Source organism: Actinoplanes octamycinicus (assembly GCF_014205225.1).
GTDB classification, from domain to species: domain Bacteria; phylum Actinomycetota; class Actinomycetes; order Mycobacteriales; family Micromonosporaceae; genus Actinoplanes; species Actinoplanes octamycinicus.
The window spans coordinates 288,358-401,029 of the sequence record NZ_JACHNB010000001.1; the positions used below are offsets into that span (position 1 = coordinate 288,358).

108 protein-coding genes, 1 pseudogene and 1 riboswitch (2 of these 110 running past the window's edge) are annotated in these 112,672 nt (G+C 72.2%); of the genes and pseudogenes, 43 read left to right on the forward strand and 66 right to left on the reverse strand.

Features of this window, described 5'->3' with window-relative positions; all coding sequences use genetic code 11:
* The 3 genes from BJY16_RS01160 to BJY16_RS01170 form a co-directional block, all read left to right on the forward strand.
* Positions 1-250: the final stretch of a DNA-3-methyladenine glycosylase family protein gene (locus tag BJY16_RS01160; RefSeq protein ID WP_221501852.1), read on the forward strand. Its footprint begins 665 nt before the window's first position; 250 of the gene's 915 nt are visible here — the last part of the coding sequence; its start codon lies beyond the left edge, outside the window; its stop codon occupies positions 248-250.
* A gap of 77 nt (positions 251-327) precedes the next feature.
* On the forward strand, positions 328-1,272 hold the full coding sequence (locus BJY16_RS01165; protein ID WP_185037278.1) for a diacylglycerol/lipid kinase family protein: 945 nt from the start codon (positions 328-330) through the stop codon (positions 1,270-1,272).
* Positions 1,273-1,405: 133 nt separating this feature from the next.
* The gene (locus tag BJY16_RS01170) at positions 1,406-1,624 is read left to right on the forward strand and encodes a hypothetical protein (RefSeq protein WP_185037279.1); all 219 of its coding nucleotides are present in this window, start codon (positions 1,406-1,408) and stop codon (positions 1,622-1,624) included.
* Positions 1,625-2,099: 475 nt separating this feature from the next.
* On the opposite strand, the gene BJY16_RS01175 is transcribed toward BJY16_RS01170, so the two are convergent.
* Positions 2,100-3,206, reverse strand: a complete 1,107-nt coding sequence (locus BJY16_RS01175) for an MBL fold metallo-hydrolase (protein ID WP_185037280.1) — start codon at positions 3,204-3,206, stop codon at positions 2,100-2,102.
* Positions 3,207-3,354: 148 nt separating this feature from the next.
* Here BJY16_RS01175 and BJY16_RS01180 point away from each other — a divergent pair, with 148 nt between their 5' ends.
* Together BJY16_RS01180 and BJY16_RS01185 are read left to right on the forward strand one after the other, a co-directional pair.
* A complete protein-coding gene (locus BJY16_RS01180; protein WP_221502155.1) occupies positions 3,355-3,873 on the forward strand; it encodes an LURP-one-related family protein in 519 nt (172 codons plus the stop codon).
* Positions 3,874-3,897: 24 nt separating this feature from the next.
* Positions 3,898-5,364 (forward strand): deoxyguanosinetriphosphate triphosphohydrolase family protein, encoded by a 1,467-nt coding sequence (locus BJY16_RS01185; RefSeq protein ID WP_185037282.1) that lies wholly within the window; start codon positions 3,898-3,900, stop codon positions 5,362-5,364.
* Between the two features lie 9 nt (positions 5,365-5,373).
* On the opposite strand, the gene BJY16_RS01190 is transcribed toward BJY16_RS01185, so the two are convergent.
* Positions 5,374-6,003: a TetR/AcrR family transcriptional regulator gene (locus tag BJY16_RS01190; protein WP_185037283.1), complete on the reverse strand. Its 630-nt coding sequence runs from the start codon at positions 6,001-6,003 to the stop codon at positions 5,374-5,376.
* 248 nt (positions 6,004-6,251) lie between these two features.
* Between BJY16_RS01190 and abmR the strand changes: the two genes are divergently transcribed.
* From abmR to BJY16_RS01205, 3 genes are read left to right on the forward strand one after another with little or no spacing between them, the layout of a single operon-like run.
* On the forward strand, positions 6,252-6,806 hold the full coding sequence (abmR, locus tag BJY16_RS01195; protein WP_185037284.1) for an ATP-binding transcription factor AbmR: 555 nt from the start codon (positions 6,252-6,254) through the stop codon (positions 6,804-6,806).
* Positions 6,807-6,810: 4 nt separating this feature from the next.
* The gene (locus tag BJY16_RS01200; RefSeq protein WP_185037285.1) at positions 6,811-7,533 is read left to right on the forward strand and encodes a HipA family kinase; all 723 of its coding nucleotides are present in this window, start codon (positions 6,811-6,813) and stop codon (positions 7,531-7,533) included.
* A complete protein-coding gene (locus BJY16_RS01205) occupies positions 7,530-7,901 on the forward strand; it encodes a DUF3037 domain-containing protein (protein WP_203759111.1) in 372 nt (123 codons plus the stop codon). The genes BJY16_RS01200 and BJY16_RS01205 overlap by 4 nt, the downstream gene beginning before the upstream one ends.
* Before the next feature lie 215 nt (positions 7,902-8,116).
* Here the strand turns inward: BJY16_RS01205 and BJY16_RS01210 are convergent, their stop codons facing one another.
* Positions 8,117-9,415, reverse strand: a complete 1,299-nt coding sequence (locus tag BJY16_RS01210; RefSeq protein ID WP_185037287.1) for an acyltransferase family protein — start codon at positions 9,413-9,415, stop codon at positions 8,117-8,119.
* Positions 9,416-9,603: 188 nt separating this feature from the next.
* Entirely contained in the window at positions 9,604-10,473 is an 870-nt protein-coding gene (locus tag BJY16_RS01215) for a transglutaminase-like domain-containing protein (RefSeq protein WP_185037288.1), read from the reverse strand.
* 76 nt (positions 10,474-10,549) lie between these two features.
* Here BJY16_RS01215 and BJY16_RS01220 point away from each other — a divergent pair, with 76 nt between their 5' ends.
* Together BJY16_RS01220 and BJY16_RS01225 are read left to right on the forward strand one after the other, a co-directional pair.
* Complete coding sequence (locus tag BJY16_RS01220; RefSeq protein WP_185037289.1) at positions 10,550-11,617, forward strand: ATP-dependent DNA ligase; 1,068 nt, start codon at positions 10,550-10,552, stop codon at positions 11,615-11,617.
* A 108-nt stretch (positions 11,618-11,725) separates the two neighbouring features.
* Complete coding sequence (locus tag BJY16_RS01225; RefSeq protein WP_185046210.1) at positions 11,726-13,255, forward strand: alpha/beta hydrolase; 1,530 nt, start codon at positions 11,726-11,728, stop codon at positions 13,253-13,255.
* On the opposite strand, the gene BJY16_RS01230 is transcribed toward BJY16_RS01225, so the two are convergent.
* Positions 13,206-13,661 carry a potassium channel family protein gene (locus BJY16_RS01230; protein WP_185037290.1) on the reverse strand — a complete coding sequence of 152 codons (456 nt, stop codon included), beginning with the start codon at positions 13,659-13,661 and terminating at the stop codon, positions 13,206-13,208. The genes BJY16_RS01225 and BJY16_RS01230 overlap by 50 nt on opposite strands.
* Before the next feature lie 55 nt (positions 13,662-13,716).
* Here BJY16_RS01230 and BJY16_RS01235 point away from each other — a divergent pair, with 55 nt between their 5' ends.
* Together BJY16_RS01235 and BJY16_RS01240 are read left to right on the forward strand one after the other, a co-directional pair.
* The gene (locus BJY16_RS01235) at positions 13,717-14,199 is read left to right on the forward strand and encodes a GNAT family N-acetyltransferase (protein WP_185037291.1); all 483 of its coding nucleotides are present in this window, start codon (positions 13,717-13,719) and stop codon (positions 14,197-14,199) included.
* A gap of 186 nt (positions 14,200-14,385) precedes the next feature.
* Positions 14,386-16,164, forward strand: a complete 1,779-nt coding sequence (locus tag BJY16_RS01240) for a serine/threonine-protein kinase (RefSeq protein WP_185037292.1) — start codon at positions 14,386-14,388, stop codon at positions 16,162-16,164.
* 1 nt (position 16,165) lies between these two features.
* Here the strand turns inward: BJY16_RS01240 and ligD are convergent, their stop codons facing one another.
* The 3 genes from ligD to BJY16_RS01255 all read right to left on the reverse strand — a co-directional run bounded on the left by ligD (position 16,166) and on the right by BJY16_RS01255 (position 18,375).
* Entirely contained in the window at positions 16,166-17,191 is a 1,026-nt protein-coding gene (gene ligD / locus BJY16_RS01245; protein WP_185037293.1) for a non-homologous end-joining DNA ligase, read from the reverse strand.
* 76 nt (positions 17,192-17,267) lie between these two features.
* Positions 17,268-17,789 (reverse strand): LPXTG cell wall anchor domain-containing protein, encoded by a 522-nt coding sequence (locus BJY16_RS01250; RefSeq protein ID WP_185037294.1) that lies wholly within the window; start codon positions 17,787-17,789, stop codon positions 17,268-17,270.
* A gap of 100 nt (positions 17,790-17,889) precedes the next feature.
* On the reverse strand, positions 17,890-18,375 hold the full coding sequence (locus tag BJY16_RS01255) for a hypothetical protein (protein ID WP_185037295.1): 486 nt from the start codon (positions 18,373-18,375) through the stop codon (positions 17,890-17,892).
* A 63-nt stretch (positions 18,376-18,438) separates the two neighbouring features.
* On the opposite strand from BJY16_RS01255, the gene msrB reads away from it, so the two are divergent.
* Positions 18,439-18,849, forward strand: coding sequence for a peptide-methionine (R)-S-oxide reductase MsrB (gene msrB, locus BJY16_RS01260; protein ID WP_185037296.1), 411 nt, complete (start codon positions 18,439-18,441; stop codon positions 18,847-18,849).
* Here the strand turns inward: msrB and BJY16_RS01265 are convergent.
* The 5 genes from BJY16_RS01265 to BJY16_RS01285 all read right to left on the reverse strand — a co-directional run bounded on the left by BJY16_RS01265 (position 18,824) and on the right by BJY16_RS01285 (position 22,051).
* Positions 18,824-19,789 (reverse strand): glycosyltransferase family 2 protein, encoded by a 966-nt coding sequence (locus BJY16_RS01265; RefSeq protein WP_185037297.1) that lies wholly within the window; start codon positions 19,787-19,789, stop codon positions 18,824-18,826. The genes msrB and BJY16_RS01265 overlap by 26 nt on opposite strands.
* A 65-nt stretch (positions 19,790-19,854) precedes the next feature.
* Positions 19,855-20,346: a dihydrofolate reductase gene (locus tag BJY16_RS01270; RefSeq protein ID WP_185037298.1), complete on the reverse strand. Its 492-nt coding sequence runs from the start codon at positions 20,344-20,346 to the stop codon at positions 19,855-19,857.
* Entirely contained in the window at positions 20,343-21,140 is a 798-nt protein-coding gene (locus BJY16_RS01275; protein ID WP_185037299.1) for a thymidylate synthase, read from the reverse strand. Before BJY16_RS01275 ends, BJY16_RS01270 begins: the two co-directional genes overlap by 4 nt.
* A 12-nt stretch (positions 21,141-21,152) precedes the next feature.
* Positions 21,153-21,758 carry an NAD(P)H:quinone oxidoreductase gene (wrbA, locus tag BJY16_RS01280; protein ID WP_185037300.1) on the reverse strand — a complete coding sequence of 202 codons (606 nt, stop codon included), beginning with the start codon at positions 21,756-21,758 and terminating at the stop codon, positions 21,153-21,155.
* Positions 21,759-21,796: 38 nt separating this feature from the next.
* Complete coding sequence (locus BJY16_RS01285) at positions 21,797-22,051, reverse strand: isoamylase early set domain-containing protein (protein ID WP_185046211.1); 255 nt, start codon at positions 22,049-22,051, stop codon at positions 21,797-21,799.
* Between the two features lie 82 nt (positions 22,052-22,133).
* On the opposite strand from BJY16_RS01285, the gene BJY16_RS01290 reads away from it, so the two are divergent.
* Positions 22,134-22,592 carry a GNAT family N-acetyltransferase gene (locus tag BJY16_RS01290; protein WP_185037301.1) on the forward strand — a complete coding sequence of 153 codons (459 nt, stop codon included), beginning with the start codon at positions 22,134-22,136 and terminating at the stop codon, positions 22,590-22,592.
* A gap of 111 nt (positions 22,593-22,703) precedes the next feature.
* Here BJY16_RS01290 and hemQ read toward each other — a convergent pair whose 3' ends face one another.
* Genes hemQ through hemE form a run of 3 tightly spaced genes read right to left on the reverse strand, consistent with a single transcriptional unit; the run spans position 22,704 to position 25,888 of the window.
* The gene (gene hemQ / locus BJY16_RS01295) at positions 22,704-23,405 is read right to left on the reverse strand and encodes a hydrogen peroxide-dependent heme synthase (protein WP_185037302.1); all 702 of its coding nucleotides are present in this window, start codon (positions 23,403-23,405) and stop codon (positions 22,704-22,706) included.
* Positions 23,402-24,796 carry a protoporphyrinogen oxidase gene (hemG, locus tag BJY16_RS01300; protein WP_185037303.1) on the reverse strand — a complete coding sequence of 465 codons (1,395 nt, stop codon included), beginning with the start codon at positions 24,794-24,796 and terminating at the stop codon, positions 23,402-23,404. The genes hemQ and hemG overlap by 4 nt, the downstream gene beginning before the upstream one ends.
* A gap of 57 nt (positions 24,797-24,853) precedes the next feature.
* Positions 24,854-25,888, reverse strand: a complete 1,035-nt coding sequence (gene hemE / locus BJY16_RS01305) for a uroporphyrinogen decarboxylase (protein WP_185037304.1) — start codon at positions 25,886-25,888, stop codon at positions 24,854-24,856.
* Between the two features lie 81 nt (positions 25,889-25,969).
* Here hemE and BJY16_RS01310 point away from each other — a divergent pair, with 81 nt between their 5' ends.
* Entirely contained in the window at positions 25,970-26,539 is a 570-nt protein-coding gene (locus BJY16_RS01310) for a DUF3000 domain-containing protein (protein WP_185037305.1), read from the forward strand.
* 499 nt (positions 26,540-27,038) lie between these two features.
* On the opposite strand, the gene BJY16_RS01315 is transcribed toward BJY16_RS01310, so the two are convergent.
* Positions 27,039-28,136: a S1C family serine protease gene (locus BJY16_RS01315; RefSeq protein WP_185037306.1), complete on the reverse strand. Its 1,098-nt coding sequence runs from the start codon at positions 28,134-28,136 to the stop codon at positions 27,039-27,041.
* A 146-nt stretch (positions 28,137-28,282) separates the two neighbouring features.
* Between BJY16_RS01315 and BJY16_RS01320 the strand changes: the two genes are divergently transcribed.
* Entirely contained in the window at positions 28,283-29,590 is a 1,308-nt protein-coding gene (locus BJY16_RS01320) for a ribonuclease D (RefSeq protein ID WP_185037307.1), read from the forward strand.
* A gap of 37 nt (positions 29,591-29,627) precedes the next feature.
* On the opposite strand, the gene BJY16_RS46815 is transcribed toward BJY16_RS01320, so the two are convergent.
* Positions 29,628-29,762 carry a hypothetical protein gene (locus tag BJY16_RS46815; RefSeq protein WP_260418260.1) on the reverse strand — a complete coding sequence of 45 codons (135 nt, stop codon included), beginning with the start codon at positions 29,760-29,762 and terminating at the stop codon, positions 29,628-29,630.
* Positions 29,763-29,988: 226 nt separating this feature from the next.
* Here BJY16_RS46815 and BJY16_RS01325 point away from each other — a divergent pair, with 226 nt between their 5' ends.
* The 3 genes from BJY16_RS01325 to BJY16_RS01335 all read left to right on the forward strand — a co-directional run bounded on the left by BJY16_RS01325 (position 29,989) and on the right by BJY16_RS01335 (position 34,167).
* On the forward strand, positions 29,989-31,185 hold the full coding sequence (locus BJY16_RS01325) for a thiolase family protein (RefSeq protein WP_185037308.1): 1,197 nt from the start codon (positions 29,989-29,991) through the stop codon (positions 31,183-31,185).
* Positions 31,182-33,245: a 3-hydroxyacyl-CoA dehydrogenase NAD-binding domain-containing protein gene (locus BJY16_RS01330; protein WP_185037309.1), complete on the forward strand. Its 2,064-nt coding sequence runs from the start codon at positions 31,182-31,184 to the stop codon at positions 33,243-33,245. The genes BJY16_RS01325 and BJY16_RS01330 overlap by 4 nt, the downstream gene beginning before the upstream one ends.
* A 106-nt stretch (positions 33,246-33,351) precedes the next feature.
* Positions 33,352-34,167 (forward strand): hypothetical protein, encoded by an 816-nt coding sequence (locus tag BJY16_RS01335; protein ID WP_185037310.1) that lies wholly within the window; start codon positions 33,352-33,354, stop codon positions 34,165-34,167.
* Here the strand turns inward: BJY16_RS01335 and BJY16_RS01340 are convergent.
* From BJY16_RS01340 to dxs, 6 genes are read right to left on the reverse strand one after another with little or no spacing between them, the layout of a single operon-like run.
* Positions 34,164-35,393, reverse strand: a complete 1,230-nt coding sequence (locus BJY16_RS01340; protein WP_239177689.1) for a sensor histidine kinase — start codon at positions 35,391-35,393, stop codon at positions 34,164-34,166. The two genes, BJY16_RS01335 and BJY16_RS01340, sit on opposite strands and share 4 nt — an antisense overlap.
* 2 nt (positions 35,394-35,395) lie before the next feature.
* Complete coding sequence (locus tag BJY16_RS01345; protein ID WP_185037311.1) at positions 35,396-36,058, reverse strand: response regulator transcription factor; 663 nt, start codon at positions 36,056-36,058, stop codon at positions 35,396-35,398.
* A 37-nt stretch (positions 36,059-36,095) separates the two neighbouring features.
* A complete protein-coding gene (locus BJY16_RS01350; RefSeq protein WP_185037312.1) occupies positions 36,096-37,397 on the reverse strand; it encodes an outer membrane protein assembly factor BamB family protein in 1,302 nt (433 codons plus the stop codon).
* 43 nt (positions 37,398-37,440) lie between these two features.
* On the reverse strand, positions 37,441-38,772 hold the full coding sequence (locus BJY16_RS01355; RefSeq protein WP_185037313.1) for an outer membrane protein assembly factor BamB family protein: 1,332 nt from the start codon (positions 38,770-38,772) through the stop codon (positions 37,441-37,443).
* A gap of 26 nt (positions 38,773-38,798) precedes the next feature.
* Positions 38,799-40,106: an outer membrane protein assembly factor BamB family protein gene (locus tag BJY16_RS01360; protein ID WP_185037314.1), complete on the reverse strand. Its 1,308-nt coding sequence runs from the start codon at positions 40,104-40,106 to the stop codon at positions 38,799-38,801.
* 56 nt (positions 40,107-40,162) lie between these two features.
* Positions 40,163-42,094, reverse strand: coding sequence for a 1-deoxy-D-xylulose-5-phosphate synthase (gene dxs, locus BJY16_RS01365; RefSeq protein ID WP_185037315.1), 1,932 nt, complete (start codon positions 42,092-42,094; stop codon positions 40,163-40,165).
* A 140-nt stretch (positions 42,095-42,234) separates the two neighbouring features.
* On the opposite strand from dxs, the gene BJY16_RS01370 reads away from it, so the two are divergent.
* The 3 genes from BJY16_RS01370 to BJY16_RS01380 all read left to right on the forward strand — a co-directional run bounded on the left by BJY16_RS01370 (position 42,235) and on the right by BJY16_RS01380 (position 45,720).
* On the forward strand, positions 42,235-43,629 hold the full coding sequence (locus BJY16_RS01370) for a cation:dicarboxylate symporter family transporter (protein WP_185037316.1): 1,395 nt from the start codon (positions 42,235-42,237) through the stop codon (positions 43,627-43,629).
* 570 nt (positions 43,630-44,199) lie between these two features.
* Positions 44,200-44,281, forward strand: a riboswitch (ZMP/ZTP riboswitch).
* A gap of 16 nt (positions 44,282-44,297) precedes the next feature.
* Positions 44,298-45,170: a bifunctional 5,10-methylenetetrahydrofolate dehydrogenase/5,10-methenyltetrahydrofolate cyclohydrolase gene (locus BJY16_RS01375; RefSeq protein WP_185037317.1), complete on the forward strand. Its 873-nt coding sequence runs from the start codon at positions 44,298-44,300 to the stop codon at positions 45,168-45,170.
* Positions 45,171-45,354: 184 nt separating this feature from the next.
* The gene (locus BJY16_RS01380; protein WP_185037318.1) at positions 45,355-45,720 is read left to right on the forward strand and encodes a MerR family transcriptional regulator; all 366 of its coding nucleotides are present in this window, start codon (positions 45,355-45,357) and stop codon (positions 45,718-45,720) included.
* Here BJY16_RS01380 and BJY16_RS01385 read toward each other — a convergent pair.
* Positions 45,717-47,006 carry a class I SAM-dependent RNA methyltransferase gene (locus tag BJY16_RS01385; protein ID WP_185037319.1) on the reverse strand — a complete coding sequence of 430 codons (1,290 nt, stop codon included), beginning with the start codon at positions 47,004-47,006 and terminating at the stop codon, positions 45,717-45,719. The two genes, BJY16_RS01380 and BJY16_RS01385, sit on opposite strands and share 4 nt — an antisense overlap.
* Complete coding sequence (locus BJY16_RS01390; protein ID WP_239177691.1) at positions 47,003-49,048, reverse strand: APC family permease; 2,046 nt, start codon at positions 49,046-49,048, stop codon at positions 47,003-47,005. The genes BJY16_RS01385 and BJY16_RS01390 overlap by 4 nt, the downstream gene beginning before the upstream one ends.
* A gap of 113 nt (positions 49,049-49,161) precedes the next feature.
* Here BJY16_RS01390 and BJY16_RS01395 point away from each other — a divergent pair, with 113 nt between their 5' ends.
* Both BJY16_RS01395 and BJY16_RS01400 read left to right on the forward strand, forming a co-directional pair.
* Positions 49,162-49,827 (forward strand): potassium channel family protein, encoded by a 666-nt coding sequence (locus tag BJY16_RS01395; RefSeq protein WP_185037321.1) that lies wholly within the window; start codon positions 49,162-49,164, stop codon positions 49,825-49,827.
* A 1-nt stretch (position 49,828) separates the two neighbouring features.
* A complete protein-coding gene (locus BJY16_RS01400) occupies positions 49,829-50,491 on the forward strand; it encodes a potassium channel family protein (protein WP_185037322.1) in 663 nt (220 codons plus the stop codon).
* Between the two features lie 69 nt (positions 50,492-50,560).
* Here the strand turns inward: BJY16_RS01400 and BJY16_RS01405 are convergent, their stop codons facing one another.
* From BJY16_RS01405 to dut, 4 genes are read right to left on the reverse strand one after another with little or no spacing between them, the layout of a single operon-like run.
* Positions 50,561-51,313, reverse strand: a complete 753-nt coding sequence (locus BJY16_RS01405; RefSeq protein WP_239177693.1) for a DUF3159 domain-containing protein — start codon at positions 51,311-51,313, stop codon at positions 50,561-50,563.
* A gap of 23 nt (positions 51,314-51,336) precedes the next feature.
* Positions 51,337-51,714: an OB-fold nucleic acid binding domain-containing protein gene (locus BJY16_RS01410; RefSeq protein WP_185037324.1), complete on the reverse strand. Its 378-nt coding sequence runs from the start codon at positions 51,712-51,714 to the stop codon at positions 51,337-51,339.
* 25 nt (positions 51,715-51,739) lie between these two features.
* The gene (locus tag BJY16_RS01415) at positions 51,740-52,387 is read right to left on the reverse strand and encodes a DUF3710 domain-containing protein (protein WP_185037325.1); all 648 of its coding nucleotides are present in this window, start codon (positions 52,385-52,387) and stop codon (positions 51,740-51,742) included.
* A complete protein-coding gene (dut, locus tag BJY16_RS01420) occupies positions 52,374-52,850 on the reverse strand; it encodes a dUTP diphosphatase (protein ID WP_185037326.1) in 477 nt (158 codons plus the stop codon). The genes BJY16_RS01415 and dut overlap by 14 nt, the downstream gene beginning before the upstream one ends.
* A 94-nt stretch (positions 52,851-52,944) precedes the next feature.
* Here dut and BJY16_RS01425 point away from each other — a divergent pair, with 94 nt between their 5' ends.
* The gene (locus BJY16_RS01425) at positions 52,945-53,457 is read left to right on the forward strand and encodes a DUF3093 domain-containing protein (protein WP_239177695.1); all 513 of its coding nucleotides are present in this window, start codon (positions 52,945-52,947) and stop codon (positions 53,455-53,457) included.
* Here the strand turns inward: BJY16_RS01425 and BJY16_RS01430 are convergent.
* Together BJY16_RS01430 and BJY16_RS01435 are read right to left on the reverse strand one after the other, a co-directional pair.
* On the reverse strand, positions 53,408-54,202 hold the full coding sequence (locus BJY16_RS01430) for a hypothetical protein (protein ID WP_185037328.1): 795 nt from the start codon (positions 54,200-54,202) through the stop codon (positions 53,408-53,410). The two genes, BJY16_RS01425 and BJY16_RS01430, sit on opposite strands and share 50 nt — an antisense overlap.
* 97 nt (positions 54,203-54,299) lie before the next feature.
* On the reverse strand, positions 54,300-54,596 hold the full coding sequence (locus BJY16_RS01435) for a DUF4193 domain-containing protein (protein ID WP_014694055.1): 297 nt from the start codon (positions 54,594-54,596) through the stop codon (positions 54,300-54,302).
* A gap of 347 nt (positions 54,597-54,943) precedes the next feature.
* Here BJY16_RS01435 and BJY16_RS01440 point away from each other — a divergent pair, with 347 nt between their 5' ends.
* Complete coding sequence (locus tag BJY16_RS01440; RefSeq protein WP_185037329.1) at positions 54,944-55,498, forward strand: LytR C-terminal domain-containing protein; 555 nt, start codon at positions 54,944-54,946, stop codon at positions 55,496-55,498.
* An 8-nt stretch (positions 55,499-55,506) separates the two neighbouring features.
* On the opposite strand, the gene BJY16_RS01445 is transcribed toward BJY16_RS01440, so the two are convergent.
* On the reverse strand, positions 55,507-56,328 hold the full coding sequence (locus tag BJY16_RS01445) for an inositol monophosphatase family protein (RefSeq protein WP_185037330.1): 822 nt from the start codon (positions 56,326-56,328) through the stop codon (positions 55,507-55,509).
* A 254-nt stretch (positions 56,329-56,582) separates the two neighbouring features.
* Between BJY16_RS01445 and BJY16_RS01450 the strand changes: the two genes are divergently transcribed.
* Positions 56,583-58,133: an RNA polymerase sigma factor gene (locus tag BJY16_RS01450; RefSeq protein ID WP_185037331.1), complete on the forward strand. Its 1,551-nt coding sequence runs from the start codon at positions 56,583-56,585 to the stop codon at positions 58,131-58,133.
* A gap of 244 nt (positions 58,134-58,377) precedes the next feature.
* Positions 58,378-58,620, forward strand: a complete 243-nt coding sequence (locus BJY16_RS01455; protein WP_185046213.1) for a DUF7455 domain-containing protein — start codon at positions 58,378-58,380, stop codon at positions 58,618-58,620.
* 951 nt (positions 58,621-59,571) lie between these two features.
* Here the strand turns inward: BJY16_RS01455 and BJY16_RS01460 are convergent.
* The 3 genes from BJY16_RS01460 to BJY16_RS01470 all read right to left on the reverse strand — a co-directional run bounded on the left by BJY16_RS01460 (position 59,572) and on the right by BJY16_RS01470 (position 63,582).
* Positions 59,572-61,176, reverse strand: a complete 1,605-nt coding sequence (locus tag BJY16_RS01460) for a GGDEF domain-containing protein (protein ID WP_185037332.1) — start codon at positions 61,174-61,176, stop codon at positions 59,572-59,574.
* A gap of 112 nt (positions 61,177-61,288) precedes the next feature.
* A complete protein-coding gene (locus BJY16_RS01465) occupies positions 61,289-63,019 on the reverse strand; it encodes a DEAD/DEAH box helicase (RefSeq protein WP_185037333.1) in 1,731 nt (576 codons plus the stop codon).
* Positions 63,020-63,357: 338 nt separating this feature from the next.
* A complete protein-coding gene (locus BJY16_RS01470; protein ID WP_185046214.1) occupies positions 63,358-63,582 on the reverse strand; it encodes a DUF3039 domain-containing protein in 225 nt (74 codons plus the stop codon).
* Positions 63,583-63,699: 117 nt separating this feature from the next.
* Here BJY16_RS01470 and BJY16_RS01475 point away from each other — a divergent pair, with 117 nt between their 5' ends.
* The 3 genes from BJY16_RS01475 to BJY16_RS01485 all read left to right on the forward strand — a co-directional run bounded on the left by BJY16_RS01475 (position 63,700) and on the right by BJY16_RS01485 (position 67,296).
* Positions 63,700-64,650: a pseudouridine-5'-phosphate glycosidase gene (locus BJY16_RS01475; protein WP_185037334.1), complete on the forward strand. Its 951-nt coding sequence runs from the start codon at positions 63,700-63,702 to the stop codon at positions 64,648-64,650.
* A gap of 117 nt (positions 64,651-64,767) precedes the next feature.
* Positions 64,768-65,652 carry a carbohydrate kinase family protein gene (locus BJY16_RS01480; protein WP_239177696.1) on the forward strand — a complete coding sequence of 295 codons (885 nt, stop codon included), beginning with the start codon at positions 64,768-64,770 and terminating at the stop codon, positions 65,650-65,652.
* Positions 65,653-66,078: 426 nt separating this feature from the next.
* A complete protein-coding gene (locus tag BJY16_RS01485; RefSeq protein ID WP_311775284.1) occupies positions 66,079-67,296 on the forward strand; it encodes an IS110 family RNA-guided transposase in 1,218 nt (405 codons plus the stop codon).
* Positions 67,297-67,354: 58 nt separating this feature from the next.
* On the opposite strand, the gene BJY16_RS01490 is transcribed toward BJY16_RS01485, so the two are convergent.
* The 14 genes from BJY16_RS01490 to BJY16_RS01555 are packed head-to-tail and all read right to left on the reverse strand — an operon-like array spanning position 67,355 to position 79,727.
* Positions 67,355-67,732, reverse strand: coding sequence for a DUF3099 domain-containing protein (locus BJY16_RS01490; RefSeq protein ID WP_185037336.1), 378 nt, complete (start codon positions 67,730-67,732; stop codon positions 67,355-67,357).
* Between the two features lie 59 nt (positions 67,733-67,791).
* Positions 67,792-68,367: an HhH-GPD-type base excision DNA repair protein gene (locus BJY16_RS01495; protein ID WP_185037337.1), complete on the reverse strand. Its 576-nt coding sequence runs from the start codon at positions 68,365-68,367 to the stop codon at positions 67,792-67,794.
* Between the two features lie 4 nt (positions 68,368-68,371).
* Positions 68,372-68,890: a GAF domain-containing protein gene (locus tag BJY16_RS01500; protein ID WP_185037338.1), complete on the reverse strand. Its 519-nt coding sequence runs from the start codon at positions 68,888-68,890 to the stop codon at positions 68,372-68,374.
* Positions 68,887-69,159, reverse strand: coding sequence for a hypothetical protein (locus BJY16_RS01505; protein WP_185037339.1), 273 nt, complete (start codon positions 69,157-69,159; stop codon positions 68,887-68,889). The genes BJY16_RS01500 and BJY16_RS01505 overlap by 4 nt, the downstream gene beginning before the upstream one ends.
* Positions 69,160-69,179: 20 nt before the next feature.
* On the reverse strand, positions 69,180-70,226 hold the full coding sequence (locus BJY16_RS01510) for a methyl-accepting chemotaxis protein (RefSeq protein ID WP_185037340.1): 1,047 nt from the start codon (positions 70,224-70,226) through the stop codon (positions 69,180-69,182).
* Positions 70,227-70,257: 31 nt separating this feature from the next.
* Positions 70,258-70,629: a response regulator gene (locus BJY16_RS01515; RefSeq protein WP_185037341.1), complete on the reverse strand. Its 372-nt coding sequence runs from the start codon at positions 70,627-70,629 to the stop codon at positions 70,258-70,260.
* Positions 70,626-70,901: a hypothetical protein gene (locus tag BJY16_RS01520; RefSeq protein WP_185037342.1), complete on the reverse strand. Its 276-nt coding sequence runs from the start codon at positions 70,899-70,901 to the stop codon at positions 70,626-70,628. The genes BJY16_RS01515 and BJY16_RS01520 overlap by 4 nt, the downstream gene beginning before the upstream one ends.
* Positions 70,882-73,263, reverse strand: a complete 2,382-nt coding sequence (locus BJY16_RS01525) for a chemotaxis protein CheA (RefSeq protein ID WP_185037343.1) — start codon at positions 73,261-73,263, stop codon at positions 70,882-70,884. The genes BJY16_RS01520 and BJY16_RS01525 overlap by 20 nt, the downstream gene beginning before the upstream one ends.
* Entirely contained in the window at positions 73,260-73,640 is a 381-nt protein-coding gene (locus BJY16_RS01530) for a response regulator (RefSeq protein WP_185037344.1), read from the reverse strand. The genes BJY16_RS01525 and BJY16_RS01530 overlap by 4 nt, the downstream gene beginning before the upstream one ends.
* Positions 73,640-74,506, reverse strand: a complete 867-nt coding sequence (locus tag BJY16_RS01535) for a CheR family methyltransferase (RefSeq protein ID WP_185037345.1) — start codon at positions 74,504-74,506, stop codon at positions 73,640-73,642. The genes BJY16_RS01530 and BJY16_RS01535 overlap by 1 nt, the downstream gene beginning before the upstream one ends.
* Positions 74,506-75,120 carry a HEAT repeat domain-containing protein gene (locus BJY16_RS01540; protein WP_221501856.1) on the reverse strand — a complete coding sequence of 205 codons (615 nt, stop codon included), beginning with the start codon at positions 75,118-75,120 and terminating at the stop codon, positions 74,506-74,508. The genes BJY16_RS01535 and BJY16_RS01540 overlap by 1 nt, the downstream gene beginning before the upstream one ends.
* A gap of 15 nt (positions 75,121-75,135) precedes the next feature.
* On the reverse strand, positions 75,136-76,197 hold the full coding sequence (cheB, locus tag BJY16_RS01545) for a chemotaxis-specific protein-glutamate methyltransferase CheB (protein ID WP_185037346.1): 1,062 nt from the start codon (positions 76,195-76,197) through the stop codon (positions 75,136-75,138).
* A 5-nt stretch (positions 76,198-76,202) separates the two neighbouring features.
* Positions 76,203-77,768, reverse strand: a complete 1,566-nt coding sequence (locus tag BJY16_RS01550) for a chemotaxis protein CheW (RefSeq protein WP_185037347.1) — start codon at positions 77,766-77,768, stop codon at positions 76,203-76,205.
* A gap of 21 nt (positions 77,769-77,789) precedes the next feature.
* Positions 77,790-79,727 carry a methyl-accepting chemotaxis protein gene (locus BJY16_RS01555; RefSeq protein ID WP_185037348.1) on the reverse strand — a complete coding sequence of 646 codons (1,938 nt, stop codon included), beginning with the start codon at positions 79,725-79,727 and terminating at the stop codon, positions 77,790-77,792.
* A gap of 155 nt (positions 79,728-79,882) precedes the next feature.
* On the opposite strand from BJY16_RS01555, the gene BJY16_RS48905 reads away from it, so the two are divergent.
* Together BJY16_RS48905 and dtd are read left to right on the forward strand one after the other, a co-directional pair.
* Entirely contained in the window at positions 79,883-80,215 is a 333-nt protein-coding gene (locus tag BJY16_RS48905) for a hypothetical protein (protein ID WP_373873492.1), read from the forward strand.
* Between the two features lie 66 nt (positions 80,216-80,281).
* A complete protein-coding gene (gene dtd, locus BJY16_RS01565; protein ID WP_185037350.1) occupies positions 80,282-80,704 on the forward strand; it encodes a D-aminoacyl-tRNA deacylase in 423 nt (140 codons plus the stop codon).
* Here dtd and BJY16_RS48240 read toward each other — a convergent pair whose 3' ends face one another.
* Together BJY16_RS48240 and BJY16_RS01575 are read right to left on the reverse strand one after the other, a co-directional pair.
* Positions 80,705-81,907, reverse strand: coding sequence for a phospholipase D-like domain-containing protein (locus BJY16_RS48240; protein ID WP_185037351.1), 1,203 nt, complete (start codon positions 81,905-81,907; stop codon positions 80,705-80,707).
* Positions 81,908-81,936: 29 nt separating this feature from the next.
* Positions 81,937-82,725 carry a sporulation protein gene (locus tag BJY16_RS01575; protein ID WP_185037352.1) on the reverse strand — a complete coding sequence of 263 codons (789 nt, stop codon included), beginning with the start codon at positions 82,723-82,725 and terminating at the stop codon, positions 81,937-81,939.
* Positions 82,726-82,962: 237 nt separating this feature from the next.
* Between BJY16_RS01575 and sigB the strand changes: the two genes are divergently transcribed.
* Positions 82,963-83,931, forward strand: coding sequence for an RNA polymerase sigma factor SigB (sigB, locus tag BJY16_RS01580; RefSeq protein WP_185037353.1), 969 nt, complete (start codon positions 82,963-82,965; stop codon positions 83,929-83,931).
* A 60-nt stretch (positions 83,932-83,991) separates the two neighbouring features.
* Here sigB and BJY16_RS01585 read toward each other — a convergent pair whose 3' ends face one another.
* Together BJY16_RS01585 and BJY16_RS01590 are read right to left on the reverse strand one after the other, a co-directional pair.
* Positions 83,992-86,565, reverse strand: a complete 2,574-nt coding sequence (locus BJY16_RS01585; protein WP_185037354.1) for a bifunctional acetate--CoA ligase family protein/GNAT family N-acetyltransferase — start codon at positions 86,563-86,565, stop codon at positions 83,992-83,994.
* Positions 86,549-87,733 (reverse strand): acetoin utilization protein AcuC, encoded by a 1,185-nt coding sequence (locus BJY16_RS01590; RefSeq protein ID WP_185037355.1) that lies wholly within the window; start codon positions 87,731-87,733, stop codon positions 86,549-86,551. The genes BJY16_RS01585 and BJY16_RS01590 overlap by 17 nt, the downstream gene beginning before the upstream one ends.
* Positions 87,734-87,860: 127 nt before the next feature.
* On the opposite strand from BJY16_RS01590, the gene BJY16_RS01595 reads away from it, so the two are divergent.
* Positions 87,861-88,550, forward strand: a complete 690-nt coding sequence (locus BJY16_RS01595) for an iron-dependent transcriptional repressor DtxR (protein ID WP_275408125.1) — start codon at positions 87,861-87,863, stop codon at positions 88,548-88,550.
* A 99-nt stretch (positions 88,551-88,649) separates the two neighbouring features.
* Here the strand turns inward: BJY16_RS01595 and BJY16_RS01600 are convergent, their stop codons facing one another.
* Entirely contained in the window at positions 88,650-89,201 is a 552-nt protein-coding gene (locus BJY16_RS01600; RefSeq protein WP_185037357.1) for a hypothetical protein, read from the reverse strand.
* A 159-nt stretch (positions 89,202-89,360) separates the two neighbouring features.
* On the opposite strand from BJY16_RS01600, the gene BJY16_RS46360 reads away from it, so the two are divergent.
* Together BJY16_RS46360 and BJY16_RS01610 are read left to right on the forward strand one after the other, a co-directional pair.
* Positions 89,361-90,497 carry a hypothetical protein gene (locus tag BJY16_RS46360; RefSeq protein WP_221501857.1) on the forward strand — a complete coding sequence of 379 codons (1,137 nt, stop codon included), beginning with the start codon at positions 89,361-89,363 and terminating at the stop codon, positions 90,495-90,497.
* Positions 90,494-91,399: an alpha/beta fold hydrolase gene (locus BJY16_RS01610; RefSeq protein WP_185037358.1), complete on the forward strand. Its 906-nt coding sequence runs from the start codon at positions 90,494-90,496 to the stop codon at positions 91,397-91,399. The genes BJY16_RS46360 and BJY16_RS01610 overlap by 4 nt, the downstream gene beginning before the upstream one ends.
* 402 nt (positions 91,400-91,801) lie before the next feature.
* Here BJY16_RS01610 and BJY16_RS01615 read toward each other — a convergent pair whose 3' ends face one another.
* Complete coding sequence (locus BJY16_RS01615; RefSeq protein ID WP_185037359.1) at positions 91,802-93,004, reverse strand: MFS transporter; 1,203 nt, start codon at positions 93,002-93,004, stop codon at positions 91,802-91,804.
* A gap of 163 nt (positions 93,005-93,167) precedes the next feature.
* On the opposite strand from BJY16_RS01615, the gene BJY16_RS01620 reads away from it, so the two are divergent.
* Positions 93,168-93,698: a hypothetical protein gene (locus BJY16_RS01620; RefSeq protein WP_185037360.1), complete on the forward strand. Its 531-nt coding sequence runs from the start codon at positions 93,168-93,170 to the stop codon at positions 93,696-93,698.
* 177 nt (positions 93,699-93,875) lie between these two features.
* Here the strand turns inward: BJY16_RS01620 and BJY16_RS01625 are convergent, their stop codons facing one another.
* The 3 genes from BJY16_RS01625 to BJY16_RS01635 form a co-directional block, all read right to left on the reverse strand.
* Positions 93,876-96,773, reverse strand: coding sequence for a vitamin B12-dependent ribonucleotide reductase (locus BJY16_RS01625; protein ID WP_185037361.1), 2,898 nt, complete (start codon positions 96,771-96,773; stop codon positions 93,876-93,878).
* Between the two features lie 49 nt (positions 96,774-96,822).
* On the reverse strand, positions 96,823-97,344 hold the full coding sequence (gene nrdR / locus BJY16_RS01630; protein ID WP_185037362.1) for a transcriptional regulator NrdR: 522 nt from the start codon (positions 97,342-97,344) through the stop codon (positions 96,823-96,825).
* A gap of 283 nt (positions 97,345-97,627) precedes the next feature.
* The gene (locus tag BJY16_RS01635) at positions 97,628-97,768 is read right to left on the reverse strand and encodes a hypothetical protein (RefSeq protein ID WP_185037363.1); all 141 of its coding nucleotides are present in this window, start codon (positions 97,766-97,768) and stop codon (positions 97,628-97,630) included.
* 287 nt (positions 97,769-98,055) lie between these two features.
* Here BJY16_RS01635 and lexA point away from each other — a divergent pair, with 287 nt between their 5' ends.
* Positions 98,056-98,811 carry a transcriptional repressor LexA gene (lexA, locus tag BJY16_RS01640; RefSeq protein ID WP_185046216.1) on the forward strand — a complete coding sequence of 252 codons (756 nt, stop codon included), beginning with the start codon at positions 98,056-98,058 and terminating at the stop codon, positions 98,809-98,811.
* 104 nt (positions 98,812-98,915) lie between these two features.
* Here lexA and BJY16_RS01645 read toward each other — a convergent pair whose 3' ends face one another.
* A complete protein-coding gene (locus BJY16_RS01645; protein WP_185037364.1) occupies positions 98,916-100,790 on the reverse strand; it encodes a hypothetical protein in 1,875 nt (624 codons plus the stop codon).
* Positions 100,791-100,893: 103 nt separating this feature from the next.
* Positions 100,894-102,306, reverse strand: coding sequence for a GTPase HflX (hflX, locus tag BJY16_RS01650; protein ID WP_185037365.1), 1,413 nt, complete (start codon positions 102,304-102,306; stop codon positions 100,894-100,896).
* Between the two features lie 152 nt (positions 102,307-102,458).
* Here hflX and BJY16_RS01655 point away from each other — a divergent pair, with 152 nt between their 5' ends.
* On the forward strand, positions 102,459-103,919 hold the full coding sequence (locus BJY16_RS01655; RefSeq protein ID WP_185037366.1) for an NAD-dependent malic enzyme: 1,461 nt from the start codon (positions 102,459-102,461) through the stop codon (positions 103,917-103,919).
* A 283-nt stretch (positions 103,920-104,202) separates the two neighbouring features.
* Here BJY16_RS01655 and BJY16_RS01660 read toward each other — a convergent pair whose 3' ends face one another.
* The 4 genes and pseudogenes from BJY16_RS01660 to miaA form a co-directional block, all read right to left on the reverse strand.
* Entirely contained in the window at positions 104,203-105,420 is a 1,218-nt protein-coding gene (locus BJY16_RS01660; RefSeq protein WP_311775284.1) for an IS110 family RNA-guided transposase, read from the reverse strand.
* A 1,195-nt stretch (positions 105,421-106,615) separates the two neighbouring features.
* Positions 106,616-107,338 carry a glycerophosphodiester phosphodiesterase gene (locus tag BJY16_RS01665; RefSeq protein WP_185037367.1) on the reverse strand — a complete coding sequence of 241 codons (723 nt, stop codon included), beginning with the start codon at positions 107,336-107,338 and terminating at the stop codon, positions 106,616-106,618.
* A gap of 200 nt (positions 107,339-107,538) precedes the next feature.
* A pseudogene (dapF, locus tag BJY16_RS01670) lies at positions 107,539-108,381 on the reverse strand (diaminopimelate epimerase); the annotation flags it as partial.
* Between the two features lie 8 nt (positions 108,382-108,389).
* The gene (miaA, locus tag BJY16_RS01675) at positions 108,390-109,319 is read right to left on the reverse strand and encodes a tRNA (adenosine(37)-N6)-dimethylallyltransferase MiaA (RefSeq protein WP_239178003.1); all 930 of its coding nucleotides are present in this window, start codon (positions 109,317-109,319) and stop codon (positions 108,390-108,392) included.
* A gap of 161 nt (positions 109,320-109,480) precedes the next feature.
* Between miaA and BJY16_RS01680 the strand changes: the two genes are divergently transcribed.
* From BJY16_RS01680 to BJY16_RS01690, 3 genes are all read left to right on the forward strand, one after another.
* Positions 109,481-110,689, forward strand: a complete 1,209-nt coding sequence (locus tag BJY16_RS01680) for a DUF349 domain-containing protein (RefSeq protein ID WP_185037369.1) — start codon at positions 109,481-109,483, stop codon at positions 110,687-110,689.
* A 123-nt stretch (positions 110,690-110,812) separates the two neighbouring features.
* Positions 110,813-111,742 carry an SCO2522 family protein gene (locus tag BJY16_RS01685; protein WP_185037370.1) on the forward strand — a complete coding sequence of 310 codons (930 nt, stop codon included), beginning with the start codon at positions 110,813-110,815 and terminating at the stop codon, positions 111,740-111,742.
* Positions 111,739-112,668: an SCO2521 family protein gene (locus BJY16_RS01690; protein WP_185037371.1), complete on the forward strand. Its 930-nt coding sequence runs from the start codon at positions 111,739-111,741 to the stop codon at positions 112,666-112,668. Before BJY16_RS01685 ends, BJY16_RS01690 begins: the two co-directional genes overlap by 4 nt.
* Here the strand turns inward: BJY16_RS01690 and BJY16_RS01695 are convergent.
* A protein-coding gene (locus BJY16_RS01695; protein ID WP_185037372.1) for a DUF6879 family protein crosses the window boundary here: on the reverse strand, positions 112,616-112,672 show its 3' end. It continues 867 nt past the right edge of the window; only the last 57 of its 924 coding nucleotides appear in the window; its start codon lies off the right edge, out of view — the gene reads right to left on this strand; the stop codon is at positions 112,616-112,618. The two genes, BJY16_RS01690 and BJY16_RS01695, sit on opposite strands and share 53 nt — an antisense overlap.

Below are 112,672 nucleotides of genomic sequence, written 5' to 3' on the forward strand. Positions count from 1 at the left end.
GACCGCGGCCGAGGTGGTCCGGACCGCCTTCGGCGACCCGGACGCGGTCAGCGTCGGCGACTACCACATTCCCAACACCGTGGCGTACGCGTTGGCCGGCGAGCCACGCGGCACCGACGAGCGGATGCTGGAGCTGCTCGAGCCGTTCCGGGGGCACCGGGGCCGGGTCTGCGACCTGTTCGCGATGGGCGGTCTGATGGCCCCGCGCTACGGCCCGCGGATGCCGGTGCGCTCGTTCGCCCGGTTCTGAGTTAAACGATCTTCAGGAGTGGGCAGTAGCCAGCCACCGGTGGTTGGAAGAGCTCCGGTTCGGGTAACGGCGGCGACATGCGAACCCCCCGCAAAGTCGCCGTCGTTGCCCACAAGAAGAAGACCCTCGGTGGCGGGCTGGACGAGCTGCGCCGCCGGCTCACCGACCACGACATCAAAGACCTCTTCTGGTACGAGGTGCCGAAGAGCCGCAAGGCGCCGGAGAAGATACGTCAGGCGCTCGCCGAGAAACCGGACCTGCTCGTGGTCTGGGGCGGTGACGGCATGGTGCAGCGCGCCCTGGACGTGGTCGCCGGCCGCTCCGTTCCGGTGGCGATCATGCCGGCCGGCACCGGGAACCTGCTGGCCGGCAACCTCGGCATCCCGACCGACCTGGAGAAGGCCGTGGAGATCGCCTTCGCCGGCCACCGGCGGCGGCTCGACCTGGGCAAGCTGGGTGGCGAGCACTTCGCGGTGATGGCCGGGGTCGGCTTCGACGGCGCGATGATCAAGGATGCCGACGGGGCGCTCAAGGATCGGCTGGGCAAGCTCGCGTACGTCTGGACCGGCATCCGGCACGTCGGCGGCGAAGCCCCGCGCATCAAGATCAAGGTGGACGGGACCACGTGGTTCGACGACGCGGCCAGCTGCGTGCTGATCGGTAACGTCGGGACGATCACCGGCGGGATCCGCGCCTTCGACGACGCCGCCCCGGACGACGGATGGCTGGACGTCGGGGTGGCGACCGCCCAGGGCGCGCTGCAGTGGGCCCGGGCGCTCGGCACGATGGCGGTGCGACGCTCGGACAGCTCGCCGTTCGTCCGGACCACCCGGGCCCGGAAGATCTCGGTCAAGCTGGAGTCGAAGCTGGAGTACGAGCTGGACGGCGGCGCCCGCGCCCGCACCAAACGCTTCGAGGCGAAGGTCGTCCCGGCCGCCGTGGAGATCTGCGTCCCGGCGCCCGAGCGCCCGGACGGCGAGGACCCGGCGACCGATCGGTCCGACGCTTCGACTGACCGATAGGCGACAGAGGACTTCGTCGCCGTCCGTCCCGCGGAGCGAGGTTGTTGCCCGGATTCGCCCCGGAATCCTCTGGATTGACCATGGTGGCGGCCCCCAGACTGGCGGTTCACGAATCGACAGAAGGGGTCCGCCCATGTCTCCACAGCTCCTCGGCACCCTGCTCGCCGTCGGCGCCGTCCCGGTGATCGCCTACCGCCTCGGCCGCACCCACGCGGCCTGGCAGGACGTCCGCTCGTCGAAGCGCTCGTTCCGCCGCGACCGTCGCACCGCCTGGTCGCACACCGCCCGATTAGCCGTCGGGACGCTGCTCCTGGCCGGTCTCACCGCCGCGGCCTGGGACCTGGCCCGCTGACCGGCACGTGGCGGGGCGGGCATGCCCTGCCCCGCCTGAACCACGCGCACAGCCCACCCTCCCCTCGCGCACAGCCCACCCTCCCCAGGGGGATCCCCCTCGAACAGTGTGGCGGATTCCCGAGAGCCACGACGGGTTGCCTGTGGACAACGCCGTGGTGTGGACAGCCCGGTGACGCGGACCACGCGGTTTCGGTGACCACCCGCGGACAGTGGAGAGGGCGGCGATCGCTCTGGACGCTGAGCTGGCTTGCTCCGCTTCGCTCCGCGGCACAACGCCTGGTAACCAGTGACGAGGCAGCTGATTCCCCGCCACCGGCAAACCCCACCGGCGCCGGCGAATCAGTTGCCGCGTCACCGGCGGCGTTTCGCGGCGGCCAGATCGCCGCCCTCGGTCCGCGCGGGAGCACGCGGTCCGCACCCGAGCGGACGCGCGTCCATGAAGATCTTGATGGTGGTCTTCCGGCGGGAACCGATCAGGCGATCTGCTGCCACCAGCCGTCGACCGGCGGCGGGTTGTCGACGTCGACGCGCTCGCCCGGGCGCGGCACGGCCAGCCGGACGCCGCGGGCCTTGGCCTCGCGCCAGGTGCGGTCGGCGGGCTCGGACCAGTCGTGCAGCGCCAGGTTGAAGGTGGCCCAGTGGACCGGGATCATCAGGCCGCCGCGGACGTCGACGTGGACCGCGACGCCGTCCTCCGGGACCATGTGGATGTCCGGCCAGGCGTCGCCGTAGGCGCCGACCTGGACCAGCGTGACGTCGAACGGGCCGTGCTCGGCGCCGATCTCGGCGAAGCCGGGGAAGTAACCGGTGTCGCCGGAGTAGAACGCCTTCCGGGTCGGGCCCTTGAGCACCCAGCTGGCCCAGAGGGTCTCGTCGCGGCTGAGGCCACGGCCGGAGAAGTGCCGGGCCGGGGTGGCGATCAGCTCCAGGGTGCCGATCGTGTGCGACTCGTTCCAGTCCAGCTCGACGATGCGGGACTCGGGGACACCCCAGCGCTCCAGGTGCGCGCCCACGCCGAGCGGCACCAGGAACGGCGCGGCCTGCAGGTCGACCAGGTTCAGGATGCTGACCATGTCGAGGTGGTCGTAGTGGTCGTGGGAGATCACGATGGCGTCCAGCGGGGGCAGCTCGCGCAGCGGGACGGGCGGCTCGTGCAGGCGGCGCGGGCCGGTCAGCCGCGACGGCGAGCAGCGGTCGCTCCAGACCGGGTCGAGCAGCACCCGGCGGCCCTCGATCTCGACCATCGCCGAGGAGTGCCCGTACCACGTCACGTGCAGGCCGTCGGTGGCCGCGGCGGCCGGGGCCGGGGTGATCACCGGGACCGGCAGGTGCGGGCGGCGCGCGTCGCGGTCGGTCATCGCGGCGACGAAGATCCGTGGCATGGAGGCCGCGGCGATCTCGGTGGCCGGCACGGTGTTGCGGAACTTGCCGCCGGAGAACTGCGGGGAGGACTCGATCCTGGTCCGGCGGGCGCCGCGCGCCTTCCCGCCGAGCTGCGCGGGGAGGTCGCGGGCGGCCCAGACCGCCGCGGCGCCGAGTGCCAGAGCCACTACCGTACGGGTACGAACGCGCTTCGCCATGCGCCCAGTCTGACCTGATCCGGCGCTCCGCGCCCACCGCCTCCCTGAGCCCGCACTCAGCAAGTGAGCCATATGACACACTGCCGCGGTGACGATCGACATTCTTCAGGCTCAGCAACAGCTCATCGTGCGTCAGCGCGTGCGTTTGATGGTCAATCAGTACGAGGTCCACGCCTCCACCCCGGACGGCCAGGAGGCCGGCATCCTGGCCTTCGCCCAGCAGAAGCGGCTGGCGTTCAAGGAGCAGGTCACGCTCTACACCGACGACACCAAGCAGGTGCCGGTGCTGGGCTTCAAGGCCCGCCAGGTGATCGACCTGGGCGCCACCTACGACGTGGTGGATGCGGCCGGCGCCCCGATCGGCCTGTTCCGCAAGAAGTTCGGCGCCTCGCTGCTGCGCTCCACCTGGGTGCTGGAGCAGCCGGGCTACGCCGAGCTGGTCGGCCAGGAGCGGAACCTGTTCGTGGCGCTGTGCCGCCGGTTCGTCGACTACCTGTCCTGGCTGCCGTACCACTTCGACTTCGAGATCAACGGGCACGTCGGGTTCTCGGTGGAGCGCAAGTGGGGCTTCCGGGACACCTACCGGGTCACCATCCACGACCCGAACCTGGACCGCCGCCTGGTGATCGCGATGGCGGTCGCCCTGGACGCGCTGCAGGCCCGCTGATCCGTCCCCGGTAATTTTGCCGGCATGGACGATCCACGGGCCCAGCGACTCTTCGGCGACAGCACGGTAGCCCCCGGCGACCTGGCCTTCAGCCCGTTCCGCGTCGACCGGGACCGGATCGTCAGCTCGCCGTTCTTCGCCCGCCTCGCCGGGGTCACCCAGGTGATCAGCCCCGGCGGGGCCGGTCTGCTGGTGCACAACCGGCTCACCCACAGCCTCAAGGTGGCCCAGGTGGCCCGGGCTATCGCCGAGCGGATCCAGGCCCGGGACACCGCGCTGGCGGAGAAGCTCGGCGGGTGCGACCCGGACGTCGTGGAGGCCGCCGCGCTCGCCCACGACCTGGGGCACCCGCCGTTCGGGCACCTCGGCGAGCGGGTGCTGGACCGGCTGGCCCGGCAGCGGCTCGGGCTGCGCGACGGCTTCGAGGGGAACGCGCAGTCGTACCGGATCGTGACCAGTACCGAGATCCGCGGGCAGGCCACCATCGGGCTGAACCTGACCAACGCCACCCGGGCGGCGATCCTGAAGTACCCGTGGACCCGGCACGGGTATCCGGCGCCGCACCCGCGGTTCATGGACCCGCCGCCGCGCGGGGCGGCCGCCCACCCGGACGACCCGGAGGGCGGCTCGGGCAAGTTCGGGGCGTACTCCACCGAGGTGCACGACGTGCGGGCGGCGCGGGCGCCGTTCGCCGGGCGGGTGGCCGACTGGCAGCAGACCGTCGAGGCCTCGGTGATGGACGCCGCCGACGACATCGCGTACGCCATCCACGACCTGGAGGACGTGCACCGGGTCGGGGTGCTGCAGCAGGGCGCGGTCGCCGCCGAGCTGCTCGCCTGGCAGCGCTGGGGCACCGCGACCGACCTGCGCCGGTCCGGTGGCGCGATCGAGTCGCTGCGCCGCGGCCTGCACCGCAAGGAGGGCTGGATCGCCGACGACGACGCGTTCTCCGACGCGGTCGAGCTGGTCCGGGCCGAGCTGGTGGACGGGCTGCTGGCCCAGCCGTTCGACGGGTCGGTGGCCGCCGAGGCGCGGGTCGCGGCGTTCTCGGCGACCTGGACCCGGCGGCTGGTCGACTCGGTGGAGCTGACCGAGCAGGCGGCGGTCCGCAGCGGGCACGCCCAGCTCGCCGTGGCCCAGTGGCACGAGGTGCAGATCCTCAAGTTCGTGCAGAACCGGTTCGTGCTGGCCCGGCCGGACCTGGCGCTGCACCAGCGCGGTCAGGCCCGGCTGCTGGCGAGCCTGGTGGAGGCGCTGCTGGGCTGGCTGACCGACCCGGACGAGGCGGACCGGCTGCCGCGCCGGCTGCGCGACCTGGTCGAGCTGGCCGAGGCCGAGCTGCCGGAGAGCACCCCGGAGCGGCTCGGCCGGGCCCGTGGGCGCGCGGTGATCGATTTCGTGGCCGGGCTGACCGACGGGCAGGCGGTCGGGCTGATGGAGGCGCTCTCCGGCCGGTCCCGCCAGCTCTGGACCGACGCCTTCGTGCTCTGAGGCCGGGGCCTACTTCTTCCCGGCCCGCTTGATCCGGGAACGCAGCACCCGGGTGGCCAGCGGGCCCAGCTCGTCCATCACCTCGACCAGCACGGCGAGCTGATCGATCGCGTCCATCGCGCGCCGGCCGCCCTCCGCGTCGATGCCCTCGAAGAGCTCCAGCCCGACGAACGCCGACGAGATCGCCTGGGCCAGCCCGGGCACGTCGGCGACCTCGGCGATCGGTGAGCCGGCCAGCACCCGGCGCAGCACCGACTCGATCTCGGCGGTCCAGAGCCGGAAGGTGGCCCGGATCGGCTCGGCCAGCCGCTCGTTGCTCTGCGCCGCGGCCAGGGTCTGCGCGAGCACCGACACGTTGCCCTGGGCCAGCTCGCTGGCGTGCAGGTCACGGCCCACCTGGAGCAGCTCGCGCAGCGAGGTGACGGCGGCGAACCGGTCCGCGTAGTGCGCCACCCGCCGCTCGGTGGCCTGCCGGCAGGCCGCGCCGACCAGCTCGTCGACCGAGCCGTAGTGGTAGAAGACCAGCGCCTGGTTGACCCCGGCCGCCGCCGCGATGGTGCGGGCCGAGGTGCCGGTCACCCCGTGGTCGCGCAGGGCGTCCAGGGTGCCGTCCAGCAGGCGTTGCTTGGTGTCGCTCACCGTTGTCCTCCGATCTGACCCTGTCGAGATGATCGATCGCGGACGCGCCGGCCGCCACCCCCGTGGCGGATTAGCCTGCGGCGCCTTTTTCGTACGCCCTGAGCGCCACCAAGCGGTCGCCCCCCGTTTGAGCGACCGCTCAAGCGCCACAGTAGCCGTCCTTGAGCGGCCGCTCAAGCACTCTCCCCTGGTGACTTACGCGATTGCGGTGTAAGCATGTAATCACAGCACTGACCGAGGAGGTCGTCATGCGTTTCCGTCCCCCCGCCCCGCCCGGGGCACGCACCGAGCCGCCGCCCGCTGACGACGCCGCCGCCTGGGTGACCGGAGCGGTGCCGGACGGGTGGTTCGTCGAGCCGCCCGAGGTCGTGGTGGACCGCGACGAGATCATCATCTGGGGCCGGCTGCCCGAGCCGGACCTGCCCGCCGAGGCCACCGACGCGGACCGGGCCGCCGCGCAGGCCGGCCGGATCACCCAGTTCCGGGAGAACACCCGGGACGACCGGATCCGGGTCGCCCGCCAGGTCGAGCACCGCTACCAGCGCAAGGTCGCCTGGGGCGCGCGCTGCGGCGACAGCTCCGAGCTGTGGACGCACCTGGCCGCCCCGGTGATGACCCGGCTGCGCCAGCCCGAGCGCCAGGTGCTGGACACCCTGGTGGACGCGGGCGTCGCCCGGTCCCGGTCGGACGCGCTGGCCTGGTGCGTCCGGCTGGTCGGGCAGCACACCGAGGACTGGCTGGCCGACCTGCGCACCGCCATGACCAAGGTCGACGAGCTGAGGAAACAAGGCCCACTAGGGTGATCACGTGTTACGTGATGTCACGGCGATCCGCTATGTCACCCCGCTGAGGGAGGGCGGCTCGCTTCCCGGGGTCGTCGAGGCCGACGACCTCGGGACCTACGTGGTGAAGTTCCGCGGCGCCGGCCAGGGACCGAAAGCGCTGGTCGCCGAGGTGATCGCGGGCGAGCTGGCGCGCCGGCTCGGCCTGCCGGTGCCGGAGCTGGCCCGCGTCGAGCTGGATCCGGTGGTGGCCCGGGCCGAGCCGGACGAGGAGGTCCAGGAGCTGATCAAGGCGAGTGCCGGCGGCAACCTGGGGATGGACTTCCTGCCCGGCGCGCTGGGCTACGACCCGAACGCGCACCCGGTCGAGGCCGGCCTGGCCAGCCGGGTGCTCGCCTTCGACGCGTTCGTGGAAAATGTGGACCGCAGCTGGCGCAACCCGAACCTGCTGATCTGGCACGGCGGCCTGTGGCTGATCGACCACGGCGCCACGCTCTACTTCCACCACAACTGGGCGCGGGCGGAGAGCGTCGTGCACCGGCCGTACAAGTGGGACGACCACGTGCTCAAGCCGTACGCCACCGCGCTCGCCGCCGAGGGCCCGGCGCTGGCCGCCCGGATCACCCCGGAGCTGCTGGCCGAGGTGGTCGAGCTGGTCCCCGGCGACTGGCTGGACGACGGCGACCGGGACGCCTATCGCGACCATCTCGCGCGCCGCGCCGCCCAGCCGGAGGCGTGGCTGCCGTGACCAGGATCCCCTACGAGTACGCGGTGATCCAGGCGGTGCCCCGGATCGAGCGCGGTGAGCTGATCAACGTCGGGGTGCTGCTCTACTGCCAGCGCCAGGACTTCCTGGCCGCCCGCACACACCTGGACGAGACCCGCCTGCTGACCCTCGATCCGGCCGCCGACGTGGCCGCGGTCCGGGCCGCCCTCGCGTCCTGGGAGGCGACCTGTCAGGGTGGCGGCGCCTCGGCCGGGATGAAGCTGGGCGAGCGGTTCCGCTGGCTGGCCGCCCCGCGCAGCACCGTCCTGCGGGCCGGCCCGGTCCACATGGGGTTGACCGTGGATCCGGCCGCCGAGCTGGAGAGGCTTGTCGAACTGCTGGTCCGCTGATACAAACCTCCGACCGACGAGGTTGCGAGGTTGCCATGGACACGATGGATCAGAACGCCGCGAAGCGGGCGGACCGCCCGGTCCTGCCCGGCCCCGGGCGCGGACTCCTGCCCCGTCCGGCCGAGCCGGCCCCGGCTCCGGGCCCGCGCGACTGACCTCGACGAACGAGAAAGGGGCTGGACCGCCGTCGCGGCCCAGCCCCTTGTCGTTCGTCGTCAGTGGGATCCGGCGCCGACCTGCGGGAGCACCACGGTCGGTCCCTCGACGGCCGTCTCCGCGCGCGGGGCCGGCACCGGCGGCTCGGTGTCCGGGCCCAGCCGCTGCTGGAGCAGGTCCTGGACCTTCCGGCCGAGCGCCTGGCCGGGCTTCTCCACGAACCGGTAGCAGAGCCAGGCGGCCAGCAGCGTGCATGCCCAGAAGAGCAGGCCGAAGCCGGCCCGGCCGACCGGGCCGCCGCGCATGTCGGCCGGGACCAGCTCCTGCAGGACGTAGAGCAGCACCATGTGCAGCAGGTAGACCGAGTAGCTGACCTCGCCGAGCCAGGTCAGCGCCTTCGGCATCGGCCGGTGCCGCAGCGCGAAGCCGGCCGCGAAGGTGGCCGCCACGGCGAGCCCGGCGGTGGACCAGACGACCAGGTCCCGCTCCCGGCCGGTGTACAGGTAGTTGGTGACCATCAGGGCGACCAGCACCACACCCAGCGCGCCCGCGCCGAGCCGCCGGTCGATCTGCCCGTGGTGCATCCGGTAGATCACCGTGCCGGCGAACAGCAGGCTGAGCATCAGGATCGCCTGCCACGACCCGGACGCGGTGGTCCACTTGGTGGCGTGGCCGTTGACCAGCGGCAGGGCCAGGAACTCGATGCCGACCACGCCGGCGAACATGACCAGCGGACGGCGGCCGCTCAGGTAGGCGGCCACCATGGCGACGAACGAGACCAGCACCACGACCGCCAGGGTCCGCCGGTCGGCGACCCGGTGACCGACGAAGGCGTCCGGCAGACGGGAGCCGACGACCAGCGCGACCAGAGCCAGGCCGCCCGCCCAGTAGGCGCTGAACCGGTGCAGACCCCAGACGAACAGGCCGGCCACCACCAGGTAGAACAGCATCTCGTAGGCGAGGGTCCAGAACGGCCAGATCAGGCCGCGCATGCCGAGGAACTCGTGCAGCATCGTCATGTGCCCGAGCAGGCCGGTGGCGGTCTCCGACTTCAGTCCCTGGTTGACGGTCAGCAGGTCCAGCGCCACCAGGCCGAGGATCAGCACGATCGTGGTCAGGTAGGCCGGGTAGATGCGGAACAGCCGGCCGACCCAGAACTTGCGCAGCGAGCCGTGCCGCTCCAGGGACATCGGGATGACGTAACCGGAGACCAGGAAGAAGAGGAAGACACCGTACCGGCCCAGGTCGAAGACCGGCAGGATCGCTCGGTGCACGTCCATCCCGAGCACCGCCGGGCTGAGGTGGAACAGCGCCACGACGACCGCGGCGAAACCGCGGAGAGCGTCGAGCCATCCCATGCGCGAGGCGGGTCGGGCAGCTGCGGGCGCGCCCGGCGGCGCTGACTGGATCACAGACATAGCCGCGCCACGGTAACTGTGGGCAGGCTATGAACCGCCGGTCAAAAGATCACAAGTTCATAGCGAAAGCACAGTGAACTGCTAGCGGAGGCATAGTAAACAGCGCGAACCGAATGAAGCGGACATGTCTAGCCAAGATCGACTTCATATCGGGCGCCGCGCGGTGACACGCAGAAGACGGTGTCCGCCGGGTGCAACCGGGCATCCTCCGCATAGCGGGCGGCGAGCTTCCGCTCGGCCCCCGCGTCCCCGGCGTCGGCCGCGAGCAGCAGGTCGGCGATCTCGTCCAGCCAGGCCAGGTCGGCCGGCAGATCGGCGGGCATCTCGGTCCACTCCCGGTCGGCGAACGGGACGCCCTCCCCGAACAGATCCCAGAGCAGCAGCTCGTCGCCCCTCCGGTGGGCCAGCTCGTGCAGCAGGTACTGCAGGAGCATCCACGGGCCGCCGATCGGGTGGCCGGGGGCCACCCCGTACGCCGAGGGGTCGATTTCGCCGCGCCGGAAGGCGCGCCAGCACTGCGCCGCGGTCCGCAGCCCGGACGGGCCCAGCGGCACGTCGGCGAGGTCGAGGCCGGGGTCCATGGCGATCCAGCGGGCGCCGTCGTGGTACTCCGTGATCACGTGGTCGACGTGGAAGTCCGGGATCAGGTAGTCGGCGAAGCCGACCCGGGTGCGGGCCGGGATCCGGTGGGCGCGCAACGCCGCGACGGTGAGCAGAGCCGCGTCCCGGCAGCAGCCGACCAGCCGCTCCTCGACCGGGCGCGGGGCGTCGAGCGGCGCGCCGCCGAACCGCTCGTGGTCCCGGTCGAGCATCCGGCTCACCCAGCGGAGGTCGATGTCGGCCAGCCGCTCCGGCGGGAAGTCGATCCCGGAGCCGACGTAGTGCACGGTCAGGTTGCGGACGACGGCGCCGATCGCCGCCGGGTCGGCGGGCAGCGCGGCGAGCCGCTCGTGGTGCCGCCCCGGATCGGAGAACCGGCTCTGTCGCATGTGGTCCATGAACCCGATGATGAAGTCTCTCCCAGGGGGAGAGTAAAGGGCATCGCGCCGGGAATTTTCGCGGCAGACTGGGCGGATGCAGCTGCCGATCCAGCACCCGGTCAAGCCGATGCTCGCCAAGCCCGTCGCGGAGATCCCACCCGGGCAGATCTACGAGCCGAAATGGGACGGCTTCCGGTCGATCATCTTCCGGGACGGCGACGAGGTGGAGATCGGCAGCCGCAACGAGAAACCGATGACCCGGTACTTCCCCGAGGTCGTCGAGGCGGTGCTGGCGAACTTCCCGGAGCGGGCGGTGATCGACGGCGAGGTGATCGTCGCCGACACCGGGCGCAACACGCTCGACTTCGAGGCGCTGCAGCAGCGGATCCACCCGGCGGCCAGCCGGGTCAAGCTGCTGTCCGAGCAGACCCCGGCCGCCTTCGTCGCCTTCGACCTGCTGGCGCTCGGTGACGAGGATCTCACCGAGCTGCCCTTCGAGCAGCGGCGGGACCGCTTGCGGCAGGCCCTGGCCGGGGCCAAGGCCCCGGTGTACGTGACGCCGGCCACCGACGACCTGGAGACCGCGCGGCGCTGGTTCGACCAGTTCGAAGGCGCCGGGCTGGACGGCCTGATCGCCAAGCCGCGCGACCTGACCTACCAGCCGGACAAGCGGGTGATGTTCAAGGTCAAGCACAAGCGCACCGCGGACTGCGTGGTGGCCGGCTACCGGGTGCACAAGTCCGCGGAGAACCGGATCGGCTCGCTGCTGCTCGGCCTCTACGACGAGCGGGACGTGCTGGTCTCGGTCGGGGTGATCGGCGCCTTCCCGGTGGCCGTCCGCGAGGAGCTGTTCGCGGAGCTGCAGCCGCTGGTCACCGGCTTCGAGGGGCATCCGTGGGACTGGGCGGCCCACCTGCAGGGCGAGCGCACCCCGCGGAAGAACGAGGTGAGCCGGTGGAACAACGGCAAGGACCTGTCGTTCACCCCGCTGCGGCCGGAGCGGGTGGTCGAGGTCCGCTACGACTACATGGAGGGCCTCCGCTTCCGGCACACCGCCCAGTTCGAGCGCTGGCGGCCCGACCGGGAGCCGCGGACCTGCACCTACGAGCAGCTGGAGCGGCCGGTCCGGTTCGATCTGGCCGAGGTGCTCACCAGCCGCTGAGCCGGGTTGTCGGACGGACCGGCTAGCCTGGGTGCCCTGTCGTCGAAAGGTCGAGCCGTGCCCCGTCGTTCGCGTCCGGTGATCGCCCTCCTGGCCGTGGTCCTGGCAATGCTGACCCTGACCACCGGGGGCTGCACCCTGCCCGCGTTCGCGCCGGACGGCGCCGACTCGCCGGCCGACCCGGACGGCGCCCCGGGCGCCGCCTCGACGCCGGGCGCCGCCGCGCAGTGGACCCCGTGCTCCAGCATCCCGGAGAAACTGGTCGGTCGCGGCGCCCCCGGGATGACCTACGAGTGCGCCTCGGTCGCGGTCCCCCGCGACTGGGCGGAACCGGACAGCGGCCAGACCTACGACGTCGCGATGATCCGCATCCGGTCGAAGTCGCAGAAGGACCGGATCGGCTCGCTGCTGATCAACCCGGGCGGTCCCGGCGGGTCCGGCATCGACACCGCGGTCTACCTGTCGTTCGGCCCGACCTTCGGCGGCCTGCCCACCGAGATCACCGACAAGTTCGACATCGTCGGCTTCGACCCGCGCGGGGTGGGCCGGTCCAGCCCGGTCAAGTGCATCAGCGACGTCGACCAGGACGCCAGCTTCGCGGCCGACCCGGACCCGGTCAGCCAGGCCGAGTTCGACCGGGTCGCCGCGCTGAACAAGAAGATCGCCGACGGCTGCGGCCAGAAGTACGGCGACCAGTTGCCGCACTTCTCCACCGAGCAGGCCGCCCGGGACATCGACGCGCTGCGCACCGCGGTCGGCGACAGCAAGCTGAGCTACCTCGGCTTCTCCTACGGCACCCTGCTCGGCGCCACCTACGCCCAGCTCTTCCCGCGGAACGTGCGGGCCCTGGTGCTGGACGGCGCGGTCGACCCGACGGAGAGCTACGTGCAGGGCTCCGAGTCGCAGGCCAAGGGCTTCGAGCGGGCATTCGGCAACTTCACCGAGTGGTGCCGCAAGACTCCGGCGAAATGCCCGATCTCGGCCGACCCGCGGGGCGCGGTCACCGACGCGATGGCCAAGGCGGAGAGCTCGCCGGTGCCGTACTCGGACGGGCGCGAGGCGACCGCCGGCTGGATCTTCGTCGGGCTGATCTCCTCGCTCTACACCGAGACCGGCTGGACCAGCCTGGCCCAGGCGATCGACGAGCTGCAGACCGGTGACGCCAAGGGCATCATGGACCTCGCCGATCAGTACGCGGAGCGCACGCCGGCCGGCACCTACTCCAACCTGTTCGACGCCAACCTCGCGGTGAACTGCGCGGACACCGATCAGGCGCCGACCGTCGAGCGGGTCCGGCAGCTGCAGTCCGAGTGGCGGAAGAAATACCCGATCTTCGGGGCGCCGCTGGCGATGGGGATGCTGCCGTGCACCTACTGGCCGGGCAAGCGGGACCCGTTCCCGGCCGGCAAGGCGACCGGGGCACCGCCGATCGTGGTGGTCGGCACCACCGGCGACCCGGCCACGCCGTATGAGAACACCGCCGACCTGGCCGCCATGCTGGGCACCGGGCACGTGCTGACCTGGGAGGGCGAGGGGCACACGGCGTACCCGTCGACCAGCTGCATCGTCAAGGCGGTGGACGGTTACCTCATCGATCTGAAGGTGCCACAGGAGGGCCTGCGGTGTCCGGCGAAATGAGCCCCTCCCGCGCGGCCAGCTCCTCCAGCAGCCGGCGGACCTGACGCAGGTTGGCCTTCAGCTCCTCCTGTTCCTCGTGCCGGAAGGCGTCGTGGTCCACGATCAGCTTGCTGGCGAAGTGCGCGGTGATCAGCGGGATCACCAGCAGCACCATGACCGAGATGAGCAGGACCGCCATGATCCGGGCCGGCCAGCTGTGCGGGGAGATGTCGCCGTAACCGACGGTCGACGCGGTGACGACGGCCCACCACAGCGAGTCGCCGATCGCCGCGTGCTCGAAGACCGAGTAGAGGAAACCGCAGACCAGGATCAGGATCGCGTACGCGAGAACCAGCGTCTTCGGTGAGTTGGCCAGCCAGATCATTCCCCGGTAGACCGCCCGCGGCGCCCTGAGCAGCACGTTCATAAGGTCATCGTGCCCGCGGGGCGCGTCTGGCGGAAGGGCTGCCAGACTGGCGATCATGGAGTTCCGGATCGCCGCCCGTGACGATGTCCCCGCCGTTCTCGCCCTGCTCGCCGACGACGACCTGAGCCGGGAGCGCGGTTTCGGCGAGGTGCCGGCCGAGATCGGCCCGGGGATCTGGGCGGCGTTCGAGGCGATCGAGGCGGACCCGCACAACGAGCTGATCGTCGCCGTCCAGGACGGCGAGGTGGTCGGCACCTGCCAGCTCACCTACCTGCCCGGGCTGAGCCGGGGCGGGGCGTGGCGGATGCAGGTCGAGGCGGTCCGGATCCACGCCGGCCGGCGGGGCCGGGGGCTGGGCGCGGAGATGATGCGCTGGACGATCGAGCGGGCCCGCGAGCGCGGCTGCCGGATGGTCCAGCTCACCTCGGACAAGAAACGGGTGGACGCGCACCGGTTCTACGAGCGGCTGGGCTTCGCCCGCTCGCACGAGGGCATGAAGCTGACCCTCGCCCCCGAGGGCGGGACCACGCGGGCGTGAAACGGACCCTGGGCGTGCAACCGGACCTGGAGAGGTAACGAGCCGTCCGGCGCCGCGGTGACGACGCCCCGACAAGGCTGGCAATTACTGACGGTTCGGGCGTGAACACGTTGCCGCGGGACCGGGATGCCACGACTATCGGCGTCGCTTCCCTCCCGGTCCCGGCGCAGAAAGGACACGGCATCCGTGCAGCCGTCCCTCTCCATGAACGGCCCCCGCTCCCCTCACGACGATCCGGGGGCCGGCGACGACCCCAGCACCGTGGACCTGAGCGGCCGATGCGTCGGCAACTCGTACGTGCTGGTCTGCCCGGTGGGGCAGGGCGCCACCGGGACGGTGTGGCGGGGCATCGACCGGACCACCGGGGAGCAGGTCGCCGTCAAGCTGCTGCACCAGGGGCTGCTGCGCCAGCCCAAGCTGGTCACCCGCTTCGTCCAGGAGCGGACCATCCTGATGATGGTCCGGCACGAGAACATCGTCGGCGTCCGTGACCTGTTCAGCGTCGGCGAGTCGATCGGCCTGGTGATGGACTTCGTGCCCGGCGGCAGCCTGCGGGACCGGCTGCGCGAGCAGGGCACCCTGCCCGCGGCCGAGGCGGCGCGCCTGTCCGCGCAGGTCGCCGCGGCGCTCACCGAGACGCACGCGCTGAGCGTCGTGCACCGCGACGTGAAACCGGACAACGTGCTGCTCAGCGGCTCCGGCGAGGACGCCCGGGTGCGGCTCACCGACTTCGGCATCGCGCGGGTGCTGGACACCGCCGGGCTGACCACCCCGCACGCGATCATCGGCACGCCGCGCTACATGGCCCCGGAGACGATCAGCGGCGGCGAGGCCACCCCGGCGGCCGACGTCTACGCGCTCGGCATCATGCTCTACGAGCTGATCTGCGGGTACCCGCCGTTCGGCGGGGAGCCGTTCGCGGTGCTGCACGGCCACCTGGACGACCCGGTGCCCCGGCCGGCCGGGATGACCGACGAGGTGTGGTCGGTGGTGCGCGACTGCCTGGACAAGGATCCGGCGGCCCGTCCGGCGGCCGGGCAGCTCCAGGAGCGGTTGCGCGATCTCGCCCGGGACACCGCCGGGGCCCCGGCCCTGCCGGCGCCGGCCGGGCCGCCCGACAGCGATCCGCCGGTGGTGCCGGTGACCGCGCCGCGGCCGGTCCGCCGGGCGCCACGCAACCGTCCCCGGAGCTGGGTGTGGGGGCGGCACGGTCTGGCCGTCACCGCGATCTGCGGGATGCTCGCCGCCACCGGGTGGGGCGGCTACCACGCCTGGCAGCTGCGGGACGCCTTCGGCCGGACGCCGGCCGCCGCGGCGCCCGCGAACGCCCGGCAGGCGGCCGTCGACCCGGCGGCCGGGCCGGCGCCCTCGACGGCGGGTGTGCCGCCGGTCCCGCCGGCCGCCGCGGCCTCCGGCGGGCCGGCCGCCGGCGGCACCGCGCCGGGCGGCCTGGAGCACACCAGCGCCGGCCGCCCCACTCCGCGGGCCGGAAGCATCCCGGCCGGCGCGGTCGCCGGGGCGGTCCCGGGCACCGGGATCGGCGCGACGGCCGGCCCCGCCCAGATCGGCGCGTCCGCCGGGCCGGGCCGGGTCGGCGGCTCGGTGGCGTTCCGCCCGTGGGTCTGCGGCGACAAGTACGCCTTCGACCTCGGCCATCCGATGCTGGTCCAGCCGTGTCACGCGCTCGGCCCGGCGATCCGCGCGATCGGCCAGATGGAGGCGGTGCCCGGGGTGCAGGCGGACATCACGCTGACCGTCCGGGACGCCGAGAGCGACGAGGTGGTCGCCGGGCCGTACACCTGCTCGGCGCTGATGTTCACCGACGCCGCCATCAAGCAGACCTGCGGGCCGATCGACCTGCAGGCGCCGCACGGCGGCCGCTACGTCGTCGAGCAGAGCTGGGAGTACACCGACCGGCCGCTGCTGCCCGGCGGGTCGGTCCGCGGCCCGCAGTTCACCTGGTGAGTCAGGACTCCCAGTTGGCGTGGTTCATCTTGCTGGGCTGCACGCGCGGCGGCTCGCCGGGCATCTTCGGGTGGTCCGGAGGGTAGGGCATGTCGCCCAGCCCGGCCTTCTCGTCCCGCTCCACCCACTCCAGCAGCGGCGTGAGGTCGTGCGCCACGTCGTCGATGGCGGCGTGCGGGTCGCCGAGCTCGGCGATCCGCTTCGGCACCGTCCGCAGGTCGAAGTCGTCCGGCTCGACCCGGGTCAGCTCGTCCCAGGTGACCGGGGTGGACACGGTGGCCCGCGGGTTGGCCCGCAGCGAGTAGGCGCAGGCGATGGTCCGGTCCCGGGCCATCTGGTTGAAGTCCAGGAAGACCCGGTCGCCGCGCTCCTCCTTCCACCAGGCCGTGGTGATCGCCGCGGGGTTGCGCCGCTCCACCTCCCGGGCCAGCGCGATCGCGGCCCGGCGCACCTGGACGAAGTCCCAGCGCGGGGCGATCCGGACGTAGACGTGCACGCCGCGGCCGCCGGATGTCTTGGGGAAGCCCACCCAGCCCAGGTCGTCGAGGACCTCGCGGACCACGCCGGCCGCCGCGGTGACGTCGCCGAAGCCGAGCCCGGGCTGCGGGTCCAGGTCGATCCGCAGCTCGTCCGGATGGTCCGGGGCGGCGCCGCGCACCGGCCACGGGTGGAAGACCACGGTGCCCATCTGGGCGGCCCAGGCCACGTGCGCGAGGTCGGCGGGGCAGAGCTCGTCCGCCGTACGCATGCTGGGGAACTTGATCGTCGCGGTCCGGATCCAGTCCGGGACGCCGCGGGTCGGGATGCGTTTCTGGAAGAACGCCTCGCCGGCCAGGCCGTCCGGGAAGCGCTGCAGCGTGGTCGGCCGGTCCCGCAGGGCGCGCAGGATGCCGTCGCCGACCGCGAGGTAGTACTCGAAGACGTCCCGCTTGGTGTAGCCGCGCTCAGCGAAGACCACCTTGTCCGGGCTGCTCAGGCGGACCGGGTGGCCGGCGATCTGATGCTCTTCCGCAGGGGCTTTCGGCATGTCTGAAAGGCTATGCCAAAAGCCGAGGGTCACCCGACAAAGTCGGGTGACCCTCACAAATCGGACACAGGCTGAATCAGGCGGTCTTCCGCCGGCGGGTGTACCAGAGCGCGCCCGCGCCACCGGCGACCAGCATCGCGCCGACCGCGACGGTCGCGGCGACCGGGCCGCCGGTCAGCGGCAGCGAGCCGTTGCTGACCCCGCCGCCCTTGGTGGTGACCGGCGGCGCCGCGGTCTCCGAGCTGACCCCACCGGGCACCGTCTTGGCGCCACCGGTCGGCAGGCTCGGCGTGGCGGTCGGGCTCTCGCCGCCGTAGCCGGCGTGCCCACGGGTGCCACCGGTGGTGGCCGGGCTGGCCGTGGCCGCGGTGACCGCGGCCGGCGGCGTGGTCGCGGCCACCGTGGCCGGCGCGGTGGTCGCGGCCGGCTGCTCGGCGCCGTAACCGGCGTTCCCCCGGTCCGGGCTGGCCATCACGGCCGGGTGGCCGGCCTGCGCGGTGTCGGCGGCCGCGAGAGCCGGCGACGAGAGGGCGAGGGCGGCGAAGGCGGTGACGCCGGCCGCGGGCAGTCCCACAGCCAGCCGACGAACAAAGCTCATGAGGAGTATCCGTTCTGTTGCGATTGCGTACGGTTGCATGGTCGCACGGGAGCTTAGCGGGAATTGCCCGTTTTACCCGAAAACCGCGCCCGGCGCGTCATCAGCTCGGAAGTCCACCGAAACGGTGACTACGCCACAAATGCGACAAAGCGAACACCTTGAGCTCGAACTGCGGATCGGCCGCGAACAGCCCGCCGCTGTACGGCGCGTGCAGCTGCACGCTGGCTCCCGAGTCCAGGTAGACCGAGACCACGTTGCGCCGGCCGCGACGCTCGGCGCGCAGATCCACCACCCGGCTCCAGGGCGCCTCGCCCTCGCCGAGCAGCGACGAGGTACGGATCCCCCGGTTGCCCACCTCGACCCCGGTCCGCCGGCCGGACATGATCCCCAGCCCGATCCCGAGCAGCAGCGGGGCCAGCACCAGCACCGCCCACGACCAGCCCGGCGGCCCGACCGGCCCGGGCCAGGCCAGGGTGGCGATCACCCCCGTGGTGACACTCGCCACCGCGCTCAGCGCGCCGAGATAGAGGCCGTGGCCGAGCGCTTGCTGGAAGGTCGGCCGGAACGTCGGGGATGCAGCTTCCATAGACGGCTCAACGGGCCAGCCGCACGGCGTGCCGCACCGTCGGTGCGACGTACTTTTATAGGCATGGCAACCGAAGAGACCACGCTGCCCACCACCGAGGACGAGTGGCGGATCCGGCTCGCTCCGGAGGAGTTCCGGGTGCTGCGCGAGGCCGGCACCGAGGCTCCCTGGAGCGGTGAGTACGTGAGCACCAAGACCGAGGGGATGTACCGGTGCCGCGGCTGTGGCGCCGAGCTCTACCCGAGCGACACGAAATTCGATTCACACTGCGGCTGGCCGTCGTTCGACGACGCCATCCCGGGCGCGGTCAAGGAGATCGAGGACCGCAGCCACGGGATGGTGCGCGTGGAGATCCGGTGCGCCCGCTGCGACGGGCACCTCGGTCACGTGTTCCGGGGTGAGGGCTTCACCCCGAAGAACACGCGGCACTGCGTGAACAGCCTGTCGATCAGGCTCGACCCGAAGTCGTCGTAAGGACCGGGAGCTCGGCGCCGGTGTCGAAGGCGATCAGGTAACGGGGCCGGTTCTGCGTCGCGGCGTAGATCCGGCCCACGTACTCGCCGAGCATGCCGAGGCAGATCAGCTGGACCGCGCCGAGCAGCAGCATCGCGATGTAGAGCGAGGTCCAGCCGGGCACCACCACGCCGAAGGCCCAGGCGGCCAGGCCGCTGACCACCAGGCCCAGGCAGACCACGAAGGTGACCAGGCCGAGCCAGGTGGCGATCTTCAGCGGCGCGGCCGAGAAACTGGTCACGCTGTCCAGGCTCAGCTTGATCATCTTGGTCAGCGGGTACTTCGTCTCGCCGGCCACCCGCTCGGCCCGCACGTAACTCACCTCGCCGGCCGGGAAGCCCAGCGACGGCACCACCAGGCGGTAGACCGGACGCTGCTCGGGCAGCTCGTTGAGGGTGTCCACGACCGGGCGGCTCATCAGCCGGAAATCGCCGGCCTGACCGCTCACCCACGGGCCGACGAGCTTGCGCATCAGCCAGTAATAGGCCCCGGCGGTCTGCCGCTTGAACGGCGTGTCGGTGCTCCGGTCGCTGCGGACGCCGTAGACCACGTCGAGATCCTCGGCGGTGGCCTTGGCCAGCATCTCGCCGATCACCTCCGGCGGGTCCTGCAGGTCGGCGTCGATGCTGACCACGTAGTCGCCGACGGCCGTCCGCAGGCCCGCCGCCAGGGCGGACTGGTGCCCGACGTTGCGCCGCAGCTTCACCACCCGCAGCTGCGGCCAGGCGGCGCGCAGCTCGAGCAGGCGTGGCACGGTGCCGTCCGAGCTGCCGTCGTCGACCGCGACGACCTCGTAGGTGACCTTCAGATCGTCCAGCGCCGGCCGGAGCCGGGCCACGAAGTGGTCCACCGCCGCACGCTCGTTGTACATCGGCGTGACGACGGAAAGGGTGACCATCATCGTCTCCCATAAGAACGATAAGCGCGAATGTGTCGGCAAACGACGCTAATCACCCTGGGTAAAACTCACGTGTCCTGGCGCTGTGCCCCCGAGGAACAAACGAGATCCTGCACCTCGTACCGGACGCCGTTCGGCGCGGTCAGCCACCCGGTCGAGGCGCTGATCGTCCACTCCGGACCCAGCTCCGGGGCGTGCACGTCACCGGCCACCGCCAGGTCGATCACGGTGCGTACGACATGGCCGGCCCGCGGCAGGAATGCGGCGTAGACCGACTCGCCGCCCATCACCCAGAATTCACTTTCCCCGATCCGGTCAGGGTCGTGCACCACCTCGGCCCCCTCGGCCCGCCAGGACGGGTCCCGGGTGAGCACGATGTTGCGCCGGCCGGGCAGCGGGCGGCGGGGCAGCGAGTCCCAGGTGGCCCGGCCCATCACCAGGGTGGCGCCCATCGTGCGCTCCTTGAAGATCTGCTGTTCGCCGGGCACCCGCCAGGGGATGCCGCCGCCGGCGCCGATCACCCGGCCGTGCGCCTCGGCCCAGATCATGTGCACCGTCATACCGCGACCGGGGCCTTGATCGCCGGGTGGTGCCGGTAGCCGACCACGGTGAAGTCCTCGTACGCGTAGTCGAAGAGGCTCGGCTTGGCGGCGATCTCCAGCGACGGGAACGGGTAGGCCTCCCGGCTGAGCTGCTCGCGCACCTGGTCGACGTGGTTGTCGTAGATGTGGCAGTCGCCGCCGACCCAGATGAAGTCGCCCGGGACCAGCCCGACCTGGTCGGCGATCATCCGGGTGAGCAGGGCGTAGGAGGCGATGTTGAACGGGACGCCGAGGAAGAGGTCGGCGCTGCGCTGGTAGAGCTGGCAGGAGAGCTTGCCGTCGGCGACGTAGAACTGGAACATCGCGTGGCAGGGCATGAGCGCCATCTCGTCCAGCTGCCCGACGTTCCACGCCGAGACCAACATCCGCCGCGAGTCCGGATTTTTCCGGAGGGTGTCCAAAACGCCGGCTATCTGGTCGATATGTCCGTCCGGCGACGGCCAGGAACGCCACTGGTAGCCGTAGACCGGGCCGAGCTCGCCCGACTCCGAAGCCCACTCGTCCCAGATGGTGACCCCCTGGTCCCGGAGCCACTGCACGTTGGTCTCGCCGCGCAGGAACCAGAGCAGCTCCACCGCGATCGACTTGAAGTGCACCCGCTTCGTGGTGATCAGCGGGAACCCCTGGGACAGGTCGTAGCGCAGCCGCTCACCGAAGAGGCTGCGGGTGCCGGTCCCGGTCCGGTCGCTCTTCGGGGTACCGGTCTCCAGCACCCGCCGGAGCAGTTCTTCGTATTGGGTGTCAACGGCCATGCGCCTTTTGTATCAGGCGCGCAGCTTCCCGCCGATCGACACGACCCGCCTGGCCAGGTGATCGAGTGCGGCATACTGCACGTCGGTCAGCGGCGCGTCGTTGGAGCCGCCGGTGACGTGCGAGACGCCGTACGGGTTGCCGTCCGCGAACTTCAGCGGATCGGTGTAGCCGGGCGCCACCACGACCCCACCGAAGTGATAGATCGTGTTGTAGAGCGCCAGCAGCGTCGACTCCTGGCCGCCGTGCTCGGTCATCGACGCGGTGAACCCGGCGTACGCCTTGTTCGCCAGCTGCCCCTGCGCCCACTGCGGGCCGAGCGTGTCGATGAACTGCTTGAGCTGGCTGGCCACGTTGCCGTACCGGGTCGGCGTGCCGAACAGCACCGCGTCCGCCCAGACCACGTCGTCCGCGCCGGCTCGGGGCTCGTCCTTGGTGGTGTCGAAGTGCTGGCTCCACGCCGCGTTCGAGGCGATCGCCTCGGGCGGGGCCAGCTCGGCGACCTGCCGCAGGCGGACCTCGGCGCCGGCCTTCTCGGCCGCCTCCTGCAACCGCTGCGCCATCTTGTGCAGGGTGCCGGTCGACGAGTAGTAGATGATCGCAAGCTTGACGTCTGCCACGATCACAGCAAATCCCCTGGGACGGCCCGGCGAAACCTTTATAGGCGGAGTTCGCTGCCCTCCGGGTCGTCGAACCAGACACCCCCGGTGGCCAGGTAACGGAACTGGTAGTCCCCCGGCTCCAGCGGCACGCTGACCGTACGGGTGCCGTTCTTGCGCACCTGCATCTCGTGTGTGCCGGGCTGCCAGTCGTTGAACGTGCCCACCACGCTCACCACGCCGGACGGCTCGTCAGCGGGAATACTGAAGGTCACCCGGGTCTTGGTGCCGAACAACTTGCTGCGCTTGATCATGGCGTCCTCCACAGGCCGTAGCCTCATCACTACAACGGTGGGACCGGCGGCGGGGTGACGACGCGCCGCATACGCTGTGCCGATGCACCCGCTACCGCACGACGAGTTCCGCGTGGCCTCGTTCCGCGACCTCCCCAGCCCGACGCTGTACGACATCCTGCGCCTGCGCAGCGAGGTGTTCGTGGTGGAGCAGGAGTGCGCCTACCTCGACCTGGACGGCCGCGACACCGAGCCCGGTACCCGACACCTATGGTTCTCCCGTGATCGGGAAGTTCGGGCCTATCTGCGGATTCTCGATGACCATGGGACGGAACGGATCGGCCGGGTGGTGACCTCCCCGAAGGCGCGCGGCGCGGGTCTGGCCGGCCGGTTGATGGAACACGCGCTGGAGATCATCGGCCATCGGCCGGCAGTGCTGGACGCCCAGTCGTACCTTGTCAGCTTTTATCGGAAATATGGTTTCGAGCCGACCGGACCCGAGTACGTGGAGGACGGCATCCCCCACGTACCCATGGCCCGGCGATTGCCGCCGGTGAGTTGAGGCACGATTTCTCGACGGCCGCGGGGTTTGCGGACGGCGGGAAATCGTGCCTCAACTCACCGGTTACAAGGCAATCGCCCGCGGAGCGAAGCGGAGCCAGTCAGCTCAGGATCACGGGAGTGTAGAGACGATTTCGGCGATCGAGCGACGCCGCCCGGTGTAGAACGGCACCTCCTCGCGCACGTGCCGGCGCGCCCGCGACGCCCGCAGGTCGCGCATCAGGTCGACGATCCGGTGCAGCTCGTCCGCCTCGAAGGCGAGCATCCACTCGTAGTCGCCGAGCGCGAACGACGCCACCGTGTTGGCCCGCACGTCCGGGTAGCCCCGGGCCTGCCGGCCGTGCTCGGCGAGCATGTCCCGGCGCTCGGCGTCGGGCAGCAGGTACCACTCGTAGGAGCGGACGAACGGGTAGACGCAGATGTACGGCCGGGCCTCCTCGCCGGCCAGGAACGCCGGCAGGTGGCTCTTGTTGAACTCGGCCGGCCGGTGCAGCGCCATCTGCGACCAGACCGGGGTCAGGTGCCGGCCCAGCGCGGTCCGGCGGAACAGCGAGTACGCCTCCTGCAGCGCGTCCGGGTCGCTGGAGTGCCACCAGATCATCACGTCCGCGTCGGCCCGCAGCCCGGACACGTCGTAGGTGCCGCGGATCGTCACGTCCTTCGCGGCCAGCTGCTCGAACAGCGTGTCGACCTCGCCCGCCAGGTCGTCCCGCAGCGCCGGCAGCTCACGCGAGGCCCGGAACACCGACCACATCGTGTACCGGATGGTGGCGTTCAGCTCGTTGATCCGAGCCGCGTTGGTCTGCTCGCTCATGCACTTGCCTCCAGGTAATCACTCACATCGTCCGCCGCGCGCTCGCCGCTGGCCACACAGACCGGGATGCCGACGCCGTCCAGGGCCGCGCCGGCCAGTGCGATCCCCGAGGGCAGCGCCGCCCGGGCCGCCGCCACCCGGTCCGGGTGCCCCGGCAGGTACTGCGGGAGGCCGCCGCCCCAGCGCTGGATCCAGGCGCCGACCGGCGGCGGCAGCGCCCCGCCGGCCAGCTCGCCCAGCTCCCGGTGGGCGATCGCGAGCAGCGCCTGATCGCTGTGCTGCAGGCGGTCCTCCTCGCCGGCCCGGCCGAGCGAGGCCCGGACGATCACCGGACCCGCCGGCCCGGTCAGGTGCGGCCATTTCCGGGTGAAAAAGGTGGCCGCCTTGACCAGCGTGCCCTCGCCCGGCGGGACCAGGAAACCGGACAGCTCGGGCAGCGGGGTGCCGGGCGGCAGCGCCAGCCCGGCCAGCGCGACGCTGGCGTAGTCCAGCTCGCCGATCGCGCGCGCGGCCTCCGGCGCGGCGTCGGTCAGCAGCCGGGCCGCCGGTTTCGCCGGCACCGCCAGGACCACGGCGTCCACGTCGTCGGTCTGCGGCTCGGGGGCCGGCCCGAGCACCAGGTGCCACCGGTCCCCGGCCCGGACGAGCCGGCGCACCGGCAACCCCAGGCTGATCCGCGCCCGGGCCGCGGTGGCCGCCGCGCCGATCAGCCGGCTCATCCCGCCGTCGATCGCGGCGAAGACCGGCCGGCCCGGGGTCCGCTTGCTCAATGCCTGAGCGGCCCGGACCGCTCCGCGCAGCGTGTGCTCGGTCTCCGCGGTGCGGGCCAGCTGCGGCATCGTGGCGCGCAGCGACAGCCGGTCGGCGCGGCCCGCGTAGACCCCGCCGAGCATCGGGTCGACCAGCCGGTCCACCACCTCGGCGCCGTACCGCGAGCGGACCAGCTCGCCGACCGCGACGTCCTCGCCGGGGGCGAGCAGCGGCCGGCCGGTGTCGGCGTCCGCGCCGTCGTCCGGCAGGGCCACGCCGTCCAGCGTCGACAGGTCGCCGGGCACGCCGACCAGGGTGCCGGCCGGGATCCGGGTCAACCGGCCGCCGATCGCCAGCGCGGCCGGCTGGGCGGCCGGGTGGACCAGGGCGTCGCCCAGGCCGACCCGGCGGGCGAAGGTCACCGCCGCGGAGTCACCGCCGTCCGGCGCGGAACTCAGGAAGGACTCGGCGCCGCGCTCGACCGGCACGCCGGCCAGCTCGCCGGTGCGCAGCTTGCCGCCCAGCACGCCGCTCTGCTCGTACACGATGATCTCGGTGTCCGGCGGGCAGACGTCCCGCAGGCGCACGGCGGCCGCCAAGCCGGCGACGCCGCCGCCGATGACCGCGATCCGCTTCCGCACGCTCCCACCCTCCCAGGCCACGCTCCCGACCGCCCGGCGGGGGTCCGCCGGTGTGAGCTATCGAGCTGACACCTCGTGCACCAGCGCGGTCAGCCGGGTGAGGATGTCGGGATCGGTCTCCGGCATGACGCCATGACCGAGATTGAACACGTGACCGGGGGCCGACTGCCCCTGCGCCAGCACCCGGCGGGTCTCCCGCTCCACCACGTCCCACCCGGCGAACAGGATGGCCGGGTCCAGGTTGCCCTGCACCGCCCGGTCCGGGCCGATCCGCTTGGTGGCCACGTCCAGCGGGGTGCGCCAGTCGACGCCGACCACGTCGGCGCCGGCCTCGCCCATCGCCTCGAGCAGCACCCCGGTGCCCACCCCGAAGTGGATCCGCGGCACGCCGGCGTCCTGCAGGCCGCGCAGCACCCGGGCCGAGTGCGGCATCACGAACGACCGGTAGTCCGCCTCGGAGAGCGCGCCGGCCCACGAGTCGAACAGCTGGACCGCGCTCACCCCGGCGTCGATCTGGGTGCGCAGGAAGGTGAGGGTGATCCCGGCGAGCCGGTCGAGCAGCGCGTGCCAGAGCTCGGGCCGCCCGTACATCATCGCCTTGGTCTTCAGGTAGGTCCGCGACGGGCCGCCCTCGATCAGGTAGCTGGCCAGCGTGAACGGCGCCCCGGCGAAGCCGATCAGCGGCGTGCTGCCCAGCTCGGCGACCAGCAGCCGGACCGACTCGGCGACGAAGTCCACGTCGTCCGCGGTGATCGGCCGGAGCCGGTCCAGGTCGGCGGCCTCGCGGATCGGGGCGGCGACGACCGGGCCGGTGCCGGCCACGATGTCCAGGTCGACGCCGGCCGCGGCGATCGGCACCACGATGTCGCTGAACAGGATGGCCGCGTCGACCCGGTGCCGGCGGACCGGCTGCAGGGTGATCTCGGTGACCAGATCGGGCCGCCGGCACGACTCCAGCATGCCGATCCCCTCCCGGATCTTGCGGTACTCGGGCAGCGAGCGCCCGGCCTGCCGCATGAACCAGACCGGCGTGTGCGGGCCGGGCAGGCCACGACACGCACGCACGAACGGGGAATCCTCGAGAACGGTCACCGGGTCATGGTGCCATGTGAGTGAGGACGCCCGGCGGCGCGGCGACGGCTGCCGGGGCGTAGATCGGCATACTCTTCCCCCATGGCGTCCCCCTCCGCTGTTCCCGAGCCGTTCACCCGCGCGGTGGCCGGGTTGCGCGCGGACTCGCCACGGCCGGAGATCCTGCTCGAGGAGATCGCCGCGCCGCAGCGGCTCGCGCCGTACTCGTTCGCGCTCAGCGCCACCGTCCTGCGCTCCGGCGACGAGGTCGCCAGCGGCCGCCTGATCCTGCTGCACGACCCGGCCGGCCACGACGCCTGGCGCGGCGACCTGCGCCTGGTGACGCTGGTCACCGCCGACCTGGAGCCGGACCTGGCCACCGACCCGCTGCTGCCCGCGGTCGCCTGGACCTGGCTCACCGACGGCCTCGACCAGCACGCGGCCGCCTACACCGCGATCGGCGGCACGGTCACCCAGACCGCCTCCACCCGCTTCGGCGAGCTGTCCGGCCCGCCCCCGACCGCCGACCTCGAGGTCCGCGCCTCGTGGACCCCGACCTCCGACGACTTCGCCGCCCACCTGCACGGCTGGTGCGCCATGCTGGCCTCCACCGCCGGCCTCCCCCCACCCGGCGTCAGCTCGCTCGACCGCCACCGCGCCAGCGCCTCCTGACCGCCTCCGCGGTCACTCCGGGCTGCTCACGCGCCTCTGTCCCGCGCACCGAATCGGACGAACCACCCTAGTCACTCCGGGCTGCTCACGCGCCTCTGTCCCGCGCACCGAATCGGACGAACCACCCTCGCTGCCGCCATGCCGCCGGCCCGTTTCCGGATCCTTTTCCGGTACGACCCGGAGCCCCGTGGCAGTCGGCCCGCGATGCCCGCCGGCTCCCGACCGCACCGCGTGTCGTGCGGGTCCGCCCGCACACCGCGAGGCTCGGTTCGGCTCCGGACCGCAGCGCGGCCCACGGCCCCGGCTGGCTCGCACGGGTGTCTCGGCGGTGCCGAGACACCCGTGCGGCACAGCCTGCCCGCACGACACGCGCCGCGGCCCGGAGGAGCTGCGGCCTCGCGTGCCGACTGGCACGGGACGGACGGTCGTACAAAATCTGGCTTTTGACGGGCAGCGACCGGAAGTGATCAGCGGACCCGGACCCTCGCGCGGGCCGTGATCAGCAGACCTTGAAGGTCGCGCAGGCGGTGGCGATCGGGATGGCCAGGCCGATGCCCTCGGCATCGCGGGCCTTGGCGGTGGCCAGGCCGACCACCTGCTTGCTGGTGTTGACCACCGGGCCGCCGGAGTTGCCGGGGTTGATCGGGGCGTCGAACTGGATGGTCGGGCCGTCCGCGTCGTCCTCGCGGAAGGCGCTGATCACGCCGGTGGTGACGGTGTCGTCGAGGCCCAGCGGGGCGCCCACCACGACCACCTGCTGACCGGGTTTGACCTGGCCGCCGGCCACCCCGAGCGGCTTGATCTCCTGCTTGGCGCGGAGCAGCGCCAGGTCCTTGCCCTCGCTGACCTTGATGATCGTGGCGTTGATCCGGGTGGTGCCGCGTTCCAGGGTGACCGCGCGGTCGCCGGCCTTCCAGACCGACTCGACCACGTGGAAGTTGGTGAACAGGTTCGCGGTGCCATCGGCGGCCTTGGTGCCGACCGAGAAGGCGGTGCCGGTGAAGTCGCCGGCCCGGACCCGGAAGACGCTGGGCAGGGCGGCGGCCGAGATGCCCTCCGGGTCGAAGACGTTGGTGAGCGCCTTCTCCAGGTCGGCGCTGCGGTTCTGCGCGGTGGAGACGGCGGAGGCCAGGTCGTTGCTGCTCTGGATCACCGACTCGATCCGGTAGGCCTGCCAGCCGGTGATCCCCACGAGGACCGCGACCAGGGCGATGACCAGCGGCTTGGCCTTGCCGCGGGACTTCGCCGGGCGGGTCTGCTCGACGGCCGGAGCGAAGGCGGTCGGGTAGGCCGGGGCCGGCTGCTCGAAGGCCCGAGCGGGCTGTTCGTAACCGGGCTGCTCGTAACCGGGCTGTTCGTAACGAGGCTGTTCGTAACCGGGCTGCTCGTAACGGGGCTGCTCCTGGCGCGGCTCGGCGAAGCTGGTGTCCGCCCAGACCGGGCCCGACTCCCAGGACCGCTGCTGCTGGCCGGCCCACGGGTCCTCCGGCCGGCGGTACCCGTCGTCGTACCGGTCCTCCGCGTACCTCTCGGCGTAGCGGGCCCGGCGCGGCTCGGGTGAACCGGCTGGAGTGAAGGGCTCGTAGGTGGCGGTCATGCGGCACGGCCTCCCGGGTGGTCTCGGCGTGGCACCCGGGTATACGGAGCAGAACGCGCAATGGTTGAACCCGGAAGTCGATCGAGAATCGACGCGCCGGGACCCGGCTGCGCACGGCAGGGGTGCCACCCCCGTACGGTTACGGAGTGACCGACGAAGCACCCCTGCGCCGTCGGGACGCGCCGGAGTCAGCAGGGGACGGACCGCACGCAGTGCCGCCCGACCCGAGTTCTGGCGGTCCCGAGGCTGTTCCCCTGACGGCGCCCCGCGATGGCACCCCGGCTCCGGTGGAGAGCGCTGCCGACCTGGCCGACATCGTCGCCCGGATGGCCGCGGGCACCGGGCCGGTGGCCGTGGACGCCGAGCGCGCGTCCGGCTACCGCTACACCCAGCGGGCCTACCTGGTGCAACTGCGCCGGGCCGGGTCCGGCACCGTGCTGATCGACCCGCTGCCGCTGGACGATCTGCGCACCCTGGACGCGGCCCTGGCGGACACCGAGTGGGTGCTGCACGCCGCCAGCCAGGACCTGCCGTGCCTGGCCGAGCTCGGGATGAGACCGCGCCGGCTGTTCGACACCGAGCTGGCCGCCCGGCTGGCCGGGTTCGAGCGGGTCGGCCTGGCCGCGCTCACCGAGCAGCTGCTCGGCTACTCGCTGGAGAAACACCACTCGGCGGCGGACTGGTCGACCCGGCCGCTGCCGGAGTCCTGGCTGACCTACGCGGCGCTGGACGTCGAGCTGCTCACCGACCTGCGCGACATCCTCGCCGCCGAGCTGGACCGGCAGGGCAAGGCCGCCTGGGCGGCCGAGGAGTTCGCCTCGCTGGTGGCCAGCGCGGACCGGCCGCCCCGGGTCCGCCCCGACCCGTGGCGCCGCACCTCGGGCATCCACCGGGTGCGCGGCGCGCGGGCGCAGTCCCGGGTCCGCGCGCTCTGGTACGCCCGGGACGGCGTGGCCGCCCGCCGCGACTCGGCGCCCGGCCGGGTGCTGCCCGACTCGGCGATCGTGGCCGCGGCCGAGGCCGACCCGAAGGACGAGCGGACCCTGCTCGCCATCCCCGGGTTCGGCGGCCGCTCGGTGCGCCGGCTCGCCAAGATCTGGCTGGACGCGCTGGACCAGGCCCGGGCCCTGCCGGACGACGCGCTGCCGGTGAACCAGCCGGTGGAGGGTCCGCCCCCGCCGCACCGCTGGGCCGAGCGGGATCCGGTGGCGGCCGCCCGGCTGGCCCGCTGCCGGCAGGTGGTGGTCGGCACCGCGGAGACCCACCGGCTGCCCCCGGAGAACCTGATCAGCCCGGACTTCATCCGCCGGCTGGCCTGGTCGCCGCCGGACGACATCACCGCGCAGACGGTGAGTGACACGCTGCGCGGTTTCGGCGCGCGCAACTGGCAGGTCGGCCTGATCGCCGGCCAGCTGGCGGCGGTGCTGCCGGCCCCTTCGCCAGAGCCGGCGTGATGTGCGGCTCCGGGAGTGCCTCGGGCGCTCCCGGAGCTCAGAACGGGACCGCGGGTCCCGGCGGGCCCTGGTCCCTGCCGCACCGGGCGCACTCCCGGTACAGCTCGCCGTCCGGGGTGGAGCGGCGCACCCACTTGTGCCAGCCGAGCCGGCACGCGACCGGTTTCCTCATGGACCGACGCTAGCGCCTGTTTCGGAGGCCGACCGGGGCTGCGGCGTGGCCGGCCTCCGAAACAGGCGCTAGACCCGCGGTTTGCCTCAGGTCGAGTGCCGGACCGTCGATCGAGAGCCTCCGGCCAGCCCCGTTGTGAGGTTTTTCGGAGGGTCTGGCAGCGGCTAGTTACTGGCGAGTAGCATGGCCGACACATTTGGGTTCACGCCCGCATTGGAGGCTTGCTGTGCCCCGTGAAGTACGCGAGGTCGTCTTCGTCGACGGCGTCCGCACCCCGTTCGGCAAGGCGGGCGGCATGTACGCCGAGACCCGCGCCGACGACCTGGTGATCCGCTGCATCCGAGAGCTGATCAAGCGGAATCCCCAGCTCCCCACCGACCGGGTGGACGAGGTCGCGATCGCGGCCACCACTCAGACCGGCGACCAGGGCCTGACCATCGGCCGGACCGCGGCCCTGCTGGCCGGGCTGCCCAAGACGGTGCCGGGTTACGCCGTCGACCGGATGTGCGCCGGCGCGATGACCGCGGTGACCAACGTCGCCGGCGGCATCGCCATGGGGGCGTACGACATCGCCGTGGCCGGTGGCGTCGAGCACATGGGCCGGCACCCGATGGGCGAGGGCGCCGACCCGAACCCGCGGATCCTGACCGAGAAGCTGGTCGACCCGTCCGCCCTGGTGATGGGCTCGACCGCGGAGAACCTGCACGACCGGCTCCCGCACATCACCAAGGAGCGGACCGACGCGTTCGCGCTGAACTCGCAGCTCAAGGTCGCCAAGGCGTACGCCAACGGCAAGCTGCAGCCGGACATGGTCCCGGTCGCGATCCGCAGCTCCGAGCTGGGCTGGGGCCTGGCCACCGTGGACGAGGCGCCGCGCGAGACCTCGATGGAGAAGCTCGCCACGCTGAAGACCCCGTTCCGCCCGCACGGCCGGATCACCGCGGGCAACGCGGCCGGCCTGAACGACGGCGCCACCGCGGCGATCCTCGCCGACGAGGCGACCGCCCGTGAGCTGGGCCTGCCGGTCGCCATGCGGCTGGTGTCGTTCGCCTACGCCGGTGTCGAGCCGGAGATCATGGGCTACGGCCCGATCCCGTCGACCGAGAAGGCGCTGAAGAAGGCCGGCCTGACCATCGACGACATCGGCCTGTTCGAGCTGAACGAGGCCTTCGCGGTGCAGGTGCTGGCGCTGCTCGACCACTACGGCATCGCCGACGACGACCCCCGGGTCAACCCGTGGGGCGGCGCGATCGCCATCGGCCACCCGCTGGCCTCCTCCGGCGTGCGCCTGATGACCCAGCTCGCCCGGCACTTCGAGGAGCACCCCGAGGTCCGGTACGGCATGAACGCGATGTGCATCGGTATCGGCATGGGTGGCACCGTGATCTGGGAGAACCCGAACTGGGAAGGCTTCGACAAGTGATCGAGAACCCGAACGAGGTAGTGACCAAGGCGCTCCTGCGCTCCGTCCGGGTACCCGGTCTGGACAAGCCGGTCGCGCTGATCACCCTGGACAACGGCTTCGACCACAAGAAGCCGAACAGCTTCGGCCCGGCCGGCCTGACGTCGCTGGACGAGGCGATCACCGCGGCCACCGCGGCGGACCCGGCGTTCATCGCGATCACCGGCAAGCCGTACATCTTCTGCGTCGGCGCCGACATCACCGGCATGCCGCTGATCGCGTCCCGCGACCAGGCCGTCGAGCTGGGCGAGCTGGGCCACCGGGTGTTCGCCCGGCTGAAGAACAGCGCGATCCCGACCTTCGCGTTCGTCAACGGCGCCGCCCTCGGCGGCGGCCTCGAGGTCGCCCTGCACTGCCACTACCGGACGGTCTCGTCCGGCGCGGCCGCGCTCGGCCTGCCCGAGGTCGCGATCGGCCTGATCCCCGGCTGGGGCGGCTCCCAGCTGCTGCCGAACCTGATCGGCATCGCCGGCGCGGCCCAGGTGATCCTGCAGAACCCGCTGACCCAGAAGGTGCTGCGCCCGAAGCAGGCCAAGGAGCTGGGCGTCGCCGACGCGCTCTTCGAGGCCGCCGACTTCCTGGAGGACTCGCTCGCCTGGGCGGCCCGGGTCGTCAAGGGCGAGGTCACGGTGGAGCGCCCGGAGATCGACCGGGAGATGTGGGACGGCGTGCTCTGGTTCGCCAAGAACCAGCTGGACGAGAAGCTGCACGGCGCGGTCCCGTCCGCCAACAAGGCCCTGGAGCTGCTCGCCCTGGCCAAGGAGGCGTCCTTTGAGGACGGCACCGCGGCCGAGACCGAGGCGCTCGCCGACCTGATCATGGGCGACGAGGCGCGGGCCAGCCTGTACGCGTTCGACCTGGTCCAGCGGCGCGCCAAGCGCCCGGTCGGGGTGCCGGACAAGTCGCTGGCCCGCAAGGTCACCAAGGTCGGCATCGTCGGCGCCGGCCTGATGGCGTCCCAGCTGGCCCTGCTCTTCCTGCGCCGCCTGCAGGTCCCGGTGGTGCTCACCGACCTGGACCAGGAGCGGGTCGACAAGGGTGTGGCCTACGTCACCGGCGAGATCGACAAGCTGGTCGGCAAGCGCCGCCTGGACGAGGGCACCGCGGCCAAGCTGCGCGGCCTGATCAGCGGCTCGGTCGACAAGTCGGTCTTCGCCGACGCCGACTTCGTGATCGAGGCGGTCTTCGAGAACCTCGAGCTGAAGAAGAAGATCTGGGCCGAGTTCGAGACGATCGTCAAGCCGGAGGCGATCCTCGCCACCAACACCAGCTCGCTGTCGATCACCGACATGGCGGCCGACCTGCAGCACCCGGAGCGGGTCGTCGGCTTCCACTTCTTCAACCCGGTCGCGGTCCTCCCGCTCCTGGAGATCATCAAGGGCGAGAAGACCGACGACGCCACGCTGGCCACCGCGTTCGCCGTCGGCAAGGAGCTGAAGAAGTCCTCGGTGCTGGTCAAGGACGCCCCGGCGTTCGTGGTCAACCGGGTGCTCACCCGGTTCACCAGCGAGGTCTTCAAGGCCGTCGACGCCGGCACCCCGCTCGACGTGGTGAACGAGGCGTTCGACCCGATGGGCCTGCCGATGCGCCCGATCGCGCTGCTCCAGCTGGTCGGCCCAGCAGTCGCCTACCACGTCGGCGAGACCCTGCACCGCGCCTTCCCGGAGCGGTACGTGGACAGCCCGAACCTCAAGCGGATCGTCGACGCCGGCCTGCCGCTGCTGGTCGACGACGAGATCAACGCCGAGGTGGTGAAGCTGCTCGAGGTCGGCGACACCGTGCTCACCGGCGACGAGGTGCGGGCCAAGGCCCTCGCCGCGCTCGCCGAGGAGGTCCGGATCATGCTGGACGAGGGCGTGGTGGCCGAGGCGCAGGACATCGACCTGTGCATGATCCTCGGTGCCGGCTACCCGTTCCACCTGGGCGGGATCACCCCGTACCTGGACCGCAGCGGCATCGCGGAGCAGGTCACCGGTAAGCGGTTCCTGCCGTCCGGCCTGGCGAACGTGCGCCGCGGCTGATAACGGTTCATCGACGCCCTCGCCCGGATCCCGGGCGAGGGCGTCTTTTTGTCACTCCCCGCGGATAAGCTGCGCCGCACTACAACTTGATCGTGGAGCCCGTCGCATGTCGCAGGACCCTTATTCCGGCCAGCCCTTCCCCGGCATGCCGAACCCGAATGTTCCGGGCTCGGTGCCACCCGCCTACGGCCCCCCGCCGCCCGGTTACGGCCCGGCGCCGGAGCAGCCGCCGACCCAGCCCTTCACCCCCGGCTACGCCCAGCCCGGCTACGGTCAGCCGCCCCCGTTCGGCCAGCCGGGCTACGGCCAGCCCGGCTTCCCGCCGCCCGCGCCGAGGAAGTCCCGGGTGCTGCCGATCGTGCTGCTCTCCATCGCGATCGTGCTGGTGCTCTGCGTCGGCGGCATCGTGGCGATCGCGGTGCTGGCCGACAAGGAGAACGACGACACCGGGTCGCCCGCCTCGAAGATCACCGTCGTCGAGCCGGAGACCCTGGGCGGCCGGCCGAAACTGACCACCAGCGAGTTCGGCGACATCACCAAGACGATGGAGGACGGCCTGCTCAAGGGCTACCCGGGCGCCACCACGTCGTTCGGCGCGTTCTACGGCGCCCCGGCGAAGAAGAACATGGTGATGGCGATCGGCGTGGCCGCCCCGATCCCGAACCCGGACCTGGAGCTCAGCAAGAACATCACCAGCATGAGCCTGACCGGCATCTCGGTGGAGGACATCGTCGCGGTCGACACCGGGTCCTACGGCGGGGCCGCCAAGTGCGGCAGCGGCGAGACCGCCGGCGTCGACCTCGCCGTCTGCATCTGGAGCGACAAGGGCAGCGTCGGCATGCTGGTGTGGTACTACACCTCGGTCAGCAAGGCCAAGGCGGAGCTGCCCGAGCTCCGCGACCAGATCGAGAAGGTCGGCTAGCGCCCCGCCCGGGGCACGCTGGCGGTCGCCGCCACCACCGGTGTGGTGTCGGCGGCCGGCAGCGAGACGGTGACCTCCAGGCCGCCGTCGGCCAGCGCGATCGCCGACACCGTGCCGCCGTGCGCGTCGCACACCGCCCGGACGATCGACAGGCCCAGCCCGGAGCCGCGTGACCCGGTCCGCTCCCAGCCACCCCGGCGGAACGGTTCGAAGAGCCCCGGCACCTCGGTCTGCTCGACCTCGTGCCCGGTGTTGCCGACGATCAGCCGGGCCTGGCCGTCCACCGACTCGGTGCGCAGCCACAGCCGGCCGAGCAGGTGGTTGTACCGGATCGCGTTCTCGATCAGGTTGCCGGCCAGCCGGTCCAGCAGGCTCGGGTCGCCGACCACCGGCGCCGCGGTCAGGTCGGTGGTCACCTCCAGCTTCATCCGCTCGGCCTCGGTCCGCACCGCGGACAGCGCGTTGTAGACGCTGGTGGCCAGGTCGGCCGGCACCTTGCGGACCAGCCGCCGGCCGGACTGCGCCTCCGAGCGGGCCAGCACCAGCAGCGCGTCGACCAGGCCGTTCGCCCGGGTCGAGGCGTCCCGGACCACCCGGGCCATCCGGCGGTACTCGGCGACGTCGGCGTCCGGGTCGCTGAGTGTCACGTCGATCTCGGTGCGCATCACCGCGAGCGGGGTGCGCAGCTCGTGCGACGCGTTCGCGACGAACCTCTTCTGCGACTCGAACGCGCCGGCCAGCCGGTCCAGCATCGCGTCGAAGGTGCGGGCCAGCTCGGCCACCTCGTCGTCCGCCCCGGCGTACCGGATCCGCTGGTCCAGGGTCTCCTCACCGAGCCGCTGCGCGGTCTGCGTGACGGTGTGCAGCGGGCGCAGCGCCCGGCGGGTCACCAGGTATCCCCCGGCGATCCCGATGATGCCGATCGCGACCAGCGCGCTCAGGCCCTTGACCAGCAGCTCGTCCGAGGCCTGGTCGACCATCTCGGTCTGCCAGCCGCGCGCCTCCTCGACCTTGCCGTTGTTCAGTGTCACGGTCGACCCGGCCATCAGCTCGTCGGCCGGGTGCAGCGACTCGTCGACCAGCAGCCAGGCCAGCACCACCAGCACCGCGCCGGCCGCGACCAGCAGGATCCCGTTCAGCAGGGTGAGCCGCAGCCGCAGCGTGGGCCGGGTCAGCCGGCGCAGCAGTCCCTGGGGCTGGACCGCCGGTTGCTGCCCCTGGTAGATCGTCACGTGGTCACGACCCGGTACCCGGCGCCGACCACGGTGTCGATCAGCGGCGGATCGCCGAGCTTCTTCCGTAAGGTCATCACGGTCACCCGGACCGTGGTGGTGAACGGGTCGGTGTTCGCGTCCCAGACCCGCTCCAGCAGCTCCTCGCTGGAGACCACCGCGCCGCTCGCCTTGAGCAGCACCTCCAGCACGCCGAACTCCTTGTTGGTCAGGTCGACCGGCAGGCCGCCCCGGGTCACCGCGCGCTTGGCCGGGTCGAGCACCAGGTTGCCGACGCTGAACACCGGCGGGGCGGGCGGGGTGGCCCGCCGGCCGAGCGCCTGCACCCGGGCCACCAGCTCGTCGAAGGCGAACGGCTTGGGCAGGTAGTCGTCGGCGCCCAGCTGCAGCCCCTCGACCCGCTCGGCGACCGAGCCGCTGGCGGTCAGCATCAGCACCCGGGTCAGCGCGCCGGACTCGACCAGCGCCGCGCAGATCTCGTCGCCGTGCATGCCGGGCAGGTCCCGGTCCAGCACCACCACGTCGTAGCGGGTCACGTAGGCCATCTCGTGACCCTGCAAGCCGTCGTACGCCACGTCGACCGCCATCCCGTGCCGCCGCAAGCCGCGAGCGATCGCGTCGGCCATCGTCCGCTCGTCCTCCACCACCAGCACGCGCACCGCAGTTCCTCCATCAAGACGCCGCCGTAGCTGCAGGCTACCCAAGCCGCCACACCCCGACCGTGGCGTCGATCCGGCGGCAGACCAGGGCCCGCGGCACGATCGCGCAGTCGCCGGTGACCCGGGCCGCGGTGCCGAGCAGCTCGACCCGGCGGCGGGCCGGGTCCAGCACGCCGTACCAGACCCGATCCTCGCCGATCACCGAGCGGATCACGTAGGCGGTGCCGGGCGCCGGACCCGGCCCGGCCGCGCGCCACACGCCGGCCGAGCCGAGCACGTCGCCGGTGTCCGCCCGGACCACCACCAGCTGCGGCTCGGCCACGTCCGGCCAGCCGACCAGCAGATAGTCGCCGACCCGGGCGGAGTACTCCCAGCGGTCCGAGGCCCACCGCTCCCGGCCGGTGCGCGGGTCGATCACCAGGATCCCGCGCTGCGGCAGGTACGCGCAGATCAGGTCCCCGCACGCGGTCGGCCCCCGGTACCAGCTCAGGTTCATCCCGTTGTGCCAGCGGGGCGCCAGGCCGGCCGCGGCGTCGTACCCGGTGGTGCCGGCCGCCCCGGCGCTGAGCAGCACCAGGTCGCCGGCCGGCCAGAGCGCGGTGGTCACCCCGGCCCGGCGCTCCGGCACCGGGGTCTGCGCGAGCAGCCGCCCGGACCGGGTCTCGTAGACCTTCAGCCGGGCCCCGGCGGTCAGCACGAACAGCCGCTCCGGATAGCCCCCGGCGCTGTCGCCGACCGCCACGTCGTCGCCGGCCGGCTGGTGCACCGTCCACCGCACCGCCCCGGTCTCCAGGTCCACCCCGTGCCAGTCGGCGTCCGGGAACTCGGCGGCCTCCTGCCGGACCAGCGCCAGCCCGGCGTCCGCCCGCACCCCGATCAGCGCGGCCGGGCGCTGCCAGAGCGGCCGGTCCACCCCGGCGCGCAGGGCGACCGTGCTGAACGTGGCGGTCCCCTCGTCCTGGTAGGTCACCAGCATCCGGTCCGCCCCGGCCGACACCACGCTCTGCACGTTGCCGCTGACCCGGATGGTGTTGCGAGCCAGCGGGGTGACGCCGGGCAGCAGGTAGGTCCGGATGGTCTGCTCGCGCACCCGGGCACCGACCGGCTGGCCGGCGCCGACCACGTAGAGCCGGTCGCCGGAGACCCGCATCGCGTCACCCAGGCCGGCCGGGACGATCACCGGCGGCTCCGGCGGGCGGGCGTACGCCGCCCCGCCGAGCAGCGCGGTCAGCACCCCGGTGAGCACCGCGAGCAGCACCCGGGCGCGGGCCGGTGGCTCCGGGTCGGGCACCCGGCCGCCGGACCGCGCATCGCCCAGGTCGATCAGGACATCTGACACGCCGCGCCCCCCTGTGGGACCTCCCCAGTGTGCGCGCCGCGGGTCAGATCCGGTATGCCCAGAGGCGCAGCCCGCCGGACGACCGGCAGACCAGGAAGGCCCGGTCCGAGTCGCAGTCGCCCAGCCCGGCGCCGGCCACCCCGAGCCGGCGGATCTCGGCGTGCCCGGGCACCACCGCGGCGAACGCCTGCCCGCTCCGGCCCTCCGCGCGGCGCAGCAGCAGCGGCTGGTCGGCCGCCCCGGCCACCTCGCCGGTCCAGCCGGCCAGGTCGACCCGGGTGGCGCCGGTGCGCGGGTCGGTCAGCCGCACCGGCTCGCCGGTGGCCGCGTCGGTCTGCAGCACGTAACCGGCGCGCAGGGTCAGGTCGACGTCCTCCTGCACCCGCCACCGGGCCCGGCCGGTGCCCGGGTCGAGGACCCGCAGGTCGCCGTGCCCGCCGTCGCAGAGCACTCCCTGGCAGTCGGCCGGGTCGGCGAGCAGCTCCGCGTCCCGGGTGTCCCGGGACCACAGCTGCCGCAGGTCACGCGCCCGGAAGGCCACCTGCCGGCTCGGCTCCCGGTAGCTGACCAGGGCGACGTCGCCGAGCAGCGACGAACTGGCCGGGCCGTGCCCGCCCAGCTGCGGCAGCTCGGCCTCGCGCAGCACCGCCCCGCTCACCCCGTCGACCAGGCTGAGCAGCCGGGACGAGGTGATCAGCACGGCCGGGGCGGCGCCGGGCAGCACGTCGACGGTCACCGAGCCGCCCGGCGTGGCCGTCCACAGCGTCCGCCCGTCGGCCAGGTCCAGGCCGCGGACCTCGGTGCGCAGCGGCGGCTCGGTGTGCGGCTCGCCGGTGGCGGTGAAGTAGAGCGGGCCCGGGTCGCCGGACTCCTGGTCGTACTCGGTGCCGGGGCGGAACACCCGGTCCACCGTGACGCCGGCGCCGCTGCCGGCCAGCACGCTCACCGCGATCGGCGACGACCAGCGGATCCGGCCGGTCGCCGCGTCCACCGCGGTGGTGGCCACCCCGGCGGTCAGCAGCACCACCTCGCCGGCCTGCCGGACGGTGACCGAGGCGGCCGGGACCACGCCCGGTTCGTCGCCGACCGGCACCCGGGTGGTCCACAGCCGGACCGGCGGGCGGGCCGGGCCCCAGGCGGTCACGGCGGGCAGCGCCCCGGTGGTGTCGACGGTGTAGACCTGGCCGCCGGCCAGCTCGATCGGGCCGTCCGGGGCGGGCACCGTGCCGAGGTAGCGCCAGACGATCCCGGCGGCCGGCGCGGCGCCGCCCACGGCGGCGAGCAGGATCAGGGTGAGCAGCAGGCGGGTCCGCCGGGAGGCGGCGAGCGGCGGGCGCGAGGCAGGCAGCGGGGCGTCACGGTCCAGCTCGATCACCGTCGGCCCCTTTGTCGGTACGGCGGTCAGCGCTCGCCGGCCGCCTCGTCGTACGCCCACACCACCAGCTCGCCGGACGCCGAGCGGCAGACCAGCCGGCTCGGAGCGGCCTGGCACTCGCTCACCCCGGCCGGCAGCTCGGCGAGCGGGCGGAGCCGGCCGATGCCCGGGTCGGCGACCGCGACCATGGTACGCGCGCCGTCCCGGACCTCCCGGGTGACCAGCAGCCGGCCGCTCCCGTCCGCCCCGGCCATCGGCCGCCACCCGGTCAGGGCGGCCAGCACCCGGCCGGTGGCGGCGTCCACCAGGGCGCCCGGCCGGCCGGGGTCGTTGCCGTCCGGATAGGCCAGCAGGGTGTCGCCGCGCTCCTCGACCGCCTGCCAGTCGCCCCGCGCCCACCGGTCGTCGCCGGTCGCCGGGTCGACCGCGCGCACCCCGTCCGTGCCGATGAAGCAGGCCAGCAGGCCGCAGGCGGACAGCTCGCGGGTGCCCTCGGCGGGCTCGGTCCACAGCGGCCGGAGGGTGACCGGGTCGTAGGCGGAGACCTCCATCCCGCCGGCGCCGGGATGCCGGAGCACCAGCACGCCGCCGGCCACCACCGGGTTGTCCGGCGCGTAGGTGGCGGCCGGCAGCTCACGGGTGGCCAGCAGGCGGCCGTCGGCCACGTCGTACAGCGCGGCGGTCCGGTCGTCGCGGATCAGCAGCAGCCGGGAGCCCGCGTCGGCCGGGCCGGGGACGCCGGTCACCACCGCGGTGGACGGCACCCGGACCTGCCAGCGGGCCGTCCCGGTGACCGGGTCCAGCACCTCGATCCGGCCCTGCACCCGGCGGCCGGTGCCGGAGAAGCTGCGCACCCCGTTCACCGCGAGCAGCGCGTCACCGCCGGCGAAGGTGATCACGCTGCGCTCGTTGCGCCACTGCTTCGCCCCGGTGGTCACCGAGAACGCGGTGGTGCCCGGCTCCACCCCGCCGGTGGTCCACGGCCGCATCAGCACCAGGCCGCCGGCGGTGCGCAGCCGGAAGACCGGGATCGTCTCGCCGGCCCGCCAGCGCAGCGCCCCGCTCTCCAGGTCGTAGGCGGTGAGCCGCCCGTACGACTGGGTGAGCAGCCCGGACCCGGTGACCAGATAGGGGTCGGCCGGGCCCATCGGCACCCGCAGCAGCTCGGTGAACGGCGGTCTCGGCGGGGCGGCCGAGGCCGCCGAGCTGACCAGGAGCAACACCGCCAGCAGGGCCGGGGCCAACCAGATCGGGACGGTGGGCCGGCGTGGTCGCTCGTAGGACTCCGGGACACCCCGGTCGAGACCGAGGTCGATGACCGTCTCCGCACCCATCCGTCAAAGATAACGGTCAGATAACGGAGACGCTCGTCAACGGTGCCGGGGCTCGGTCAGAGCGCCGGCTCCTGGACCGCGTCGCCGGCGTCCAGGCGGGACACCCACTCGGTCACGTCCCGGGCGATGTCCTGCGCGGTCAGCCCCAGCGAGGCGAGGATCTCGGCCCGCGAGCCGTGCGGGTGGAAGCCGGCCGGCACGCCGAAGTCGCGCAGCGGCGTGGTCAGCCCGGCGTCGCGCAGCGCGGCGGCCACCGCGTCACCCACGCCGCCGGTCCGGATGCCGTCCTCCAGGGTCACCACCAGGCGGTGCTCGGCGGCCAGCCCGGTCAGCTCGGCCGGCACCGGGCGGACCCAGCGCGGGTCGGCGACGGTCACCCCGTAGCCCTGCTCGGCGAGCCGCTCGGCGGCGTCCAGGCCCAGGCCGGCGAACGAGCCGACCGCGACCAGCAGGATGTCCTTGCGCCCCGGATCGGCCTCGCGCAGCACGTCGACCTGGCCGACCCGGCGCACCGCCGGGGTGTCCGCGGCGACCGCGCCGGTCGGGAACCGGACGATGGTCGGGCCGTCGTCGACCGCGACCGCCTCGCGCAGCTCCTCGCGCAGCGTGGCGGCGTCCCGCGGGGCGGCGATCCGCAGGCCGGGGACCACGCCGAAGACGCTCATGTCCCAGATGCCGTAGTGGCTCGGGCCGTCCGGGCCGGTGACGCCGGCCCGGTCCAGGACGAAGGTGACCCCGAGCTTGTGCATCGCCACGTCCAGCAGGACCTGGTCGAAGGCGCGGTTCAGGAAGGTGGCGTAGACCGCGACGACCGGGTGCAGGCCGCCCATCGCCAGGCCGGCCGCGCTGGTGGCGGCGTGCTGCTCGGCGATGCCGACGTCGTACGCCCGCTCCGGGTACTTCCTCGCCAGGGCGGCGATGCCGGTCGGCTCGGCCATGGCGGCGGTGATGCCGACCACCTCCGGGCGCTCGTCGGCGATCTTCACCAGCTCCTCGGCGAAGACCTTGGTCCACTTCAGCGTCGGGGCGGCCAGCAGCTTGCCGGTCTCCACGTCGAAGGCGCTGCCCGGGCCGTGCAGGCAGTCCGCCTCGTCCTGCTCGGCGGGGCGGTAACCGTAGCCCTTGCGGGTCACCGCGTGCACGATGACCGGCGCGTTGAAGCCCTTGGCCCGGCGCAGCGCGGACTCCATCGCCTGCTGGTCGTGGCCGTCCACCGGACCGATGTACTTCAGGCCGAGGTCCTCGAACATCGGCTGCGGGCTGATCGCGTCCTTGATCCCGCGCTTGACCGCGTGCAGCACCTCGAAGACCGGCTTGCCGACCACCGGGGTCGAGCCGAGCGCGTCCTTGACCAGGTCGAGCACCTTCTCGTAGCCCGGGTTGAGCCGCAGGGTGGAGAGGTGGTCGGCCAGGCCGCCGATCGTCGGCGCGTACGACCGGCCGTTGTCGTTGACCACGATGACCAGCTTGTTCTTCGTGGCCGCGATGTTGTTGAGCGCCTCCCAGCACATGCCGCCGGTGAGCGCGCCGTCGCCGACCACGGCCACCACGTGCCGGTCCTCGCCGCGCAGGGCGAACGCCTTGGCCAGACCGTCGGCATAGGAGAGCGCGGTCGAGGCGTGCGAGTTCTCGATCAGGTCGTGCTCGCTCTCCGCCTGGCTCGGGTAGCCGGTCAGGCCACCGCGCTGGCGGAGCAGGTCGAAGCCCTCCTGACGGCCCGTGACGATCTTGTGCACGTACGCCTGGTGGCCGGTATCGAAAAGGATCTTGTCCCGGGGTGAGTCGAAGACCCGGTGCATGGCGAGGGTCATCTCGACCACACCGAGGTTGGGACCGAGGTGGCCCCCGGTCCGCGACACCTTGGCCACCAGGAAGTCACGGATCTCGGCCGCGAGCAGGGTCAGCTGCTCCGCGGTCAGGCGCTTGAGGGCGCCGGGGTCGGTGACGCTCGCCAGCAGGCCGGCCGGGGTCGAGGGGGAGTCGCTCATAGGCGTGAAGTCTATCGGGACGCCGCGCGGAGGCGACCTGGCGCGAACGGACAGGGCCGATTCCTCCACAGCTCCTGCACATTCCGCCCTTCCGGTGAAACGATGTGATTCGGTTCACAGATTCGGGTAACCAGGGGCCCATGTCCGTCGATGCCGGGGCTCCGCGGCGCCGAGACCGCAGCCACTACCTCTACCTCTCCGTGCTGCTCGCGATGGTCCTCGGGATCACCGTGGGCTTCGTCTTCCCGGACTTCGCGGTGAAGCTGAAACCGCTGGGCACCGGGTTCGTCGACCTGATCAAGATGATGATCGCGCCAGTGATCTTCTGCACCCTGGTGCTCGGGGTCGGCTCGGTCCGGCGCGCCGCCCAGGTCGGCCGGGTCGGCGGGCTGGCCCTCGGCTACTTCCTGATCATGTCCACCGTGGCGCTGTCGATCGGCCTGGTGGTCGGCAACCTGCTGCACCCCGGCTCCGGCCTGCACCTGAGCGAGGAGCTGGCGAAGACCGGCACGGCCCAGGTCAGCAAGCAGGCCGAGGGCGGCGTCGACTTCGTCCTCGGGATCATCCCGGACACCCTGTTCTCCGCGCTGACCAGCACCCAGGTGCTGCAGACGCTGCTGGTGGCGCTGCTGGTCGGATTCGCCGTGCAGTCGCTCGGCGACCGCGGCGAACCGGTGATCCGGGCGATCGGGCTGCTCCAGCGGATCGTCTTCAAGATCCTGTCGATGATCATGTGGCTGGCCCCGATCGGCGCGTTCGGCGCGATGGCCGCGCTGGTCGGCGCGACCGGCTTCGACGCGCTGAAGAGCCTGGCCGGCATCATGCTCGGCTTCTACACCACCTGCGTGCTCTTCGTCTTCGTGGTGCTCGGGCTGCTGCTCCGGCTGGTCGCCGGGATCTCGATCTTCCGGCTCTTCCGCTACCTGGCCCGGGAGTTCCTGCTGATCCTGTCCACCTCGTCGTCCGAGTCGGCGCTGCCCCGGCTGATCGCCAAGATGGGCCACCTCGGGGTGAGCCGCCCGGTGGTCGGCATCGTGGTGCCCACCGGCTACTCGTTCAACCTGGACGGCACCGCGATCTACCTGACCATGGCCTCCCTGTTCATCGCCGACGCGATGGACCAGCCGCTCTCCGTGGGCCAGCAGATCGGCCTGCTGCTCTTCATGATCATCGCCTCCAAGGGCGCCGCCGGCGTCACCGGCGCCGGCCTGGCCACCCTGGCCGGCGGCCTGCAGAGCCACCGCCCCGACCTGGTCCCCGGCGTCGGCATGATCGTCGGCATCGACCGCCTGATGTCCGAGGCCCGCGCCCTGACCAACTTCGCCGGCAACGCCGTCGCCACCGTCCTGATCGGCACCTGGACCCACGAGATCGACCGCGAGCAGGCCGGCCGGGTCCTCGCCGGCGAAGCCCCCTTCGACGAGTCCACCTTCGACGACGACCCGCACGACGCCCACACCCCCGCCCTGGCCGAGGCCGGCACCACCGCACCGGCCGACACCCCGCCCCCGAACCGCCCGCACGAAGCGCCCTGAACCACCCCGGCCCAGGACCGCGAGCCGCCCACGGTCCCGGCTGGGCCCCACGGGTGTCTCGACCGCCCTGAGACACCCGAGAGGACCAGCCCGGGACCGCGAGCCGCCCACCGTCCCGGCTGGGACCCACGGGTGTCTCGACCGCCCTGAGACACCCGAGAGGACCAGCCCGGATCCGCGAGCCGCCCACCGTCCCGGCTGGGCCCCACGGGTGTCTCGACCGCCCTGAGACACCCGAGAGGACCAGCCCGGATCCGCGAGCCGCTCACGGTCCCGGCTGTGCCCCACGGGTGTCTCGGCCGCCCTGAGACACCCGTGAGGACCAGCCGGGGACCGTGAGCGCGCCGCGGTCCGGTGCCGAGCGGGCATCGCGGGGTGGCGGCGGGCCCGCACGACACGCGCCGCGGCCGGGAGTGGGCCGGGCATCGCGGGCCGACTGCCACGGGGCTGCCGGTCGTACCGGAAAAAATCCCGCGCGGGGCGAGCGGCATCGCGGCAGCGGGCAGCGGCGGCCGGACCGGACCGACCCCACCCCGCCGCCTCGGGCCGGCGCCACGTCGGGCATCCTGGAAGGCAAGCAGCGACTGGCGGCACGAGGATGGTCCAACCATCGGGGAGCTCGTCACGGGAGTCGTCCGCCTGGGCTCCCCGGCCGAGGAGCAGACAGCATGACCACCGAAACCAGCGGCGCCCGCCTCCTGCCCGGAGCGCCGGTCGCCGAGGCCGTCCTGGCCGACGTCCGGGAGCGGGTCGCCAAGCTCAAGGGGCGTGGCATCCAGCCCAGCCTGGCCACCATCCTGGTGGGCGACGACGACGCCAGCGCCGGGTACATCCGGATCAAGCAGAAGCAGGCCGGCGAGCTCGGCTTCGAGTCCCCGCACCGGCACCTGTCCGGCGACGTCACCCAGGCCGACCTGCTGAAGGTGATCGCCGAGTTCAACGACGACAAGGCCGTGCACGGCGTCCTGATCCAGTACCCGATCCCGGCCCACCTGGACTACGACGCCGCGCTGCAGACCCTCGACCCGGACAAGGACGTCGACGGGATGCACCCGCTCAACATGGGCCGGCTCGCGGTCGGCCTGCCCGGCCCGCTGCCCTGCACCCCGGCCGGCATCGAGGCGCTGCTCGCCCACCACGGCGTCGAGGTGTCCGGGCGGGAGGTGGTCATCCTCGGCCGCGGCGCCACCCTGGGCCGCCCGCTCGCGATGCTGCTCGCGCAGAAGCGGCCGACCGCGAACGCCGCCGTCACCGTGGTGCACACCGGTGTCAAGGACTGGCCGCGGTACACGCAGCGGGCGGAGATCCTGATCGCCGCCGCCGGCGTGCCGAACATCATCCAGCCGGAGCACGTCAAGCCGGGCGCCACGGTGATCGGCGCCGGGGTCCGCTACGAGGGCCGCCGCCTGCTGCCGGACGTCGACGAGGCGTGCGCCGCGGTGGCCGGGGCGATCACCCCGCGGCTCGGCGGGGTCGGCCCGACCACGGTCGCCATGCTGTTCCGCAACGCGGTGAGCGCCGCCGAGCGCGCCAACCCGTAACCGCCGGAGCGGCCCGTCCCCGGCCGGGGACGGGCCGTGCGGTCCGGCCGCGTGCGGACAGGCGTTGTGCGGGCTCAGGCCAACGAGGCGGAACCCGCCGAACACAGCGGTCATGCCCGGTACGCTGCGACCTGACACTGACGTCAGAGGCAGGTGGCGAGAGCCGGGTCACAGGGGAGGCGGCATGCGGATCGGGGATCTCGCGGCGCGGGCCGGGGTCAGCGTCCGGTCGGTCCGTTACTACGAGGAGCAGGGGCTGCTCAGCAGCATCCGGAGCCCGAGCGGCCAGCGGCACTACACCGAGGAGGCGGTCGAGCGGGTGACGTTCCTGCAGCGGCTCTACGCCGCCGGACTCTCCAGCCGCACCATCGCCGAGCTGCTCCCCTGCGTCGACGCGCCCAGCCTGGAGCATGCCGACGCGGCGATGGAGCGGATGCGCGAGGAGCGCAACCGTCTCTCCACCCACATCGAGGAGCTGATCCGTACGCGGAACGCCCTCGACGACCTGATGTCGGCAGCCGCCGAGCACCGCGACCGGCACTACGTCTAGCGCCCCGGCGGGGTGAGCAGCGCGACGCACTCCACGTGCTGGGTCATCGGGAAGCAGTCGAAGGCGCGCAACTCGGCCAGCTCCCAGCCGAGCGACCGGAACGTCTTCACGTCCCGGGCCAGCGCCGCCGGGTCGCAGGCCACGTAGGCGACCGCGCGGGGCCCGGCCCCGGCGATCCCGCGGACCACCCGGGCGCCGGCACCGGCCCGCGGCGGGTCCAGCACCACCAGGTCGACCGGGCCGGTGATCCGGCGCCGGCCCAGCGCCGTCTCCACCCGGGCCGCGACCACCTCGACCTGTGGCAGGTCGGCCAGGGCGGACCGGGCCGCGGCGACGCCCAGCGGCGACGACTCGACCACCGTGGTGCGGGCCCCGGTGCGGGCGGCGACGGCGGCGGCGAACAGGCCCGCCCCGCCGTACAGGTCCCAGGCGATCTCGCCCGGGGCCGGCCGGAGCATGGCCAGCACCGCCTCGGTCAGCGTGGCGGCGGCCGCCGGGTGCACCTGCCAGAAGCCCTCCGGCGCCAGCTCCCAGGACCGCTCGCCGGCCACCTCGGTGATCCGCTCCGGCCCGGCCAGCCGGACCAGCCCGGCGCCGCCCTGGTCCTCGGTCGGGTCGTCGCCGGCCGAGCCGGACGTCCCGGCCGGGCGGTCCAGCACCGCGACGTCGCCGCCGCCGGACGCGACCGCCTGCACCGCGTTGCTCTCCGGCCAGGGGTGCTGGAGCAGGTCGAGCTCCTGGATCGCCGGGTGCGCGATCAGGCAGCGGTCGATCGGGACCACCTGGTGCGAGCGGTGCTGGAGCAGGCCGGGGCGGCCGGCCGCGTCGATCGCGTAGCGGACCCGGGTGCGCCAGCCGAGCAGGCCGGCCTCGCCCGGGGTGAGCGGCTCCACGCGTACCGAAAGCCGGTCCTGGTCCTCGGGCGTCAGCCCGGCCAGCCGGCCGAGCTGCTCCCGGACCACCTGGGTCTTCCAGCGCAGCTGCGCGTCGGCGGAGACGTGCTGCAGGTCGCAGCCGCCGCAGCCGCCCGGGTGGGCGTACTCGCAGGGCGGCCGGACGCGATCGGGCGACGGCTCGTGGATCGCCACGGCGTCGGCCCGCAGGTAGCCGCGGTGCCGCTCGGTGATCTCCGCGGTGACCCGCTCGCCGGGCAGCGCGTGCCGGACGAAGACCACCCGGCCGTGCTCGCCGCCGAACCGGGCCACGCAGTGCCCGCCGTGCGCCGGGGCGCCGACGGTCAGCTCGATCCGGTCACCCTCCACGAGGTCGTCTTCGGGAAGGGTCACGGTTTCTCCTCGATCGGCTGATCAGAAACGGCCGACGGCTCGCTGGGGTGGAAGCGCGGGCCGCGCGCCGGCGCCCGGCTCAGCCCCCGGTCCAGCCGGTCCAGGTCGCGGTCCTGGCTGGATCGCAGCTGCCAGGGCACGCTGGTCACCATCACGCCGGGCTCGAAGAGCAGCCGGCCCTTGATCCGCAGCGCGCTCTGGTTGTGCAGCAGGTTCTCCCACCAGCGACCAACCACATATTCGGGTACGAAGACGGTCACCACGTCGCGCGGCGAGGCGCGGCGCACGCTCTTCACGAAGTCGATGATCGGCTTGGTGATCTCCCGGTACGGCGAGTCCACCACGGTCAGCGGCACCGGCAGCTCGCGGCGCTCCCACTCGGCCTGGATGTTCCGGGTGTCCTTGTCGTCGACGTTCACGGTCACCGCGGTGATCGTGTCCGGCCGGGTCGCCTGGGCGTAGGCGACCGCCCGCAGGGTCGGCATGTGCACCTTGCTGACCAGCACCACCGCGTGGTTGCGGGACGGCAGCACCGGCCGCTCCTCGGTCGGCTGCAGCTCCTCGGAGACCCGGGTGTAGTGCCGGTGGATGGCCAGCATCAACCCGTAGATCACGATCATCGCGGCGATCGCGATCCACGCGCCGAGCAGGAACTTGGTGATCAGTACGACGATCAGCACCGCCCCGGTCAGCCCCATGCCGAAGGTGTTGATCGCCCGGGACCGGATCATCCGGCGGCGGCGTTCCGGATCCCGCTGGACCCGGAGCAACCGGTTCCAGTGCCGGATCATGCCGCCCTGCGACAGCGTGAAGGAGACGAACACCCCGACGATGTAGAGCTGGATCAGCCGGGTGGTCTCCGCCTGGAAGGCGACGATCAGCACGATCGCGGCGGCGGCCAGGAAGACGATGCCGTTGCTGAACGCCAGCCGGTCGCCCCGGGTGTGGAACTGGCGGGGAAGATACCGGTCCTGGGCCAGGATCGAGCCGAGCACCGGGAAGCCGTTGAAGGCGGTGTTCGCGGCCAGGAAGAGGATCAGCGCGGTGATCGCGCCGACCAGCACCACCAGCCAGGAGCCCTGGCCGAAGACGGTCTCGGCGAGCTGCGCGGTGACCGTCTTCTGCACGTAGTTGGCCGGGCCGCCGGTGATCTGCGTGGTCGGGTCCTCGACGTACTGCAGGTGGGTGAGCCGGGCCAGCGAGATGATGCCGAACAGCATCACGATCGCCATCACGCCCAGCAGCAGCAGCGTGGTCGCGGCGTTCTTGCTCTTCGGCGGCTTGAAGGCGGGCACCCCGTTGGAGATCGCCTCGACCCCGGTCAGCGCCGCGCAGCCGGACGAGAACGTCCGCAACAGCAGGAAGACGAAGGCGAAGCTGGTGAGGTGGCTCTCCTCGGCCGTGATGGTCAGGCCGGCGCTGGGCGCGCGCAGGTCGTCGCCGAGGACGAAGACCCGGAACAGACCGGTCAGGATCATCCCGATGATCACGAAGATGAACAGATAGGTCGGGACCGCGAACGCGGTGCCCGACTCGCGCAGGCCGCGCAGGTTGAGCGCGGTCAGCAGCAGCACCGCCCCGACCGCGATCTCCACCTTGTAGTCGCCGATCGAGTCCCACGGGAGCACCGAGGCCAGGTTGCTCACCCCGGAGGAGATCGACACCGCGACCGTGAGGATGTAGTCGACCAGCAGCGCGCTGGCCACGCCGAGCCCGGCCCGGGGGCCGATGTTGACCGTGGCGACCTCGTAGTCGCCACCGCCGGACGGGTAGGCGTGCACGTTCTGCCGGTAGCTGGCGACCACGGTCACCATCACCACCGCGACCGCGAGCGTCACCCAGGGAGAGATCGCGAAGGCGCTGGCCCCGGCGATCGAGAGGGTCAGCAGGATCTCGTCCGGCGCGTACGCCACGCTGGAGAGGGCGTCGCTGGCGAACACGGGCAGCGCGATCCGCTTGGGCAGCAGCGTGTGCTGCAGCTTGTCCGAGCGGAACGGCCGGCCGAGAAGCAGCCGCTTGGCTAGGGAGGTGGTACTTGCCACGACTGCCAAGAGTACGACCGGGCGTGATCGGGCGTCGCCCGCCCCGGACACACCGCCGCACCGGGGCATGGCAGGCTCAACGGGGACGGTAGCGAATCGGGAGGGCACAAGCCGTGCACGTGGTGATCATGGGGTGTGGCCGGCTCGGTTCGACGCTGGCGCAGAACCTCGACGCGCGGGGCCATCAGGTCGCCGTGATCGATCAGAACGCCGACGCCTTCCGCCGGCTGGGCGCCGACTTCGGCGGCATCACGGTCAACGGGATCGGCTTCGACCGGGACGTGCTGCGGGCCGCCGGCATCGAGCGGGCGGACGCCTTCGCCGCGGTCTCCAGCGGGGACAACTCGAACATCATCTCGGCCCGGCTGGCCCGCGAGACGTTCGGCGTCTCCCGGGTGGTGGCCCGGATCTACGACGCCAAGCGCGCCCAGGTCTACGAGCGGCTCGGCATCCCGACCGTGGCGACCATCCGCTGGGCCGCCGACCGGATGTTCCGCTACCTGGCGCCCGAGGAGCGCTTCGAGGTGTTCCGCGACCCGACCAGCGTGGTCAGCATCGTCGAGACCCCGCTGCACCGGGACTGGGTGGGCCGCACGGTGAAGACCTTGGAGGAGACCACCGGCGCCCGGGTGGCCTATCTGATGCGCTTCGGGATGGGCTCGCTGGCCCAGCCGTCCACCGTGCTGCAGGACGGCGACCAGGTGTTCATGCTGGTCACCGACGACACCGTGGGCAAGGTCCTGGACATCGCCTCGCGCGCCGGAAACGAAGGGCACTGACATGCGCATCGCCATCGCGGGAGCCGGCAACGTGGGCCGGTCGATCGCCCAGGAGCTGATCGGCAACGGGCACGAGGTGATGCTGATCGAGCGCCAGCCGCGCCAGCTGTGCCCGGAGCGGGTGCCCGAGGCGCAGTGGATCCTCGCCGACGCCTGCGAGCTGAGCAGCCTGGAGGAGGCCGACGTCGCGTCCTGCGACGTGGTGGTCGCGGCCACCGGCGACGACAAGGCCAACCTGGTGGTGTCGCTGCTCGCCAAGACCGAGTTCGCGGTCGGCCGGGTGGTCGCCCGGGTGAACCGGGCGGAGAACGAGTGGCTGTTCACCGAGCAGTGGGGCGTCGACGTCTCGGTCAGCAAGCCGCGCCTGATGGCCGCGCTGGTCGAGGAGGCGGTCACGGTCGGCGACCTGGTGCGGCTGATGACCTTCCGGCAGGGTGAGGCCAACCTGGTCGAGATCACCCTGCCGAAGGACGCGCCTTACGAGGGCCAGCCGCTGCGCTCGGTGCCGATGCCGCGGGACGCCGCGCTGGTCGCCATCCTGCGCGGCAAGCGCGTGGTGGTGCCGACGCCGGACGACCCGCTGGAGGCCGGCGACGAGCTGATCTTCGTGTGCACCACCGAGGTGGAGGACCAGATCCGCGCCGTGGTCCTGGGCTCCGCTTAGGCGACCGTCTCTCGCGCTTTCCCGGGCTCCGCTCAGGCGACCGTCGCCTGCGCGTTCCTGGGCTCCGGCCTAGGCGACCGTCTCCTCCGCTTTCTGGGCGGAGGTGATCCGGTGGATGGCCCAGGCGGTGAAGGCGAACGTCGCGGCGTAGATCGGCCAGCTGATCAGGATCCGGACGATGCCCAGCGCGTTCGCCTCGCCGAGCCGCCACAGGTAGAACTGGATCCCGGCGCGCAGCGCCAGCGACGCCACCCAGAGCAGGGTCAGCCACTGGAAGGTGCGAAACAGCCGGGCGTTGCCGAACCAGTCCTGCCGGCCCTTGTTGGCCATGATGCCCCAGGCGTACCCGATCAGCGGTTTCCGGAAGAGCACCGAGAGCAGCAGCGCCCCGGCCTGCCCGAAGGTGAGCAGGATGCCGGGCAGGTAGAAGTTCTTCGCGTCGCCGCTCTTCCAGGCGAAGTAGGCGCCGAGCGCGATGCCGAACAGCCCGTTGACCGCGTGCCGGACCGGCTGCTTGCGGGCCAGCCGGACGCCACCGATGGCCAGCGCCGAGCCGACCGACCCGATGATCGCCCAGAGCAGCGCGGTCTGCTTGTCGAAGCCGGCGACCGACTCGCCGAGCAGCACGTTGAACAGCACGAAGGCGAGCACCGGGATGCTCGACTCGACCAGCCCGCGCACGCCGCCGAGCTGCTCGGCGATCTGCTCGCTGAGCGGCGGGAGCGCCTCCTCCTCGTCCGCCTGCGCGGCGGGCGTCGGATGCAGGTCGAGCTCCTCGACGATGTCCTCGGCGAGCCGCTCCTCGACGGTTTCGTGCGCCACGTGGCGCGGCTCGTTGCCGGGTGTCACCGGGGCGCCTCCAGGTCGTAGAACGGGTTGTAGATGACCTTGCGGTCGTCCCGGATCGCGATCCGGCCGCGCGCGGTCAGCTGGCGCCCCGGCTCGATGCCGGCGATCGACCGGCGGCCTAGGAAGACCAGCGTGACCACGTCGCTGCCGTCCCAGAGGTCGGCCTCCAGGGTGGGCAGGTTGGTCCGTGGAGTGTACGCCACGGTGCGCAGTCGCCCGGACACCGAAACGACCTGGCCGCGCCGGCACTGGCCGGCCGGCATCGCGCCACATTTCGCCGAGTCCCGCTGCAACTCCCGAGCGTCCAGCTCGGAGTCGGTCGCGGTCAACCGGTCCAGGAACCGGCGCAGGCCGGTCCGCTCCTCCGTGGTCATGACTTCACGGTAACTCTTCCCGGTCTCAAACTTCCTGCGCGGGCCCCTGTTCGGCCATCTCCCGGGGCAGCCGCAGCGGGAGCGGCTCGCGCACCGGGCGGGGCTCGTTGTCCCGGACCACGACCAGGCCCTCCAGGGCCACGCCGAGCACGCCCTCGCGGGCCGGGTCGGCGGCCGCGGCGCCCTGGAACAGCGCCCGGACCATCCAGCGCGGGCCGTCCACGCCGACGAAGCGCACCTCGGCCGGGCCCTCCGGGGTGTTCACCCGGGCCAGCAGCTCGGTGCCGTACCGCCCGGTGAGCTCCTGGGGCTGCACGCCGTCCTCGCGCATCGCGATGGCGATCTCCTCGCGCACCTCGTCCCAGATGCCCTCGGTCTTCGGCGCGGCGAACACGCCGAGCTGCAGGGCGCTCTCGCCGTCCACCAGGACCACCTGCTCGACGCCGCCCTCCGGGTTGGCCTGCACCCGGACCTCGACCCCCTCGATCGCCGGGATCTGCAGGCTGCCCAGGTCGAGCCGCTGCACGTCGGCCGGGGCGTGCTTGAGGTCCCACGGGCCGAACTCGGGCGCCGCGGGCTCCCCGTCGGCCGCCAGGCTCTGGGCGAGCGCCTTGGAGGGCGGCGCGTCGGCCGCGCGTACGTGCTTGGCGCCCTCGCGCTTACGGGAGAACATCACTGCCAGCCTTTCCTTCACCAAAGCCACCGGTCGAACCGTGCCCGCCCACGCCCCGCGAGGTGTCGTCGAGGGTGTCCACGCAGTGGAACACCGCTCGCTCCACCCGCTGGACGACGAGCTGGGCGATCCGGTCACCGCGCGAGATCTTCACGGTCCGCTCCGGGTCATGATTGATCAGATTGACCAGAATCTCACCGCGGTAACCGGCGTCGACCGTACCGGGCGCGTTGAGCACCGTCACCCCGAGGCGCGCGGCCAATCCGGAACGTGGGTGGACCAGCCCGACGAAGCCGTCCGGGATGGCGACCGCGATGCCGGTCCGGACCTTGACCCGGGCCCCCGGCGCGATCTCCGCCTCCTCGGCCGCGACCAGGTCGGCGCCGGCGTCGCCGGGATGCGCGTAGGCCGGCAGCGGCAGGTCCGGGTCGATCAGCCGGACCTGGATGACAACGTCGCTCAACGGAAGAATCCCTCACTGGAAGTACGGCTCCGGGCGGTGCCTACCCTGCCATCCTGCCGTGTCCGGCAGCGGAGGCGCGCCGTACCCTTCGAGGGTGACACCCGAGCCCCCGGCCCGCACCGTCGAGGCCCATCAGGAACGCCTCGGCCTGCCCTGGTGGGCCTGGCCCGCCGTGCTGCTGGTCGGCGCCATCCTGGCCACCGAGCTGACCCTGGGCATCCCCGAGCTGCCCGCCTGGCTGCCCTACGCGGTGCTGCTGCCGCTGGCGGTCCTGCTGCTGGTCCCGCTGGGCCGGCTGCGGGTCGCGGTGCGTGACGGCGAGTTCCTGGTCGACGACGCCCGGCTGCCGGTCGAGTTCGTCGCCGACGTGGTGGCCCTGGACGCGGCCGGCAAGCGCGAGGCGCTCGGCGTCGGCGCGCACCCGACCGCCTTCGTGGTGCAGCGCCCGTGGATCGGCACCGCCGTGCAGGTACTGCTCGACGACCCGGCCGACCCGACGCCGTACTGGGTGGTCAGCACCCGGCGGCCGGTCGAGCTGGCCACCACGCTGCTCGCGGTCAGTCGTCGAGCGCGTGCCGGCCGGGACTCCCCGGCAGCTGCTTCCTGAGGTCGTCGCGCACCTTCTCGCCGACCAGCCGGGTGGCCCGCCGGTTCAGGTAACTGGCGACCGCCGCGCCGGTCAGCATCGGGCCGAACGAGGTGAGGTTGCGCCCGAACCGGTGCAGCAGCCGCTTCTGCAGGTCGCGGCGGGCGGACGTGCCCAGCACGGTGGCCACGCCGACGCCGGGGATCAGCGGGTTGACGCCACGCTGGCCGGCCCAGGACTGGACCAGGGCGACCGCGCGCTCGGTGCCGTTGCCGGCGATCGACTGGCCGTACAACTCATGCAGCTCGCCGATCAGCTTCATCTCGATCGCGACCACGCCGATCGTCTCGGCGGAGAGCAGCACCGGGGCGGAGAGCAGGGTGGGCGTGGCGGCCCACTCGATCGAGGCGATGCCGCCGCCGGCCGCGCCCACACCGGCCGTGGCCCGGGCGGCGTTGCGGATCAGACGCTCGGCGAGGGCGTCGTCGTCCATGCCGGGGAAGTGCCGGCGCAGCGTCTCCCGGTTGCGCACCGGGACGTGCGGCGCCACGTCGGCGACCACGTCCGCCATCCAGCGCAACGCGGCCTTGGGCTTGAACGCCTGACCGAGCCCACGACGGCGCACGTCACCCACCAGGCGGCCGAGCAGCCGTCGCCGGCCGGCCGGCTCCAGGTCGTCGGCGGTCAGGGCCGCGACGGTGCGACCCAGGTCCTCGTCGGCGTCGGCGCCGGCCGCGGAGTCGGGTACGCGATCCGGTTGACTCATCGTCGTCCTCCCCCTCGTCGTCACCGGTACAGTGCCCGGCTCCGCATCAGGGTCAAACCCCGTGTAGGTGAAACGCGCTGCGCGCGAGCACGCCCTGTCAGGCGCACTCGCGGCAGATCAGCTCCCCGTTCCGCTCCGTCGCCAGCTGGCTCCGGTGGTGCACGAGGAAACAGCGGGAGCAGCGGAACTCGTCGGTCTGCATCGGCAGCACCTTGACGGTCAGCTCCTCGTCGGCGAGGTCGGCGCCGGGCAGCTCGAAGCTCTCCGCCACCTCGACCTCGTCCACGTCCACCGCCCCGGACTGGGAGTCAGCGCGACGGGACTTGAGCTCCTCGAGGCTGTCCTCGCCGAGGTCGACCTCATCGCGACGCGGGGCGTCGTAGTCGGTGGCCATCGGTCTTCACTCTCCTGTATCGATGTGTCACTTGGCGTTAGTAACGCCGGTGACATGGTTTCGGTTCCCGGTTCCGCAAGACGATTTCTGACACTCGATCGGACACCGGTGTAAGGGCCCGGCGAGCGCGGAACCTTACCGCTGTCGCGGCAGAGTTGTACGCCCACTGGCGGCACATTGTTCCCGATGTGACTGAGGCGACACCAAAGTAGGGGTCGCGACCTCTGGATCATCGTCGGCGCGCCGGAAGCTTTCCCTGTTTCCGCGTGCCTGGCGGACAGACGCTAACCTCTCGACAGGCCCGGCGACCTCACCGGGGCCGGTCGTTCGATCCTGGAGCCAACCCCATGAGCTTTGCGCGCGTCCGAGCGCTCGTCGTCGTCGGCGTGCTTGCCGTGGCCGCTCTCGTCTTCGTCGTCGTCGCGCTGGTCCGCGACAAGCAGTCGGACATCGCGAACGGCGCCAACTGCCCGGACGGCGCCCCGCTCGCCGACGTGCAGCTGCCGGACGACCCCGCCGAGGTGACCCTCAAGGTGCTCAACGGCACCAAGCGGGCCGGCCTGGCCGACCAGGTGACCTCGGAGTTCAAGAACCGCCGGTTCACCGTACAGCCCTCCGGGAAGAGCAAGACCAAGTTCGACGGGGTCGCCGAGATCCGCTTCGGCCCGGACACGGTGGGCAAGGCCCAGCTGGTCCGGGCGTACTTCCTCGCCCAGTCGAAGATGGTTTACAACGCGAAGCGCAAGGGCGCGGTCATCGAGATCGTCATCGGCGACAACTTCCAGCAGCTGGCGACCACGACCGAGGTCAACCAGTCCCTGGTCGAGATCGGCGAGCCGGAGCTGCCGCCGGGCGCCTGCCTCAAGCCGGTCACCAAGAAGCCCGAGGCGGAGGACGGCTGACCGCCGCGCTAGGCGCCACCCGCCGCGTCCAGCTCGACCAGCAGGTCGTGCAAGGCCGGGAAGAGCGCGGGCGGGGCCAGGAGCACCATGTCCGGTCCGGCCGGGGCGCCGTTCAGCCCGGACACCACCATCCCGGCCTCGGCGGCGATCAGCCCGCCGGCCGCGTGGTCCCACGGGTTGAGACCCTTCTCGAAGAACGCGTCCAGCTGGCCCTCGGCGGCCAGGCACAGGTCCAGGGACGCCGCGCCGAAGCGCCGGATGTCACGCACCCGGGTGATCATCTCGGCGAAGACCCGGCCCTGGTGCGCCCGGCGGCGGGGGTCGTACCCGAAGCCGGTGCCGATCAGCGCCTGGCCCAGCACGGTCTCGGTGGAGCAGGACAGCCGGCGGCCGGCCCGCCAGGCGCCGCCGCCCCGGGTGGCGGTCCACTCGTCGCCGGTGGCCGCGTTCACCACCACGCCGGCCAGCACCTCGCCGTCCACCTCGGCGGCCAGCGAGACCGCGTACTGCGGGAGGCCGTAGAGGTAGTTCACGGTGCCGTCGATCGGGTCCAGGATCCAGCGGACCGCGCCCGGCTCGGCGGCGGCCGTGTCGCCGTACTCCTCACCCAGCACCCCGTCGCCCGGCCGCGCGGCCCGCAGCGCCTCCACCACCTGACGCTCGACCGCCTTGTCCGCCGCGGTGACGACGTCCGTGTCGGTGCTCTTGGTCTGCACGTCGCCGATCGCCTCGTCGCGCATCCGGCGCGCGGTGGCCGCCGCCTCCCGCGCCACCCGGACCGCGATGTCCAGCAGCTCGCCGGGCGACGTGCCCGGAGAAATCTCGCTCACGTTTGCGTCCTTTCCGCCGATACGATTCTCGCCCGGAGCGTCTCCGACGAGGTCGTCGGCCCCCGGCGGCGTGCTGCGGGGGGAGGATCTCGTGAGACGGCGCTACAATTCACCCCTGCCCACGCTTCACGGACGCTCACACCGGGACCATCCGTGAACCGGGGGCTCCCAAAATCGACTCCGGCGAGACTCGCCCCCGCGTGCTGCGCTGGACCACGGCCGTGCCCAAACTCATCGCCTCCGGAAGGTCATTCGTGACAGAAGCCCACCAGAACGGTGCCGACGTTCGCTCTATCACCGAGGCCTTGGTCACCCATGCTCAGGGTGCGGGCGGGCAGCTCACTTCGGCCCAGGTCGCGCACACGCTCGAGTCCGCCGGCGTCAACCCGGCACAGGCCAAGAAGATCCTGCGCGGCCTGGTGGACGCCAACATCACCGTCGTGGTCGACGGCTCGGCCAGCACCCGCCGCAAGGTTGCTGCCGCCCGCTCCGCCACCCCGGCGTCGAAGGCGACCACCGCCAAGACCGCTCCGGTGAAGAAGGCGGCGCCCGCCCCGAAACAGGCCGCGCCGGCCGGCGACCCCGCCGCCGTCGCGAAGAAGGCGGCCCCGGCCGCCAAGAAGGTCGCTCCGGCCAAGAAGGCGGTCACCGCCAAGGCCGCGCCCGCCAAGGCCGCCAAGCCCGGCGAGGAGGGCCCGGAGGGCGAGGAGATCGACCCCGAGGAGCTCGCCGCCGAGATCGAGGACGTGGTGGTGGAGGAGCCGGCCGCGGTGGTCGCCGCGGCGGCGGCCGACGCCGCCAGCTCGGCCACCGACGGCGACTTCGAGTGGGACGACGAGGAGTCCGAGGCCCTCAAGCAGGCCCGCCGGGACGCGGAGCTGACCGCCTCGGCCGACTCGGTCCGCGCCTACCTCAAGCAGATCGGCAAGGTCCCGCTGCTCAACGCGGAGCAGGAGGTCGAGCTCGCCAAGCGGATCGAGGCCGGCCTCTACGCCGCGGAGCGCCTGCGGGCCGCCGAGGAGGGCGAGGAGACGCTCGAGCGCAACTTCGAGCGCGACCTCAAGTGGATCAACCGGGACGGCGAGCGGGCGAAGAACCACCTGCTCGAGGCGAACCTGCGGCTCGTGGTCTCGCTGGCCAAGCGCTACACCGGCCGCGGCATGGCGTTCCTGGACCTGATCCAGGAGGGCAACCTGGGCCTGATCCGCGCCGTCGAGAAGTTCGACTACACCAAGGGCTACAAGTTCTCCACGTACGCGACGTGGTGGATCCGCCAGGCGATCACCCGCGCCATGGCCGACCAGGCCCGCACCATCCGTATCCCGGTGCACATGGTCGAGGTGATCAACAAGCTCGGCCGGATCCAGCGCGAGCTGCTCCAGGACCTGGGCCGCGAGCCCACCCCGGAGGAGCTGGCCAAGGAAATGGACATCACGCCGGAGAAGGTGCTGGAGATCCAGCAGTACGCGCGTGAGCCCATCTCGCTGGACCAGACGATCGGCGACGAGGGCGACAGCCAGCTCGGTGACTTCATCGAGGACTCCGAGGCGGTCGTCGCGGTCGACGCGGTCTCCTTCTCGCTGCTGCAGGACCAGCTCCAGCAGGTGCTGCAGACGCTCTCCGAGCGGGAGGCGGGCGTGGTCCGGCTGCGCTTCGGCCTGACCGACGGCCAGCCGCGCACGCTGGACGAGATCGGCCAGGTCTACGGGGTCACCCGGGAGCGGATCCGGCAGATCGAGTCCAAGACGATGTCGAAGCTGCGGCACCCGTCCCGGTCGCAGGTTCTCCGCGACTACCTGGACTAAGACGTTCAGTCAACATTACGTGTCCGTTTGGTCACCACCCGTACATCAACGGGTGGTGATCAGACCGTTGTGCAGAAGTGATCGTTGACGTGGCACCCTGGGATCACGGCACACTAGTCGGAACCGGTGTGACCTCGGTCCCCCCGGGGCACTCTGGGAAGGCTGCAACGGCGCAGGGTGTTGCACGATGTGTGAGCAGTAGCCGAGGAACATGTTCATCGGTGACGAACAGAGGAGGAAGGCGATGACCCCGACCCTCACGCCGCCGGCGGGAAATCTGTCCGGCCTAGCAGCCGATGAACGGTGCGACCGCTGCAATGCAGCCGGGAAGCTCCGTTTGACACTGGCGGGCGGTGGCGATCTGGTCTTCTGCGGCCACCACGCCAACCGTTACGCCGAGGACCTGGTGAAGATCGCGGTGCAGTTCTCCGCCGATCCGGAGTTCACCTGGCGTGGCGCGAACATGATGTCGAACTCCAGCAACTAACAGCGAACAGCGGTCCCCCAACTAAAGACGCGTGACAAAGGGGCGCCTCCTGCGGGGCGCCCCTTCCGCGTGCCCGATTTCCGGTACGCGCCCGTCCGCGCGGTCCGGCCTACCGTGGCCGAGCGGTCATCACTGCTGGCCGGCTCATCCCTGGCCGCGCGCCGATCGCCGCTGCCCGGCTCACCCTCGCCGCGCGCCCAGCCACGCAGCCCGGCCCAACCTCGCCACGCGGCCATCGCCATTGCCGGTCTATCGTCGCCGTCGCCCTACCCCGCGGCCTGGCCCGTCCTTGCCGCGCGCCCATTCCCGCGGCCCGGCCCGCTGTCGCCGGCTGCCCATCCCCACGGCCCGGCCCACCCTCGCCGCCCGCCCAACCCCACAGCCCGCCCCCGCCGGCCGCCCAACCCCACGGCCTGCCCCTCGCCGGCCGCCCAACCCCACGGCCCGGCCCACCCTCGCCGCCCGCCCAACCCCACAGCCCGCCCTCGCCGGCCGCCCATACCTCGGCCTGCCCCTCGCCGACCGCCCATCCCCTCGGCCCGCCCAACCCCACGGCCCGGCCCAGCCTCGCCGCGCGGATCTGGCAAATCCTCGGCGGCTATTCGCTGTCCACACCACGGCGTTGTCCACAGGGCGCCCGCAGAGTCGTTCCCGATTCCGCAACACTGTCCAGGGCAGGCCCCCTGGGAGGGCGGGCCGTGAGCGAGCGGGCGGTGCTGCGAGCAGGCGCGGGCACTGCGAGCGGGCAGGCTGCGAGCAGGCGCGGGGGCCGTGAGCAAACGCGGGGAGCTCCGAGCGAACACGGGCAGCTGCGAGCACGCGCTCGGCGCTGCGAGCAAGCGAGCTGAACGGGCACCCTGCGAGCAGGGTGGCTGAGCGGGCAGGCAGCGAGCGGGCACGAGGCTACGAGCGACCGGACTGATCAGGCAGGCTGCGAGCGAGCACGCAGGCTCAGGCGGCGGCCCGTAAACCCGGCTCATCGGCCGTCTCGACGCCGTCGCCGCCGCGCCGCTTGGCTCGGTACATCGCCGCGTCGGCGCGGCACAGCGACTCGTTCAGGGCCGCTGCCGGGCCCACCGCGACGCCGATGCTGACCGTGGCGATGCACTCCGGGATGTCGCGGACCGCGGCCACCATCCGGGCCGCCACGGCGGCTGCCTCGGCCGCGTCGGCGCCGGCCAGCAGTGCGGCGAACTCGTCGCCGCCGAGCCGGGCCACCAGGTCGCCGGGGCCGGCCTGGCCGGCCAGCGCCGCGGCGATGGCCTGCAGTGCCGCGTCGCCGGCGGCGTGCCCGCGAGTGTCGTTGATCACCTTGAATTTGTCGGTGTCGACCAGCAGCACCGCGACGGGGCCGGTGCGGCAGGCCGCTGACTGCACGGCGCTGTCGAAGCCGCGCCGGTTGGCGATCCCGGTCAGCGGGTCCACCTCGGCGGCTCGGGCCACCTGCTCGTGCCGGGCCCGCAGCTGCTCCAGGTCGTACCGGGTGCGGGCGGCGTGCAGGGTGTTCAGCCGCTGGCGCCACAGGGCCGCGGCCAGGCTGTCGCCGTAGGCCAGGGTCGCTTCGGCGTCCCGGGAGCCGACGTGGGCCAGCAGGACCGCCCGGGTGCGGTGGGTGCTCGCCACCACCAGCCAGTCCGCGTCCGGGGTCAGTTCGGCGGCGGCCTCGGCGATCACCTCGAGAGCCTCGGCGGGACGCCCGGAGCGGGACAGCGCCACCGCGTGGAACGGCCGGCTGATCGCGAGTGTGTCGGCCGGGAAACCGCGGTCGCGCAGCCGCCGGGTGTATCGCTCGATGTCCACCGCGGCGCCGGCCGGGTCGTGCCGGTCGGCCCGGGAGCAGGCCGCGTAGAGCAGCGCGTTGTCCCGCCAGCTGGCCGCGTCGGCGCCGGAGACCTCGGCGGCGGCCCGGTTGGCGTACCGTTCGGCTTCGGCGCTGTGGCTCTCCGCCTCGGCGACCCGGTGGATCTGGTAGAGCTCCAGCGCCCAGCGCAGGTGCATCTCGGCGAGGTTCAGCAGCCACATCGCGCGGTTGCCGTTCTGCGCGCCGTCCGCGCTGCTCATCTCGTACGCGCTCTGGAACTGCGGTTCGACCAGTTCGTAGAGGCGCAGCTCGTACCAGCCGATGGCGACCGCGACCCGGGAGTTGACCGCGGCCACCGGGTCCGGCTCGCCGTCGGCCAGCATCTCCGCGGCGACCAGGTCACGCAGTACCTCGTCGGTGTCGTGGTCGGCGTCCCGCGGCCCGGCCGGGTCGGCCGTCGGCGCGCTCAGCCGCAGCCGCTGCCAGGCCCGGCTGGCCAGGGCGGCGGCCTGCCAGCCGCGGCTGCCCTCCCGCTCGGCGGCCCGCAGCATCGGCCCGGCCGCCTCGATCGCGGCCCGCTGGTCGCCCCGCGCGATGAAGGACACCACCCGGACGAAGTGCATGCAGGCCGGCCCGTCGGCGAGATCGCCGGTGACCGCCCGGAGGGCCGTCTCGGCCTCGGCCTGGACGGCGGCCGCCTCGCCGGTCTGCGCCCGCTCCAGCAGGCGCACGGCGTGCAGTGTGGTCTCGCGCATAGAACACCCCTCCGGTGGCACTGATCGGCTGCCGGAGGGGTGAGCGGAGGAAACCCGCGCAACGGGTCTGGATGGTGGCGATCCGCCCCTCCACCTGACCGAGCAAGAAAACTCAGAACGTCTGGATGGTGGCGATCCGCTCTTCCAGCTGCTCGATGGTGGCCTGCGCGCTCGGCGGGCCGCCGCAGAGCCGGCGCAGCTCCGCGTGGATCTTGCCGTGCGGCAGGTTGGTCCGGTGGTGGTGGGCGGCGACCAGGGTGTTCAGCTGGCGGCGCAGGGTGGCCCGGCGCTCGCCGGCGCTCATTTGCACGACCGGCTCGCGGGGCGCCGGCTCGGGAGCGTTGCGCGCCGCCTCCTGCTCCAGTTTCTTCTGCACGGCGAGCTGCTCGGTCTGCCGCTTGTTCAGCAGCATGGTGACCTCGTCCGGGGTGAGCAGGCCGGGCAGGCCCAGGTAGTCGGCCTCCTCGGCGGTGCCGGTCCGGGCCGGCACGCCGAACGACGTGCCGTCGTAGATGACCTCCTGCAGCTCGGCGGTCGCGGACAACGCCTCGAACTGTTTCTCCAGGTCGCCGATCGCGTCCTCGGACTTCTGCGCCCGCTCCAGCAGCTCGTCGTCCAGCCCATCCTTCTCCTTGGGCGCGCCCAGCACGTGGTTGCGCTCGGCCTCCATCTCGCTGGCCAGCCCGAGCAGATGCGGGACGCTGGGCAGGAAGACGGTGGCGGTCTCGCCGGGCTGCCGGGACCGGACGAACCGGCCGATCGCCTGGGCGAAGTAGAGCGGGGTGGAGGCGCTGGTGGCGTAGACGCCGACGGCCAGCCGCGGGATGTCGACGCCCTCGGACACCATCCGGACGGCGACCATCCAGTGCTTGTCCGAGGCGGCGAACTCGGCGATCCGCCCGGAGGCCCCGTCGTCGTCGGAGAGGACCACGGTGGGCGACTCGCCGGTCAGGTCGTGCAGCAGTTTCGCGTACGCCCGGGCGGCCGTCTGGTCGCTGGCGATGACCAGGCCGCCGGCGTCCGGCATCCCCTCGCGGACCCGCAGCAGCCGGTTGTGCGCGGCCTGCATCACCTGCGGCATCCACTCGCCGCGGTGGTCCAGCGCGGTCCGCCAGGCCTGCGCGATCAGGTCCTTGGTCATCGGCTCGCCGAGCCGGGCGGCCAGCTCGTCACCGGCGTTGGTGCGCCACCGGGTCTCGCCGGAGTACGCCATGAACATGACCGGCCGGACGACCCGGTCGCGGAGCGCGTCGGCGTAGCCGTAGACCGAGTCGGCCTTGGACCGCTGGATCCCGTCCATGCCCCGCTCGTACTGCACGAAGGGGATCGGGTTCTCGTCGGAGCGGAACGGGGTCCCGGTGAGCAGCAGCCGCCGCTCGGCCGGCTCGAACGCGTCCTTGACCCCGTCGCCCCAGCTGCGCGAGTCGCCGGCGTGGTGGATCTCGTCCAGGATGACCAGGGTGCGCCGGGTCACCGTGCGCCGCTTGTGCACCTGCGGCGCCATGCCGACCTGCGCGTACGTCACCACCGCCCCGTGGAAGTCGCGGGACGAGTGGATCTCCGAGTTGCGGAACCGGTGGTCGAGCTGGATCCCGACCCGGGCCGCCGCCTGCGCCCACTGCGTCTTCAGGTGCTCGGTCGGGCAGACCACGGTGACCGCCTCCACGGTGCCGTCCACCAGCATCTCGGCGGCGAGCCGCAGGGCGAACGTGGTCTTGCCGGCGCCGGGCGTCGCCACGGCCATGAAGTCCTCGGAACGGCGGCGGAGATACTCCACCATCGCCTTGCGCTGCCATGCCCGCAGGGGCGGGAAGATCTCCAGATTCGGCAGAGACGGGCTCAAGCTCCGGTGATCCCTTCATCCATGGAAAAACCTCCGCGGCGTAGGTCGCGGAGGCGAGGTATCAGCATAGCCGCGGACCGGGCCGATCCGGGGGTTACGGCGCCGCGACGGGCGCCGGCTGCGGCACCCGTGTCAGCGGCGCCGCGGCGGTGACCAGCGGAAGCGGGCCGGTGCGCCCGGGCCGCCGCGGAATGGTGACAAGAATCGCCCCGCCGCCGGCGACCGGCGGCGTCCAGCACGGGACGCCGCACCCGGTGCGGCCGGGCGACCGCGAGCACGGTGAGCAGGGTGACGCCGACCGGCGAGGGCCGGCGGCGAACACCGCCCCGATCAGGCGATCAGGCCTTCATCGCCTCGTAGATCTCCTTGCAGGCGGGACAGACCGGCGAGCCCGGTTTGGGCGATTTGGTCACCGGGAAGGTCTCCCCGCACAGCGCGATCACGTAGGTGCCCATCACGGCACTCTCCGCGATCTTCTCCTTGCGCACGTAGTGGAACATCTCCGGACCGGTATCGGCGTCCTTGGTCTCCGGACGCTCGAGGATCTGGGTGCTCACAGGTATCAGCCTTTCGCAAGATCACTAAGTCGGTGGAGGAAAAGCTCCAGCGGACAAGTCTGACACCTCACGCCTGGTCGGTCCAACGACAACGCAGCAGGCCCGGGCCGTACCGTTGGCGACGTGACTGACTTCGCTATTCGCTACGGCGACCACGTGACCCGTGCGCGCCGGGACGGCCGGCCGGTGGTGGCCCTGGAGAGCACGATCATCTCGCACGGGCTGCCGCACCCGGACAACCTCCGGGTGGCCCGCGAGATCGAGCAGACCGTCCGGGACAACGGCGCGGTGCCGGCCACCATCGGCATGATCGGCGGGGAGCTGATCGCCGGGCTGGACGACGCCCAGATCGAGCACCTGGCGCTCGCCGGCGACGTGGCCAAGCTCTCCGTCCGGGACCTGGCGATCGCCGCCGCCCAGCGGGCCGACGGGGCCACCACGGTCGCCGCCACCAGCGCGGTCGCCGCCGCGGCTGGGATCGGCGTGTTCGCCACCGGCGGCCTGGGCGGGGTGCACCGGGAGGCGAACCTCACCTTCGACGAGTCGGCCGACCTGACCGCGCTGGCCCGCACCCCGATCGTGGTGGTCTGCGCCGGGGTCAAGTCGATCCTCGACGTGGGCGCCACCCTGGAGCGGCTGGAGACGCTGGGCGTGTCGGTGGCCGGTTACGGCACCCGCCGCTTCCCCGGCTTCTTCATCACCGACGGCGGCTTCGACGTGGACTGGCAGCTGGACTCGCCGGAGCAGGTGGCCGACTTCATCCGGGCCCGGCGCGACCAGCAGGTCAGCGACGGCGCGCTGGTGCTGGCCAACCCGCTGCCCACCGACGAGCAGCTGGACCCGGCGCTGCACGACCGCACGCTGGCCACCGGGCTGGCGCTGCTGGCCGAGCAGGGCGTCACCGGCAAGGCGGTCACCCCGTTCCTGCTGGCGCACTTCCACGCCAGCACCGAGGGGCAGAGCCTGGCCACCAACGTCCGGATCATCCTGCGCAACGCCGCCCTGGCCGCCCGGATCGCGGTGGCCGAGAGCAGCGGCACGGCCGCCCCGGTGGGCTTCTCGGTCCCGGCCTGACCGATGCGCCGACCGGAGACGGGCCGGGCCGAGACGGCGGCCCCGATCACGACAGGCCGGGCCGAGACGGCCCGGAGCACGACGGGCCGGGCCGAGCCGGGCCGGACCACGACGGGCCTGGTGATCGTCGTCGGGGACCTGGTCACCGACGTGCTGGTGGAGCACGACGGGCCGATCCAGCCGGGTTCGGACACCGCGGCCGCGATCCGGGTCAGCGGCGGCGGTCAGGCGGCCAACACGGCCGCCTGGCTGGCCTCCGCCGGGCAGCCGGTCACCCTGGTCGCCGCGGTCGGCGACGACCGGGCCGGCCGGGACCGGGTGGCCGAGCTGGCCGCCGCCGGGGTGGGCGACGCGATCGAGGTCCGGCCGGGCGCGGCGACCGGCAGCGTGGTGGTGCTGACCGGCGCCGGCGAGCGCACGATGATCACCGATCGCGGCGCCTGCCTGCTGCTCGACCCGGCGCACGTGACCAGGGCGATCGCGGCCGCGCCGCCCGGCAGCCACCTGCACCTCTCCGGCTATCCGCTGCTGCACGCCGGGTCCCGTCCGGCGGGCCTGGCGGCCCTGGCCGCGGCGCGGGACCACGGACTCACGGTGAGCGTCGACGCGGCGTCCGCTGCCCCGTTGCGCGCCGCCGGGCCCGAGGTCTTCCTGGCTTGGGTACGCGGTATCGACCTGCTGTCGTGCAACGCGGACGAGGCGGACGTGCTGGCCGGGCCCGGCGATCCGGCGACCCAGGCGGCGCGCCTGACCGATGTCGTTCAGCACGCCGTGGTGAAGCGGGGCGCCGGCGGAGCCGTCTGGGCGAGCCGGGGCGGCGGGTCGTGGTCCGCTCCGGGCGTCCCGGTGCCGATGACGGACCCGACCGGCGCGGGCGACGCCTTCGCCGCCGGCCTGCTGAGGTCCTGGCTGGCCGGCGACCCGCCCGGCACGGCGCTGGCCGCGGGCGCCACCCTCGGCGCGGCAGCGGTCCAGCTCCTGGGCGCCCGGCCGGCGTCTTGACGCGGCGGCCGGCCGGGGTCCAGCCGACGGGCCCGGCCGGCGTCTTGACGCGGCGAGCGGGCGGGGTCCAGCCGACGGGGCCGGGCCGCGACTCGGCGAGGCAGCCGACGGGGTCACTGCGATTCCGGAGCCACGGAACCGCCCGCGGTTTCCGGAACCACCCGCGGACAGTGCAGGGTGCGGAGATCGCTCTGGACGCGCAGCGGCCAGATCTCCGCACCCGGCCCGCGCTACTTAAAGAGAATTTGGTGTACGACCGCGGCCCGGCCAGGCTTGGTCGAGGTGATCGGTAGGGTGCTCAGGCCCGCGCTGCCCACTCATATGGCGGGGTGTGGCTCTCTCCCGGCTTGGACCCTGCCGGTCACCGTGGCGCGGAGTGGCTGAAGAGGGGTTTGCCCAGCTGTAAGTAGCGTTGCCCTCCCGCTGGTGTGGTTCTGCCGCGACGACGGGAAGGTCAACGGGTACATGGGTCAGCTGATCATTGGAGTCGATCCGCACAAGCGGTCCGCGACGATCGAGATCATCAACGAGCGTGAACAGGTGCTGGCCCGTGGCAGGTACGGCACCGACACCGGTGGCTACCAGCAGATGCTCGCCGCCGGCCGCCGTCACGCCGGCCGGGTGTGGGCGGTCGAGGGCTGTAACGGCATCGGCCGGCACCTGGCCCAGCGGCTGGTCGCCGACGGCGAAACCGTGCTGGACGTCCCGGCGAAACTCGCCGCGAAAGCCCGCAACTTTGACACCGGGCACGGCCGTAAAACCGACGGTCACGACGCGCACCACATCGCGGTGACCGCCCTGCGCACCCCGGGCCTGCGCCGCGTTCACGCCGACGGCGCCACCGTCGCGCTGCGGCTGCTGGCCGACCGCCGCGACCAGCTCGGCGCCACCCGCACCGAGACCATCAACCGGCTGCACCAGCTACTGCTCGAACTGATCCCCGGCGGCGCGAAGAAGAACCTGACCACCGACCAGGCCCGCACCCTGCTCGAACGCGTCAGCGTCCCGGCCGGCGACATCGTCACCGCCACCCGCTATCAGCTGGCCGGCGACCTGGCCGACGAGCTCACCACCCTGGACACCAAGATCAAAGCAGCCAACCGGCAGCTGAAGACCGTGCTGGCCGCCACCGGCACCCAGCTGACCAGCCTCAACGGCATCGGCCCCTCCGGCGCCGCCCGCCTGCTCGGCGACATCGGCGACATCAGCCGCTTCCCGACCCGCGGGCACTTCGCCACCTGGAACGGCACCGCCCCCATCGACGTGTCCTCCGGCGACAACCATCATCACCGGCTCAACCGGGCCGGGAACCGGCGCATCAACCGGGTCCTGCACATCATGGCCATCACCCAGCTCCGCTTCGACACCCCCGGCCGCGCCTACTACCAGCGCAAACGCGCCGAAGGCAAAACCGCGATGGAAGCCATGCGAGCGTTGAAACGACGCCTGTCCGACACCGTCTACCGCCAAATGATCAAAGACGACCACACGGCACAACAGACAGCGACGGGTCCGGGAGGACACACGGGGGCGACTCTGAACTCCAGCGCGGCCGACCCAAACCCCAAGATCGACACTTCGGAAAAGTCACAACCCGGACCCGCCAACCACCACCCTAAAACACCCCTCACACCAACCCCTTGACAGAGGGGTGCCGGGAGCATGCGATCCGCACCCCAGCGGACCTGCGTAAATGAAGGCTTTAAGGCTTTTTGTCGGTTTCCCCGGGATCGACGATCTCCGCGTCGATCGTGACCGGCTCCGGGATCGGCGCCGCGTCGCTGAGCGCCATCTGATGCCGCTCCCGGGCCGCCGCGTCCGCCGCCCGCTCCGCCTTCGTCTTCGGCGCCCGGTCGTTCGCGATCAGCACCGCGGCCCAGGGCAGGAAGACCATCCCGGCCGCGCACAGGACCAGCCAGAGCGGTAGCAACGGCACCCGCGCGCTGATCAGGACGCCGCCGAGGATGAGGCACCCGACCCGGGCGCTCATCATCGCGACGTAGCGGATCTCGCGGCTGCGGAGCTGGTCGCCGGGGCTGCGTGCGGCATCGGTGATCAGCACTGAGGGCTGCTTCTTCACGGGGGTCTCCGTCCGACCCCGCCATCCTCGCACCGGTCCGGCCGCGATGCCCAACCGGACTACGCTTTCGCGGCTTTCGCCGCCGCCTTCACGGCCTTCTTGTACTCCCGGACCTTGGCCAGCGACTCGTCGTCGACGATGTCCGCGACCGACCGGTACGCGCCGGCCTCGCCGTAGCCGCCGGCGGCCTCCCGCCACCCGGCCGGAGCCACCCCGGCCTGCTTGCCGAGCAGCGCCACGTAGATCTGTGCCTTCTGCTTGCCGAAGCCGGGCAGCGCGAAGATCCTCCGGTACAGCTCGGCGCCGGTCGGCACGTCCCGCCAGAGCGCCGCGACGTCGCCGTCGTACTGATCGGCGATCACCCGGCAGACCTCCTGGACCCGGGTCGCCATCGCTTTCGGGAAGCGGTGCAGCGCGGGCGGGGTGGCGAAGATCTCCAGCAACGCCTCCGGGTCGAAGTCGGCCAGCTCGGTCGCGGTCGGCTCGTGTCCCAGCCGCTGGGCCAGCACGAGCGGTGAGGTGAACGCCTTCTCCATGGTGATCTGCTGGTCCAGGACCAGGCCCAGCAGGACCGCGAGCGGGTCGCGGTCCAGCAGCGCGTTCGCCTCGGCGGGAATGGGCAGGGAGAAAGTCATGAGGTCATGATGCCGGTTCGGCGTGCTCCTCGATCCGGCGGACCGTCTCGCCCGCCATCCGCGCCAGATAGGCGAGGTCGGCGTCGGCGAACTGCCGGGGCTGGACGTCCAGGGCGCACAGGCCGCCCAGCACGTGGCCGTTCGACGAGATCAGCGGCGCGCCGATGTACGACCGGACCCCCTCGACCGTCACCAGGGGGTTCACCCGGTGCTCCGGGTCCACGGTGGTGTCCGGGATGAACAGCGGCCGGCCGTCGGGCATCAGCCGGGTGCAGAACGCCCACTCGATCGGGGTGCCGCCCACCTCGCCGATCCAGGCCGGGATCGGACCGGTCCCGGCCAGGAACACCTGGGCGTCGTCGAGCAGCGTGTCCAGCACCGCGAACGGCGTGCCGATCCGGTCGGCCACCTCCTCGACCATGCCGGCCAGGTACTCCCGGCGGCTCTCCCGGTCCAGGCCGAGCCGGGCCACCTCACGCAGCCGGGCCGGGTCGTGCAGCTGCGGATATTGCGGCAGCCTCACGACTGGACCGTCCGGGCCAGCGCCTCGTACGTGATCAGCCGGACCTTCAGCGACCGGCCGGCCACCCGGCTCAGCTCGCCGACCTCCATCATGTGCTCGGCCACCCGGCGCAGGTCGGCCGGGTCGCTCACCGGCCGCTGCAACCCGAGGGACAGCACGGCGAGGCCCCACAGCCCCTCGGCGACCTTCGGGCCGAGCAGCTCGGCGAAGGCCTTGACCGCGTCTTGCTCGGTCGGCCGGTCCTGGCCGTAGTCCTCCATGCGAGCCATCGCGGTGCCCTCTCCCCTGCTCAGAACAACTCGATCAACGGTTCGTTCGCGGCCTCGGCGTCCGAGCCGGTCTGCGCCGCGTGGGTGAACCGCTGGCGGGCCATCACGTGTTTCGCTCGCAGGTCCTCGACGTTGATGGCCTCGTCCCGGATCTCCTCGGCGCTGCGTTCGCCGCGGGCGTACCCGGCGACCGCCGTCGCCTGACGGCTCACGTCGGCGACGGCTTCAGCCACATGTTCCAACATCTGGCGGCTGATGTCCTGGAACTGGACATGTCCGACCGCTCCGGTGGTCTCCGCGACCAGTTCGTCGGAGCTGCGCTGCACCTGCCGGGCCGCCTCGACGGTGTCCCGCAGGATGCCGCTGACCATCTCCGACATCTCCCGCTGGGCGTTCGCGATGCCGCCCAGCCGGCGGGTCATCGCGGTCTCCTCGTTCGTCTCCGGGATCTCCTGGTCCCGGTCGAACTGGGTGTCGTCGGAGAGCACCGAGTCGAGCTTGGCGGTCAGGTCGCCGATGCTGCTGCCGATGCCGTGCGCCGCCTCCGCCGAGCGGTGCGCGAGCTTGCGCACCTCGTCGGCGACGACCGAGAAGCCCTCGCCGGCGTCGCCGGCCCGGACCGCCTCGATCATCGCGTTCAGAGCCAGGATGTTGGTCGCCCGGCTCACCTCTTCGATCTGCTTGACGTGCTGGTTGAGCTCGCGCATCTCGTCGACCAGCACCCGGATCTGGTGGTCCCGGTAGAGGAAGTACGAGATCAGCCGCCCGACCAGCTGGTCGTTCGACGAGCTGACCTGGCCGAGCTCCCGCTCGGTGCGGCTGAGCGTGCCGGCGAGCTGAGACACGTCGCCGGCCATCACCTCCGCGAGCGAGTCGACCTTCACCATCTGCTCGACGATCGACTGCGCCGCTTCCCCGGTCAGGGCGATGACGTCGTTGACGTGGCCGTCGATGACGTCGCAGTACGCCGGGATCGGCTCCAGGGCCTCGGCCACGAAGTCCCCCCGGACGCCCTGCTCCGCCGGTGGTTCCGGGGTGAGCGAGAGCCTGCGGAGAAGGCTGGGCATCCGATACCTCCGATGCGAGAAGATCGAGCCGTCAGGCCCCGGGCAGCACCTGCTTGATCACACCGAGCAGCTGGTCCGGTCCGACCGGCTTGACCAGCCAGCCGGTGGCTCCGGCGCTCTTCGCCTCGGCCCGCTTGGACTGCTCCGACTCGGTGGTCAGCATCAGGATCGGCGTGAACCGCATACCCGGTGCCTTGCGAGCCTCACGTGCGAAGGTGATCCCATCCATCTGCGGCATGTTGACGTCGCTGATGATCAGGTTGGGCTTGACGCCCTTGCTGAGCTTGTCCAGCGCCTCCTTGCCGTGCCCGGCGGTCTCCACCGCGTAGCCGGCCTTGGTGAGGATGGACTTCAGGCTCATCAGCATGGTGGCGGAGTCGTCGACGAGCATCACGGTGGTCATGGTGGTTCGGTCCCCTGTCGGCCGGTGTCTCCGCTGCTCCCGGTGAGCAGCGGCAGCACCTGCGACGCCAGGAAGGCGTCTTTCGGTGCCGAGGTAATCTTCGGCCGGAAAAGCAGCATGGCCTGGAGTGCGCCGGTGTGCAGATGGTTGCATCTGCGCAGGCTGACCTTGGGCCGCTGACAGGTGCGGAGCCAGCCGACCATCTGCTCCACCTCGTCGACGGTGACCACGCCGACCAGCGACATGCTCTCGTCACGCAACTCGAGCGGCAAGGCCGAGCACCTCCTTCAGGTTCAGCACCAGCAGCACCAGGCCGTCGCCGAGCAGCGCGGTGCCGGAGAACTCCGCGGCGTAGGCGAGCAGCCCCTCCATCGGTTTGAGGATCACGTCGACCTCGCGGTGGAACTGCTCGACCAGCAGGCCGATCCGCTGCCCGTTGACCGACGCGACGAGCACCGCGAGGTCCCGGTCCGGCTCCGGCGACCAGGGCATCTCCAGCGCCCGGGCCAGGTCGATCACCGGCACCACCTCGCCGCGCATCACCACCACGTCCTGGTGCAGCACCCGGCCCATCTCGGCGGCCGGCACCCGGACCGTCTCCACCACCAGGTCGACCGGGACGCCGAACCGCTGCCCGGCCACGCTGACCACCATCACCTGGGTGACCGCCATGGAGAGCGGCAGCCGCAGCCGGGTGACCGTGCCGCTGCCCAGTTCGGAGCGCATCGTGACGCTGCCGCCGAGCTTCTCCACGCTGGCCCGGACCGCGTCCATGCCGACGCCGCGGCCGGACAGGTCGGAGATCTGGTCGGCGGTCGAGAAGCCGGGGCGGAAGACCAGATCGACCGCGTCGCTGTCGCTGAGCGACTCCAGCTCCTCCTCGGAGATCAAGCCTTTTTCGTACGCCTTCCGCTTGACCCGCACCGGGTCCACCCCGCGCCCGTCGTCGGAGACCTCGACCAGCACCGCGTCCCCGTCGGCCACCGCCGCCAGGGTGAGTCGCGCGGCCGGCGTCTTGCCGGCGGCGATCCGCTCCTCGGAGGTCTCGATGCCGTGGTCCAGGCTGTTGCGCACCAGGTGCACCAGCGGGTCGCCGAGCGCCTCGATGACGTCCTTGTCGGCCATCGTGTCCTCGCCCTCGGTGACCAGCTCGATGGTCTTGCCGAGTCGCCGGCTCAGGTCCCGGACCAGCCGCGGGAACCGGCCGAAGGCGACCGAGAGCGGCAGCATCCGGACGTCCATCACGGCCGCCTGCAGTTCCTCGGCGATCCGGTGCAGGCCGGCGTACTGATCCTTGATCCGGCGGCTGAGCGCCCGGCTGCCGAACTCCTCCTCGGCCGCGGCGGCCAGGAAGGTCAGCCCGTTCTTGGCCACGTTCAGCTCGCCGACCAGCTCCATCAGCCGGTCCACCTTCTCCTGGTCGACCTTGAGCACCCGGGTGCCGACCTGGCCGCCCGGGTCGTCAGCCCGGCCGGCCGGCTCGGCGGCCGGCACCGGCGCGGGCGGGGCGGCCAGCGCCGCCACCACCGGGTGGTCGACGGCCGGCGGCTCGGCGGCCGGTTCTACCGGGGCCCGGCCGAGCACGCCCTCGATCGCCGCGTTCACCGCCTCCTGGTCGGCGCCGGTCAGGTCGAGCGGCACGCCGAGGGCCAGGGCGGCGGCGGTGACCGAGGCGGTCAGCGCGGCCAGCTGGGTGCCGACCGGCTCGCCGACGGCCAGGGTGCGGTGCGCGGCGGCGAGCACGGCCTGCGCGTCGGCGGCCAGCGCCGGGTCCACGTGCAGGGCGTCCGGGCGGGGCGCCGGGGTGGCGACCGGGACCTCGGTCTCGTCCTCGCCCTCCAGGTGCCGGTGAATCGCGGCGGCGTCCAGCTCGACCACGCTGATCTGGTCCGGGACGTAGCGGAACAGGTAGTCCAGCTCGCCGACCGCGGCCCGGGTGGCGATCACGAAGCTGAGCAGGCAGACGTACTCGTCGTACTGGTCCGGGGCCGGCCACTCGTCCGGCGGGATCACCGCCAGCCGGTCCAGGCCGGGCACCTGGCGGACCAGGTGCAGCGGGTCCTCGGCCCGGAAGAAGCAGTCCTGGTCCGGCAGGTACCGCACGAAACGCAGGGTGGACGAGGTGGTGGCGAGCCACCCGGCGGTCTCGATCAGCCATTCGGTGCCCAGGTGCGCCAGCCACTGCGGCGGTGGGTCGATCCGGCGTACCGAAGCCTGGCTCTCCTGATCGGCGGCGGCCGGCTCGGCGCCGCCGCCGAGCGGGGCCCGCAGCTTGGTGATCAACCCGGCGGCGTCCTGGCCGGCCGTGGCCGGCAGCCGCTCGTGCGCGGTGACGTGCGCGAGCCAGCCGCGGATCAGGTCGAACGAGGCGAGCAGGTCGTCGGTCATCCCGGAGTCGAGCGCCAGCCGGCCGCCGCGGACCGCGTCCAGCAGGTCCTCGGCGGCGTGCGTGAGCCGGGTCAGCTCCGGGAAGTCGAAGAGCCCGGACGAGCCCTTGAACGTGTGCGCGGCCCGGAACACCTCGTTGACCAGCTCCGGATCGCCGGGGTGGCGCTCCAGCTCCAGCAGACCGTCGTCGACCGAGGCGAGCAGGTCGTTCGCCTCGGCGAGGAACTGGGCGAGCAGAGGGTTCATGCCGCCGGGTCCTTCCCGGTGGTGAGCATGGTGGCGACCCGGACCAGCCGCTCGGCGGCGACCGGTTTGACCAGGTAGAGGTTGGCTCCGGCCTGGTAGGCCCGGTCCGCGTCGCCGGGCCGGTCCTCGGTGCTGATCATCAGCACCGGGGCGGCCGTCCCGACCGTCTCCGAGCGCAGCGTCTCCACGCAGGCGTAGCCGTTCATCTTGGGCATGTTGACGTCCACCACGAACAGGTCGAAGGGCGTGGTCATCGCGGCCTCCACGGCCTCCAGGCCGTTCGCCGCCTCGGCCACCTCGAACCCGGCCTCCCGGAGCAGGCTGGTGTGGTAGAGCCGCACGGTCGCGGCGTCGTCGACTACTAAAACCCGGGTCATCACTTCGCTCCGGTCGGTCGCTGGTAGACGATGCCCTCCGGCAGGCGGGTCGGCGTGAAGATCGGCGAGATCCGGCTCATCGACTCCGAGTGCCCGAGGAAGAGGTAACCGCCCGGGCGGAGCGCGCCGTAGAGGTTCTCGGCGGCCCGGCGGCTGGACAGCTCGTCGAAGTAGATCAGCACGTTGCGGCAGAAGATCACGTCGAAATCCCGGAACCGGCGCATCTCGGCGGTGTCACAGACGTTCATCCGGTGCAGCGTCACCGCGCTGCGGATGCCCTCGTCGACCTGGTAGCGGCCGGCGCCGACCGGGGCGAAGTACTTGTTCACCCAGGCCTTCGGCACCCGTTGCAGGGACCGCTCGCCGTAACTGGCGTGCGCCGCCTTGGCCAGCACGTCGCTGTCGATGTCGGCCCCGTGGATCTCCACGTCCACGTGGTCGATGTGCTCCCACTCCTCGAGCAGGCGCAGCGCGATCGAGTACGGCTCCTCGCCGGTCGAGCAGGGCAACGAGAGAATCTTGACGGGGCCGACGATCCGGTTCACTCCGCCGCGGGCCGCGAGCACGTTCGGCAGGACCGTGCTGAGCATCGCGTCGAACTGGTAGTCCTCACGCAGGAAGTACGTCTCGTTCACGGTGAGCTGGTTGATCAGCTCCTGCAGCATGTCCTTGTCGTTCATCCGGAGCGCGGCGAACCAGCTGGCGAACGTGTCGTACCGGGAGTTGCGGACGCAGGTCTCGATCCGCTTGTCGACGAAGTAGCGCTTGCCGGAGCTGAAGTGGATGCCGGTCCGCTTGTAGAAGTACTCGACGAATCGGTCGAAGTCGGCGTCGGACAGGGCGCCGCTCGTGGTCGCGCCGGCCATCACGCCGTACCGGTGAGTCGGGGCAGCGCCGCGCGGACCGTGAAGGCCAGGAACGGGTCGTCCGGGAACCGGAGCACGGCCGCCTCCAGGACTCCGATGTGCTCGGCCGAGGCGGCCGGCAGCAGCGCGTCGATCGCCGCGGTCACCACGTTCGGATGCGGATCCTCGGCGATCATCTGGACCAGCCAGGACTTCGCCTCCGGGTGCGGCAGGTCGGCCAGCACCATGGCGGTCATCACCCGGACGTCGTGGTCCGGCGCCGCGAGCAGGCTGGGCAGCAGCGCCGGTGTGGAGACCGGCATGCTCGCCAGCGCCTCCGCCACCGCGGTCCGCAGCCCGGCCTCGTCGCTGGCCAGGTGCACCGCGAGCCCGGCCGCGACCGCCTCGGAGTCGTGCCCGGCCAGCGTGGTGAGCACCGCGTCGCGGACCCGCGGCTCGGTCTCCAGCCCGACCCGGGCCAGCAGCTCGGGCACCGCCTCCGGTTTCCCGGCCAGCTCCAGCGCGGCCTCCCGGCGCAGCTCCGGATCCGGGTCGTCGAGCCGGCGGACCAGCTCGTCGGTGTCGAGAACCTGCGGCAACTCAGGTTCGGGTGCCTGCTTCCGGACCAGTCCCATAATGATCAACCCTTCTCAGCGCACCCAGTCGGCCAGCCGGTCGGCGATCTCGTACGCGGGCAGCACCTCGGTCGCCCCGCCTCGCCGGGCGAGCTCGCCCGGCATGCCCCAGACCACCGCGGTCTCCTCGGATTCGGCGATGGTCCGGCCCCCGGCCGCCTTGACCGCGGCCATCTCCTTGGCGCCGTCGTCGCCCATCCCGGTCAGCAGCACACAGACCAGCCGAGCCGGGTCCAGGTAACGACTGGCCGAGGCCACCATCCGGTCCACGCTGGGATGCCAGCGGTACTCCTCGGCGGCCGGCACGCTCTTCACGATCAGGCCGTCGCTGCGCCGGGCCACCACCACGTCGGCGGCGCCGCGGCCGATGTAGATGTTGCCCGGCCGGACCGTCATGATCCGGTCCACCTCGTGCACCCGCAGCTGGCACTCCTCGTCCAGCCGGCGGGCCAGCGGACCGGTGAACGACGCCGGGATGTGCTGGGCCAGCACCACCGGGGCGCCCAGCGTGGCCGGCAGCTGCGGAAGCAGCTCGGAGAGCAGCGCCGGGCCACCGGTGGAGGAGCCGATCAGCACCAGGTCGACCGTGCCCACCGCACCCGGCTTGCGGCGCGGCGGCGCTGCGGCGGCGCGCTCGCTGTGCGCCCGGATCCGCGCGCTCAGGCCGCCGGCCCGCTTCACCTTCGCCCTCGCCGCGCCCCGGACCTTACGGACCAGCTCGGTGGACACCTCGTCGATGTTGAGCGACACGGTGCCGCCCGGCTTGGGCACGTAGTCGATCGCGCCCAGCTCCAGCGCCTCCAGGGTGACCAGCGCGTTGTGCTCGGTCAGCGAGGAGACCATCACGACCGGGGTGGGCCGCTGCTCCATGATCTTGGCCAGGCACGTCAGCCCGTCCATCTCCGGCATGTTCACGTCCAGCGTCACCACGTCCGGATGGACCCGGTCCAGCTGCTCCAGCGCGTCCACCCCGTTGCGGGCGGTGTGCACGTCGAAGTCGCCGGCGTCGGTGAGCATGCCCTTCAAGGCCCGGCGCATCAGCGCCGAGTCGTCGACCACGAGAACCGAGGTGGGCACCGTTCTCAAACCCCGGCGAGAGCCTCGTCGACGGCGGCCTCGCAGAGCTCCGCCGCCACCTCGGCCTGGCTGGCCTCGAGCAGCTGGTCCACCTGGACCAGCAGCAGCATGCGCTGCTGGTCGGGCAGGTTGGCGACCCGGGAGACCACCCGGGCCTGCTCGGCGGAGAGCTCCGGGGCCGGCTCCAGCACGTTGCGGCCGACCCGGGCCACCTCGGCCACCGAGTCGACGATGAACCCGGTGCGGGCCCCGCCGATGATCAGCACCACGATCCGCTGCCGCTCGTCCCGCTCGGCGCGCCCCAGGCCCAGCCGGGTGCGCAGGTCGACCACCGGCAGCACGGTTCCGCGCAGATTGACCAGACCTTCGACGAAATCAAAGGATTTCGGTACGCGGATCAGCGCCTCGGGCACCCGGATGATCTCCTGGACCGTGTCGACGTCGACCGCGTACTCCTCGTCGTCCAGGCGGAACACCACGAACAGTTCCTCGTCGCCCCGGCTGTCGTCGGACTGCCCTGCTCGTTCCGTGGTCATCTCCGCGTCGTCCTCCCGGTAGTCGGCGATCTCGTCGCGCACCTCGGGCGAGTCGAACATCCGGTTCACGCTCAGCACCGAGACCAGCCGTTTGCCGTCCTCCAGCCGGACCACCGACTCCACCTCGGTGGCCCGCCCGTCCCCGGTCACCACGCTGGGCAGCGGGGCGACCAGCTGGTGCGGCACCCGCAGCACCTCGCGCACGGTGTCCATCACCACGCCGACCACGCTGTCGTCCAGCGAGACCACGACGATCCGGTTCTGCGGCTCCAGCGGGGTCACCGGCAGCCCGAAGACCTGGCGCATGCTGACCACCGGCAGCAGCCGGCCGCGCAGGTCGATCACGCCGAGCACCCGGCTGCCCGCGTTCGGCACGTGGCTGACCGACTCCGGCGCCTGGACGATCTCCTGTACCTGGTCGATCGGCAGGGCGTACTCCTGGCCCTCGACCGCGAAGCTGACCAGCTCCAGGGTGTCGTCCGACTCGCCCTCGCGGTCCTCGTCGCCGGGGACCCGGGTGGCCGCCGCGTCCCGGCCGCCGCCGGCCCGCTGCGCGGTGAGCCGGGCGAACTGGCTGCCGATCAGCCGGTCCACGTCGAGCACCGTGGTCATCTCCCCGTCGCCCGACTTGATCACTCCGACCAGCACGTCCGAGCGGACCGTGGCCTGCACCGCGTCGGCCGGCTCCAGCGCCTGCGGATCGATGCTGATCACGCTGGCCACCCGGTCCACCACGAAGCCGAGCGGCACCCCGCCGTCGACCACGATCACCCGGGTGGTCTCGTCGTGCTCGGCCTGCTGCATCTGGCAGCACTGCCGCAGGTTGACCACCGGGAGGACCCGGCCGCGCAGGTTGGCCAGCCCCTCCAGGGACGGCGGCCCGAGCGGCACCTTCACCACGGCGGGCATCCGGATGATCTCCTGCACGCGGCGCATCGGGAAGGCGTACCGCTCCCCCAGCATGTCGAAGGTGACATAGTCCGCGTTGTCCTCGTCGAGGTCCGCCGCGGCGGCCTCGTCCACGTCCACGCTCATCGACGTTCCTCCCCGGCCGGCTCAGCCGGCGTTCTGCAGCTCGTCGGCGAGCGCGGCGATCTCCTCCACCGCGGCGGCCAACTCCTCGGCGCCCTGCGCCTGCTCCCGGGCCGCGGTCGAGGCCTGCCCGGCGAGCTGCTCGGCCTGGTTCGCGGACGAGGCGATCTGCTCCAGACCGATCTTGACCTCGCCGAGCACCTTGGCGATCTGCTCGGCGCCCTCCTGGACCTCGACGTTGCCGCCCCGGACCTGCTGCATGTCCCGCTCGATCTCCTCCAGCCGGGCGGTGGTGGCCTTGGCCGACTCCACCTCGGCCAGCGACATCCGGCTGGTCTCCTCCAGGTCGCCCCGCACCTCGACGATCCGGTCCTGCACCGACTTGACCAGGTCCTTGATCCGGTCGGCGTTCTCCGCCGAGTCGCGGGCCAGGTTGCGGATGTCGGTGGAGACCACCGCGAAGCCCTTGCCGAACTCGCCGGCCCGGGCCGACTCGACCGAGCCGTTCACGGCCAGCATGTTGGTCTGGATCGAGACGTTCGCGATGGCGTCGACGATCTTGTCGATCCGGCGGGAGATCTGCTCCAGCTCGGTCACCTTCCGGACGTTCTCGATGCCCTCGCGGGCCGCCGTGCCGATCGCGTCGATCATCGAGTCGACCGACTCCTTGTTGGTGACCAGCAGCTCCAGGATCGCGTCCGAGCGCTCCACCGCGGCGCCGCCGCGCTCCGAGGAGAGCTGGGCGCCCCGCTCGATCTCGGCCACCGCCACGGCGGTCTGCTCACCCTTCTCGGCCGCGGTCCGGGCGCCGGTGTTGATCTCGTTGATCGCCACGTTGATCTGGGTGGCCGCCCGGTTGATCTCCTCGACCGCCGCGGACAGCTCCTCGGCGGTCGAGGCCACGTCCTCGGCGCTCTTCGCGATGTCGGTGCTGCTGCGCAGCGTCTCGGCCACCTCGGCCAGCGCCTCGGCGGCCTGCTCGCTCTGCCGCAGCGCCTGGGACTGCTGGCTGACCGTCTGCAGCGACTCCTCGCACGCCGCCGACTGCTGCTCGGCCGCCGCGGCGATCTCCTCGGACCGCTGCTTGGCGTTGCCCGCGGAGCGCTTGGCCTGCTCCGCCGCGGCCGCCATCTCCACCGCGCCAGCCATGATCGTGCCCATGTCGGCCCGGATGGTCTCCAGCTGCGAGGTGATCGTCTTGCCCTTCTCCACCTCGCTGCGCGCCGATTCCGCGGAGGTCTGTACCGCCCCGGCGATGTCGGTCACCGAGTTGCGGACCTCGTCGATCAGGTCGCGGATCTGCCGGGCGCTGCGCTCACTGGTCTCGGCCAGCGTGCGCACCTCGTCGGCGACCACCGCGAAGCCCTTGCCGTGCTGCCGGGCCCGGGCCGCCTCGATCGCGGCGTTCAGCGCCAGCAGGTTGGTCTGGTCGGCGATGTGCGCGACGGTCTTGACGATCTCGCCGATCTCGTCGGCCTGCTTCTCCAGCTCGGTGATGGTGGCCACCGAGTTGGTCTGCCGCGCGGACGCGCTGTCCACGTTCGCCAGCAGGTTGCTGATCCCGTTCCGGGTCTCGTTCAGCAGCGCCTGCAGGGCCTGGCTGAGCTCGGCCACCTGACTGGTGGTCTGCTGCTGCCGGTTGACCCGGTCCTCGATCTGGTTCATCGCGGCCAGGCTCTGCTGGGTCGCGCCGGAGGCCTGCTCGGCGCCCGCGGCGATCTGCTGCATCGACTCGGTGAGTTGCCGGGACGCCTCGGCGGCCTCGGCGTTCTGCGCGGAGATCTCCGCGGTCGCGGTGGCGATCCGTTCGGCCGCCTGCTGCTGCTTGGCCACCGATCGGGCCTGCCGCCGGTTGGCGTCGCCGTCCGCGCCGGCCCGGGCCGGCCGGGCGGCGGTGGTGGCCACCGGCCGGGCAGGCCGCGCTTCGGTGGTACGCCCGCCGGTGGTGCTGGTGAGGGGCATGGGTGCTTCTCCCGTCTGGGTACGGTCGGGTCCGGCGCACGACAGCGCACGGCTCCAGGTCCACCTCGGTCGCGGGGGCGCGCACCCAGCCGGGCGCCGGGCTCCATGCCGCCTCCGACCTGCCAAATCCTGGCATCGATCGGTTGACCACCGGCCTGCTATTGACGTACTTCAGTGGAATCGGACTGGCGTTTGACGCCGCGCCCGGTGGGCATCTTCCGGACGACCCGACACGGAGGTGGACGATGAGCGACCCGAACCCCGAGCTGTCCAGCACCATCCCGGCCGACACCGACCCGGAGGAGCTGCGCAACGGCGGCCCGGCGACCGAGGGCGTGATGACCACGACCGGCGGCACCGCCGGACCGGCCAGCTTCCCGAACCGGCCGCGGACCGGCCCCGGCGTGGCGAACACCACCACCGGCGACGCCACCACCGGCGCCCTGCGCACCCCGGCCGACGAGTACACCAGCGACGCGGCCGGCTGAGCGGTCCGCTACCGTCCGTACCCGGATCGCCGCGAGCCGCGCGGCGGCCAGGACGGCGGGAGCGGCATGCGGGCACTGGTGCAGACGGTCAGCCGGGCGAGCGTCACGGTCGGCGACGAGATCGTCGGCACGATCGCCGACGGGCTGCTGGTGCTGGTCGGGGTGACCCACGACGACAGCCCGGCGACCGCGGCCGAGCTCGCCCGCAAGACCTGGGAGCTGCGGATCCTGGACGGCGACCGGTCGGCGTCCGACGACGACGCACCGCTGCTGGTGGTCAGTCAGTTCACGCTGTACGGCGACGCGCGCAAGGGCCGCCGTCCCACCTGGAACGCGGCCGCGCCGGCCGAGGTAGCCGAGCCGCTGGTCACCACCTATGTGGAAGCGCTGCGCGCCCGGGGAGCGACCGTGCAGACCGGCCGTTTCCGGGCGCACATGCTGGTGGAGAGCGTCAACGTCGGCCCGCGCACCATCCTGCTGGAGCTCTGATCAGAGCTTCCCGGCACAGCGGTCGCTGACCAGGTGGAAGTTCGCCAGGTACTGCCGGTGGATCGCCGGATCCCGCACCCGGACGACGATCTCGTCGGCGTTGCGCAGCGACGACAGGGCGAGATTCGCGCTGCCGGTGAGCACCTGCGGGACCGGACCGTCGATCAGCAGGTACTTGCTGTGCGGCTTGAGCGTCCGGCCGCCGCGCATCGCCACCCCGCAGCTGCGCAGCCCGACCGGACCCCTCCTCAGCTCGGTGAGCACGCCCGGACTGACGTAAGGGTGCCGCGCGTCGGTGCCCCCGGCGGCGTACACCACGTCGACCCGGCATCCCTCGGCCGCCTTCCGGGCCAGCTCGGTGGCCACCGCGACCCGGGTGAAGGCCCACATCACCACCCGGATTCCGGTCCCCCGGCCGCAACTGACCTCATCCAGGATGCCGGCGATCGGGTCGCCGTCGTCCGGCCGACCGCTCTCCGGCCGTGGGAAGAAGTAGGTCCGATAGGCGTCCGCCGGTGCGCCCGTCCGGTGGTAGTCCTCCGCCCCGGTCGCCCGCGGCGCGTACCTCACCAGGTCCTCGAAGTAGTGCAGGTAGCTCGTGTAGGAGCCGGTCTCGCTCCAGGTGAGGGCGTTGTTGAAGGCGGATTCCGCGTCCCAGGCGCCGAGGTTGCCGGACGACTGGAACACCACATCGCGGACCGAGCCGCCGTCGTGGCGCACGATCCGCGACGCGATCAGGAACTTGTTGTGGTTGTACGGATGCGGCAGACCGGGGATCAGCCGCTTGCCGATGCATCCGTAGCCCTCCCGGCAGAAGGTCAGGAACGACCGGGCGGCCGGGTCGGTCCCGAGGTCCTCGGCCAGGGCCACCCCGGGATACCGGCGGTTGCCGTGCCGGTCCTCGAACGACTCGTGGTCGAGGACGATCCGCACGTCGACCCCGCGGGCGTGCGCCTTCCGCAGCCGCTCGACGAGGTTCGGCCGCTCCGCGGTGTCGGCGACGCCGGCCACGGCCGGATCGGTGAAACCGAACCAGGACATCCGGATCGTCTCGCCGGCCGGCACCCGATCGATGATCCGGGCCAGTTGCCGGTGGATCGCGTACCGCGCGGCGACCCCGCCGGCCGGGTCGTTGAAGACCGCGGAACCGATCACCGGATCGGAGCCGGCGCCCGGAGCCGGGGCGGGCGCGACCGCGACCACCCCGGCGACCGCCAGCGCGACCAGCCCGATCAGAAGAACAGGCCGCGGCGCTGCGCCGACTGCCGCAGCCAGTTGTCCAGCTGCCCGGTCCAGTCCACCTGGTCCACCGTCGCGTAGTCCACGTCGAAGCTGCCGAACGCGTCGTGCCCCTCGGTGAACAGCCCGCCGCGCTTGTCCAGCTCCAGGATCACCTGCAGCTTGCGCGGCGTGGGCAGGAAGGTCAGCTCCAGCTGGTTGATGCCGCTCGCGTACCGGCTCGGCGGGTAGAACTCGATCTCCTGGTAGAACGGCAGCTCCTGCTCGACGCCGTAGACCCGGCCGCGCTCCACGTCCGCCTTGTGGAACCGGAAACCGAGCCGGAGCAGCGCCTCCAGGATCCGCTCCTGGGCCGGCAGCGGGTGCACCTGCACCGCGTCCAGGTCGGACTTGTCCACCGCGCGGGCCACCTCCAGTTCGGTGGCCAGGCCCATCGTCATGCCGTGCAGGTGCTGCCCGTACACCTCGGTGATCGGCGTCTGCCAGGGCACCTCGAAGCGGAACGGCACGTCGTGCCGGGCGCCGGACTCCAGCCGGAACGAGCCGGTCAGCCGCTGGCGGTGGAACTCCTGGTTGGTCTGGTACTCGTTGTCGCCGCTCTCCACCTCGACCCGGGTCATCAGGCCGATCGCGACATATTCGACGTCGACCGCGTGGTCGCCGCCGACGATGTGCACCTGGCCCTCCAGGAAGCCGCCGGGGCGACAGTTCGGGTTCGTCAGCACGGTGTCGACGGACGGCCCGCCCACGCCGAGCGCCTGCAGCATCTTCTTGAAGACCACGGTCCCGCCTCTCCTCGTCGCAGCACATTATCCCGGCATGGCAAGGCTGAACGTCCGATTCGACCGAGCTTGTCGGCTTGCCGACGTCAGGGTTCTCCCCGATTCATGCCACCTGGACGCTGGCCTCACCTCCGCTTAACGCGCATGCGACGAAGCTTCTCGTCACCGGCACGGAAGTGGCTGGTAAGCACGGACAACGGGGAGGGGACTCAAGTGGTCCTGGAGACGAAGGCGACGATGGCTGAGGACATCATGAGCGATGAGGTCGAGCCGCAGGCCGACCTCGACGCGACGGACGAGCGCGGCGTCTCCGCCGACCTGGTCCGGGCCTACCTCAACGGCATCGGCCGCACCCGCCTGCTCACCGCGGTGGAGGAGGTCACCCTCTCCAAGCGGATCGAGGCGGGCCTCTACGCCGAGGAGAAGCTTCCGACGGCCGACGCCGAGCTGGCCCCGCTGCTGCGGGTGATCGTCGCCGAGGGCAAGGCCGCCAAGAACCACCTGCTCGAGGCGAACCTGCGGCTCGTGGTCAGCATCGCGAAGCGGTACACCGGCCGCGGCATGGCGTTCCTGGACCTGATCCAGGAGGGCAACCTGGGCCTGATCCGCGCCGTCGAGAAGTTCGACTACACCAAGGGCTACAAGTTCTCCACGTACGCGACGTGGTGGATCCGCCAGGCGATCACCCGCGCCATGGCCGACCAGGCCCGCACCATCCGCATCCCGGTGCACATGGTCGAGCAGGTCAACCGGATGGTCCGGGCCCGCCGGGACCTGGCCACCCAGCTCGGCCGGGAGCCCAGCGTCGCGGAGATCGCGGTCGCCATGGCGGTGCCGGAGTTCCAGGTCATCGAGCTGATCTCGTACGACCGGGAGCCGGTCAGCCTGGACCAGGCGGTCGGCGAGGACGGCGAGAGCGCGCTCGGTGACTTCGTCGCCGCGGTCGACCCGAACCAGCCCGGCGAGGGCGTCGCGCAGGGCGAACTGCGCGGGCAGGTGGAGATCGTGCTGGCCACGCTCTCCGAGCGCGAGTCCGCGGTGATCCGGCTGCGCTTCGGCCTGGACGACGGCCGCCAGCGCACCCTCGACGAGGTGGGCCGCGAGTTCGGCCTCAGCCGCGAGCGGATCCGCCAGATCGAGAAGGTGACGATGCTCAAGCTGCGCGACCCGGAGCGGGCCTCCCGCCTCGAGGCCTACGCGGTCTGATCCCCGGTCTCTCCGAGCGGCCCCGGCTTCCCGCGAAGCCGGGGCCGTCTCGCGTCCGGCTCAGCGCAGCCGGCGCGGGCCGGTGTCCGGGCGCACGCCCGGATCGCCGACCTCGATCGCGGCGTGCAGCACCGAGAAACCGTCCGGCCGGACCAGCACCGGGTTGAGCAGCAGCGAGCGCACCCGCGGATGCTCGTCGGCGAGCCGGCCCACCCGCAGCAGCAGGTCGATCAGCGCGGCCCGGTCGACCGGGGTGGAGCCCCGGTAGCCGTGCAGCAGCGGGGCCGCCCGCGGCTCGTCGACCAGCGCCTCGGCGGCCCGGTCGGTCAGCGGGGCGGCCCGCCAGGCCAGGTCGCCGAGCAGCTCACTGGCCACCCCGCCGAGCCCGAAGCCGACCACCGGACCGAAGGCCGGGTCCTCGACCACCTCGACCACACACGCCACGCCCGGCGGGACCATGGTCTGCACCAGGACCTCCGGGCCGAACGTGGTGTCCAGCTCGCGGTACGCCGTACGCAAGGAATCCTCGTCACCCAGAGCGAGCCGCACCGCGCCGAGATCGATCCGGTGGCGCAAGCCACCGCCCGCCGCCTTCACCGCGACCGGGAAGCCCAGCGCCGTCGCGGCCGCGACCGCCTCGTCCGCGGAGTGCGCGAGGGTCGACGGCACCACCGGGATGCCGTAGGCGGCGAGCAGCTCGGTCGCCGTCCCGGCGGTCTCCGCGGCGGCCGGGTCCACCCCGGACAGCGCCGGCATGGTCCCCGGCGGCCGGCGCAGCCACTCCGCGTAGGTGACCACCCGGGCCAGCGCGCGGACCGCCTCCTCGACCGACATGTAGACCGGCACCCGCGGCGGCACCCGGCCGAAGACCAGCGTCGCCACGGTCGGTTTCTCCCCGGCCAGCGCCACGCTGGCCAGCGCCGCGGCGAAGTCCGCGTCCTCCTCGCTGAGCTGCTGGCCGGGCACCACCGGGGCGAAGACCACCACCAGCGCGTCCACCCGGTCGTCGACCGCGGCGTCGGCGAGCGCGTCGGCCAGGTCGTGCGCGGAGGCCATCGGGCTCAAATCGTGCGGGTAGCCCTCGGCCACCACCAGGCCGGCCGCCCGGCAGGCCACCTCGGCGAGCGCGGCCAGCGCGGACGAGTTGCCGACCACGGCGACCCGGCGGCCGGCCGGCAGCGGCTGATGGGCCAGCAGCATGCCGACGTCGAACAGCTCCTGCACGGTGTCCACCCGGATCACCCCGGAACGGGCGAACAGCGCGGTCACCGCGTGCGCGTCCGGGCCGGGCAGGTCGCCGGCCAGACCCGGCGGGCGGGTCGCCGAGGCCACCGCGACCACCGGTTTGACCCGGCTCATCCGGCGGGCCAGCCGGGCGAACTTGCGCGGATTGCCGAACGTCTCCAGGTAGAGCAGCACCACGTCGGTGCCGGGATCGTCCTGCCAGTACTGCAGCAGATCGTTTCCGGACACGTCGGCCCGGTTGCCGGCCGAGACGAAGCTGGACAGGCCCAGGCCGCGCCGGTCCGCCTCGGCCAGCAGCGCCACGCCGAGCGCGCCGCTCTGCGCGAAGAAGCCAACCCGGCCGGCGGCCGGCAGCCGCGGCGCCATGGTCGCGTTCAGCCGGATCGCCGGGTCGGTGTTGGCGATCCCGAAACTGCTCGGGCCGATCACCCGCAGCCCGGCGGCGTGCGCGGTCTCGATCAGGGCGCGCTGCCGGGCCGCGCCCTCCGGGCCCGCCTCGGCGAACCCGGAGGAGCCGATCACCACGCCGCCGGCCCCCGCCGACGCCGCGTCGGCCAGGGCCTCCGCGACATGCTCGGCCGGGACCGCGATCACGGCCAGGTCGATGGGACTTCCGGCATCGGACGCTTTGCGGTACGCGGTCAGCCCGGCCACCCGCTCGGCGGAGGGGTGCACCGGCACGACGGCGCCGGTGTAGCCGCCGTCCCGCAGGTTGCCGAGCATCGCCGCGCCGATGCCGTGCCCACTGGCGCTCGCCCCGTAGATCGCGATGCCGCGCGGGGCGATCAGCCGGGCGATCGACCGGGCCTCGGTCAGGTGCTCCCGGGACTCCTGCACCTCGCGGGACCGCTCGGTGGGCGCGATCGGGAAGCTCAGGTGCACCACGCCGTCCGCGTAGCGGCGCTGCACCTGGTAGCCGGTGTCGCCGAAGACCCGCAGCATCCCGCCGTTCTCCGGGAGCACCTCGGCGACGAACCGGGCGATGCCGTGCTCGCGGGCCGCCTCGGCCAGGTGCTCCAGCAGCACCGAGCCGATCCCGCGGCCCTGCTGGGCGTCCTCCACCACGAAGGCCACCTCGGCCTCCGGCGAGTCCAGGCCGAGCCGCTCGTACCGCCCGACCGAGGTGATCCGGCCGTCGGCGGCGACCGTGACGAACGCCTCCCGGTCGCGGTGGTCGACGTTGACGAACCGGTGCAGGTCGCGCTCCGGGATCCGCGGGTAGGGGGAGAAATACCGCAGGTAGCGGGTGCGGTCGCTCATCCGGGAGTGGAAGTCCACGATGGCCGGGGCGTCCTCCGGGCGGATCTGCCGCAGGTGCACGGCGGTGCCGTCGGCCAGCAGGACGTCGGCGCTGCGCTCCCCCGGCGCGCTCTCAGTCGCGCGGGTCATGGGGGTCGAGTCCGTGCAGTGGGAAGACGGCGAGCCGGGCGGCCAGGATGGCCCGGTCGACCGGGTCGCTCTCGGTGCCCGGCGACCAGCGCTCGTCCGGCGGCTCGGCGCCGTCGGTCATCGTCTCCGGGACGGTGGCGCCGGGGCGGCGCTCGGCGGCCAGCCGGCGCCAGCCGCGCGGGGTCGGGGTGCTCGGCGCCAGCGGCTGGCCGGTGGCCACCGCGAGCAGGTGCGTCCAGGCCCGGGGCACCACCTCGACCAGCGCGTATCCCCCGCCGCCCAGGGCCACCCAGCGGCCGTCGCAGACCTCGTCGGCCAGCGCCCGCATCGCCACGTAGGCGGCGCGCTGGCCGTCGACCGAGAGCTTCAGGTCGGCCAGCGGGTCGAGCCGGTGCGCGTCGGCCCCGCACTGACTCACGATGATCTCCGGCGCGAACGCCCGGACCACCGACGGGACCACCGCGTGATAGGCCCGCAGCCAGCCGGCGTCACCGGTGCCCGGGGGCAGCGGCACGTTCACCGCGGTGCCCTCGGCGCCGGCCCCGCCGGTCTCGTCGCAGAACCCGGTGCCCGGGAAGAGCGCCAGCGGCGTCTCGTGCAGGCTCACCGTGAGGACCCGCGGGTCGTCGTAGAACATCGCCTGCACACCGTCGCCGTGGTGCACGTCGACATCGAGGTACGCCACCCGCTGGGCGCCGTGGTCGAGCAGCCAGGCGATCGCCACCGCGGGATCGTTGTAGACGCAGAAGCCGGCCGCCCGGGCCGGCATCGCGTGGTGCAGGCCACCGGCCACGTTCACCGCGCGGCGGGCGACGCCGTGCCAGACCGCCTCGGCGGCCGCGATGCTGGCCCCGCAGATCCGCGCCGACGAGTCGTGCATGCCGTCGAAGACCGGGTTGTCCGGCGTGTTCAGCCCCCAGCCCAGGAAGAACGGATCGATCGGGGCCTGGCGCACGGCGTCCAGGTAGTCGGGCCGGTGCACCCGGGTCAGCTGGTCCTCGGCGGCCGGCCGCGGCGTGATCAACTGCACACCCGGGCGGTCGAGAACACCCAGCTCACGGGCGAGCGCCATGGTCAGCTCGACGCGCACCGGGTTCAGCGGGTGATCACCCATGTCGTAGTCGAGCAGGGCCTTGTCCCAGACCACCGCCGTCGTCTCGTCCGCCATCCGGACATGCTCCCACGGGGTGGCTGAGGCGGCACTCCTCCCGCCGCCTCCGGTAGGGTCTCCAGCACTTGCTCGGGGCGGATGTCAACCCCCCGCCACGCGGTAACATCGCTGCTGGGAGGACCGCATCGTGAACGACCTTGTCGACACCACCGAGATGTATCTCCGGACCATTCTCGAACTCGAAGAAGAAGGCGTGCCTCCGCTTCGGGCTCGCATCGCCGAGCGCCTGCACCAGAGCGGCCCCACGGTCAGCCAGACGGTGGCCCGCATGGAGCGGGACGGCCTGCTCACCGTCGAGGGCGACCGTCACCTGGTGCTGACCGAGGAGGGGCGCACCACCGCCGTCTCCGTCATGCGCAAGCACCGCCTTGCCGAACTACTACTGGTCAACGTCATCGGCATGCCGTGGGAGGAAGCCCACGAGGAGGCGTGCCGGTGGGAGCACGTGATGAGCGACTCGGTCGAGCGCCGGGTCTACGAGCTGCTGAACAAGCCGACCCGCTCGCCGTACGGAAATCCGATCCCCGGCCTGGAGCAGCTCGGCCTGCCCGAGGACGACGTGGCCGAGCAGGTCGGCCTGGGCGAGCGCAACCTGGCGTTCCCCGGCCTGACCGGCAGCGTCGTGGTCCAGCGGATCTGCGAGAGCGTCCAGACGAACTCGGACGTGCTGCGCCAGCTGCACGCCGCGGGCATCGACCCGGGTACCACGGTGACCGTCGCGCAGGAGCGGGACGGGGTCACCATCGACAAGTCGGGTGACAAGATCCGGCTGCCGCGCGAGGTGGCGTCGCGGGTGTTCGTCGCCGCGCGCTGAGCACCCGTCGTCAGGGGTCCCGTGCCGCGGGGCCCCTGGGTCAGCTGTCCGTGGTGTCCATCGCCTCGGCCGGCTCCAGCAGCCCGGCATTCCTCGGGGTCAGCTGTCCGTGGTGTCCATCGCCTTGGCCAGCTCCAGCAGCCCGGCGTTCATCTGGGTCACCGACGCCGCCGGCGCGCCCTTGGCGAAGGTGAACTTCAACGTCTGCAACTGCGCGGCCTCGCTCAGCCAGCCGATCTCCACCGACGGGCCGTGGCCGCCGCCGGCCGCGGAGTTCAACCGGTAGGCCGCCTTGCCCAGGCCCTTGAGCTTGACCGCCTTCTTCGGCATCCGCTCGGCCAGGAAGATCTTGCCGTCCGCCTTGGTCTGCTCGACCACGGAGAGTGACAGGTCGGGCCACGCAGCGCTCTCCGTCTGCACCACGCAAGTGGACGTGTCGTCGACCTGGTCGGAGGCGGCCACCGAGAACCGGACGCCGATCTTCTCCTGGATGAACTTCCAGTCCCAGAGGATGCAGGCGCCGCCGGCCGAGGCGGCCGGCACCTCGGCGACCTTGACCGGGGGCAGCGCGACGGGCGCCTCGTCACGCTCGTTGCAGCCGGCGACGGCGAGCAGCGCGACGACGCCGAGCGCGGCGGAAACCGTACGCACCAGTGATCCTCCCCGGGGTCGCGCCACACCTTATTGCGCCGCGGGCGGGAGCGGAAGTGGGTGACCGGTCATATACGGGGAGTAGCCTTTTTGGTTACTTGACACGCGTCGTCAAGTTTCCCCTTGACGCGGCTTGTCAAGTAGCGGCAGGATGGCGGCATGAGGCACTCCGACGCGCTGGCCGAGCAGCTCGTCCGGCTGCTCGACGTGCGGCTGGCCGACCCGCTGGAGATCCTGCTCGACGGGGACGACAGCGTGGGCGTGGTCCGGGGGCGGCTGCACCGGCGGGCGCTGGACTGGGCGTCCGTGATCGAGCACGGGCCGGCGCCGGAAGCGGTGCACACGCTGGCCCGGCTGATCGCGACGCTCTATCCGGACGATCACGCGTTCGCGCCGCCGGTGGAGTGGTGGCGGACGCCGCTCGGGCAGGCGGTGGCGCGGCGGGTGGGGCATCCGTTCGCGGCCTCGGTGTCCTATGCGATGGCGGGCGCGATGCTCGGGATCAGCCGACAGGGGGTGCACGACCTGGTCCGCCGGGGCAAGCTGCCCCGCCACCCGGACGGCGGCGTCCCGGTGAGCGCGGTGCGGGAGCGGCTGCTGGCCACCTCTCCCCTGGCCACGTCACCCGTCGCCGCCGATCCCCTCGCCACGTCACCCGTCGCCGCCGATCCTCTCGGCACGTCACCCGTCGCCGCCGATCCTCTCGGCACGTCACCCGTCGCCGCCGATCCTCTCGTTACCGAGCCATTGGTCGCCGAGCCCGCCGACTCCCTCCCGGGCGGCCATGGCTCACCCTCAGCCCGGCCCACGGCTTCGGATGACTTCCCGGGCCGGCCGGCAGACGCCGACTGGCATTCCGCCCGGCTCGCCCGCGCCGGCCAAGACCCCGGCCCCGGCCCCGGTCGACAGGTCATCCCGGGCGCGGCGCCCGCCTTCCCGACGGATCCGGGCCGCCTCTCTGATCTGCCGGGCGGCTTCTCGCCGGACGAGTCGGGGCGGAGTGGCGAGTCGGGCCCGGCGGCGGACTGCGGACGGGGTGCCGAGTCCGGGCGGGCGGCGGATCCCGGACGGGGTGCCGACTCCGGATCGGCGGCGGACTCCGGACGGGGTGCCGAGCCCGGGCGGGCGGCGGATCCCGGACGGGGTGCCGACTCCGGATCGGCGGCGGACTCCGGACGGGGTGCCGACTCAGGGCGAGCGGCGGAGTTCGGGTGGCCGGAGGAGGACATTCGGGTGGTGGGCGATTTCGGTCATGACCGGCAGGTGCCGGATTCCGAGGATGAGGAGCAGCGATGATCCACGACAGTCTGGTGGACGTGGGGGACGTGCAGATCGCCGTCCGGGACTTCGGCGGCGACGCGCCCCCGCTGCTCCTGTTGCACGGCGCGGGCGGCAACCTGGCGCAGATGACCACGCTGGCCCGCGCACTGCGGCCGCACCACCGGGTGGTGACCATCGACCTTCGCGGGCACGGCCGGTCCGCGGACGGGCCGTGGACCTGGGACGCCGCCCTGGGTGACCTGGCCGCCGTCTGCGTGCAGCTGGAGCTGGAGCGCCCCGCGGTGGTCGGCCATTCGCTGGGCGGCATGCTGGCCGCGCTCTGGGGCGCCCGGCACCCGGAGTCGGCCGGCGTGGTCAGCCTGGACGGCAACCCGCCGCCCACCCGCGTCGAGCAGCTCCCCGGCCTGGACCCGGCCAAGGCCGAGGCCGAGCTGGAGCGCCTGACCGGGGTCTTCGACATGATGGAGGCCGCCGCCGGCCAGACCGTCGAGGCCGCCGAGCTGGCCGACCTGGTCGAGCGCCAGCGGATGGCCGCCCGCGACATGGGCGCCAACGAGAAGGTGTGGATCGAGGGCTTCCGCCGCAACCTGGTGCACGGCCGGGACGGCCAGACCACCTTCCGCCCGTCCTTTCGCACCGTCACCGAGCTGCGCACCCTGATGAACGAGCTGGACCTGACCCCGGTCTACGCCGGCACCAGCTGCCCGGCGCTGCTGGTCCTGGCCACCCGCGACCTGCCGGAGCAGGAGCCGTTCGCCGACCTGTACGCGGCCCACCGCCGCCACCTGCTCGCCCAGGCCCAGGCCGCCCCGCACCTGCGCCACCTGCAGCTGGCCGACGCCTCCCACGCCATGGTCGTCGAGCAGCCCACCCTCCTGGCCTCCTTGATCACCGACTTCCTCACCGAGCACCGCTGACCCCACCGCCTACCGCACCGGGCGGTCAGCGAGGTCGGCGGCACGCCCCGCGACCGGCACGACTTGACCAGGGACGCGATCAGACGAGCGGGACCGCCAAACGACCGGCACGGCCGAGCCGCACGGGCGCGGCGTGGCCGGGCGCGGCGCGGCCCGGCAAGGCGAGGCGCGGCAAGGCGAGGCGCGGCCCGGCCCGGCAAGGCGCGGCCCGGCAAGGCGCGGCCCGGCGAGACGCGGCCCGACGAGGCGCGGCGCGGTCAGGCACAGCGCAGTCAGGCGCGCGGCGCAGTCAGGCACAGCGCAGTCAGGCGCGCGGCGCGGTCAGGCACAGCGCAGTCAGGCGCGCGGCGCGGTCAGGCGCGCGGCGCGGTCAGGCGCGCGGCGCGGCTGGACGGGGCGTAGTCAGTCGGCGGGTGGGGTCGGCTCCGTGGCCGGGAGGGGCTTGGCGGCGTGGGAGGCGCCCAGGCCGATGACCAAGGCGCCGAAGACGCAGAGGAGGCCGTTGCGGACTCCCCAGTGTTCGGCCAGGAACCCGATCAGCGGCGGGCCGGCCAGGAAGGCGGCGTAGCCGATGGAGCCGGCCACCGAGACGCGCATGGCGGCCCGGACCGGGTCGTCGGCGGCGGCGCTCATGCCGATCGGGAAGCCCAGCGAGGCGCCCACACCCCAGAGCAGGGCGCCGGCCAGCGCCAGCGGGACCGTGCCGCCGAAGACCACCAGGAGCAGGCCGGCCGCGGCGGAGACGGCGGTGAGACGCAGCACCCGGACGCGGCCCCAGCGGTCGGTGGCCGGCCCGCCGTACATCCGGCCCAGCGTCATCGCGGTGACGAAGACGCCGAAGCCGATCGCGCCGACGGTGTCGCCCGCGTCGTAGCCGTCGACCAGGCTGATCGCCAGCCAGTCGTTGGCGGAGCCCTCGGTGAAGCCGAACCCGAGCAGGATCAGGCCGATCAGGATGGTCCGCGGCTCCCGCCAGGCCTGGCCGGCGGTCATCGCGGGTGTGGTGCCGGGCTCCGGCTCGACGTGCGGCAGGAAGCGGCGGACCACCACGATCTGAACCGCCACCACCACCGCGGTGGTGAGGTAGAGCTGCGCCCAAACGGGCAGCCCGGTCGCCGCGGTGACCGCTCCGACGCCGGCGCCGGCGACCGTGCCCAGGCTGAAACCGGCGTGGAAACGCGGCATGATCGTCCGGCCGAGGCGGCGTTCCACGTCGGCCGCCTCGACGTTCATCGCGACGTCCCAGGTGCTGGTGCCGAACCCGCAGAAGAGCAGGGCCAGCCCGGCCAGCGGGACCGAGCCGATCAGCGTCGCGGTGCCGAGCACGGCCAGGCCGAACGCCATCGACATGCTGGCGCCGAGCACCGCGCGGGCCGGGCCGAACCGCTGCACCACCGGACCGGCGAGCGGGATCGACGCCACCGACGTGCCGGACATGCAGAGCAGCAGCAGGCCGAACCCGGCGACCGAGAGGTCCAGCCCGTCGCGAACGGCGGGCGCCCGGGCGAGCCAGCCGGCCAGTGCCAGCCCGTTCATCCCGAAGGTGACGCCCACTGCGATCTTGGCCGTGTTCACCCGCGCGGGCAGGACGTCGATGCTGGTCACCACCTCAACTTACACGTTAAAGCAGCACCGGTCACCGGAGTCCGGCGGCGGCGCTGGACCGGCCCTCCGTTCGAGCCGGATCGGGACACGTCCCACAATGGGCGTCGGCGACCCGACATGCCGGATGGTTCCGGCGCGTCGATGGACACGGAAGGAAGGCGACATGGGCCGGCCCGAGGAACTGCAGGTGGAGGCACAGTCCGTGCTCGCGCTGCTGGAGCCGCTGGGGCCGCTCACCCCGACCGGCAGCTTCGTGTCCGGGCTGATGGTGCGGCGCGAGGTCGACGTGATGCTGCTCGGCGGCCCGGACTTCGGCCCCGCCGACGTGCTGGCCCTGCTCGCCAAGGCGGTCGAGATCCCCGGGCTGACCGGGTTCTCCTGCGCCGACGAGCGCGGCGACCGCTCACCCACCGGCGAGAAACGCGACGAGCGGTTCCAGGTGCTGCTGACCGTCGGCGAGTGGCAGGCCGACCTGTCCATCTGGCTGCACGACGACCACGCGAACGTCAGCGAGTGGCACCGCGAGCTGGTCACCCGGCTCACCGACGAGGAGCGCCAGGCCATCCTCGCGATCAAGACCGTGTGGCACGAGCGCCCGGAGTACCCGGGCGCGTTCGCCGTCTACACCGCGGTCCTGGAGCACGGCGTCCGCACCGCCGTCGAGTTCGGAGTCTGGCTCCGCGCCGGCGGCTGAGCCACCACGATCGGGACCGCGGACGGCTGAGCCGCCACGATCGGGACCGCGGGCACGCGCGCGGCCCGCTCCCGGTCCGGGCCGCCGCTTTCCGGTACGACGTCAGCGGGCTCACGTCGTACCGGAAAAGCGAAACGGGCCGTGCGCATCAGCGCCCGGCCCGTTTCCGGCGAATCCTCAGCTGCAGCCCGAAGTGGACCCGCAGCCCTCGCAGACGTAGCAGCTACCCGCGCGGCGCATCTTGGTGCCGCAGGTGAAGCAGAGCGGCGCGTCCGCCGCGTGCCCGGTGACCAGCTCCAGCAGCTCGGTCGACGACCCGGCGGACACCGGCGTCTCCTTGCTCGCCTTCGTCTCGGCGACCGTGACGGTCGACGCGCCCGGCGTGGTGGCCGGGGTGGCGGCCGGCGCCGACACGGCCATCCCGGTGACCGCCGCGTCCGCCGCCGCGGCTTCGGCCGCCGCCTCCGCCTGAGCCTGCGCGGTGCGCTCCGAGGCGGTGAAGATGCCCAGCTCGGCACGGGTGTCGTAGGGCAGGAAGTCCAGCGCCAGGCGACGGAAGATGTAGTCCATCACCGACGACGCCATGCGCACGTCCGGGTCGTCGGTCATGCCGGCCGGCTCGAAGCGCATGTTGGTGAACTTGCTGACGTACGTCTCCAGCGGGACGCCGTACTGAAGGCCTATCGAGATGGCCACCGAGAAGGCGTCCATCACGCCGGCCAGGGTGGAGCCCTGCTTCGACATCTTCAGGAAGATCTCGCCGAGGCCGTCGTCCGGGTAGGACGACGCGGTGAGGTAACCGTCGGCGCCGCCGACCGAGAAGCTCACCGTCTCGGACGGGCGCTTCTTCGGCAGCCGCTTGCGGATCGGGCGGTACTCGACCACCTTCTCCACGATCTTCTCGACGGCCTTCTCCTCGACCGCGGCCGGAGCCGCGGCCTTGGCGGTCTTGCCGGCCGACAGCGGCTGGCCGACCTTGCAGTTGTCGCGGTAGATCGCGAGCGCCTTGAGGCCGAGCTTCCAGCCCTGGTAGTGGATCTCCTCGATCTCCTCGACGGTCGCCGACTCCGGCATGTTGACCGTCTTGGAGATGGCGCCGGAGATGAACGGCTGCACCGCGGCCATCATCCGGACGTGACCGATCGGGGCGATCGACCGGTCGCCCATGGCGCAGTCGAAGACCGCGTAGTGCTCCGGCTTGAGGCCCGGGGCGTCGACCACGTTGCCGTGCTCGGAGATGTGCTCGACGATCGCCTCGACCTGCTCCTCGGGGTACCCGAGGCTGCGCAGCGCGCGCGGCACGGTCTGGTTGACGATCTGCATGGAGCCGCCGCCGACCAGCTTCTTGAACTTGACCAGGGCCAGGTCGGGCTCGATGCCGGTGGTGTCGCAGTCCATCATCAGGCCGATGGTGCCGGTCGGGGCGAGCACCGACGCCTGGGCGTTGCGCCAGCCGTTCTTCTCACCGATCTTGTTGCCGTTCTTCCACTGCTTGGTGGCCTCACGGAGGATCTCGGTGGCGACCGCGCCCTGCGGGCGGACCGCGTCGCTGGCGGCGGCGTGCTTGCGCATCACCCGCTGGTGCGCGTCGGCGTTGCGGGCGTAGCCCTCGTAGGCGCCGACCACGCCGGCCAGCTCGGCCGAGCGGCGGTACGCCGTGCCGGTCATCAGCGAGGTGATCGCCGCGGCGACGCTGCGGCCACCGTCCGAGTCGTAGGGCAGGCCGGACGCCATCAGCAGCGCGCCGAGGTTCGCGTAGCCGATACCCAGCTGCCGGTACGCCCGGGTGGTGATCCCGATCTTCTCGGTCGGGAAGTCGGCGAAGCAGATCGAGATGTCCATCGCGGTGATGATGAACTCGACGCTCTTGACGAACTTCTCCACCTCGAAGCCGCCGTCGGCCTTGAGGAACTTCATCAGGTTCAGCGAGGCCAGGTTGCAGGACGAGTCGTCCAGCGACATGTACTCCGAGCACGGGTTGGACGCGGTGATCCGGCCGGTCTCGGGGTTGGTGTGCCAGTCGTTGATGGTGTCGTCGTACTGCAGGCCGGGGTCGGCGCACTCCCAGGCGGCCTGGGCGATGTCCCGGAACAGCTTCTTGGCGTCGATGGTCTCGATGACCTCGCCGTTGAGCCGGCCGCGGAGACCGAACTCGGTGCCCTCCTCGTACGCCCGCATGAACTCGTCGCTGACCCGCACCGAGTTGTTGGCGTTCTGGTACTGCACCGAGACGATGTCGGCGCCGCCCAGGTCCATGTCGAAGCCGGCGTCCCGGAGCGCGCGGATCTTGTCCTCCTCGCGCGCCTTCGTCGAGACGAACTCCTCGATGTCCGGGTGGTCCACGTCGAGGATGACCATCTTGGCCGCGCGCCGGGTGGCGCCACCGGACTTGATGGTGCCCGCGCTGGCGTCCGCGCCACGCATGAAGCTGACCGGGCCGCTCGCCGTCCCCCCGGACGACAGCAGCTCCTTGGACGAGCGGATGCGGGACAGGTTCACACCCGAGCCGGAACCGCCCTTGAAGATCAGGCCCTCCTCCTTGTACCACTCGAGGATGGAGTCCATCGAGTCGTCCACGGAGAGGATGAAGCACGCGCTGACCTGCTGCGGCGACTTGGTGCCGACGTTGAACCAGACCGGCGAGTTGAAGCTGAACACCTGGTGCAGCAGCATCCAGGTGAGCTCGTGGTCGAAGACCTCGGCGTCGGCCGGGGTGGCGAAGTAGCCGTGCTCCTCGCCCGCCTTGCGGTAGGTCTGGACCACCCGGTCGATCAGCTGCCGCAGCGACGTCTCCCGCTCGGGCGTGCCGACCGCGCCCCGGAAGTACTTGGTCGTCACGATGTTCGCGGCGTTGACGCTCCAGAACGCCGGGAACTCGACGCCCCGCTGCTCGAAGTTGATCGAGCCGTCCCGCCAGTTCGTCATGACGACGTCGCGGCGCTCCCACTCCACGTCGTCGTACGGGTGGACGCCCGCCGTCGTCCACACCCGCTCCACCTGCAGCCCCCCGGTCGCCGCGCCGGTCGCGTTTGCCCGGCTGCGCTGGCGACCCGCAGTGATGCCGTCTCCGGCCATATGAACGTGCTCCCCCTCGTAGATACCGCGGAAAAAGTGTGGCTGGAACTCAGCCGTTGATCTTGGGAACCCGCGCCGAACCGGACCGCGGCGCGACGGCGTGTCGCGTCCCGGCGTCCCGGACGGGCGGCGCGTCCCGCAGCGAGGCGATCTCCTTCTCGAACTCGTCGAGCGAGTCGAAGGACTTGTAGACGCTGGCGAACCGCAGATAGGCCACCTGGTCGAGTTCACGCAACGGCGTGAGGATCGCCAAGCCGACCTCATGGCTCGGGATCTCGGCAGCGCCGCGCGCCCGGACGGTCTCCTCGACCCGCTGCGCGAGCAACGCGATCGAGTCCTCGTCGACGGGCCGGCCCTGGCAGGCCTTGCGCACCCCACTCATGATCTTGGTCCGGCTGAAGGGCTCGGTGACGCCGCTGCGCTTGACCACCGCGAGCACCGCCTCCTCGACCGTGGTGAAACGCTTGCCGCACTCGGGGCACGAGCGGCGCCGACGGATCAGCTGACCGTCGTCCGCCTCGCGCGAGTCCACGACCCGCGAATCGGCGTGCCGGCAGTACGGGCAACGCACCGCGATCTCCCCTCTCGCCCCTCACCCGGGCACGCCGAAAAACAGCCACGCCTGTGTCGAGACATCGGCGCGACTGTGAACGAACCTGCGGAAAACCGGGGAGGAGAAACCCAACCTGTGGATGGCTTACATCTCTGTAACCACTAGATGTTGGGGAAGACGCTATGCCGCAGCGGACGCCGACGCAAGTTTGGCGACGTGCCGACGCGCCGTATTTTGCGCCTCAACACGCTGGGGTGACCGCATGATCACACGGCGCGTCGGGAAAGCGTTTGCGGCCGGGTCAGCCGTGCGAGGCAGTCGCGAACAGGACAGCGCTCGACAGCACCGCCATGAGGAGGAACAGGCCGAAAAGGACCACCTTGCCGCGCCGGGTCAACCGCAGGGGCGGAGCGACGTGTCGCGTGCCACCGGTGACGACCATGACAAGACCCCTCTCTCGGACACCCGTTCGATAGAACGCCCGTACGACGGTCTATCAGAACGGGAGTACGAAAATCCAGTCCTGACGAGCGACACGCCGGTGAAACCTCGTACAGATGTTTGAATATGTCGCACCCGCCCACTACGGTTTCCTGTCAAGAGGGGTCAGCCGGACAAACGCCATCCCCACGGCGCGTCCGGCTCCGCGACGCACCACGTGCCGACAGGCACTGGCCGACAGGGAGGGCGGACGTGTCGACCGACGACCGCACGAGCCAGCAGCAACCGATGAGGAAGCCGGAGGGCGGCAGTGCCGCGGCCGCCATGCGACGCCGCACGCCGAGCCGGGCCCGGTCAGCGGACGCCCCGCAGCTGCGTTCGGTGACCGCGGTGGGCAGCCTGGCCGAGCCGGTCGCCACCGACCTCACCGCCCGGCAGCGGCGCATCCTCGAGTTCATCCGCGAGTGGGGCGAGAAATACGGTTACCCGCCGAGCGTCCGGGAGATCGGTGAGGCCGTCGGCCTGGTCTCCCCGTCCAGCGTGGCGTACCAGTTGAAGGCCCTGGAGACCAAGGGCTACCTGCGCCGCGACCCGAACCGGCCGCGCGCCGTCGACGTCCGCTCGCCCGGCGAGCTGGTCGACGACGAGGCGCTGCGGGCGGCCCGTCCGCAGCCGGCCTACGTGCCGCTGGTCGGCCGGATCGCCGCCGGCGGCCCGATCCTCGCCGAGCAGGCGGTGGAGGACTTCTTCCCGCTGCCGCGCGAGCTGGTCGGCGAGGGCGAGGTCTTCATGCTCGAGGTCAAGGGCGACTCGATGATCGACGCGGCGATCTGCAACGGCGACTGGGTGGTGGTCCGCCAGCAGCCGACCGCCGAGGCCGGCGACATCGTGGCCGCCATGATCGACGGCGAGGCCACGGTGAAGAGCTACCGGCAGCGCGACGGCCACGTCTGGCTGATGCCGGCCAACCCGGCCTTCGACCCGATCCCCGGCGACGACGCGACCATCATGGGTCGCGTGGTGGCCGTCCTGCGCCGCGTCTGACCCGCGCGGGGATCACCACCGCTTTTCGGTACGCCGCGAGCGCTCTCCTGACGCCGGAGACGCGAAGGGCCGGCACCCACCCGGGTGCCGGCCCTTCCGTTCGCTCAGCGGCGGTTGTAACCGCCGTCGTCCCGTCCCTGCGGGGGACGGCCACCGCCATACATCCCGGCCTGGCGCTGCGGCCCACCACCCTGCGGCGGACGCGGCTGACCCTGACCCTGCGGACGCGGCTGGCCCTGGCCCTGCGGCCGCGGCTGGCCGCCGCCCTGCGGACGCGGACCGCCTTGCAGGCGCTGGCCACCCTGCGGAGGCCGCGGCTGACCGCCGCCCTGCTGACCGCCGTAGACCCCACCGCCGCCACCGCGGCCTGGCTGCTGCTGCGGACCCCGCGGCGGCGGCTGCTGACCACCGGCCTGCGGCCGCTGCTGCGGACCCCGCGGCTGCTGCTGCCCGCCACCGCCCTGCGGCCGCTGCTGCGGACCACGCGGCTGCTGCTGCCCGCCGCCGCCCTGCGGCCGCTGCTGCGGTCCACGTGGCTGCTGCTGCGGGCCGCCCCGGCCGGGCTGCCCCTGCTGCGGACCCCGCTGCGGCTGCGGCGGGCGCGGCTGCTGCTGCTGCCCACCGCCCTGCGGCCGCTGCTGCGGACCACGCGGCCCCTGCGGCGGCTGCCCGGCGGGCCGGGCGTACTGCGGAGCGGCACCGGCCGGCGGCCCGGACTTGGCGCCGTACACCGGACCGTTGCCCCCGGCGGCGTAAGCGGCGCCGCCGCGCGGCGGGATCCCGCCGCTGCCCACGCCGATCAGCTCGGTCTCCGGGTCACCGGCGGCGGCGATCCCGCCGCTCGGCGCGTCGTCGACGCTCGCCCCGCGCGGGTTCTGCTTGCGGAACCGGACGATGCCGAACACCCCGGCCCCGACCAGCAGCAGGCCGAGCACGCCGACCCCGGCCACCAGGTTGGTGATGTCACTCACGTCCAGGTCCGAGTACCACGACTTGGCCGCGGCGCCACCGGACTGCTTCTTGGAGTTGACCGCGACCGTGGTGGCCGGCTCGTACGACCGGATGTAGTTCGCGGTCTCCTTGTCCCCGTTCATGTCGGAGACGGTGAGGAAGCTCTTGCCGTCCGCGCTGTACGCGATCGCCTCGCCGTACTGCTCGTTCGGCAGGCCGGTGGTGCGCGGCTTGCCTTTCAGCGCGCCGACGATGTCACCGTTCTTGACGTCCCACTCCATCGCGTCGGTGTAGGTGCGGAGCACCACCTTCGACCCGTCGGCGGAGACCGCGCCACCGGTGACCACCCGGTTGAACGTCTTGGCGAACGCGTTGCTCGGCGTCTCGGTGGGCTGGATCGCCACCTCACCGGCCTTGACCATCGGGACCGGCGTCTTGTTGTTCGCCTTCAGCGGGCCGGACGGCTTGTAGATGAAGGCCGCCCCGGTCACCTCTTTGGTCACGATGTACGGCGTGCCGTCCGGCGCCATCAGCAGCGCCTCGGAGTCGTGCTTGTCGCCCTCGGGGTAGCTGAGCCGGTAGATCACCGGCGCCTTCTTGCCGTTGGCCGGCATGTTCCAGAGCGCGACGTGCGGGCGCGGGTCATCGCCCTTGAGGATGGCGTTGTCGCCGGTGTCGGCGATCCAGACGGAGCCGTCCTTCGGCGAGACGATCATGTCCTCGGTGTCGAGGGGGTTGCTCGGGTACGACTTGTCGTCCTTGATGGCGCAGGACGAGTCCAGGAAGAAGACCTTCCGGTGGCCGGCGTCGGTCGAGCTGTCGTCGATGGCGATGAAGCCTCCGCCCTTCGTCGCCACCAGACCGGAGACCTCGTCGAGCAGAGGGTCCTTGACCTTGCAAACCTTCTTACCGGGCGTCGCCTTGGCGCTGACCGTCGCCGTCGGGGTCGGGTCAGCGGCGGACGCGCCGGTGCCACCGACCGTCACCAGGCCCAGGCCCAGCACGATCGAGAACACGAGACGCCGCATCCGCACAGTGTCGCATGCGGCGTCCCCCATCGGTGTAACGCGTGGATCAACCCTGGTCAAAGGTCACCAGGTGTCTGTTTTCGCACTCGTTCTCATGTGACTCTCAGCAACGGAACTGTTCCAGATCGGCCGCCAGCCGCTCGTCGACCAGCACCCGGAACTCGGTGCCGTCGTCCAGGTGCCGGGACTGCAGCACCTGCCCGGTCCGGTGCACCCGGGCGACCAGATCACCCCGGTCGTACGGCAGCAGGATCCGCATGTCCACGGCCGGCCGGGGCAGCCGGGCCGCGATCGCCTCGCGCAGCTCCGCGATGCCCGAACCGGACCGCGCCGAGACGAACACCGCGTCCGGCCAGGTGCGCTTGAGCCGGAGCACGGTCTCCTCGTCGGCCGCGTCCATCTTGTTGATCACCAGCAGCTCGGGGATCCGGTCCGCCCCGACCTCGCCGAGCACCTCGCGGACCGCGCTCACCTGACCCTCCGGATCCGGGTGCGAGCCGTCGACGACGTGCACCACCAGGTCGGCCTCGGCCACCTCCTCCAGCGTCGAGCGGAACGCCTCGACGATCTGGTGCGGCAGGTGCCGGACGAACCCGACGGTGTCGGAGAGCGTGTAGACCCGGCCGTCCTCCGCGGAGGTGCGCCGGGTGGTCGGGTCCAGGGTGGCGAACAACGCGTTCTCCACCAGGACGCCGGCCTCGGTCAGACGGTTCAGCAGGCTGGACTTGCCGGCGTTGGTGTAACCGGCGATCGCCACCGCGGGCGTGCCGCTGGCCTGCCGGCGGGACCGCTTGGTCTCCCGGACGGTCCGCATCGCCTTGATCTCGCGGCGTAGCTTGGCGATCCGCTGGTTGATCCGCCGCCGGTCGGTCTCCAGCTTCGTCTCACCGGGACCACGGGTGCCGACGCCACCGCCGCCGGAGCCACCGCCGGCGCCGCCGCCCTGCCGGGACAGCGACTCACCCCAGCCGCGCAGACGCGGCAGGAGATACTGCAACTGGGCCAGCTCGACCTGGGCCTTGCCCTCTTTGCTCTTCGCGTGCTGGGCGAAGATGTCCAGGATCAGCGCGGTCCGGTCGACCACCTTCACCTTGACCTGCTGCTCCAGGTTGCGCAGCTGGGACGGGGACAGCTCGCCGTCGCAGATGACGGTGTCGGCGCCGCTGGCGACGACCGCGTCGCGCAGCTCGTCGACCTTGCCCCGGCCGATGAACGTCGCGGCGTCCGGCTGCCGGCGCCGCTGGATCAGGCCCTCCAGGACCTGGGAACCGGCGGTCTCGGCGAGTTGCGCGAGCTCGGTCAGCGAGTTGTCCGCGTCCTCCACGCTGCCCTCGGTCCAGACGCCGACCAGCACGACTCGCTCGAGTCGCAGCTGACGGTACTCAACCTCGGTGATGTCGGTCAGCTCGGTGGAGAGCCCGGCCACCCGCCTGAGCGAGTGCCGCTCCTCCAGCTCGAGCTCACCGGTCGTGAAGTCCGGCTCGTCAAGGACGGGTGCCTGGTACGTGTTTCGCAAAAGTGACCTCCTCCGCCCGATCGTGGCACGTCACGCGGGCGACCGCATCCACATAAGCGTGGCTGACTCACCAGTAACCACCGCAGAGGTATCGAACATTCCGAGCGAGCGACAATTCGATAGCTCACCCCACCAACGTCGGAGGGAACACCGTGGTGACCACCCGCCTGCCGAGCGCAGGATTCTCGATCACGATCCGCATCGCCGTTACCGCGGACGCCTCGTCCATCGGCCGGCTCACCACCTGCGTCGGCGAGGCCGGGGCGATCGTGACGGCACTGGACGTGGTGGACTCCGACCCCACCCGGGTGCTCGTCGACCTCACCTGTGACACCGCCGACTCGGCGCACGCCGACCAGGTCGTCAAGCAGCTCGAGGACCAGGACGGGGTGGATGTCCGGAAGGTCTCCGACCGTACCTTCCTGCTGCACCTGGGCGGCAAGATCGAGGTCAACTCGAAGGTCGCGCTGCGCAACCGGGACGAGCTGTCCCGGGCGTACACGCCGGGGGTGGCCCGGGTCTGCATGGCGATCGCGGAGAATCCGGCGGACGCCCGCCGGCTGACCATCAAGCGCAACACGGTGGCCGTGGTGAGCGACGGCTCGGCCGTGCTCGGCCTGGGCAACATCGGCCCGGCCGCGGCGATGCCGGTGATGGAGGGCAAGGCCGCGCTGTTCAAGCGGTTCGGCGGGGTGGACGCCTGGCCGGTGGTGCTGGACACCCAGGACACCGACGAGATCGTCAAGATCGTCAAGGCGATCGCCCCGGCCTACGGCGGGATCAACCTGGAGGACATCGCCGCGCCGCGCTGCTTCGAGATCGAGGCGCGGCTGCGCGAGCAGCTGGACATCCCGGTCTTCCACGACGACCAGCACGGCACCGCGATCTGCGTGCTGGCCGCGCTGACCAACGCGCTGCGCGTGGTCGGCAAGCGGATGCAGGACGTCAAGGTGGTGGTCTCCGGCGCCGGCGCGGCCGGCACCGCGATCATGAAGCTGCTGATGCGCCAGGGCGTCGGCGACATCATCGCCTACGACCGGAAGGGCGCGCTGCACCGCGGCATGCCCGACCTGAACCCGTCGATGCAGTGGCTGGCCGACCACACCAACAAGGCGAACTACTCGGGTGACCTGCCCGGCGCGATCGCCGGCGCCGACGTCTTCATCGGCGTCTCCGCGCCGAACCTGCTGACCGGCGACGACATCGCCAAGATGGCGGACAAGTCGATCGTCTTCGCGATGGCCAACCCGGACCCGGAGGTCGACCCGCGGGAGGCCCGCAAGCACGCCGCGGTGGTCGCCACCGGCCGCTCCGACCAGCCCAACCAGATCAACAACGTGCTGGCCTTCCCCGGCGTCTTCCGCGGCATGCTGGACGTCAGCGCCGAGGAGTTCACCGAGGAGATGGCCCTCGCCGCGGCCCGCGCCATCGCGGACGTGGTCGGCGAGGACAAGCTCAACCCCACAGTGATCATCCCGAGCGTCTTCGACCCCCGGGTGACCCCGGCGGTCGCCGCCGCGATCCGAGCGGTCGTCCGCGGCGTCCCGGCCCCGGCCAACCCGGCCGCCACCCCGGAGTCCGAGCTGGACCAGGCCCCGGAGGGCATCTTCTGACGGCGTCGTTGTTCGGGGCCGCCTGATCACCTCGCCCGCCCGATCGGAGCGACGACCTCGTCGTCCCGACCGCCCGATCGGAGCGATGACCTCGCCGTCCCGACCGCCCGATCGGAGCGATGACCTCGCCGTCCCGACCGCCCGACCGGAGCGATGACCTCGTCGTCCGGACCGCCTGATCGGAGCGATGACCTCGTCGTCCGGACCGCCTGATTCCAAGATCAAGATCATCATTGACGCGGGTCCGCGCGGGTGCAGATCGCATGCTCCCGGCACCCCTCTGTCAAGGGGTTGGTGTGAGGGGTGTTTTAGGGTGGTGGTTGGCGGGTCCGGGTTGTGACTTTTCCGAAGTGTCGATCTTGGGGTTTGGGTCGGCCGCGCTGGAGTTCAGAGTCGCCCCCGTGTGTCCTCCCGGACCCGTCGCTGTCTGTTGTGCCGTGTGGTCGTCTTTGATCATTTGGCGGTAGACGGTGTCGGACAGGCGTCGTTTCAACGCTCGCATGGCTTCCATCGCGGTTTTGCCTTCGGCGCGTTTGCGCTGGTAGTAGGCGCGGCCGGGGGTGTCGAAGCGGAGCTGGGTGATGGCCATGATGTGCAGGACCCGGTTGATGCGCCGGTTCCCGGCCCGGTTGAGCCGGTGATGATGGTTGTCGCCGGAGGACACGTCGATGGGGGCGGTGCCGTTCCAGGTGGCGAAGTGCCCGCGGGTCGGGAAGCGGCTGATGTCGCCGATGTCGCCGAGCAGGCGGGCGGCGCCGGAGGGGCCGATGCCGTTGAGGCTGGTCAGCTGGGTGCCGGTGGCGGCCAGCACGGTCTTCAGCTGCCGGTTGGCTGCTTTGATCTTGGTGTCCAGGGTGGTGAGCTCGTCGGCCAGGTCGCCGGCCAGCTGATAGCGGGTGGCGGTGACGATGTCGCCGGCCGGGACGCTGACGCGTTCGAGCAGGGTGCGGGCCTGGTCGGTGGTCAGGTTCTTCTTCGCGCCGCCGGGGATCAGTTCGAGCAGTAGCTGGTGCAGCCGGTTGATGGTCTCGGTGCGGGTGGCGCCGAGCTGGTCGCGGCGGTCGGCCAGCAGCCGCAGCGCGACGGTGGCGCCGTCGGCGTGAACGCGGCGCAGGCCCGGGGTGCGCAGGGCGGTCACCGCGATGTGGTGCGCGTCGTGACCGTCGGTTTTACGGCCGTGCCCGGTGTCAAAGTTGCGGGCTTTCGCGGCGAGTTTCGCCGGGACGTCCAGCACGGTTTCGCCGTCGGCGACCAGCCGCTGGGCCAGGTGCCGGCCGATGCCGTTACAGCCCTCGACCGCCCACACCCGGCCGGCGTGACGGCGGCCGGCGGCGAGCATCTGCTGGTAGCCACCGGTGTCGGTGCCGTACCTGCCACGGGCCAGCACCTGTTCACGCTCGTTGATGATCTCGATCGTCGCGGACCGCTTGTGCGGATCGACTCCAATGATCAGCTGACCCATGTACCCGTTGACCTTCCCGTCGTCGCGGCAGAACCACACCAGCGGGAGGGCAACGCTACTTACAGCTGGGCAAACCCCTCTTCAGCCACTCCGCGCCACGGTGACCGGCAGGGTCCAAGCCGGGAGAGAGCCACACCCCGCCATATGAGTGGGCAGCGCGGGCCTGAGCACCCTACCGATCACCTCGACCAAGCCTGGCCGGGCCGCGGTCGTACACCAAATTCTCTTTAAGTAGCGCGGGCCGGGCGGGCTGATCTGGCCGCTGCGCGTCCATGACGATCACCCCACCCTTCACGACCCGTGGGTGGTCACCGAGAACCCTCCCACCCACCGCCGCGTCGCAGTCAGCACCGCATTCTGCGAGGCACGCGTCACCCACGGCGTGCTGTCCGCAACACCGCGCTGCCCACCACACCGCGTCGCCCACGCCTGTTGCCGGCCACCGCGTTGCCTACAACACCGCGTCGCCCACGGCCGTTGCCCGCCACCGCGTTACCCACAACACCGCGTTACCCAGACTGTTGTCCGCCACCACGCTGCCCCACCACACCGCGTTACCCAGGCTGTTGCCTGCAACACCGCCCTGCCCCCACCGCGACGCCCACACCTGTTGCCCGCCACCGCACTGCCCACCACACCGCAACGCCCACGCCTATTGCCTGCAACACCGCGCTGCCCCACCACACCGCGACGCCCACACCTGTTGCCGCTCGTGAGCCGTTATCAAGCCGTCTGAGCGCACCGCCACCGCGCTGCCCCACCACACCGCAACGCCCACACCTGTTGCCCGCCACCGCGCTGCCCACCACACCGCGACGCCCACAGCTGTTGCCCACCACGGCGTTACCCACAACACCGCGTTGTCCACAGCCCGCCCGCCGGCGCCCTCCAAAATCCGCCACACTGTCCGAGGAAGGTCCCCCTTGGGGAGGGCGGGCTGTGAGCGGCGGCATGGCCGATCGGCGGTGCGGTGACTCGGGATTAGGCAGCGGCGCAGCCGATCGGCACGCCTGCGCAGCACGGGATCAAGCAGCAAACCAACCGATTGGCGGCCTGCGGCTCAGGATCAGGCGGCGGCCAGACGGATCGGCACGGCTGCGGCTTGGGGTCCCGCGGCGGCCCACTCGGATCGGTACGGCTGCGGCTCTCTGTCAGGCGGCGACCCGACGATCGGCACGGCTGCGGCTTGGGTCCCGCAGCGGCCCAGCCGGATCGACACGGCTGCGGCTCTCTGTCAGGCGGCGGCCCAGCCGGAGAGTTCGCCGACGTAGTCGGTGATCAGGCCGGCTACGCCCGCGTCGACCAGAGGGCGCCACTGGGTGAGGTCGTTGGCGGTCCATGGCATGACGCCGACGCCGAGCTCGGTGAGGGCGGCCATCGTCTCCGGGCCGGTCAGGACGTCGGCGACCGACGGGTTGCAGTAGGTGACGCCCAGCTCGCGGCAGAGTTCGACGGTTTCCGCGTCGAAGCGGAACAGCAGCAGGCCGCGGCGCACCTCCGGGGCCAGCTGACGGGCCTTGCGGACCACGTCCGCCTCGAAGCTCTGCACGACCGTACGGTCCAGCAGGTCGAACTCGGCCAGCGTGGCGATCACCGTCTTGACCTCGTCCAGGGTGGCCGGCGGCTTGATCTCCAGCAGGATCTCGGCGGCGGTGGGCTGCAGCACGGCCAGCGCCTCGGCCAGCGTCGGCACCCGCAGGCCGGCGTGCCCGGGGCCGAACCAGGAACCGGCGTCCAGCGTGGCGATCTCGTCGGCGCGCAGGTCCCAGACCCGGCCGGAGCCGGAGGTGGTGCGGTCCACGGTCCGGTCGTGGATCACCACCGGGACGCCGTCGGCGGTGCACCGCACGTCGAACTCGACGAAGGTGGCGCCGGCCCGCGCGGCGGCGGCCAGGGCGGGCAGCGTGTTCTCCGGGGCCACCGCGGAGTAACCACGGTGGGCGACGCGGTGCAGCATCAGCCGGCCACCGCCGAAGCGCCCGGGGTCGCCGGGTCCGGGGCCGCCGAAGCCGGGCCGACCGGGGACGGGCCGACAGAGGACGGGCCGGCCGAGGACGGGTCGACAGAGGACGGGTCGACCGGGGACGAGGTCGAGGCCACCGAGGTCGAGACCGCGGACGTCGAAGACGCCGAAGTCGGGGCTGCCGGGGCGGATAGGGCGAACACCGCCGGGTCCAGCTCACCGGAGGCGACCAGGACCGCTGGGCCGGCCAGCCACCAGGCGCCCTGCTCGTCGCAGGTGATCACGAGACGGCCGCCCAGGACGTCGACGGCGACGGAGCCGCTGGTCAGGCCGGCCTCCCGCAGGGCGACCGCGCCGACCGCGAGGGCGCCGGTGCCGCAGGACATGGTCTCGCCCGAGCCGCGCTCGTGCACCCGCATCCGGACGTGCCGGTCCATCCCGGGGACGGGCTCGGCGGGCTCGACGAACTCCACGTTCACCCCGGCGGTGAACAGCGCCTGGTCGGCCAGCGGGGCGGTGGTCAGGTCCAGGCCGGCCAGCTCGACGCCGTCGTGCAGGCCGCAGACCAGGTGCGGGTTGCCGCAGTCGACGGCGAGGCCGGGGACGGTGAGCGCCCCCACGGTGGCGGTGCTCGCGGCGTAGACCCGGGGCGTGCTCATCCGTACCGAAATCGTGTCGGTCGAGACCACGGCGAACATGACGCCGGCCCGGGTCGCCACCGGCAGACCCGCCGGGTCTGCCGTGGCCAGGCCGTGCTCCACCAGGTAGCGGGCGAAGACCCGGACGCCGTTGCCGCACATCTCGGCGATCGAGCCGTCGCTGTTCCAGTAGTCCATGAACCACTCGGCGTCGGCGGCGTGCCCGGTCGCCTCGGGGTGTTTCGCGGCGCGCACCACCCGCAGCACGCCGTCACCGCCGATCCCGCGCCGCCGGTCGCAGAGCGCGGCGACCAGCGCCGGCGTCAGCTGCAGCTCGCCGTCGGGGTCGGGAAGGATGACGAAGTCGTTGGCGGTGCCGTGGCCCTTGGTGAAAAACACGCCGTCCATCATCGCGCAACGGCCAGCGCGTCGGCCACGAGCGTCGGGGCGGCCCCGTCCAGCCAGGTGATCGCCGGGTCCCGGCGGAACCAGGAACGCTGCCGCCGGACGAACCGGCGGGTGCCGCGCACCGTCTCGTCCTTCGCCTCCGACTCGGTCAGCACGCCGTCCAGCTGGGCGATGGCCTGCTGGTAGCCGAGCGCCCGGGAAGCGGTCCGGCCGTCCCGGATGCCCGCCGCGTCCAGCGCGCGCACCTCGTCGAGCAGCCCGGCCGCCCACATCAGGTCGACCCGCCGGGCGATCCGCTCGTCCAGCTCGGCCACCTCCCGGTCGACGCCGATCTGCACCGACGGGTAGTACGGCCGCGGATCGGGCAGGGCGGCGGTGAACGGCTGCCCGGTCAGCTCGATGACCTCCAGGGCGCGGACGATCCGCCGGCCGTTGGACGGCAGGATCTTGCCGGCCGCGACCGGGTCCCGGTCCCGCAGCCGGGCGAAGAGCGGCGCCGGCCCGGTCTCGGCCAGCTCGGCCTCCAGCCGGGCCCGGATCACCGGATCGGTACCCGGGAACTCGAACTCCTCCAGCACCGCCCGCAGGTACAGCCCGGACCCGCCGACCAGCAGCGGCACCCGGCCCCGGGCCCGGATGTCGTCGATCGCCGCGCGGGCCAGCGCCTGGTACTCGGCGACCGCCGCGGTGACCGAAACGTCCCAGATGTCGAGCAGGTGGTGCGGCACGCCGTCGCGCTCCGCCACGCTCAGTTTCGCGGTCCCGATGTCCATCCCGCGGTAGAGCTGCATGGAGTCGGCGTTGACCACCTCGCCACCCAGCTCGTGGGCGAGTGCGATGCTCAAGGCGGACTTCCCGGCCGCTGTCGGGCCGACGACGGTGACCACGCGAGGACCCGGACTCAACGACACAAAGCAACCGTAGGACAAGGTTGTGTCACGGTCGTCGGCGGGAGCTTTCCCCTAACCGGGTTGGACCTGTGACAATGCGCGAGAAAGAATGCCCCTGAGAGGGTTGGCATTCCACTGCGCTGTGGCGGTGGCCGGGGACCGGGCTGGTCCTTCGGCGCCGGGAGAACGAGGATGAGCTCATGAACGACTGGACGGCCTTCGGGCGCGTGGATGCCGACGGCACCGTGTACGTGAAGACCGCCGAGGGCGACCGGGTGGTCGGCTCGTGGCAGGCCGGCACCCCCGAGGAGGGCTTGGCCCACTTCGCCCGGCGATTCGAGGACCTGGTGACCGAGGTCGACCTCGTCGAGGCTCGCCTCAAGTCGGGCGCGGCGGACGCGTCCCACTCGCTGAGCAGCGTCAAGCGGCTTCGCACGCAGCTGGACGAGGCGCACGTGGTGGGCGACATCGACGGTCTCGCCGCCCGGCTGGACAAGCTGGCCGCCCTCGCCGACGAGAAGGCCGGCGAGGCTCGCGCGGCCCGCGAGGTCGCCCGGACCGAGGCCCTGGCCCGCAAGACGGCGCTGGTCGAGGAGGCGGAGACGATCGCCGCCGAGGCCACCGGCTGGAAATCGGCCGGCGACCGGCTCAAGGAGATCCTCGACGAGTGGAAGACGATCCGCGGCGTCGACAAGAAGACCGACGGTGAGCTGTGGAAGCGGTTCGCCGCCGCCCGGGACGGCTTCACCCGCCGCCGCGGCGCGCACTTCGCCACCCTGGACGGGCAGCGCAAGCAGGCGCAGACCGCCAAGGAGGAGCTGGTCAAGGAGGCCGAGGCGATCTCCGGCTCGGACGAGTGGAACACCACGGCGAACCGGCTCAAGGAGCTGATGGCCGAGTGGAAGGCGGCGCCGCGCGCCGCCAAGGAGGCCGAGCAGCGCCTCTGGGAGCGGTTCCGGGCCGCCCAGGACGCGTTCTTCACCCGGCGCAGCGCGGTCTTCTCCGCCCGGGACGCGGAGTACCAGGGCAACCTGGAGCGCAAGCAGGCGATCCTGGCCGAGCTGGAAGCGATCGACGTCGACGCCGACGCCCGCGGCGCGCAGAACAAGCTGCGCGACGCCCAGGCCGCCTGGCACGAGGCCGGCCGGGTGCCCCGCGAGGCCGCCGCCGGCCTGGACCGCCGCTGGCGGGCCGCCGAGGAGCGGATCCGGGTCGCGATGGACTCGGCGTGGCGCAAGACCAGCCCGCAGGACAACCCGCTGCTGCGCCAGATGCGCGACCAGGTCGCCGAGGCCGAGCAGCGGCTGGAGCGGGCCAAGGCGGCCGGCGACAACCGGCGGATCAAGGAGGCCGAGCAGGCGCTCGCCTCGAAGAAGCAGTTCCTCGCGCTGGCCGAGCAGGCCAGCTGAGTCTCGCTTGATCGGAGGGCGGTGGTCCGGGTGGACCGCCGCCCTCCGGCGTTTCCTTGACCCGTACGCCACCATGGATCCATCGGCCGATCCACGGAGGTGGCGGTGGCACCGGGAGACGCTGTGACAGCCGGGTTCGACTATCGGGAGGCCGGCACCGCCGGGGCGACGTCGTCGGTGGCGCTGTCCCACCTCTCCGTCGAGCTCGCCCACCTCTTCCCGGAGGACCTGGCCGAGGACGCGCTGACCCGCTACTTCGCCCGGGTGACGCCGTGGGTGGAGACCACTGCCGCTCTCGCTCGTAGCCGAGCCGCCAAGGCCCGGATCAGCACCTGCGTCCTGGTCGTGGACCACGCCGACGGATCCGGACGTCCGCGGGACGTCATCCCGCGGATCCAGGAGGCCGCGAAGCACAGCGGCTTCGCCGTCGACTACCTCGCCCGGGAGTCGGCCCTGACCGGCGGTCCGGCCCGCGAGGTGTTCGACCACATCGTGCCGGAACCGCACCCCGGCACCACCGGCGTCCGGCCGCTGCTCGACGCGAACGGGTGGCTGTGCACCGGAAAGCGGTCGCCCACGGCCGGTGGTGCACCGGCGATGTCCGGAGCGGAGTGGCAGCCGCCGGTGCAGACCGGCGCCCGCCATGCGATCTTCATCGACGCCGAGCTGCGGGACAGCGCCGACGGGAGCTGGTCGGTCACGCTGCTCCGGGCGGTGTGGCAGCTGCTCCGACTCGGTCTGCTGCGCCCGGCGGACGCCCGCCTGACCGCGCCGGAACCGGTCGGCACGCTGCCGGAGACCTGGCCCGAGCTGCCACCGGTGGTCCGGCTCACGGAACGGCCGGGGCCGCTCTGCGCGTACCAGAGCTTCTCGGTCCTGCCCAGCCGCTTCCTGGAGGTGGAGGTGGCCGCGGACCTGATCATGTCGATGGTCCGGCTCGCCCCGGAGGTCGACGATCAGGTGGTCCGGCGGGCCGGGATGGAAGGCATCACGCTGCCGGCCGAGCCGCAGGATCGCATCAGCCACGCGTTCCTGGCCACGGACCCGCCGTGACGCGGACGGAACACATGCTCGCGTTCGGCGAGGTGCACACCGCTCTGCTGCGGAACTCCCGGCCGCTGTCCGGGCACTCGGCCGCCGAACTCCTCGACCTGACCTCCGGCGAGACAGTCCGCCGGAGCCAGCGGCCGATCTCCCGGGCGATCTCGGCGGACCGCTGGGAGGGCGTCGACTGCCGGATGCCGTCGTCCCGCGGCGGCCACCCGCGCGGCGTCGGCACGCTCGGCTGGCACGCGATCGTCACCGGCGGCCACGTCACGCAGTGCTCCACCCACGCCGGCCTGGTCGCCGCCGAGTCCACCCGGCGACGTCCGTGGTCGCACTACCTGGCCACACCGGGACGCATCGAGCTGATCGGCAAGTACCGGCCCGACGAGATCGCCGACGGTCTGCTGCGGGACGGCACGGATCCGGCCGTCCTCGACCTCGGCGCGATCACCACCCGCGGCCTGGACGCCGTGCAGCGAGACGGTCGGCTCGATCAGCTGGCCCCGCTGAACGCGCCGGGCACCGCCTTGCGCTGGGTGGCATACCTGGGCGCGGAGACGCTCACCGGTCGCTTCACCCTCGAGTCCGAGCGGTTCCGGACGCTGCGCCTGACCGTGCCCGGCCAGGACCTGCCCGCGGTGGTCCGGCTCGGCGAGGACCTGGCACTGCACGACTGGCTGCTCACCACCCTGACGGCGATCGTCGACGCGGCGCTGACCGGCGGCCACAGCCGGGCGGAACAGCTGCGGCGGCTGCGGCCGGCGTTCGAGCACCTGGCACACCTGTGGATGCCGGGGGCACAGGTGGACGAGGAGCTGATGCCGGTCTGGGACGCCCTGGACCGGCGGGCCGGGTTCAGCCGGCAGTGGGCGGCGACCGTCACCCGGGTTCGCGATCACCTGCTGCTGGCGGCGACGCCGGACTGGGCGTAGCGGC

Bases quoted from the DNA above. Each gene is read 5' to 3' on its own strand.
- BJY16_RS01165 (WP_185037278.1), top strand. From the start codon at position 328: ATGCGAACCCCCCGCAAAGTCGCCGTCGTTGCCCACAAGAAGAAGACC.
- BJY16_RS01170 (WP_185037279.1), top strand. From the start codon at position 1,406: ATGTCTCCACAGCTCCTCGGCACCCTGCTCGCCGTCGGCGCCGTCCCG.
- BJY16_RS01175 (WP_185037280.1), bottom strand. From the start codon at position 3,206: ATGGCGAAGCGCGTTCGTACCCGTACGGTAGTGGCTCTGGCACTCGGC.
- BJY16_RS01180 (WP_221502155.1), top strand. From the start codon at position 3,355: ATGGTCAATCAGTACGAGGTCCACGCCTCCACCCCGGACGGCCAGGAG.
- BJY16_RS01185 (WP_185037282.1), top strand. From the start codon at position 3,898: ATGGACGATCCACGGGCCCAGCGACTCTTCGGCGACAGCACGGTAGCC.
- abmR (WP_185037284.1), top strand. From the start codon at position 6,252: ATGCGTTTCCGTCCCCCCGCCCCGCCCGGGGCACGCACCGAGCCGCCG.
- BJY16_RS01210 (WP_185037287.1), bottom strand. From the start codon at position 9,415: ATGGGATGGCTCGACGCTCTCCGCGGTTTCGCCGCGGTCGTCGTGGCG.
- BJY16_RS01215 (WP_185037288.1), bottom strand. From the start codon at position 10,473: ATGGACCACATGCGACAGAGCCGGTTCTCCGATCCGGGGCGGCACCAC.
- BJY16_RS01220 (WP_185037289.1), top strand. From the start codon at position 10,550: ATGCAGCTGCCGATCCAGCACCCGGTCAAGCCGATGCTCGCCAAGCCC.
- BJY16_RS01225 (WP_185046210.1), top strand. From the start codon at position 11,726: ATGCTGACCCTGACCACCGGGGGCTGCACCCTGCCCGCGTTCGCGCCG.
- BJY16_RS01230 (WP_185037290.1), bottom strand. From the start codon at position 13,661: ATGAACGTGCTGCTCAGGGCGCCGCGGGCGGTCTACCGGGGAATGATC.
- BJY16_RS01235 (WP_185037291.1), top strand. From the start codon at position 13,717: ATGGAGTTCCGGATCGCCGCCCGTGACGATGTCCCCGCCGTTCTCGCC.
- ligD (WP_185037293.1), bottom strand. From the start codon at position 17,191: ATGCCGAAAGCCCCTGCGGAAGAGCATCAGATCGCCGGCCACCCGGTC.
- BJY16_RS01250 (WP_185037294.1), bottom strand. From the start codon at position 17,789: ATGAGCTTTGTTCGTCGGCTGGCTGTGGGACTGCCCGCGGCCGGCGTC.
- BJY16_RS01255 (WP_185037295.1), bottom strand. From the start codon at position 18,375: ATGGAAGCTGCATCCCCGACGTTCCGGCCGACCTTCCAGCAAGCGCTC.
- msrB (WP_185037296.1), top strand. From the start codon at position 18,439: ATGGCAACCGAAGAGACCACGCTGCCCACCACCGAGGACGAGTGGCGG.
- BJY16_RS01265 (WP_185037297.1), bottom strand. From the start codon at position 19,789: ATGATGGTCACCCTTTCCGTCGTCACGCCGATGTACAACGAGCGTGCG.
- BJY16_RS01270 (WP_185037298.1), bottom strand. From the start codon at position 20,346: ATGACGGTGCACATGATCTGGGCCGAGGCGCACGGCCGGGTGATCGGC.
- BJY16_RS01275 (WP_185037299.1), bottom strand. From the start codon at position 21,140: ATGGCCGTTGACACCCAATACGAAGAACTGCTCCGGCGGGTGCTGGAG.
- BJY16_RS01285 (WP_185046211.1), bottom strand. From the start codon at position 22,051: ATGATCAAGCGCAGCAAGTTGTTCGGCACCAAGACCCGGGTGACCTTC.
- BJY16_RS01290 (WP_185037301.1), top strand. From the start codon at position 22,134: ATGCACCCGCTACCGCACGACGAGTTCCGCGTGGCCTCGTTCCGCGAC.
- hemQ (WP_185037302.1), bottom strand. From the start codon at position 23,405: ATGAGCGAGCAGACCAACGCGGCTCGGATCAACGAGCTGAACGCCACC.
- BJY16_RS01310 (WP_185037305.1), top strand. From the start codon at position 25,970: ATGGCGTCCCCCTCCGCTGTTCCCGAGCCGTTCACCCGCGCGGTGGCC.
- BJY16_RS01315 (WP_185037306.1), bottom strand. From the start codon at position 28,136: ATGACCGCCACCTACGAGCCCTTCACTCCAGCCGGTTCACCCGAGCCG.
- BJY16_RS46815 (WP_260418260.1), bottom strand. From the start codon at position 29,762: ATGAGGAAACCGGTCGCGTGCCGGCTCGGCTGGCACAAGTGGGTGCGC.
- BJY16_RS01335 (WP_185037310.1), top strand. From the start codon at position 33,352: ATGTCGCAGGACCCTTATTCCGGCCAGCCCTTCCCCGGCATGCCGAAC.
- BJY16_RS01360 (WP_185037314.1), bottom strand. From the start codon at position 40,106: ATGGGTGCGGAGACGGTCATCGACCTCGGTCTCGACCGGGGTGTCCCG.
- dxs (WP_185037315.1), bottom strand. From the start codon at position 42,094: ATGAGCGACTCCCCCTCGACCCCGGCCGGCCTGCTGGCGAGCGTCACC.
- BJY16_RS01370 (WP_185037316.1), top strand. From the start codon at position 42,235: ATGTCCGTCGATGCCGGGGCTCCGCGGCGCCGAGACCGCAGCCACTAC.
- BJY16_RS01375 (WP_185037317.1), top strand. From the start codon at position 44,298: ATGACCACCGAAACCAGCGGCGCCCGCCTCCTGCCCGGAGCGCCGGTC.
- BJY16_RS01380 (WP_185037318.1), top strand. From the start codon at position 45,355: ATGCGGATCGGGGATCTCGCGGCGCGGGCCGGGGTCAGCGTCCGGTCG.
- BJY16_RS01400 (WP_185037322.1), top strand. From the start codon at position 49,829: ATGCGCATCGCCATCGCGGGAGCCGGCAACGTGGGCCGGTCGATCGCC.
- BJY16_RS01410 (WP_185037324.1), bottom strand. From the start codon at position 51,714: ATGACCACGGAGGAGCGGACCGGCCTGCGCCGGTTCCTGGACCGGTTG.
- BJY16_RS01415 (WP_185037325.1), bottom strand. From the start codon at position 52,387: ATGTTCTCCCGTAAGCGCGAGGGCGCCAAGCACGTACGCGCGGCCGAC.
- BJY16_RS01430 (WP_185037328.1), bottom strand. From the start codon at position 54,202: ATGAGTCAACCGGATCGCGTACCCGACTCCGCGGCCGGCGCCGACGCC.
- BJY16_RS01435 (WP_014694055.1), bottom strand. From the start codon at position 54,596: ATGGCCACCGACTACGACGCCCCGCGTCGCGATGAGGTCGACCTCGGC.
- BJY16_RS01440 (WP_185037329.1), top strand. From the start codon at position 54,944: ATGAGCTTTGCGCGCGTCCGAGCGCTCGTCGTCGTCGGCGTGCTTGCC.
- BJY16_RS01455 (WP_185046213.1), top strand. From the start codon at position 58,378: ATGACCCCGACCCTCACGCCGCCGGCGGGAAATCTGTCCGGCCTAGCA.
- BJY16_RS01460 (WP_185037332.1), bottom strand. From the start codon at position 61,176: ATGCGCGAGACCACACTGCACGCCGTGCGCCTGCTGGAGCGGGCGCAG.
- BJY16_RS01495 (WP_185037337.1), bottom strand. From the start codon at position 68,367: ATGACTTTCTCCCTGCCCATTCCCGCCGAGGCGAACGCGCTGCTGGAC.
- BJY16_RS01505 (WP_185037339.1), bottom strand. From the start codon at position 69,159: ATGGCTCGCATGGAGGACTACGGCCAGGACCGGCCGACCGAGCAAGAC.
- BJY16_RS01510 (WP_185037340.1), bottom strand. From the start codon at position 70,226: ATGCCCAGCCTTCTCCGCAGGCTCTCGCTCACCCCGGAACCACCGGCG.
- BJY16_RS01515 (WP_185037341.1), bottom strand. From the start codon at position 70,629: ATGACCACCGTGATGCTCGTCGACGACTCCGCCACCATGCTGATGAGC.
- BJY16_RS01525 (WP_185037343.1), bottom strand. From the start codon at position 73,263: ATGAACCCTCTGCTCGCCCAGTTCCTCGCCGAGGCGAACGACCTGCTC.
- BJY16_RS01530 (WP_185037344.1), bottom strand. From the start codon at position 73,640: ATGACCCGGGTTTTAGTAGTCGACGACGCCGCGACCGTGCGGCTCTAC.
- BJY16_RS01535 (WP_185037345.1), bottom strand. From the start codon at position 74,506: ATGGCCGGCGCGACCACGAGCGGCGCCCTGTCCGACGCCGACTTCGAC.
- BJY16_RS01540 (WP_221501856.1), bottom strand. From the start codon at position 75,120: ATGGGACTGGTCCGGAAGCAGGCACCCGAACCTGAGTTGCCGCAGGTT.
- BJY16_RS01550 (WP_185037347.1), bottom strand. From the start codon at position 77,768: ATGAGCGTGGACGTGGACGAGGCCGCCGCGGCGGACCTCGACGAGGAC.
- BJY16_RS01555 (WP_185037348.1), bottom strand. From the start codon at position 79,727: ATGCCCCTCACCAGCACCACCGGCGGGCGTACCACCGAAGCGCGGCCT.
- dtd (WP_185037350.1), top strand. From the start codon at position 80,282: ATGCGGGCACTGGTGCAGACGGTCAGCCGGGCGAGCGTCACGGTCGGC.
- sigB (WP_185037353.1), top strand. From the start codon at position 82,963: ATGGCTGAGGACATCATGAGCGATGAGGTCGAGCCGCAGGCCGACCTC.
- BJY16_RS01585 (WP_185037354.1), bottom strand. From the start codon at position 86,565: ATGACCCGCGCGACTGAGAGCGCGCCGGGGGAGCGCAGCGCCGACGTC.
- BJY16_RS01590 (WP_185037355.1), bottom strand. From the start codon at position 87,733: ATGGCGGACGAGACGACGGCGGTGGTCTGGGACAAGGCCCTGCTCGAC.
- BJY16_RS46360 (WP_221501857.1), top strand. From the start codon at position 89,361: ATGAGGCACTCCGACGCGCTGGCCGAGCAGCTCGTCCGGCTGCTCGAC.
- BJY16_RS01610 (WP_185037358.1), top strand. From the start codon at position 90,494: ATGATCCACGACAGTCTGGTGGACGTGGGGGACGTGCAGATCGCCGTC.
- BJY16_RS01620 (WP_185037360.1), top strand. From the start codon at position 93,168: ATGGGCCGGCCCGAGGAACTGCAGGTGGAGGCACAGTCCGTGCTCGCG.
- BJY16_RS01625 (WP_185037361.1), bottom strand. From the start codon at position 96,773: ATGGCCGGAGACGGCATCACTGCGGGTCGCCAGCGCAGCCGGGCAAAC.
- BJY16_RS01635 (WP_185037363.1), bottom strand. From the start codon at position 97,768: ATGGTCGTCACCGGTGGCACGCGACACGTCGCTCCGCCCCTGCGGTTG.
- lexA (WP_185046216.1), top strand. From the start codon at position 98,056: ATGAGGAAGCCGGAGGGCGGCAGTGCCGCGGCCGCCATGCGACGCCGC.
- BJY16_RS01645 (WP_185037364.1), bottom strand. From the start codon at position 100,790: ATGCGGCGTCTCGTGTTCTCGATCGTGCTGGGCCTGGGCCTGGTGACG.
- BJY16_RS01665 (WP_185037367.1), bottom strand. From the start codon at position 107,338: ATGCTGCACCGCGTCGCCCACCGTGGTTACTCCGCGGTGGCCCCGGAG.
- BJY16_RS01680 (WP_185037369.1), top strand. From the start codon at position 109,481: ATGAACGACTGGACGGCCTTCGGGCGCGTGGATGCCGACGGCACCGTG.